We start from the raw sequence: 112967 nt of genomic DNA on the forward strand, positions 1-112967 counted from the left end.
AGGTAGCTTAGCTTTCTTATTGGCTTTTTAGGATATTTTAAGGATTACCTTTCAAAAAGATCCGTATACAAAAGAGCTATGGATTTAATTATTTTCACAGAAAAATAGCAATAGCAACGATGTTGCTTGTTAGAATTCAGTGAAGTGGTTGATTTCCGTTTCAGGCGCACGCTTATCCAGAGGGGCGTGGCGAAAAGCAGAAAGGGCTCGTCAAGCCCCGACCAGCAGAAGGTGAAGGGGCAAGTAAGGCGCTCTTTGCCTTACTGGACCATTCATCCTTCTGACTCGAGGGGCTAGCCGCCGCAGCTGGACAGGTGAGCCCTTTTGTCGCTACGCGCCATTTAAAGGTCTCACCTTCCCACTCGCAGGATAAGGAAAGCTGTGTAACAAGACATCAAACGCAAGAAAAAGTGGACTTCTTTTTCGAGGAGTCGGCGCCTAACACTCCAATCAACTGTCAAAGATGAATTCAAGGTGCTCAAACAATTAAATACATCGAGGTTTATTCTATTACAACTGATGCTACACTGTTATTTTGATAGAGTCGGATAACAGTATGCATTTTTTGAATAGGCTTGCAGGTTCTTACCTGGTACTTTGGTGGTGTTCTTTGGTAATGGTACTGGATGTTTATTGGTTTGACTGTTAATTTTGTCACATGTTGAAAAGATGGGGTCCGGTGCAGAACTTCCTTGCGTAGGGGAGGTGTACCGGACCCCTTCTTTTTATTTGATAGTACTCCTGCTTTTATTCCTGTGTTCAGCCACTACTTAAGTAATAGCGTGGTCTATTACTTAAGAATATTTTGCATCGAGAAAGTTGTATTTTCGCTTTCGTGTATTGAAGTGAAGGATGGAAGGCCGTTTAACAAAAAAGCTCCTAAAAGCCTCTGAAACGGCTTTTGGGAGCTTATTCAAATGGTATGGAGTTTTACCGACTCTTTCCTTTGCCTTTCCCCTTGCCGGTTCCTTTGCCCTTATTTTTAGCTGGTTTTCCTTTTCCTTTTCCTTTGCCGTCTCTGACTCCATTGGCTGGCACTGCAGCTGGCGTCTTTTTATCACCATTTTGCGACAGGCTCGGAAAAAAGCTGACTGACACTTTATTGGACGGCTGCCCTTCCTGCTTGGTTTGGGGGTTATAAGGTGCTATATAGAAATCAGGAAGGCTGAACAAGAATTTCCCTGATACACGATATTCACCGGTCCCGACAACAGAATCAATATGCTCTGCTTTCCCGTCGTTCACTGCATAAATTTTGTAAAGCAGCCGCTTATCAGCAGACGGTGACCATGAGAGCTTGATCGCAGGCATGCCATAATCACCAACAGACAGTTCGGCTTTTAAGCTGTTGATGATCGGCATCTCAATCGGCGGCTCTAAATCTTTTACACCGTCCGGCTTTTTAAACTTCAAGCCTTGTTGAGACGGCAGCTGGTTCATTACGTTTTTAAACAGCAAGACTGCTTTTGCACTGCCGCTGTTTAAATATTGTTCTTCTGTTGTCCTGTCATAGCCGATCCAGACGGAGCCTACTATTTCAGGTGTAAACCCAGCGAACCATGCGTCTGTGTTGCCTCTTTCGACTTTTTCAAAATTTGTGGTTCCCGTCTTTCCTGCCATCTCCATCTGCTCTGCACCGTCTGAGCCTGTTCCCCTTTTGACGACTTCCTGAAGCATACGAGTCATGTACCATGCAGTTTGTTTGCTCCATACCTTTTTCTCTTTTGACTTCGCCTTGCCCACAAGTTCACCGTTCGCGTCATAAATTTTAGAAATCACATGAGTATCGATCGTTTTGCCGCCAAAATAAAATGCCCGGTATGCGCTCGCCATCTGCAATGGTGTAACACCATCATCCAGCCCGCCTAAAGCTACTCCAAGTCCTTCATCCTCTATTGGCATCCCTTGTTTGTCCAAGTACTCCTTCGATTTCTTCAAGCCCATTTCGTTAAGCAGCCATACAGCTGGAATATTAGCCGATTCTGTGATGGCTTCCACCATAGACATTTGCCCTTTATATTTGCCGTTATAATTCTTAGGTGCGTAGCCATTAAAATCTAGTTCTTCATCTCTTAAAAGCGAATATGGCTTCGCTTGTTTTTCCTCTAGTGCCGGCGCATAAACAGCGACGGGTTTAAACGCTGATCCCGGCTGCTGTTTAACATGAACCCTGTTCAAGCCCTCGGTCACATGACCTCTTCCGCCTTGTGCTGCGATGATGGCACCAGTCTTCCCATTGATTAGGACCATCGCTCCTTCTGGTCCTGCCTCACCTGTACCCGTAAAGTACGTATTATCCTGAAATGAGCTGTACACGATCTGCTGGGCAGCCACATCCATGGGAACAACGATTCTGTAGCCGCCCTGCCTCATCTCTTCGCGTGAAAGGTGATACTTCTTTTTCGCCTCGTCCAATACCATATCGATATACGTTGAATACGCTGGATTGCTTTTTTCCTGCACAACATTCAATGCCACTTCTCTCCCCTTCGCTCGTACCGCTTCAGCAGGAGAGAGAAAGTCATGCTTTTCCATAAGATCAATAACTAGATCGCGGCGCTGTTTCGATGCATCCGGATGCTTGATCGGGGAATAGTGGGACGGCGCTTTTGGCAGCCCTGCCAGAAGTGCACCTTCTGCCACCGTCAAATCCTCTGCCTTTTTATTAAAATAGGTTTTCGCCGCAGACTGAATTCCGTACGCTCCGTGGCCAAAATAAATCTGGTTTAAGTACATCTCCAAAATTTTGTCTTTCGTATACTTCCGTTCCAGATTGATCGCAATAACCGCTTCTTTCGTCTTTCTCAGCCATGATTTCTCATGTGAGAGAAAGACATTTTTAGCAAGCTGCTGCGTGATCGTACTGCCTCCCTCAACCTTGCTGCCGGCGAGGATGTCTTTATAAATGGCTCTTCCAATTGCTCGTATATCAAGGCCATGATGGTTATAGAACCTCGAATCCTCAACCGCCACAAAAGCGGTTTGAACATGTTCCGGTATCTTATCAATCGATACAATTTCTCGATTTTCCGAATAAATTTTTGTGATCACTTTTCCTTGATGATCGGTAAGGACGGTCGCTGAGTTCAGTACAAGATCCTTTTCGTCGATCACATAATCGCCTGCCATTAATATGAAAAGATAAATAAAAAAGCCTGCAATAAGAGTTGCGGTGAATACACCGGCTGCGATGAGCCATCCTTTTACCATGGCAGTACCTACTTTCTTTCTCTGCATTGAAACCATAACTGACATCCTTTTAGTCAGCTCTACAATAACCTTTTAGATTTGTTTCAAAACGGTTGGCAGCAAGGGGATTTCACTTTCATTAGAAAGAAAGGCTTTCCTGCTGTGCCAAAAAGTGCCGAAATTCATTTTATATAATTATTCCACCAAATGAAAGACCTATAACCTCTGCTTGCCAGCTTGTTTAACACACATGGCCAAAGGGTAAAACTATAAGAAAAATAGTGGCGAAAGCGGTGATACGATGAATATGTACATAACATATGGGACAAAGGACTATTTGCAGCAAAAAATGCCGCCAGACAGCCTTCTGCTTGAAGGCGACACGAATGCTGCCGTAATCGTTGAGACAAATGGAGAGAATCCCTTTCAGGAGCATCACTCATATGAAATCATTAATAAACGAGGCGATCTCGAAGCCGCGGGGTTTGTCGTAATGAACCATATTCCTGTAAGCGAGGAAGGACGAAGCCGCTTTGAAGAACGTTTTCAGAACAGGGCCGGGCTCGTTGATCAAGAACCTGGATTTCATGCGATCCGCATATTGCGGCCGCTGACCAATGATCCCTATATTGTCATGACTTTTTGGGAATCACAGGCAAGCTTTGTTTCCTGGCAGCAATCCAAAGCCTATCAAGAGGCACATAAAGACCGCGGCACTTCAAATGGCTTGCCGCAGAACTTGTTCACAGGACCATCATTTGTGAAAGAATATGCAGTTGAGCGGACATGAACAGCGGTCGTGACAAGGCGGTCATTATTTATAATCCAGCAGCTGGAAACCACCTTCTGCACCAGCAGCTGCCTGAAATCCAGCGCATTTTACAGCACTCTTTTTCCACAGTATCTGTATTGGAGACGAAAAAGGACATCCCATGCCGCCAGCTGGTTGAAAAAGCATGCGAACAAGCTGGCACCATTATCGGGGCAGGCGGTGACGGAACGATATACAGTATTGTGAACGCCATCGCCGGTATGGAGGAACGTCCTCTGTTCGGCATTCTTCCAGGCGGAACATGCAATGACTTCTCCCGTGCACTTGGGATGAATCAAAACCCGCTTGAAGCAGCACGCCAAATTGCGCAAAAGCGTTTCCGCAAAGTGGATGCTGGCCAGAACAACAGCCACTACTTCCTAAATTTTTGGGGCATCGGATTGATCACAAGTGTTTCTGAGAACATCGACAAAGATTTAAAGGAGAAGTTTGGGCGTCTTTCGTATTACTGGTCTGCCGCTCAAACGCTTCAGCAATGGGAGCCGTTTCATCTTGAGTTGAGCAGCCCTGATTTTCAATACAGCGGGGATGCGACCATGCTGTTGATCGCGAACGGTCCCTATACAGGAGGTATCAGGCCTTTCTTTCCTCATGCCAATCTGCAGGACGGCAAGCTCGATGTTTTGCTTATAAAAGAACCGTCATTAAAACTCGTCTGGGAGATTATACAGTCCCGAATTACAGAAAATCCGCCCGAGGGGGACGGATTCTTCAGCTTTCAAGCCGATCAATTATCCATTTCAGCCACACCGGTGCAAGCCATCGATTGTGATGGTGAGAAAGAACAAGATACGCCCTCTGTGATCACATGCTTGAAACATCATCTTGAGGTATATACAGGAGACGTTCCCTTCTAGCGGCGGGAACGTCTTTTATTGTAGAAATAGAGACCCTCTAGAGCGGTTATGCAGACAAACAGCCATAATAATCCTGCAGAATACCCGGCAATGATGTCAGATGGATAGTGCACACCTAAATAGACCCTGCTAAAGCCAATGAACAGAATAAGGATAGAAAACAGGATGGTCCAGAGTGTCTTTTCCTGATGAGAGCGCTGGCTTTTCACAACAAGATAGCCTAAGAACCCGTAATAAATAAGGCTTCCCATCGCATGGCCTGAAGGAAAGCTGTATCCTAGCGCTTCAATAATGGATTCTTCTGGCCGCTGTCTTTCAAACCAATGCTTTAAGGCCAGATTTAATAGACCTCCGCCTGCTGAAGCAACGAGAAACATGATCATCGCATAATAGTTCTTTCTTTTAACAGCGAGCCAAATCAAGCTGGCAATTAAAAGCAATGCGAGCGCCGTCTTTGATCCGAGTTCTGTGATCAAGACCATGATATGGTTGAGTACCGGTTCCCTTATTCCGTTTACCCACTGGATGATTTGCTGATCAAATGCCAGAACTTCTTGTTCTCTGACTTCTTCGGCAAGCTCTAAAAAAAGCTTTAAGGAGCCAAGAGCGGAAAGAAATCCAATCAAGACAATAAGAACAGGAGTAATAGGAAACGGAATCTTTTTAAACAGTTGTTTAAACATGACATGCACCTTTTCTTTAGCTAAATCTAAAATATTTTTATATAGAATTCCCTCAATGCCGCAGCAATAAAACAGCCGGCTTGCGTCATCTTGGTTTGATGACGAAGCCAGCCTGGGTGATGATGCTTCTTTTTTATTTTACTAGATTGACAAGCATGTGTGCCAGTTTGTGGCGCTGTTCTTGGTCGCCGACTTTCCATAGTTCTTTAAGCAGATTCTCTTCGGCATTGCGCGGCTCTTCGTGCTCTGCTAGATAGCCTGCTACTTTTTCTGCCGTCTTCGCTAGTGCTTCCTCGTCCATGCCAAGTTTTTCGCCTAGCTGCACTCTTTTGTGAAGATAGCTTTTAAATTCAGTGAAGTTAGAAAGGATTTCGTCCTTCTTCCCTTCGTCCATGCGGCTCACTGTCTCTTCCACTTTGCTTGTGTCAACTTCCTGGTTCTTCGTCATCATGTGGTTGTTCTCCATCATTAATCTCCTCCTGTAAAAAATAGTCTGTTTAGCTGTACATTCTGTGTATAACCCGTATACAGGTTACTTAAACCTTTTTGGCACATTGAAAAAAATCGTTTATGCCATGGCAAAAAAGGGAATGATAAGGGAGAGAATTTGTATAGGAGGTTATGTAAAAATGGATAAAGACTTACAAACACTAATAGACGGATTAAATGAAGATCTCGCTAACGAATATTCTGCTGTTATCATGTATAACCATAATGCGGCAACCGTCTCAGGACTTTACCGCCAGATACTTAAGCCTTTCTTTCAGAGCGAAATCGCAGATGAGCAAGGGCACGCGCTCTATTTAGCCGAAAAGATCAAAACACTGGGGGGCACTCCAACTACCACGCCAAAGCCCGTCAAGCAGCTGACGGATGTGCGTGAGATGTTAGAGGAAGCACGCAACGCAGAGGTAGATACCATCAAGCGCTATGAAGAAAGAAAAGAACAAGCGTCCAAACTGAACATGACCGAGCTAGTCGTTCAGCTCGAAGATATGATCGCAGATGAGACCAAGCATAAAGAGGAAATGGACCGTTTGCTTCAAGACAACCGGTTTTAATCCTTCATACAGAAAACGCCGCACTCCCGCGGCGTTTTCTTATGTTTCAGACAGTTTCCGTCTTCTATAGCAGTTCTTCGCCGTCCTTCCAAGCTCATCTAAAAAGTTATAATTGGCGTATGCTCCAACTAACGCTCCTATTCCAGGAACCATCTGCAGCAGCTTGATGAGATCGATGTGATCACGGTAATCCTGCTGAAAGCTTTGCCAGTCGATTTTCTCCAAATAGCTCTCGTCTGGAGGATATAGCGCCTCCTTTTTGTGCCAGTTAAGAACTTTTTCGTAATTTTCCTGTTTTTTCATCGGACTCGAGAAAGCGAGCTGAAACACGTATAAAATATAAATTCGCTCGCGGTAGTCGGAACTATTAAAGCCATAGATACTCGCCGCTTCAAACAAGAACTTCATTTTAATGCCGAGCAGCAGCGGAAAATCGGCAAGCCCAAGAAAGATGCCTCCCGCTCCTGTACCTGCTCCTTCTAATGCCGCTGTTTTCCTATAAAAGGCGAGGCGGTCGTCCAGTTTATGGTCTCTTTCCCAAAGCGTCTTCCCGCGCAGAGCATCCTTTTTCGTCGTATACTCTGAGCCAGCAAGCGTGGCTTTAACCATATGCTTCACACTTGAAGTAATAACATCATGAACTGTTTGCGGTATCTTCTCATTGATCTTATTTTGCACGGTTTTCGCTGACTTGTTCCAGATCGTCGGCCGCTTTAGCACCGTCTTCTCCCACAGCTGAAGTTCTTTCTTTACTTCTTCCTCATACGGGTTCATCGTTTTCACTCCTGTTACTCTAAAGCTTAATATGGCGGGATGCCTAACGGAAAAGTAAACTCATCATGAGGGTCATATTTTGTCTTCACCTCTTGAAGACGGTGAAGGTTGCTTCCGTATGCCTGCTCGAGCCAGTTGCAAATGCAATTATCATGAAAGTTCACATACGCCCCATCAGCAAAAGGCAAAAGGGTATCACGCATCTTTTCTACCCATTTCACATTCTTCTTAGCCTCTCTGGATTCCTGCCATTTTGTAATATACAGAAGACTGAAAAGAGCATCACGGTGAACATAGGCGGTTTGATTTGGCTTCTTTTTCCTTGCACTGCCGCCAAGCGCCTGAAGCTGAACTTTATTTTCGATGCTTGGTGAGTGTTCAAGAAAGTACTTTAGGATTTTTATGCCCTTTGACGGAAGGAACGTTTTGGCGAAAGCTCCGGTGTTCTTAAATGGATGAGCATCTGGATCACCGTGGCCGATATCATATTCTTTCATGCCAGGCATTAAACCGCCAAATATCCTGACTGCATCAATATAGGGCACTTCCTGAATTTCCACTTCTTTCGGCGGGTAGGCTTGGAGTAATGGCGTGAGTAGTTTTCTTAGCTCATCTTTGCTTCCAAGAAATTCCCCAAGCGATTTTAGCTCTCCGATTTCTTTGGTGTAAATATCAAGAATACCGGTCAGTCTTTTATCGGTGCATGGCGCAAAGCGCTGAAACGCGTCCACGACCTTTTTAAAGCCGCTCCAGGGCCATACTATTTTGTAGATGGCGACTTGATCCACACGAACAGCCTGAAAAAGGAATTTCGTCACGATTCCAAAATTCCCTCCTCCTCCGCCTCTGCACGCCCAAAACAAATCACTGTTCCATTCATCTGTCGCAAAAATGATTTTACCGTCTGCCGTGACCATCTCAAGTGCCAGCAATCGGTCACAAAGCATGCCGTATTTTCGTGTCAGCATGCCCCAGCCTGCCCCGAGCGTTAGTCCAGCAAGGCCGACTGAAGGACACGTCCCTCCTGGAATAGTGACGCCTTGATCATATAGTTCGGTATACAGCGGAAGAAGCAGGGCACCTGCTTGCACACTGATTAACCTTTTATCCTCTGTGACCCGTACGGCGTTCATCTCACTAATATCAATCACCAGACCGCCATCAAGAGAAGAATAGGCTTCGTAGCTATGCCGTCCAGTCCTTACACGAAATGGTATGTTCTTTTGCTTCGCCCATTTCACCGCATTCACTACATCCTCTGTATTCTGACAAAATACGATCACACAAGGGTAAAGGCTATATCGGGTATTGAACTCTTCTCTTGCCTCTTCATAATCATGGTCACCAGGCACCACAATCCTGCCCGTCAGCTTCACATTTCCCATTGGTAAGACCACCTTTTCATCTATTAGTTGCAACATATGAAAGGAAACCTCATAACGTTAAAAAGCGCCGGCACGAGGCCAGGCGCTTACAAATGATTGGTTTGTTTGTTGACGATTATCGGGACGTATAACTTCGCATACAACGCTCCGGTAGCAGCAATCATCACGGCGATAAGGGCATCATTCGCTTCAATATAATAAAAAAGGGCGAAAAGGATGCTTTGTATGATCGTGATTACACCGAGCCAGCTGGCAAACGATTTTACTTTCTTGTTCCAGCTGATCGGATACAGTTCAAACATAGCGTTGCGCTTATGATGCACAAGAATCGAACATAGCTGCAGCGCTGTCATCTGCATAAAGAGCAGGACAACCGCCGTCTGCCACCATCCATTCGGTATGATGTAGATGAATAACCAGCCGATCAGCACAAGCCTAATATAAAGGGCGCAATAATCGTTGGCACGCAGAAAAGTTCTCATATAGAGTCTCTCAAGTGCCTTGCTTGGCATGTACTTTCCTGCAGTGAGCCAGTTCAGCCACCGCCTTGGTGACATCGTCTGCTGCAGTGCAGGCACATCTGTAAATAAATTCGCTACACGGTAGACCTTCATCTGCATTTCATGCTCTTTTCGTAAAAGGTGTTCCCACTGATAGCCATGCATCTTTTTAAAATAGCCGAACACAAAGCTCTTCAGCACGTACATGATCGCCAGAATAGCCGCAAGAAACACGAACGATGCTTCCTGGAATAGCAGAAACACATAGACCGCGTTCACCGCTCCTCTTAGCATCATATACCCCTTACGCTGGCGGGCAAATGGCAGCCGCTGCTCTTCCCAGGAAACGTATAAGTTAAAAAGTTTAGATATCAGCAAGAAAGAAGCAAACCATACATAACCTAGCGTATCCCCTCTAATAAAGGCCTGAATGAGCGGCCAGAAGAGGGTGAACAACAGCAGGGTGTTGAAAAGCTGAATGGCAAGACTGTAGGTGAGAGCGTGTGAGAAGTAATTTTTCATGCGGGATTCGACCGGCAGCAGAAACACGAGATCTGCTTTCTTCAATAATGTCCGTACAGGACTCCTCGTGAGCCAATACGTGAACACAGCGGTCAGCAGCAGTTCTGCAGGAAAATCCTCTGGCAGCACTTTTATAAGACGAGCATAATAAATGCTGCCGATGACGATCAGCAGAAACATCGAAACAATCAGCCCGCTGGATGCCATAAGCTGAAAATAGCGCAGGCTTTCGGTGAAATAAGCGTTGCGCCTTACTGTCCATATTTTCTTCATATCCATCATGCTTTGCCGCCTTTTGCTGCATACAAATAGATGTCATCCAGTCCGGCACCGGACATGCCTGTTTCCTCCTGCAGCTGCTTCAATGTCCCTCTCAGAACCATTTGGCCGTTGTGCATAATCAGAAACCGGTCGCAATATTTCTCCGCGGTCGACAGGATATGGGTCGACATTAAAATGCCCGCACCGTTATCTCGAAAACGAATCATGTAATCGAGAAACGACTGGATGCCGATTGGATCGAGCCCGACAAACGGTTCATCGACCACATACAGATCCGGCTCCACTAGAAGTGCACTAAGAATCATCACCTTTTGCTTCATGCCTTTAGAAAATTCACTCGGAAACCATTTGATCTTATTCTCCATGCGAAACTCTTCTAGTAGTGGACGCACTCTCTGCAGGAATGTCTTTTCCTGCAGCCCGTATGCGAGCGCTGTCATCTCAAGATGCTCCCACAGCGTCATTTCCTCATAAAGGATCGGTGTTTCTGGTATGTATGTTAAGCACCCTCTATATTCATCCGGTTCTTCTGTAAATGTCTTGCCTGCTATTTTCGCACTGCCTGTCATCGGCTCCATAAGCCCGAGCACGTGCTTGATCGTCGTGCTTTTTCCGGCTCCGTTCAAGCCGATCAAACCGACAATTTCCCCGCTGTCCACGTGAAAATTTATATCACGGATCACCGGTTTATTCGGCACATACCCGCCGCTTAATCCTTGAACTTCAAGAATACGTCTCATCTTATCCCTTCTTTGCTCTTCGTCATCGTTATACTTCATTCTACCAAATCTTTCACCTTTTTATCAGCTTTCTAACTGGGGTTCCTGCTGGGGGTCCGGTACTCCACGTCATTATGACTTACGAAATAAGCAATCTTTGAGAAGTGTACCGGACCCCGAAAATATTCCAAATACGAACGTCAACCCCAAAAGCAGTTCTGCTTTTGGGGTTGGCTTCGCTTCTTATGCTTTTGGCATCGGAGTAGGTGTCGGTTTTGCGTATCCTTCTTTATAGGTTTCATCAATAAATTGGCGGATCTCAAGCGGGCTTTTTCCTTCTGCAGCCTGCTTCATGCTGACCGCTGCAATCTCAAGGCATACGCCGCAGCGAGTGCCATGGTCATCCCATAGTATTTCACCGCCAGCTTTATTTTCTGCAATAAAGCAGTCGTAGTTATTTTTATGGCCTGCCGACTCTCCACAGCCGCAATAGCATGGCATGGACTCCAGCAATTCTTTATGAGCTGGCACTTGTTTGTACACAGCCGACACCACTTCTTGTTTCCCGTTTAAAAAGGCTGGAAGCTTCTCCGCTGAAGCTGTCAGCTCACGCAGATCTCCGTTTGGCAGCTTTGCGCCTGTAGCGTCATGCGAACCGTGAGCTTCATGCTTTTTATGGTCCTTATGTTCATCGTCTCCGCTGCCGCCTCCGCAGGCAGATAATAGCAGCATGCCTGTACAAAGGACTGCGGCTGCACGGCTTATCTTTTTAGTCATCTTTTCATCCTCTCCAAGCAGCTTTTCTCTCTCCATCATACTAAATGCTGAAGCGCATTTCCATCTATGGTGTATAAGGAATGATACCTTCTGGACACACTAAACGAGAAGAAGGTATCCCCCCTTCTTCAAGGGAGATTGTGCTTAACAGCAGATGTTTGATCATCATAACCAGAATTTAAGGAGATGGTTCTCTTGGACTATTCAGTGCTTGAGGCAGCATATTCTTTTTAATCGAGGTGCATGATTAAAAACCAGTCCGTTCGTTACAGCGTTCTCCTTTCTTCTCTAACCTCTTTAGAAGAAGGGTCCTGCCTTTTGCGCAGGACTCTTTTTCATGTTTTGTGCTACACTATTCTCAATAAATACATACTATGAGGTGATTCGATTATGAAGCATGATGAGAACTGTATTTTCTGCAAAATCATCGCTGGCCAGATTCCATCCTACAAGGTTTACGAGGACGAGAATGTTCTGGCATTTCTTGATATCAGCCAAGTGACAAAAGGCCATACTCTTCTTATCCCAAAAGAGCACCATCAAGATATTTTTGAGCTTCCCGAACAGGCAGCAGCCTCACTTTTCGCAGCTGCACCGAAAATCGCCAACGCGATTAACGCTACGTTTGAACCAGAAGGATTAAACCTTTTGAACAACAATAAAGAAGCAGCCGGGCAAAGTGTATTCCATTATCATATGCATTTCCTTCCCCGTTACGGGAAAGGCGATGGCTTTGGTGCAGTCTGGAAAACATCGGACACACCTGCAGACGAGATGGCTCAGACTGCTGCACTTATCAGCGGAAAGCTATAAACGCAACGGGAAATCCTGCAAAAAAGTCCACAAGTGTGGCGAAATCGACGTTTCTTTGATAAAATAAGGCTACACTTTTCGCAGCAGGCTAACGAGGGCACTGCTGGAGAAGAACCATGCTTCACGGATTGTGAGCAGAGATGAGGAGAGATGAGAAATGAATACAAAGTCTTTAGCGTTTACAGGGGTGCTTCTTGCACTTGGTTATGTGCTTCACACGATTGTGCCGCCATTTTTCTTAGGGATGAAGCCGGATATGCTTCTAACGATGATGTTTTTGGCGATCATGATCAACCCGCAAAAAGGCAACGTTGTGATGGCAAGCCTTGGAGCTGGAATGATTTCCGCACTAACTACTGGATTTCCAGGCGGACAGCTGGCTAACATCATCGAAAAGCCACTGACAGCCTTTATTTTCTTCTTTTTCATATTGGCTTTAAGCAAGCTAAAGCAAGGCGCAGCAACAGCAGCACTTTTGACTGCTGCTGGAACGATTGTGAGCGGAGTTTTATTCTTATCTGCCGCATTATTGATCGCAAGTCTGCCAGGTCCGTTTACCGCTTTAGTTCTGACGGTTGTATTGCCTGCTGCTGGCTTTAACGCAGCACTAATGGCCGTTCTTTACCCTATTGCATCGAAAATGACAAAACGGATGCTGCCCGCAGCATCTGTACGATAAAGTAAAAAGAGACAACACCGTTTATACAGACGGGTTGTCTCTTTTTTATGATGGACTATTATTTTATGTACTTTCTTTCTCTTTTCGTTCCCATTCCGTGAAGGATTCGATTTCACCCTTAAGCGAACGGAAAATGAAGCCAAGAACAGCCGCATCGTCAGCAAATCCTAAACCGACGAGAAAGTCTGGAATGGCATCCACCGGACTGACGAAATAAAGCAGCCCTGCCACCATAATCATAACTGATTTTTTGGAAATGTTCCGGTACGTTCCTTGACGATAGCTTTTCACTAGCCGCACAAGTGCCTTTACCTGCGAACTGAGCTCTGAGATTATGTTTTCACTGCCAGACTTTTTATCTGCATCGTTTAAAAGCTCGGTTGTTTCCTCTTTGCTTTGAAAAACACTGTCTGCGCGTTCCTTCATCTTATTAAAGTAGTTTCCGATCGTATGACGCTCCAAGACAATCCCTCCTTTTCTTTTCACTATAAGTAAGCTTAACTTTTTTGCAAGATGATTACTCGACGTGGCAAAAAGTTAACGAACATAGTATAAGGGCAACTAAGGCTGCCTTAAAGTCAGCCAAGTTTTCTTTACACTTTAAAGATGCATAACTTTTTTCCAAAGGAGAAATTCGACGCAGTCAAAAAGTTTAGGATAAAGCATAAGGGCAACTAAGGCTGCCTTAAAGTCAGCCAAGTTTTCTTTATCCTATACCTTTCTTTCCCCTTTTTCTAACATAACCCTCCTCCATTCCTTTGCATTCTTCACAAAAATATGGGTTTTTTCTATGTCATTTTTCGACGTTATTTTATTTTCCGACAAAAATATACAAGGCCCCCGCAAGCATCATGAGACTGAGTATGCCTATGAAAATTGCGTTCATCCTCTGCCTCTGCAACGTGCGATTACGGAAGCTGTAACGGCTAGAGGCTGTAAGCTGCATCATCGCTCTAACAAGCAGCAAGCCGCCAGCGCCCAGCAGTACGACAGTCATCACCCACATGAGAATCCCCCCTGTACCATTGTATGCTCACGCTTGTCCAAACATGCCGAAAGTGCTCGGGAAATATTTAAACTTTCGCCTTTTTTCTCAGTAGGAATCCCGTGAATCGGCCTAGAATTTCTATATCAAGAAAAGATTGAGGAGGAATCATCATGTCAAAGAAAAAATCAGCCATCACGGGGTTTGCAATCGGAACGGTCGTTACTGCAGCTGCTACACTTCTTTCCACTCCTAAGGCGGGAAAAGAAGTTCGCCAGGATTTGAAGAAAGGGATGGATAAGGTAAAAACATCGATCTCAAACGTGAAGAAAGAAGGAATCCTATTAAAGGACCGCATTTCATTCGCGAAAAAAGAGCAAAAAGAAGCAATGGAAGAAGTAGCCGCTGATACAGTGATTGAGGAAATGCCAAAAGAAAAGAAATAAACGTTTTTACGAAGCAGGCTTGCCATCGTGGCTTGCCTGCTTTTTCGTACACTAACCTATTTTACAAAGATAAGAGCTAGTGTAGCACCTAGTATCCCTCCAACTATGACTGGGGCGAATGGCTTGGCGGCAGCCAGATTTTCATAATGAAACTTTTCCTCTTCTTTCTATAAAAGCTTCAACTTTGCGGATATTTGACGATACTATATCCATCAAAAGAAATTTAGTGTGTTAAAGTCTTTGTTTTTTATTAAAACTATTGATATTCACATCGAAAGCACGATGGGAATCCAACTTTTTTACTAAAAAATATATAAGATTTATAAAATTTAACTTTCTTATTATAGGAAATATTGGCATAATGAGGAATAGGGAATGGTATGATTTATGATGGAGGGCAGTTTACTATGAACAAAGAGCAGCTGTACAATTTTAAAGAAGCAATGATCTACAGCCATAAACTCGCTCAGATTAGCAAGGCATTATGGAAGAGTGTAGAGAAAGATTGGCAAAACTGGATCAAGGATTATGGCCTTAACATAAACGAACACCATATTCTTTGGATCTCTTACCACTTAGAAGGCGCATCAATTTCTGACATTGCAAAGTTTGGTGTCATGCACGTTTCTACCGCGTTCAATTTCTCCAAAAAGCTGGAAGAACAAGGATACCTTACGTTTTCTAAGAAAGAAGATGACAAGCGTAACACTTACATTTGTTTGACTCCAAAAGGAGAAGAACTGTTTCTCTCCACGTTGAATACATATGAGAAGTCACAATTCAGCATTTATACGGCATCTCAGCCAATCAAAGACTTGTATGGAAAGTTTCCTGAGTTTCCGGATCTAATGTGCATTATTCGTAACCTGTACGGCGAGGATTTCATGTCTATCTTCAACAAACTTGAAGATAAGTTTGAAGCCGAGCTTAATGCAACGTCAGAGGATGAGCCTGAGCTTGCCGGCACTCATTCGTAAGTAAGGGAAAGCTCATATAGCTTTTTCATCAAATGCAGAAACAACTTTTGGTCCCGTAAAGCCCTGATGGCTTCGCGGGGCTTTAGTTTTGGGGTAAGCAAGCCGGCAAACTCGATAAGAAGAGCTGTATAATGCACAAACCCTTCTTCCTTCATGGTTTCAAACTCCCGCTCTAGACGGCTGCAGAGCTCTAATGTTTCCTGCATTTCTTCTTCTGTCAGCTTATGCTCCATAACCAAAGCATAAAAAGGATAAGAAGACAGATCGATGCTCTTGACCGTCAATTCATTATAAAATTCGAGTCTCTCCACCCGATCTTCAATCGTTTCCATCCTACATCCTGCTTTCCGGACAATCTTTGACTATATTATAATTCATTGGCCTTCTTTTTTGTAACTGTTCAAACAATTTCTTTTCGATTTTCAATGCTCTACATCCCTTTCATAAAATTACCATATTATTTTCTTAAAACATATTGATTTCCATCTGAAAAAGTCGTAAATTATGTTAGTGGTTTTCACATGCTAGTAAATTTCAAAAGACATCAGGTGACATATGAACTGTTGGAAATCAATTAATATAAAGAAAAACATCGGCACTCAGCGGCTTTTTATCCTTTCTGTTTTTGCCGGCCTGGCTTTTTTTATGTTTTTTTACGACTTATTTCTCTTGCTTTACTCCGATTCAGAAATGGTGGAAGCAGGTGGCTGGCCGTTTGTCTTCGCTGCTGCAGCAGCATTGCCGCTTCACAAGCTCGCACATTGCCTGCCTTTATGGCTGACAGGCGTGCCGGCTAAGCTCGTGTATAAAAAAGCATCAGGCTTTCCGTCTATTCATTGCCATTTTAAACAAGCTCTTACGATTAAGGTCATGAAGCTGTCTGTCCTCTCGCCTTTTATTCTGATTACATCTGCCTGCTTAGCAGGAGCCTACACGTGGCCTGTATACATGCCTTTCTTTATAACGTTTGCAGCCGTGAACATCGGTCTTTGCATCTCCGATTTTATTTATTACAGCTGCCTTTTATCGGCACCGAAAGAAGCGATGGTCGAGGATCATGATGTAAACGGGTTTTTCATCCTCGTGAGAGACAAGGTTTCATAATGCAAAGAGAAGCACCCGGTATCAACGGATGCTTCTCTTTTATTGTTCGTATACTCCAAACCGGATCACGTTTTTCTTTAGATCAAAGGTTTCGGCCTTCACCTTGTATTGATTCTTTACTTCCATCTCTGTGAGCTTTACATGAAGTGATTCCTTTTCAGGATAGACATCGATCCAATTTGGAAGATCAACGGATGCTTCAAACAGCTGGAAGACTTCTTTCCCAGGCAGCGGCAAAAGCCCGACTTGAATATCCTTCTCCTTTAATAGCAAGTCCCCGTTTTTCAACACCTCGGGATCAAAAGATATTTGATACGGAAACTCTCTGTCCATAAATGGCAGCTTTCCTTTTAGCAACAGATCATCTCTCATATTCACATATAAATCGAGATTCGGCTGCTCTTTCTTAATCTCTTTGTTCAACAGCTCTTCTATCTTTTCCTTGTCGCTTTCCACGCTCAGCAGCTTCTCCCCCACTTCCGACTCTTTTAGGTTCGCATCATTCCACGTCCCTTTTTCAGGATTTATGAACAATAAACTGACAATTAGTACAGGTATTAAAAGAGCGATAAACAGTAAAAGAAAAAAAGCCGTTTTCCATCCATTTCTCATAACGTCAACTCCACATCATATTTTTCTACTTTTATTCCTTAACTTTTGATAAAGTTAAACATGGGACTTTTTTACTTTTGGAGGTATGTAAAATGACAGGCAACATCTTTGTATTTGTAGCACCTGTCCTATTGTTCATCTTTAATTCATTAACTGACCGGTTATGCACCGAACGTGACATTCCCGCAGACAAACATTTTCAGGTATTTCGCACAGTAAATGTCCTTTTAACCATTCTGCTCATTTCCGTGTATATCGAAAACGTGTTTTCTTAATTTTTTAGAAATTTCGTACGAAAGCCATTCTAACAAAAATAAAGCAAGGGGGAAACGTTCTTCTCCCCCTTGCTTCTTGTTACCAGTGGATTTTCTGATTAGCAGACCCAACACGCTCCGATAATAATGAGCAAAATAAATAGAACAACAACTAACGCAAAGCTGTTTCCGTATCCATATCCTTGACCCATTGTTCATTCCTCCTTATTTAAAGCAGACACTGCATCCCTTAATTAGCACCAAGCAGCGCCTACGATGATCAATAGAATAAACAGCACCACAATCAGTGCAAAGCCTTTGCCATATCCGTAGCCCATGATGACACCCCCTTATTGATTTGTATCCTATCCTATGCAGCAACCTAGCATCACGCATAGGCTGCTGCCCGATTTCCCGGTTTTTTTATATTCATCAGCAATACAGCAGCCCGCCGATTATTACTAAAAGGATGAACAGTACCAGTAATATGGCGAACCCGCTTCCATAACCGCCTCCGTAACCATAGCCCATAATAACCCCTCCTTCATTTCTGTATCATATAGTGCAAACATCCAATTGGGTTGGGCGAATGTCCCGGTTCCGGTGATTTTTTTTATTGCATGCCTTTTCTTTGTGTAAATTTTCTCATATTTCCCCCCTTGCATAGGAATTACTGTGATGTTTATGCTATAGTAAGAGTTGTTAAATTATTACTTCAAAATGTAGGAGTGTTACAGAATGAAAAAATGGTTACTATCTGTCGGCCTAACAGCTGGCCTATTATCTTTATCTGCATGCAACTCCGGCGGTTCAGAAAAAGTAGTGGAGTCTAAAGCTGGAGACATCACGCAAGACGAATTTTATCAGGAGCTGAAAGAACGCTACGGCAACCAAGTGCTGAAAGAAATGGTTGACCAGATGGTTCTTGAAAAAGAATACAAAGTATCCGATAAAGAAGTCGAAAAAGAAATCGCTAAGATCAAAAAAGAATCTGGCGGAGACGAGGCTTTCAAGCAGCTTCTTGAGCAAAACGGAATCAAGGACGAAAAAGTTCTTAAAGAGCGTATAAAAGGTATGCTTGCTAGTGAAAAAGCAGCAACTAGCGGCGTAAAAGTTTCGGATGAAGAAGCGAAGAAAGTTTTCGAAGAGAAATACAAGACAGAAGTAAAAGCAAGCCACATTCTTGTTGATGACGAGAAGACAGCGAAAGAAGTAAAAGCCAAGCTTGATAAAGGCGGAGACTTCGCGAAGCTTGCAGAAGAATACTCAAAAGACCCTGGTTCAAAAACAAAGGGCGGCGACCTTGGATTCTTCGGCAAGGGCGCAATGGTTCCAGCGTTTGACAAGGCTGCCTTCTCACTTGAAAAAGGCAAGATCTCTGAGCCTGTGAAATCAGACTACGGCTACCATATTATCAAGGTAGAAGACAAGCGCGAGAACAAGTTCGAAGATAAGAAAGAAGAAATCAAGAAAGAACTTAAACAGCAAAAAGCGAAGCCAATCCAGGAAATCGTGGACAAGCTACGCAAGAAAGCTGATGTAAAAATTAAAGATAAAGACCTTAAAGACGCATTAAAAGCTCCAGAACAGCAGCCAATGCCTCAATAATGGCAATGAACAAGAGGATGTCCAACGGACATCCTCTTTTGTTTTTGTATATGAGATTAATTAAAATCGTTGAAAGTAGTCAAGGAAGCCGTTAATTTCCGTTTCAGGTGCACGCTTTCCGCGGAACATTTTCGTCGAAGTAAACCAAAACCAACTTAAAAACATAATAAGCCCAAACCCCTTTTAACAACCAAAACCCTCTTTTGCTTCTCCGCGGCCCACAGTCTCCCGCAGTGGGGTCCGGTACCGATAAAGGTCTTCATTATACCGAAGGTCATCATCTCGGTACCGGACCTCAGGTTAACCTCGAAGAACATGTTCGCCATTGTCCGTCCATGAACCAAAACCAACTCAAAAACATAATAAGCCCAAACCCCTTTTAACAACCAAAACCCTCTTTTGCTTCTCCGCGGCCCACAGTCTCCCTCAGTGGGGTCCGGTACCGATAACGGTCTTCATTATACCGAAGGTCATCATCTCGGTACCGGACCTCAGGTTAACTTCGAAGAACATGTTCGCCATTCTCCGTCCATGAACCAAAACCAACTCAAAAACATAATAAGCCCAAACCCCTTTTAACAACCAAAACCCTCTTTTGCTTCTCCGCGGCCCACAGTCTCTCGCAGTGGGGTCCGGTACCGATAAAGGTCTTCATTATACCGAAGGTCATAATCTCGGTACCGGACCCCAGGTTAGCCTCGAAGAACATGTTCGCCACTCTCCGTCCATGAACCATTCTAATCTCGGTACCGGACCTCAGGTTAACTTCGAAGAACATGTTCGCCATTCTCCGTCCATGAACCAAAACCAACTCAAAAACATAATAAGCCCAAACCCCTTTTAAGCAACCAAAACCCTCTTTTGCTTCTCCGCGGCCCACAGTCTCCCGCAGTGGGGTCCGGTACCGACAACGGTCTTCATTATACCGAAGGTCATCATCTCGGTACCGGACCTCAGGTTAACTTCGAAGAACATGTTCGCCATTCTTCGTCCAAGAACCAAAAAACCAACCAAAAAAAGCTGAAGCACATAACGCTGTGCTTCAGCTTTGTTATTGTTATTATTCTGTTCCTGTTTTCGCTCTGCGTTCTGCGATGCGTTCCATATAGACTTTGCCTTCTTCCTCAATGAGCTTCATTTCTTCTTCACGATCGAAGGAGAAGGCGGTGTAGCTTCTGTATGCACTCAGGATGATGCCGCCGAGGACGAAGTACATCCACCAAGGTGTCGTGTTGAACAGTGCTTCAACGGGTCCGCTGTATTCTTTTAGAACAAACGCAGTAATTAAAATAACGCCGAAGAATAGTGCTGCATAACCTCTCATGATCTTTTCCCCTTTCATAAGACAAGCTTTACCTCATCTTATGAAAGACTTTGAAAAAATATGTCACGTTAGTACTTCGGTTTTCGTTATTTTGACGGTCTCTTCTTTTTGATAAAATGCTTTAAACATAAAGTGATACAGTACAGCGCTTAAAAGAGCCAGACCGAACAACACGTAAAACGTATTCTGAAACCCGATCCACATTGTCATTGGAATGGAGACAGGTGCAATCGTGCGGCCAATCGTGAAACGCAATCCTGCAGCGGCAAAGTATTGCCCTCTCATATGTTCAGGTGAAAGCTTGGAAATGAAGCTTTCCTGAATCCCGACGACCATCAGTTCAGCCGCTGTAAAGACAGCGATTCCTGCGAATAGAAGCCAAACAAAATCGGTGCTGCCAAAGATCAGCATCCCTACACCATAGAGCACGGACGATAGGATAAAGACGTTGCCTTCGCGGTATTTGGTCATCCATTTTGCCATAAAGACCGTAAACAGAGCGACCAAGAGACCGTTCGTGGAGACTAAATAGCCGAACAGCTTCTCGCCTGTCAGTGTGAGATCAAAGCTTCCAAATGCGAGCAGCGTCTGTTCTGGTACCTTTTCCGTCGTATAGACAGCAATTAGCAAGTCAAGCTGCATGAACGTCTGTGCGACCAATATCCCCGCCACAATAAAAAGCAAAAAGAGTTTATCAGACGCGATAACACGGTAATCCTTCAATTGAATCCAAATGGCATCCGTCCATTTCTTAGGTTTCTCATCCTTTTCTTCTTCAACATACCTGATGGGAACCGTTTCTCTGATCATTTTTGCGAGTACGATTGTAAGGATAAAGCTTGCAATCAAACAAGTGACCAGTAATCCGAACCGGTATTGAAAGAAAAAGATGCTGCCGAGAACCGGTCCGAACACAACGGATATGTTAATCGACGTATAGAAAACAGCGAACACTGAACTGCGGTGCTTTTCAGGCACCACATCGGCGATCATCGCATGACTTGCCGGCCAATATAACGAGCCGAAAATACCAAGTGCTGAAAACGCCAAAAATGTAATAACAGGCGAAGTCAGCCATGGCGAGTTAGCGAAAGCGAAAAAGACGAATGCCACGGTCTGCCCGAATGCCGCAACTACCATCATTTTTTTCCTGCCGTACCGGTCGGCACAATAGCCTCCCACTAGATTGGCAAATACACCGGCTAATTGAGAAGCGACTAACAGCGCACCCGCCAGATTTTTCCCTAATTCATCCGCAAAATAAACGGCCATGAACGGGAAATACATCCAAAACAACACGTTAAACGTAAATTCTCCTAAAAGCCGGACTTTAAGATTACGGTCCCAATCTTTCCATTTCATGATGCCACATCCAATCTGATTTTTTACCGATATTGCATCTTCTCATGAAAAGCAGCAAAAAACGGAACGCATACAAAAAAGCCTGCAGCACCGCAAAGAAATCCTGTGCGGGCTATAGGCTTTTCGCAAAAAGGCTATACGGCATCAGGAAATCAGCTGTTCAAGAGAAGATGGAGAGTACACAACTAAATAAACCTTTCTTTCCTAGCGGAAGAAAAAAGAGTTATTTAGCTTGCAGTCCGCTCTTTCCTTGAACAATGATTTCCATGATTCATGCCTCCTGTAATTTAACATCTGTTTCCAATTTACCACATTGCCTCAATTAAGACAATTACTTTCCAACATGTTCTTTCTGAAAAGATGGTTTATACATCGAACGATTCTCTAGCGCGAAGACTTTTTCCGTAAATTCACCAGGTTCGGTTTTCTCGAGCGCTCGGTCCATCATGTTCATGCGGGCATCAAAGTTGTCAATCATATGCAGGATCTCCGCCTCGCGGATAAGCGGCGCTTTTGGGCTGCCCCATTCCGGCTTACTGTGGTGGCTGAGCACAAGGTGCTGCAGCACAGTCACTTCTTCCCCGTCAATTTCAAGCTCCTTTGCCGCTTGGCCGATTTCATTCACCATGATGGAGATATGGCCGAGAAGCTTGCCTTCAAGCGTATAGCTTGCTGCTACAGGACCTGAGAGCTCGATTACCTTTCCAAGGTCATGCAGGATGATACCTGAATATAGAAGATCCGTATCGAGTGATGGGTACAGCTTGGATAATGCTTTGGCAAGATCAAGCATGGAAACGACATGATAAGCCAATCCCGAAACAAACTCGTGGTGATTCTTGACCGCAGCTGGATATTCGAAGAATGCCGCTTGATGCTTTTTCAGCAAATGACGAGTCAGGCGCTGTATGTTCGGATTCTTCATTTCAAAAATATACTTTGTGACAGCTTCGCCGAGCTCATCCTGCGACAATGGTGCTGTTTCTAAAAAGTCGCTCATCTTCACGCCGTCCAGCTCAGTTGCCGGCCGGATCGCTTTTAGCTTAAGCTGCGACTTGCCCCGATAATTGCCCATTTCTCCGCCGATGCGGACGATGGATTGAGGTATGTACAGCTCTTCATCCTCTGGCGAACAGTCCCATAGCTTTGCTTCCACATCACCTGACTGATCCTGAAGATGAATGGTCATAAAAGGCTTACCGTTGCTGGCAATCCCTCGAACGGCAGATTTAATCAGGAAAAATCCGTCTACCGCTTCACCGACTTTGTAAAACGCAATACCTTTTTTCATCGTTCCGCCTCCGATAATTCAAACTTAAAGGTCAAAAAATGACTATATTGCAAGTATAGCATAGTGAAATAAGCGCTACGAATGAATGCTCCCAGCGATTTCTTCCTCATTATTCCGCGCTGTCCAGACCTTCATCGCGATCAGGCTAGCGATCATTAAGAAAGCGCCAAACCAATACGGCCACTCCATATGATATTCAAACAGTACGCCTGCCACAATTGGTCCAATTGCATTGCCAAGGCTGAAAAACGAGTTGTTCAGCCCCATGATCATTCCCTGCTCTTTGCCTGCCATCTTGGATATAAGCGCATTGACAGCTGGCCTTACCATCGAGTTTCCAAGGAAAAACAGGCTGACTGTCAGCAGTACGGTCCAATATCCTCCTGCGAGCGTCATCAATACGAATCCTCCTGCACTAAGCAGAAGCGAACCAGTTACTACCCTGCTGTCACCGAACGCTCGGGTAAGGCGGCCGACGAGCGCCCCTTGTGCGATAGCGCCGATGATACCTGTTGCGGCAACAAGTATGCCGACCTCACTCGGATCATAACCGAACTTCTTCAGCATATAGAAACCGAAAATAGCCTGAAAGTTCGTGAGCGCAAAGCTGATGACAAATACGAGAATGAGCAAAAAGCCGAGCGGTCCGCGGATAGCCTCGGTCATGTTTTTCAGCATGCTCGTTTTCTTTTTGTTTTTCGCCTGCGCTTTCGCCTCATTGCTTAGTGACTCACTTAAAAGGAAAATGGATAATAATCCGCCTGCCATCGCTGCAAATCCAGCGGCAAGGAACGGGTAGCTGAGCTGATATTCTGCGAGCCATCCGCCAATCCCAGGGCCGATCACGATTCCGAGTGCCATTGACGCCCCGATCATGCCCATCCCTTTTCCTCTGTCCTCTTCCGTCGTGACGTCAGCCACATACGCCATGGCTGTCGGCATGAGAGCAGATCCGAAAATTCCCGCGATGGCGCGCGAGAGAAACAGCATCCAAAGATCCGTGGCGAACGCAAAAATGAACTCGCCTGCGGCAAAGCCAAACATTCCAAGAGCAACTAGGGGCTTGCGTCCGTATTGGTCGGAAAGCCTTCCCCAAAAGGGAGCGAACAAAAATTGCATGAACGCGAATATAGCGATTAATAGGCCGAGCTCTCGCCCAGAAGCTTGAAACTCTTCAATATAATAAGGAAGGATCGGAATGACGAGTCCGATTCCCACCATGATGATAAACAAGTTAAGCATGAGCACTGCGAGAGGCGCTTTGTTTGTCTTTCTTTTTGCTGCCATCTTTAACTTTCCTCTCTGTCAGACTGCATAACAGGCACGATGACGCGGAAGACAACACCATCAACTGTATTGGCGGCATCCGCGGTGCCATTATGCAATTCTGCAATTCTTTTTACTATAGCCAGGCCAAGGCCAAACTGTCCTTTGTTCCCTTTTCTGAACGGCTGAAACAATTCTTCTGTCTGCTCAGACGTAAGGCGTTCGCCGTCATTAAACACTTCAACCATAAGCAATCCATCTTTATTATGTGCTTTCAATAGGATAGTACGTTCAGCATAACGGATGGCGTTCTGAACAAGATTTTCAAGCAGGATCGTCCATTGTTCACGATCACCCCAAAACTGAACCTCTTCACCTTCTACAGAGAAGGAAACGTCTTCGCGTAAATATTGAAATCGTTCCATGATTTCCTCGCATATGTCTCCGAATCTCAGTTTCCTTTTTTCCAGCTCATCAAATTTTACAGCATCAAGCTTCGTATAGTACAGCATGTTCTGCACTCTTTTTTCCATCCGCTTCGTCTCACTCAGGATGACATCCATCATGCCCTCTACGTTCGTTTTCGGCATGATGCCGTCCTTTACAGATTGTGCGTAGCTCTTAATGGTCATGAGCGGTGTTTTCAGTTCGTGCGATGCATGCTGAATGAACGTTTTCTGTGCCGCATCATGCCGTAGCAGGTTTTGTCTCATTTTTTCAAACTGAAGAGACAGCACGTTGAATTCGTCATCACTTTTCCAGTAAAAAGGCTCCTGCCAGTTTCGTTCTGCGATCTGTTCAAACCGCCTTCCTAAAATGTTCAGCGGAGAGCTTAAATAACGCGCGAGCCAAATCGCTGGAATGACGGCAAGCAAGCCTGTTAACAGGAGGATGATCACGAGTCTCTGCCATAAGCGATTCACCATATGATCACGGTAAGTGTCCCACATATACGAAATGTAATACACGTTCTCCCCTGTGTTCGTGTCGATCTTAGAGATAACGTAAAACAAGACAGCTCCTCGATAAGTGAGCTCGTAGTGCCCTCGGTTCTTTTCCTGTTTGTACGCTTTCTTCCCCATTTCCTCTAGAACACTGTCAGGAACGAGGTCTCCTTTTCTTTCGTAATATTGGTTTACGAGCATAATATGCCCGACCGAACGGGAGGCGTTGCGGCGCTCAATAAAATCGATAGACTTGTCGAGATTCCGTTCAGCCGCTGCTGGATCGCTGAGCCGTTCCTGTTCCGCCTCAATAATCCGGTACGTTTCATCGGTCATCGTATCTTTAATCGAGAGAGGATAGATCACAGCCGTCAGAACACCGACGGTCAGAATAAGGAGGGCAAACGACAGCCAGATGCGCTGTGTCAGCGAAAGTGAAATCATGACGGCACAATCCTGTATCCCGCTCCATAAACGGTCTCCAAATTAACGCGTGGCAGCTTCTTCCGTATACGTCTTATAACATCATCGACTGCCCGTTCTGAACCAAAATAGTCTTCCCCCCACACATAATGGAGAATCTCATCCCTTGTTCTGGCCTCTCCCTTGTTTTCGATCAAGTACAAAAGCACGTCCATTTCTTTTGACGTCAGGTTGATTGGTTCATTGTCTCTTGTAATCTTTCTTGCGGGCACATCAATGAGATACCCCGTCAGCTCGATCGTTTTCGGCATGCTTGCTCCCTGTTCATAGACACGGGAAAGCAGCTTTCTTGTTCGGATGACAAGCTCTCGCGGAAGGAACGGCTTGGCGAGATAGTCATCTCCTCCTAGTTCCAGACCTACAATTCGATCAAGGTCCTGATCACGAGCAGAAATGAAAATAACAGGAATGTCTCCCTTTTTTTTAATTTCCTTAATAATCTCGTAGCCATCCATCCCTGGCAGCATAATATCTAAAACCCATAGATGAGGAGGATTTTCTTGAGATTGAAGCGCTTCTTCGCCTGTATGATACAGAGAAACGTCCCATCCCTCTTTTTCCATATACGCCATCAGGACATGACCTAAGTCTTTCTCATCTTCTACAAGTGCGATGCGGTAGGAATGCAATGAAACGCACCCTCCTTTCAAGAACGTTTTGCTCCTTCTATTCTATCAGCCCAGAAGCAGGGTTGTCAGATGTTTTACACTGTCGTTTTCGCTTTCATATCATACACGTTTTTGTTTGAGAACACGCTCAAAACATGTTCATGGCAAGTAAAATACAGCACTTGCCTTTGTTTAGCGATATTTTCAATGAGATGTGCGGCCTGACCGGTTCTCCTCTTATCAAAGTTTACCGTTATATCGTCCATAATCATGAGCATTTCCTTGCTGTTTGCATGCAGCGCGAGAGCAGCTCTTATGCATAAATAGAGCAGTTCTGCAGTTCCTTTGCTTAGTTCTGATGGGTAAAATCTCGTATTCTGCTGATCCTGGACATAAAGAACCCCATGCTGATCGAGCATCACTTTCTCGTACCTTCCCTTCACGGCAGCCGTGAACAAGCTGGATGCAGCGGTAAGTACAGCCGGAAGTTTCTCTGTCCTGTATTTTTCTCTCGTTTTTTGAAGAGCGGAGTTGGCGAGCCGGCTGACCGCCCATTGTTTTGCCAGCATGTGCAGCTCACTCTTCAGCTGTTCAAATGTATGAACGGCTGCTGAATAAGTCCCATCCTCAAGCAGCGCTTTCCTCTCGTAATCAAGCTGCGAAGACGTTTCTGCCAAACGATCTCTGTTTTTCTTCATTTCTGGAAGTATAGAAGCCATCGACATACGTTTTTCTTCGAGCTTTTCAGGATCTTCTATTATGAACTTCGCTATCTCCTCAAGTCGATCATCACTATAGCCGAGAGAGGATAAATGCCACTCTGCTTCATGTAATGACTGCTTTCGGCTAACATACTCCTCGTAACGTTTAGCGGCAGTGTAAAAAGCATTTTCATCAGTGCAGTCAGCTGCTTTAAGAAGACTTGAGATTTCTTCTTCCACACTCGCAAGCATGCTTGAAATTTCCTTTGCCCGGTCAGCTAATGAAGCATGCTGCTTTTTAATTTCCTGCAAACGCTCTTCTGACTTTTCCTTTTGATCGAGACGTATCGTCAACTCTTTTAACCAATAACCAGGATCGCTGCCGGTCAACTCAGAAGCGGCTGCATAGTGAGCCACATGTTTTTCGAAACGGGAAATCTCTTGTTCATTCTTTGCCAGCTTAGCGTTCATACGGTCTTCTTCTTCATGCTGATTCTTCAGCTTGGCGATGACATCTAGTATACCTGCTGTGAAAAGCATGTTTTCAGATGCCTGCCAGCCGTGGCGTTCTCTCCACGTGTCAGCCTCTCGATAGAGTTTAAGTTCCTTCACCTCTGCCTGATCCAGTTCATGCGCGATTTCATGATACTTTTTCTCTTCCTCTTGAACGGCCCTTAACGCAATTTTCCATTCCTGCCTATGCTCATCATCCCGTTCTAATTCTTCAAGCCACCCCTCTCGCTTAATGGCACTGGCCGTTTTTCGATAAGGACGCAACCTTTCTTCTTCCTTTATCAGCATCTGTAACGCCTGATTTTTTCTCCAAGATGACAAGAGCAGGAAAACACCTGCTAAGAGAGCGACTGCAGCTGGATAAAACAATCTATTATCACTAATGGCAGCGATTAGGAACAAGACGATCCCTAAAGCAAGCGCAGCTGCACCCCAAGGGAAACCGGAGCTGCCTGTCCTTTTCTTCTCGTCGAGCTTCCGCTTCACATATTCGTAATCATCAGCAAGCTCCGATACAGGCTGATCACTGAATAAGGAATTTCTTTTTTCCACTCGTTTCGCGCGTTCTTTGGCCGGAAGAAGCATCTGCCGAAGCGACTGTTCATCTGCTTCAGCTTGCTCGAGCCGTTTTTGTGTACGAGCAAGCTGTTCGTTAAGCAAATCTTTTCTTTGCTGAAGCTGCTGCAGTCCTTGAAACAGCTCATGCCAGCTGTTTTTAGCCGCAAGGGATAGAGAGAACGATTGAACGGTGTCTTTTGTCCATTCTTCTCCCGCTTCTTTTTCAAGTTCTCGTATTTTCCGGCTGCTCTCGTGTAACGAAGCTTTTGTCGCAGCCGCTTCTTCTATCCATAATGTGATGCGCTGATATTGCTCGTTCAAACGAGCAAGTTCTTCACGGCTGATGGTAACGGATAAGGGCTTTACTTGATCCATTTCTTTTAAAATGCCGTCCATCTTATTCTCTAAATAATGCAGTTCGCCTTGCAGTGAGACAGCCTGAGCACGCCATGACTCGTATCTTCTCACTCCGTCTTCGGGAAACGTAAGACTGGCTGTTTCGTTTATGAAGCGCCTGTTTTCACTCCACTTTTGCAGAACAGGCGAGAGCTCCTTCCACTTTTCCAGCTTCATCATTTCCTTCTCAGCCTCTTTAATCGACTGATCCAGCTTATCTTTTTCAGCTGATACCTGCTCTTTCTCAGAGGACAGCCTGGAGTAGCTTTCATTTTTCTTTTTCCACTTTACCAGATTTTCTTCTGCTTCCTTCAGCTCGGCGATCTTGCTGTTTATAATCGGCTTCCTGCCGCCTGGCTTAAAGAACTGGCTTGCTTTCTTTTCCAGACGGCTCTCAAGTGCCGCTAAATTCTCTCCGCCTGTCATCCCAGCTCCAAGAAGAAAGTCTCCGAGTTCGCTTTCACTTAAACGATCCAGCTTCTGAAGGCCATCCAGACCAAAGCAGAAGATACCGTGAAAGAATGTTCTGTCCAGGTTGCCAAGCCATTCTCTTAAATACTCCTCACCGTGTGTTTCGCCGTTCTCAAGAGTAACGATAACCTCACCAGCCGCTTTTGCACCGTCCACTCGCTGGATGGCCATCTCGCCATATTCCGGATCGTGAAAAACGATTTTCCCCCCGCGCCTTCCGCCATCCTTAGGCTCATAGCGGCTGCTGCCGTTCTGCTTATGAGGGAAACCGAACAATACTGCCGCAATAAACTGCATGATGGTCGTCTTGCCAGCCTCGTTTTCGCCGTAAAATACATTCAGGCCAGAAGATAAATCGCGGCATTCCCATTGCTTTAAACCGCCAAATTGGTAAATATAAAGATGCTTAATCCTTGTCACGCCTCTGCTCCTCCTCTCTTGTTCAGTTCTTTAATCGTTCCATTAACAGCTCATTTTGAGCCAGCCTCATAACCTCTTTCACATCGTCTTCTGATAGCTGATCAAGAAATTTGGCCGCCTGTCTGTGACCATAAAGCTCTATTAATGATTCATTCATAACATCATTCTTTTCCATCATCTGCTGCACGTCTGCCCAAAAACCGGTTTGTACATTGGTCATAGAACGATCTGGCCAGCTTTCGTTAGCGATTTCGTGTACAAACACAAAATCCCCTTCTGACTCCTCTTCGTTCAGCACATCATGAAGCTCACTTAGAAAAGAAGATAACGATAGGAATATTGGACTTTTACCCGTCAGTACCAGTTTCAGTAGCACACCTTTTGAGTCTTCTCTACATGTTTCCTTAATTTTTAAACAAGTGTTTAAAAGATCATTCTCACTTTCGATGTTTTCCATCTGCAGAGATTCTTCTTTCCAGATAATATCTGAAGTTGAAATGAAGCGGCTGCTTTCTCCGTCCTTATCCAGCTCTACGATATAAGCTCCTTTTTCACCTGTCTCATTTTTGTGACGGCCTTGGATATTGCCTGAATAACGAATTGGCGGATCAATGGAAAGATCACTTCGTTTATGAATGTGGCCGAGTGCCCAATAATCGTAGTTTTTGCTTATCAGCTCTTGAAGCAAGAAAGGTGCGTAAGGATCGTGTCCCGTATAGCCAGCGGCCTGGCCATGCAGCATGCCGATGTGGAGGACGTCTCCCGTTTTCACAGGATATTGGTTTGTCCGATTTTCTGTTACGGCTCTCGTTTCGTAGCTGAACCCGTAGATGACAGCCTCTGTTCTGCCATTTTTCTTAAATACCGCCTTTTCAACATCCTTTCCTGAAAAGAATGTCACGTTCTCCGGCCAGTCCAGCTCTGTCCACTGTCCTCCAAGGTGGTCATGGTTTCCGTGAGATATATAGACTTTGATGTTGCTGCGGTTAAGTTTTTCCATTTCCTTTTTGAAACGATATTGTGCCTTTAAGCTTCTCATGTCTCCGTCAAAAATGTCTCCTGCCACAAGCATAAAATCCGTTTCTTCCGCAATAGCTATGTCCACCAGCTTGGAGAAGGCTGCAAACGTGCTTTCTTGCAATCGTTGAAAAATGGATGCAGGCAAACTGCCCAGCCCCTTAAACGGACTGTCTAAATGAAGATCCGCGCAATGAACAAATGTCACCATGATCAGCACATCCTTTGTCTCTCTTATTCTTTCATTATTTTAACACTTTAAACGGTATGTATGAGAGAAAAACAAACGGATGTTCTGTCTCATTCTTAGTTCATAATAGGAAAAAGCGGCCAAGCGTAAATTCGCCAAGCCGCTTCCTTACTTTATCTATTTACATTCTTTTCTTCCTTTGACATAATCAGTGCCTGCTTAACTAGCTTTAAAGATGGACTTCCTCCATACATGAGAACACCACCGCGGTACACTCGTGCGCCTATTACTGCAAAGGAAGCAATAGCAGCCATTAATATGGCGATACTTAGCATAATTTCCCATACTGGCATTTCCGTCATCCCCACCCGCAGCAGCATGATCATGGGCGTAAACAGTGGAAAGTAGGAAGCACCTGTAACAAGGGCTGATTCAGGGTTCTCCCGTCCGTACATCGCAATAAGAAATGCGCCGACAATGACCATAATGAGCGGCGTCAGCAAGCTGTTCACTTCCTCTACTCTGCTGATCAGTGAGCCAAGCATCGCGAACAATGTGGCATACATGAAGAAGCCTAACAAAAAGTAAAGGACCGCGAAACTAAACAAAGAAGCTGGAATACTGTTAAAATCAAGAAACGTTAGCAAACTGTCTTTACCACTCAGCTCTTGATTCAGCTGCAGAGCACTGTAGGAAGCGAACCCGAATATGATGAGCTGTGTAAAAGCAACGAGTACAATACCGAATATTTTGCCGAACATCTGCTTGACTGGTGACACACTTGAAATTAAAATCTCCATCACGCGGGATGATTTTTCGGTCGCCACTTCTGTTGCAATCATCGTTCCGTACATCATAACAGCCATGTACATGAAAAACAGCAGGATATAAACAAGAATATATGCCTGACTTGCTTCCTCTTCACTTTTTGCGCTTTCAAGCAATGATACTTTCTCAAACCCTACCGGTGAATACAGTCGTTCTACATCATTTTTGGTAAGGCCAAGTGACTGAACTGACACGACGTTCTTCACCTGCTGCAGCGCATTTTGAAGATCGTCAACTTGGCTTTGCTTTGTGACATCGTCTGCCTTAAAGGTGCCTTCAGGCAATCCCTCCCCGCTTTTTTTAATGATCAAATAGCCTTCCAATTTTCCTGAAGCTACGCTTTTCTTCGCACTTTCTTCATCTTCTATTTCAACTACCTGAAGGTCCTCTTTTAAAGGTTTCGCCTGTTCTTTCAGCAAAGGCAGAAACTCTCCAGACTCATCGATCACACCTATCTTATCTGGACCGTCTCCACTAAATACCTTCACGATTTGATCCATATTCGCAATTACAAACAGCAAGGCAATGGTGATGGCGGTTGAAAGGATGAACGGCTTCGATTTAATCTTCGTCTTGTATGTATGAAACAGCACGACCAGAAACTTACTCATTGACTGCACCAACCTTTTCTATGAAAATATCATGAAGTGATGGCTCTTCTAGTTCAAATTTAGTGACTGTCCCTTTGTTCTGAATGCTTCTGAAAATATCCTGAGCCGTTTCCTCTTGATTCACTTGCAGTCTTATTCCTTCTTCTAAAAGATGATGATGAACGACGCCATCCATCTCGGCTAAATAGCTCACATTAAAATCAGCCATTACGACAACATTCTTCCTGCCGAACGACCGTTTAATTTCTTTTAAGTGTCCGCTGACAGCTGATTTCCCTTTATGCATGATGCAAATGTTCTGACAAAGCTCTTCCACATGCTCCATCCGATGACTGGAGAACAAAATCGTCGTGCCGCTTTTATTCAATTCTTTCACAGCACCTTTTAGGAGCTCAACATTAACAGGATCAAGCCCGCTGAATGGCTCGTCAAGAATCAGCAGCTCGGGGTCATGAAGAACAGCTGCAATAAATTGGATTTTTTGCTGGTTCCCTTTTGAAAGTGATTCCACTTTTATGTTCAAATAGGCTTCCGCTTGGAAACGCTGCAGCCACCTGTCAGTTGATTGCAGAATGTCCGCCGTTTTCATTCCGCGCAGCTTACCTAGATACATTAGCTGTTCTTTTACCGTCAGCTTCGGATACAGCCCTCTTTCTTCTGGAAGATAGCCAATCTTATCGCTTGTTTCATAGGAAAGTGCCTGACCTTTCCAAGTAATGCTTCCCGCACTTGGTGTGAGAAGCCCAAGTATCATTCGAAATGTCGTCGTCTTGCCTGCACCATTTGCTCCTAACAGCCCAAATATACCGCCTTGCTCAAGTTCAAGGTTTAACGAATCGACTGCTGTAAATGATCCGAAGTTCTTCTTTACCTGCTGAATATGAAGCATGTTATCTCCCCCCTCCTTCTAGTGTACTATACGACTTCTCCTAATTGGATATATTTACATATTTTCCATATGAAAACATTTTGCATGTGCGACTAGCTTAACAGACCACACAAAGGTCCTCACCATTTACAAAATCATAATAAATGAAAGACGCAGAAGGAAAAAGTCGAGATATAGCGAATTACGAAAAAAGAGAGAAAGGAGCGATACATGATGTTATCTTATACGTTAACGGTATATGAAAAAAATGGTGATAAAATAGCGGATGAGGCACTAAAGGCTAATGATGACAAGGAAGCGAAAAAGCTGGGAGAAGAGCGTTTGAAGGAATTGAATGCAGAAGAAAAAACGCACCGTCTCACTTCGCCAAAAGGCCAGCTGCTTCTTTTCCATCGTTAGGGGATGCGAGGTGATGAATATGAGCACGTATGCGATTCGCAAAGCGGGAATAGAAGACAGCGGTGATCTTGCTTATTTAATGGGAGAGCTTGGCTATCCAACGCTTCAGGAAGAAATGGAAGAACGGTTGTCCTTTCTGCTTCAAGACGGCAGTTATGCTTGTTTTGTGTCGTGTTACGAGGAGCGCATCACCGGCATGATTGGTCTTGCCATCGGCCGCTATTTTGAGAAAAACGGCACGTACGCAAGAATTACAGCACTGGTCGTCAGCGAAGAATTTCGCGGCAATGGGTTTGGTAAAGCATTGGTCCATTACGGGGAAGAATGGGCAAAAGAGCAGGGCTGCACGGCTATCCTGCTCAACAGCGGAAAACACCGCACCGATACGCATGACTTTTACAGAAGCCTGGATTATGATGACACAGGCTTGCGGTTTATCAAGGTCATGCTGTGACTATTTTAAAACAAGTAAAAGGACTTTCTCTAAAGCGTATTGCCTAAGAGAAAGTCCTTTTTCCCGTTCGTATGCTGACCCCATATCAGAGGTTCTGGGTGCAGTAATTACTTAAGGTTAACCCAGACGCTCTTTACTTCTGTATAGTTATTCAGTGCATATGAACCCATTTCGCGGCCCATGCCGGACTGCTTGTAGCCTCCGAAAGGTGATGCCGCATCAAATGCGTTATAGCAGTTCACCCATACTGTCCCTGCACGAAGCTTGCTGGATACATAATGAGCGGTTTTGAGGTTCTCTGTCCAGAGCCCTGCAGCGAGTCCGTACTCGGAATTGTTCGCACGCCCGATCACTTCATCCAGGTCTTCAAACGGCATCGCTGCGACAACCGGCCCGAAGATCTCTTCTTTTGCGATCGTCATCTTATCATCCACATCGGCGAAGATCGTCGGCTCGACAAAATATCCTCTTTCAAAAGGAACATTTCCGCCAGTCAGAAGCTCAGCTCCCTCTTCTTGGCCTTTTTGAATGTAGCTGAGTACGCGGTTATGCTGCTCCTCAGATACAAGCGGCCCCATGTTCGTTTCAGGATCAAGCCCAGGTCCTTGCTTAATCTTTTTCGCATGTGACACAAGGTCAGCTACCACGTTGTCGAACGATTTCTTCTGAATGAACAGTCGTGATCCAGCACAGCAGACCTGCCCTTGGTTGAACATGATTCCGCTGAGCGCTCCTGGAATCGCGCGGCTCATGTCAGCGTCAGGAAGGATGATGTTCGGTGATTTCCCTCCAAGCTCAAGCGTCACGCGCTTCAGCGTCTGAGAAGCGTTCCTCATGATCAGCTTGCCGACTTCCGTTGAACCGGTAAACGCGATCTTGTCCACATCATGGTGGTCAACAAGTGCCGCTCCCGTTTCGCCCGCTCCTGTAACTACGTTCAAGACACCTTCCGGGAACCCGGCTTCAGCTGCTAACTGCGCCAAGTACAGTGCAGATAATGGTGTCTGCTCTGCCGGCTTAAGAACAATGGTACATCCCGTTGCAAGAGCCGCTCCAAGTTTCCAAGCCGCCATTAAAAGCGGGAAGTTCCAAGGAATGATTTGTCCGACTACGCCTAGTGCCTCGTGACGTGTGTAGTTAAAGAAGCTGCCTGCTACAGGAATAGTCTGTCCGACAATTTTCGTTGACCATCCAGCATAATAACGGAAGTGTTCGATCGCAAGAGGGACGTCAGCGTTCATCGTTTCGCCGATCGGCTTACCGTTATCAAGCGTGTCGAGCTGTGCAAGCTCTTCTTTATTTTGTTCCATTAAGTCAGCTAGCTTGTAAATTAAATGACTGCGTTTTGCTGCAGGCATCTTTGACCAATATCCGGTTTCAAAGGCAGCACGTGCCGCTTTTACCGCACGGTCAATGTCTTCTGTTCCGCCCTCAGATACAAGTGCGAGAACTTCTCCAGTCGAAGGGTTTAACGTTTCAAATGTTTTGCCAGACGCCGATGCTACCCATTCACCATTGATAAAGAGTTTTTTCGTTCCATTTAGAAACTCGGCTACTTTCGGCTTTAGCTGAAAACTTACTGCTGTTTTTTCCATTTGAATCCTCCCTTAATAGTTGTGTTTCTTTCGTGATAAGGATTCGACAGGATGAATGAAAACCCTTTCATTTTTGCCCTTTTTAACATAGTTGTAATGTTTTCGGCATTTTCTTACACCATTCGAGTTAAAGAAACAGCACCATTAGATGTTCATCAATATAACGGCCATCCGATTTCAGCGCATTTTTCTCTGTTCCGTAAACTTGGAATCCTTTTCTTTTATAAAGGTTTATGGCAGGATCATTATCGGTGGCTACAGCGAGCTGCAGCTGTTCGATTCCTCCGATTTTCTTGGCTTGCTGAATACTGTAGTCAAGCAGCTTTCCGGCAATCCCGGCACCTTGATATTTTTCACTCATATAAACGGCTACCAGCGCCGCCTTGTGCTTGATTTTCTCTCTCATTTCTTGCATAACGCCCATCATACCGACAAGCTCGTCTCCTGAAAATGCGCCGGCAATAAACTGCCCCTGCTGATGATTTCGAAAACGCTGACGCTGCTGTTCTTCAGTCATGCTTTCTTGCTGTTCTTTCGTGACCAAGAACGAGTCAGGGTATTTTTCTAACGCCTCTAAACGAACCTTCCTAAATGCTGCTGCATCCTCTTCTGTTAATTTGCGAAATGTAATGGTCACGCTACAAGCCCCTTTGTTTTTATTGTTATCCCTCATTTTATCCAATTAACGGATATTACAAAAGATATTATTGCCGCTTTAAGAGTTTACAACATAGAAAAAAGCCCTGGTAGGTGAAGGGCTTTAAAAAAACTTTCTTACTTATGCATTATCTGTGATCGCATCTGCTTGCGGAACACTTCTTTAATCATGTAAGAAACGCCAAGCTGGTCGTTCGTCCGTGTGATCCATTTTGCACAGCTCTTGATCTCATCAGGTGCATTGGCCATCGCAACGCCAAGGCCTGCGTATTCAATCATGTCCTTGTCATTATAAGAATCCCCAACCGCTACGGTTTCGTGCGACTTAATGCCAAGCCGCTCGCTCAGCACCTTTAGCGCAGCACCCTTTGTTACCTTAGGAGCAGTAATCTCGAAATGGCACTTGGAAGAAGAGGAGTACTCAAATGCCGGGTAGTGTGTTTTCATATAGATCTCAGCTGACTCTTTTTCTTTCTCATCAAAAAATTGAACATCAATCTTCGGTGGTGATATATCTTGCGTCAGTACGTGTTCTGCTAAGTTCTCAGTAAATGTTACCGGATAAAAGAGCGGGTCCCCCGTGCTTAACGTTAATTTAGCGACGAGCTGGCTTTTCTGCCTCATTTGGTTACCGACGGCAAAGCGCTCGTGCACCATCCTCACATGACATTCATAGTTTTCAAGAGTGTCTGCCATTTTGTATGCATCTTCTGTACTGATTCTTCTTTCGTAAATCGGGTCATCTACGTTCTTAGCAAGAAATCCGCCATTATGACTGATTAAGCAGCTGTCGAGCTTCAGCGCTTTTGCGATTTTTTGTGTGGATGGAAAGCTTCTTCCTGATGCTAGTGTAACGTACACCCCTTTGCCTTTTACATAATCGATTGCCTCGCGTGTTTCACGGTCAATGCGAAAGTTGCTTCTTAACAGGGTCCCATCGATGTCGATCGCCAGTAGTCTGTATACCATGGTACTCCCCCTTCTCTTATCACACTAGAATGATAACTACTTTAACTCTATGCGATATAGGAGGATGGTAGTACAAAAAACGAGCAGGGGTCCGGTACGAGAAGTACCGGACCCCTGGCATCACCTGGCATCAGGACTTTTTCTAGACAAGTGTTTAACTATGGTAAATAACGGAATATCAGCCGTAAAGTAGCGTCAATCGCCCGTGAATTTGATTTTGCAGCCGCGCGACATAGGACATCGCCTGTACTTCACAGAATGTGAGCCGTATTATTGTCGAATGCGCCCGCGCTCCCGGAACAAACAATAAAGCCGCCACAAAAGTGTCGTTTCCAAGACCTTTTGAGGCGGCTTCTATTATCCCATCTAATTAAATTAGTTGTTAACCATTGGGCCGTACAGCTCTTCTAATGGCTTCGTGATAATCTTGTTCATTTCCGCTACGATCATGCTCATGCGCTGTTCAGCCGCCATAAGCTTGGAAATCGTTTCATTTTCCTGAACACTTTGGAACACGCTTTGTGCCTGCTGAACTTCTTCTTCTGTAATTTCTTGACCTGTCATCTGCTTTTGCTGAAGACCCAATTGCAAGTCACGAAATTCCTCGAAAAGTTTTTTCGTGTCTTCATTCGCGTTCACTTCATCGTACATTTTCTTCAATTCTTGAAAATCACTGCTGCTGCGCAATGCTTTTTCAAGATCGTATGCAATATCATAAACGTTTGACATCGTATGTCCTCCTTTTGATTCACCATTCGGTTAACACTATAACAAAGATTATAAAACGAGCACAAGTAATCCTTGAACGACACCGATCAAGCCTCCGAGCAGCGCTCCAAGCCACGTAATCATTTTCAGCTCCGAATTAGCGATGGCGATGATAATGGCCTCAAGCCTTTCAAGCGAGAACGTTTCGACTTGTTCTTCTACAATCTTGGCAAGGTTGATCTTGCTGAGCAGAAGTTCAAGCCTTTCGGTTACCAACTGCATCCCTAGCGCGACGGCTTTAGGAACCATTTTTTCAGTCAGTGTTTCCTCAATCGGTGTTGTCCATTCTTTGAGAGGCTTGGATAAAAGGCTGTCGATTGGCAGCTGGCCAGCGATTATGGCAGCCGCTTCGTCTTTAAGCTTACCGGATTGACCAACTGTTTTCTCAAGGTCCGCCCATTTTTTCTCTTTTAGGTTTTTCCATTCTTTTTGTAAAAGCTCGTTCACTGTTTGTTCTGTTTGCGGCTGACGTAAGAATTTTAAAAGCTCTGGCCTGATTTTTTCGGCGATGCTAATGTTGCCGAAAAACATAGACACCATGTTTACGAGAGTGCCTTTATCCATCAGAAACGCGTCCACACCTTTTGTGAGTGCTGCTTTTCCTTGACTGCTTTCCAAATATTCTTCCGCTTTCTTTAGCATGAGACGGCTGAGCTCCGGGATCTTCTCTTCAGCCTTTTCGCTCCAGCCTGCCGGCATAATAGTCCCAAGCTGCTCTTCTCGCCATCCAGTAAATAAATCTTCTAACTTTTCCTTGATCCAACTCTCTGCTTTTTCTTTCAGTACCTGTTCTGCATCTTTCATCTCAAACTGCTGCTCGAGCCAATATGACACCGATTTGTCACTTTGAAGAAATCGTTTCACCTCTTGCTGAGTCCATTCTGTCAGTTCGTTCGTGAACACGGGATCATTGATCTTCCCTTTTACACCCTCTGCGGTTAATAGATGGGTCGTTACCGTCTCCCCGAGCTGAACAGCCAGCTGATGACGCCGTTTTGGAATGAGTCCAGGGGTAAAAGGAACCCTGAACTTACCTATATAGAGGGTATTAAATGGTCGAAAAAGCATCTTTATGGCAATAAGGTTCGTGAGTCCTCCAATCAAGGCTCCAATAATGACCATCAGCGACATCGTGATAAATATATCCATTCATTGATCTCCTATTTTCAGTTTAGAAAAATCCGTACACAACGACTTTTGATCATCATATCCACTGTTAAATGCCGGACCGTAATAAGCCATCACAAGCACTCTTTATTATACAAACCTGAAATGGTGTAGGGCAAGCTGGGGGCGCATATACTTCCAACACGATGATGTTTAAAGGAGACATGCCTAATGGTTGATACGTATTTTCAATTATTAAAAAAAGCAGAGCTAAATGGCCATTGTGCGGTGGTGCCTGAAATATGGAGCGAGGCAAGTGATCACATCCATTCGGTATCGTTTGGAAAATGTTTGGTTGAAGGAATAACCGTATCTTTTCATAAACAACAATCAGAGGTTTGGTTGAGTGAAGGTGTTTGGGCTGAGCTAGGTCTTCCGTTTGAAACGTGTATGAGCATAGCCGTTGTGAATGGATGCTTGCGTATTGGTCCGCTTGTTGGCATCCTGTCAGAAGGCTTTCAGCCGGATGCTTCTTCCTACGCCGCCTTTTTTGAAGGCTATTTATCTGCCGGAAAAGAAGAGGGCTGTTTGCCCTTTTTGTTCAGCTGTCGAAACATCCAGTATGATAGACGGAAAATTAATGGATGGTTTCTTCGCGAAAAAGAATGGATGCAATGCGAGGTTCCTGTTCCAGATGTGGTATATAACAAGCTGCCTGACCGAAAGACTGAGCAGTCGAAGCCCTATAAAAAGGCGTTAGCGTGGATGCGGGAAAAAGGCAAAACCGCTCTTTTCAACCCTTCCTTTTTTGATAAAGGAACGGTTCACCAACAGCTTGTTCAAGATTCTGATTGCCAATCCTACTTGCCGGAAACACATTTCAACCCTACACTTGAAAACTTTATTGAAATGACAGATAAATATCCTGAACTTTTCGTGAAGCCGTCTGAAGGAAGCCTCGGAAAAGGCGTGGTTTGCATTACGAAAAGGCCAACTGGCTTTTATTGCCGCAAGCAGCATAAGGACAGTGTGTCTGCACACACCTATCATTCGGCTGAAAGGCTTTACTCTTCCCTTTTCGGGAGTGCCCCCACATTGCTGCAGCAAGGGATTGACCTTGTTGAAATCAGAGGCAGGCGAACGGATTTCCGTTTTCATACAAATAAAAATAGTGCCGGACAGTGGGAAGTATCAGCGGCTGCTGTTAAGATTTGCGGAGAATCTGTTGTTACAACGCATACTGGAAATGGTGGCGAGGTCATCTCTTTTAGTGAATACTGCGGCAGTCAGGCAGCCGGGCTTAGCCTTGTAAAAGAAATTGGCAAAGCGGCGCTGCTGCTCAGCCGCTCTTTAGATAAAAGATTACCCGGCCCGATCGGTGAAATCGGGTTTGACTTTGGGCTCGACAAGCAAGGGAGAATCTGGCTTTTTGAAGCGAACGCAAAGCCTGGCCGCGGGATTTTTGATCATCCGCTCCTTACCTCACAAAAGGAGCGCACAGTAAGGCTTCCGTTTCAATATGCACTTTATCTTTCTGGATTTACCAGCAGCAAGAATAGGAGAGACAAGTGGCTGATTCATGCTAAAAAAGAGCAAGAAGCAGAAAAATAATCATCTCCCCTCTCATCTCTTACTCAGGAAGGATAAACTCATATCCTTCCTTTTTCAGCTGTGTGATGAGTTTATCCAATACAGCTGTTGTCTGGATTAGTTCATGAAGAAGAAGAATCGAGCCTTCTTTAACATGTTCCATAACATTCGTAACAATCCGTTGAGGCTCATGCTTCCATTCCCAGTCCAGGCCTGCAACATTCCAAAGCAAAGGCTTTAGCTTATGTTTGGAAAGAATGTGGAGCGTGTCGTCATTATAGCTCCCAAACGGAGGCCTGAAAAAGCTCACGCGATGTCCGGTAATGCTCTCAATCTTTCGGACACTGCCTATAATCTCCTTTTCCTGTAAAGAATAAGAAAGTCTACTTAGGTCCGGATGGTGAATGGAATGGGCTCCAATCATGTGTCCATCCTCGAGCACCCTCGCCCATGGCCTTCTTTCATAGATCAAACGAGTCTGCCAGAAAAAGATGGCCTTTGTTTCATGCTTTTTTAAAATATCCAGCATCTTTATAAGCTGGCTGGACGGGCCATCGTCAAAAGTTAGAAGTAGTGGCTTCTTAGCCGTCCTTCTCCATTCTGTGGCTGACGTGATAATTCGATCATCGTTCCAGTCGTACACGACCGTTTCTGCTGTCACTCAAGGACATCTTTTCATCCGTCTCCCTCCTCTATTTACGGCCGTTCCCCGGTTTTGCGAGTTTTGTCCAAAGTGTTATATGATGATATCATCATAGCAAGGATAAGACGGAAAGGACACGAATGTGATGCTCGAGCAGCTCCAAAAGCACTATGCAGGAAAAATTGTGACAAGCCTTGATGACAGTGATGCACAGCATACTTGGCTGAAGACGCCAACTGGAGAGAAATTCGCGATTGATCTGGACAGCTTGACGAAAAGCGAAGCCTCCCTTCTGCTGTCACTTTGTCAACTTGACCAAAACGATTCGGTGTTAACACACCATGAAAACCAGTGGCATCAGGTTCTCTTTAACAACCGTCCATATGAAGGAAAGGGAAGCTTTCGTTTTCTTCATTTCTTCTTTAAACAGCATCTTCAAGAACCCGCTGCATTTCGGCAAGCGATAGAAGGATTGTTCTCGCGCTCTTCTGTATTCGTTCTCCACCCTGATCAAAAGAGCGGCGTGATTATCGAGCAGGAAATTAGTGATTGTGACGAAGAAGCATATTCTGGTTTCAAGGAGCTTGTCACGTCTGACCTTTATATGGACGTGCAGCTTTTTGCAGGAATCTGGCACCAGGACAGCGCGGATCCTGCCGCAGTCTTTCAAAGTGAGCGCGGTGCTTTTCAATCTTCCACCAGCATGCTGCCGCCAAAAGATGTATATGCGTTAAGCGACATCATTCCCTATCTGCTGTTAAATGGTGCGGCACCTTACACGAAGCAAATGCTTTCTTCGATCTTACCTGAAGAAATCTTGCAGGATAAAGAAATGGTTCAAAGTATAAAAATCTATATCGAGAGCGGGTTCAACATCTCTGTTGCCGCTAAAAAACTGTATATACACCGCAACAGCCTGCAATACCGAGTGGACCGATTTGCCGAACGGACAGGAATTGACGTCAGACAGTTTCAAGAAGCACTTCCCGTTTATTTCGCTCTATTATAAAGAGCACTCAGGAAAAATTAATGAAAACTAGGGGTCCGGTACGAAGCGTACCGGACCCCTAGTTTTCACTTTGTGCAATGTGCCTAATTAAGCGGACTTTTTTTTAGGCACACTATCCATTTACGAAAGCCCTTTCAGCGTGTAATCTAGCTTTATAACGTAAACGTTTTCATTTACGCATTTGAAAGGGGCTTTTTATAATGGCAGGAATCGCACTGAAAAATATCGTAAAACGCTATGACAATAAAGTAACAGCCGTACATGATTTCAACCTAGATATCGCGGACAAAGAATTTATCGTATTCGTCGGTCCATCAGGCTGTGGTAAGTCTACTACACTTCGTATGATCGCGGGTCTTGAAGACATCTCAGAGGGAGATCTAGTTATTGACGGTCGTGTTGTAAACGACGTAGCTCCAAAAGACCGCGACATCGCGATGGTATTCCAGAACTACGCGCTTTACCCGCACATGAACGTCTATGACAACATGGCATTCGGTTTGAAGCTTCGCAAGTTCAGCAAGGAAGAAATCGACAAGCGTGTAAAAGAAGCAGCACGCATCCTTGGTCTTGAACAGTACCTTGACCGTAAGCCAAAAGCTCTTTCCGGCGGACAGCGTCAGCGTGTTGCCCTCGGCCGTGCAATCGTTCGTGACGCAAAAGTATTCTTGATGGACGAGCCTCTTTCCAACCTTGATGCGAAATTGCGTGTGCAGATGCGTGCGGAAATCACTAAGCTTCACCAGCGTCTTCAGACGACAACGATCTATGTAACACACGATCAGACTGAAGCGATGACGATGGCGACTCGTATCGTTGTTATGAAGGACGGCCACATTCAGCAAGTAGGTTCGCCGAAGGAAGTTTATGACACACCTGAAAACATCTTTGTTGGCGGATTTATCGGAAGTCCGGCAATGAACTTCATTAACGGAACACTTGAGGATGGGTTCTTCAAGATCGGTGATGTAAAAGTAGCGATCCCAGGCGGCAAAATGAAGGTACTTAAAGAACGCGGCTACTTGAACAAAGATATCGTTCTAGGCATTCGTCCAGAAGATATCCACGATGAGCCGGTGTTCCTAGAATCTTCAGCAAACACTCGCATTGAAGCTAAAATTGACGTAGCTGAGCTAATGGGAGCAGAAACATTCCTTTATTCCACCGTTTCCGGACAAGACTTCATCGCACGCGTTGATTCTCGTACAGATGTCGTAAACGGACAGAACATCTCCCTAGCGTTCGACATGAACAAAGCACACTTCTTCGACAAAGAAAGCGAACTTCGTATTCGATAATCTCTATAATAAGAGGCTGCCTGACATGGCAGTCTTTTTTATTTTATCTTTTAACGAATTTTAGATAAGTAAAAATATTTCCGTTTAAATTCTAAAGAAATACTTTTAAATCTTTTGGCACCTTGAATTCGTCCTAGCCAGGTTGATTGGAGTGTAAGGCGCCGACTCCTCGAAAATGAAGTTCACATTTTCTTCGTGCGATGCCTTGCTGCGTCGCCTTCCTTATCCTGCGGGACAAGCGGTCAGGTGAGGATCCTTCAATGGCGCTTGGCTAGCGAAGGGGCTCACCGCCTGCCCCGCGGAAAGCGTGCGCCTGAAACGGAAATCAACCACTTACCTGAATACTAAAAAAAGCGTACTAAAAAAAGCACCAAAGGTTGCTAAAATATTATTGTATTTTAGGGTGAATTTTTTCCAAGTTCGGGAATGATGAATAATAATTGACATTTCCGTAGTGTTCTCTTTAAAATAGAGAAATTCGGATATGTTTTATCGGAATTGATTTAACTACCATCAGGAGGTACATACCATGAAAAAATGGGTGATTATGCTGCTTACGGCAGTGTTGATGACAGGTGTTCTTGCGGCTTGCGGGAAATCTGAAAAAGAAGAAGGCGGCAAAGAAAAAGGAGATGTTCTGACAATCGGAACGGAAGCCACTTACCCTCCTTTCTCTTATCGTGACAGCAAGACAAACGAAATTACAGGCTATGATGTGGAAGTAGCGAAGGAAGTAGCTAAACGAATGGGTATGGAAGCGAAGTTTGTTCCAACAGAGTGGAAGAACATGTTTACTTCTCTTGATTCCAAGCGTTTCGACATGGTTGCAAACCAAGTCACGATCACAGACGAGCGTAAAGGACAATATGACTTCTCTACTCCGTATACGGTGTCTGGCGGAATGGTTATCGTGAATCAAGACAACAAGGACATTAAAGGAATTGAAGATTTTAAAGGGAAGACGGTCGGAACGACACAAGGCTCTAACTATGCAGCAGAAGCAGAAAAAGCTGGAGCGAACTTGAAATACTATAAAGGCATCGCGCAAGTGCTGGCTGACTTAAACGTTAAGCGAGTGGATGCAGCGATGAACGATGAGCTGTTTATATTGACAGAACTAAAGAAAACCGATTATAAAGTAAAAGCAGTTGGAAAGCCGTTCAATGAAAACGAAATGGCATTTGCCTTCTTAAAGGGCAACAAAGATCTTGTGAAAAAAGTGGATAAAGCTCTTGCCGAGATGAAGAAAGACGGTACGCTTGCCAAGCTTTCGAAAAAATACTTCGGTGAAGATGTAAGTGAATAAAACACTTGAGTACATGACGGACTCCCTTCCTTATTTATTGGAGGGAGCTCGTCTTACTGTCATTTTAAGCACGGCATCCATATTTGGAGCCCTAGCACTCGGCCTAGTGGTTGCTTTAATGAGGATGTCATCTAACGGTTTTTTGGCGAATGCAGCTAAGCTTTACATCTCATTTTTCCGAGGCACGCCACTTCTCATTCAGCTTCTTATCTTTTATAACGGATTTACATGGCTTTTCATTGTAGAAGGCTGGCAGGCTGCTCTTGCGGGGTTGATCATGCATTTTAGCGCTTATATTGCGGAATCGTACCGCGGTGCCATACAGTCGATCGACAAAGGTCAATGGGAAGCAGCCTATTCGCTCGGCATGAGCCGTTATACAACATTTAAAGAAGTCATTTTTCCTCAGGCATGGAGAGTATCCATCCCTTCCGTCTGGAACTCATTGATTGATATTGTGAAAGCCTCTTCTCTTGCATCGGTCATTACTGTGCCTGAATTGACGTTAATTGCCGATCAGCGCAGTGCATCAAGCCTCGTCGTGCTCCCTATCCTGCTTGAAGCGGCTCTTATTTATTGGATTTTGACGATTATACTGGATTATATTCGAGTGGTCATAGAAAAAAGGCTATTGATCAAATCATAAGGAAAGCTCTGTTCACGCATACTACGAACAGAGCTTTTTATATTTCATTCCCATTCACTAATAAAAAATAAAACCTCTTGATTGCACAGCCGGCAGCAAAATACATGAGGGCATTGAAAATCACTGCTATCATGAGGAAATCCGTCTTCCATCTTTATCTTGTCTGTTTCCATATATGGACTGTAATCATCGTAATAATCAGACAGTTTCCCTTTATCATCTGCTTCATTTCCGCAATCTGGACATCGGATCACAATGGTATGTAGTTGATTGCAAAGCGGGCATACAGACATGTCGGGCACCTCGTTTTTAAACAGTTGTTTAATTAAAAGGGATGGATTGCTCCATCCCTTACAGCCATGAGTATAGAGTTATCGTTGTCCGCCAAATTGCTGTTGAGCCATTTGTACAAGACGCTTCGTGATCTCTCCACCAACTGATCCGTTAGCGCGAGCTGTTGCGTCTGGTCCTAACTGGACACCGAACTCGGAAGCGATTTCGTATTTCATCTGGTCGATAGCTTGCTGAGCTCCAGGTACGACTAATTGGTTTGAGCTTCTGTTGTCTGCCATGTGTATCACCTCCTTGACTCTATTTTGTGTTAAACGCTTCTTCATATGCAGAAAACCAGCTGCCAATATATAGTCTCTTTGCCAATGCAGAAGTTCCTTGTTCCTTGCAGAGTCCTTGCAGGCGTTCTTTGCAGGGGTCCGGTACCATCTCAATTTAGGGTGCTTATGATCAAGAGATACATTAAAACGTACCTGACCCCGGTCTTTGGACTTGCCTTTACTTTTTTGGCACGCTATAATGTCTATATGTTTAAACGTTTAAACATAATAAAAAGGAGATGAACTTAGATGAACAATAGATATGTACTCATTACTGGTGCTTCTTCTGGAATCGGTTTATCTTTGGCAAAACGGTTTGCCAAAGATGGCTATTCCCTCATCCTGACTGCTAGAAATGAAGAACAGCTGCAGAAGATCGCCACAGAGCTTCAAGCGGAATACAGGATTAACGCAGCCTATATCGCGCAAGACTTAAGCCAGCCAGAAGCACCGCGGCAGCTTGTTGATGAATTGAACCGCAGAGATTTATCGGTGGACATGCTTGTGAACAACGCTGGCTTTGCGGCATACGGACCCTTTAGGGATACAAAATGGGAAGAAGAACGGGATATGATTCAAGTAAACATCATGGCACTGACCGAGCTGACGAAACGGCTTCTTCCAGGAATGATCAGCCGTAACCGCGGAAGAATTTTAAACGTCGCCTCAACGGCTGCTTTTCAGCCGGGTCCCCTGATGGCTGTTTATTATGCGACTAAAGCATACGTGCTTTCGTTCTCAGAGGCTTTAAGCTTCGAGCTTCGCAACACGAATATTACGGTTACCGCTCTCGCCCCTGGAGCGACGGCGACAAATTTTGAAGCACGTGCCAACCTGGGCTCTTCTCGTTTGTTCAAATCGGGAGCGATGAATGTTGAGGATGTGGCACTTGCTGGCTACAAAGCGATGCAGTCTGGCAAAAGGCTCGTGATTCCCGGCGCAAAAAATAAGTTTCTTGCTTCTGCCATCCGGCTTTTACCGCGTAAAACGGTATTGAAGATTGTGCACTATGTACAGGACAAAGCTTAAAAACTGTCGAATTGTTACAGCAGGAGCGTATTCTGCTGTTTTCTTTTTTAGTGTGCTCCTGCATAAAGTGAAACAAGGGGGTGTTTTTCAGTGAATAAAAAATGGATCAATCGTGAGGGCAGCAAATGGGTGAACGATGGAATTGTGACAGAAGAGCAGGTGCAGCGAATCGCGGCTCTGTACCCGGATGAAAGCAAAAGCAAAATATCCGGTCTTCTCCCCGTTTTTGGCTCACTGCTCATTGGCTTGAGTATCCTTAGCTTTATCGCGTCGAACTGGGATGGGATCTCACCTGTTTTCCGCCTTGTTCTCTTAGCTGCGTTCGTTATAGGATTTTACACGGCTGGAGAGCGTTTTCTCGCTAAGAAAAACGTCAGTACAGGAAATAGTCTGATTGTGCTAGGAATCATTTCCTTTGGAGCGGCCATCGTCCTGCTTGGCCAGACATTCAACTTGGTCTCGTACGATGCGAGGCTATTCGTATTGTGGTCACTTCCTGCCCTGTATTATTTATACCGCGACAAAAAGCCGATTTTTTACGCGACATCACTTGTGTTGATCGGGTATGGCCAGTACTATTCGTTCAGTGAATTTCATTCATTCAGTTATGTACTATTCTTGCTGTACGCAGCCGGGATTGGCTGGTATACCCTTACTGTCAACCACCGTGGCTACAACTGGCTGTTCAGCATCGGATTTGGTTTGCAGTCCCTTTTATTCTTTGTGGAAATGGAATGGAACTTATTTTGGCTTCTCCTCTTTTATACAGCACTTTATTCATTATTTGATTGGGTCGCTGATCATCCATGGAAAAGACCATTTCAGCAGACAGCCGTATTAGCTGGTTTTTTATATGCTTATACACTATATTTTTCCTACACAAGCGGCTGGAACGATGACAACACGGTATCACAGGGATGGCTGTATTTTCTTCTTTTCGTCAGCATTGCCGGCATTTCCATATACGGCAAATGGAAAAACCATGACCAGCCTCTCATTTGGGAGCTTCTGATTTTTGTTCCGTTGTTCCTGCTCATCAACGTCACTGCTGCCTTCACCACCGGCATTCTTTATCTCGTCATGCTGTATACCTTCTCTGGTAAAATGCTCGAATACGCGTACAAAACTGAAAGCAGACGTCGGATGAATGCGGGAATCCTCCTGTTCCTGCTGATCACATTAATGGCATATTTCAACTTAGCTTGGTCGTTTCTGCCCAAATCGCTCTTCTTCCTCATGGGCGGATTGCTGCTGTTTGGGTTAAACGCCTTATTGCAAAGAAAGAAGAAGGAAATGCTGAACAATGGAGGCGGTAAATGATGAGAATGCTTTCTTGGAAAGTTGTGGTCGCCCTGCAGCTTGCCGTCCTTCTTTTCATATCAGGCAGCTATTATGCGGCAGGCATGTATGGCAAAGAGATCGCCATAAAAACCAAGCCGGTAGACCCGAGCGATTTGCTGTATGGTGATTATGTGACATTGAACTACGAAATCAGCGATGTGGATCCTTCCCTTTGGCCAGGAAAATGGAAAAGCAGAGATGAAGACATCTACGTCGTATTAACAAAAGATAAAGGCCAGCACTACACCGTAAAAAAACTGAGCAAAGAGCGACCAGAGGTGTCAGGCAGTGATGTTGCGATTAAAGCGCAGGCTGCTCCAGGATGGAGCGAGACAAAAGAAACCATCTCGCTCACTTATGGCCTTGAGAGATTTTATGTAAAAGATAATACGGGAACAGCGTTAGAGAAGAAAGCTGGCAACATGACTGCGGTTGTTAAAATCGCTCCGTGGGGCCAGGTGCGGCTGCTTGAACTGAAGGATTAATGCCTCTGTTCCTTTGTTTAATCTCTAGGTTTCGGGGAACATTGAACATAGAGGTGAAAACACATGTCTGAAACCAAAATCATTGAAATGAAAGATCACTTAAACAGCTGGGCTGGCCAGCAGATTTCGATCAGAAAAGAAGAAGCCGGTGACCTAGACCAGATCACGATTTCACTTGAAGAGGCAACGTTCGAACAGCGAGAAGCACAGGATGATTATTTAGGGGACCACGTCCTTTTCCTTCACGGCAAAGCGTACAGCACCGGTGAAGGAAACCTAGTGGAACTCCCGTCGGTACTTTATGAGGTCTCACTTGATGGCGTAAATGACGTTAGCATAAATGACCATATTATCACCTTTGAGACGAGCCGCGCACAATATGCCATCAGCATTAACTGATTCTATTTTTAAAAAACAGACCGGTCCCATTGGCAAACGGACCGGTCTGTTTCTGTTTTTTCAACCCTATCACTCCATATTTCCTGCCATATCGGTAAGTGAATCTGCTGATCCGGCAATGTCGCTGACGATACCAGCCATTTCCTCTATAACTTTCGCCATTCCTTTAATCTCTTCATGAAGGAGTCCGCTATTTTGCCCGCTTTTCTCCATTTTGAAGCTGATTTTATTAAAAAAAGCGGTAATATCAATAGAATCACTGACACTTTCTTTTACAATTTTCTTAATATCATTTAAGGAGTGCGTAACCATTGCAATGCGTTCATTCGTTGTATAAACGATGTCTGATACACTGCCAACAGATACTTTGGTCTGTTCAGAAAGCTTCCTTACTTCTTGAGCAACCATTGTAAATCCATGCCCAGCATCCCCCGCTCGTGCCGCCTCAATAGCCGCATTTAACGCCAGCAGGTTTGTCTGATCTGCTATCTCTTTGATCATGCTCAAGACACCATTAATCTGCATAGTCGCCTCTTCTAGCAGCGCGAGCTCAGTCGAGATACGGACCGTTTTTTCGTTAACGGACGATACCATATGCTGATGTTGTTCTAGTCTTGCTTCTCCTTCAACCGAATGGGTTCGCACTTCATTCGCTGTTTTGGAGCTGTTTTGCGCGAAAGTGACCACCTCTTCTGATTGAACAGAAAGCTCTTGAAGTGAGGCACTTGCTTCTTCTGAAATGGCAGCCAAACCTTCTGCAGCCAATATCACGTTCTGGCGAATCGCAGATTTTTCTTTCTCATGCTTTTGTCTTTGGTTAGTTTGTTCCTGTTCAAAGGCTTCGAGAACGATTTGCTGTTCAAAGTTCAAGATTTTCGTTACCGCCGCTGCCGCTATGTGATAATCGTCTTTATCGGCAACATGCAGGCTGATGATGTTAAGCAGCGAAAGAAGAAGATCTTGAAAAGATGAGATGTACCATTTAGGTGCTAAACCGATTTTAAAATGGATTTCTGCGATGAATTTTCGCTTCGCAACATATTGTTCGTCAATAATCCCTTCAAACATTTCAATAATATGGCGGCTGAGCGTGCCTTTAAGCCGTTCAACTGAACTGTTTTTTTCGATGATATGAACGAGTGAAGGCACGTGATCAATGGACTTGTAAAACCGTGTCACAATCTGTTCAATATGCTGTTGAACCAATGGCTGCAGCTGCCGGCAGATGGCCAAGTCCTCTTTGCCTAAAGAGATAATGGTAAGCTGCGTCTGCCAGTCACTGCCCTTAGGCAACGAAACTGTCGTGTCATTCAACATGACAGCAGCTTTTTCTCTTAAGCTTCTCTCTTTTTCTTTTGCTGTAAAAAACAGTAACCGTGCCACTTCTTTCGCCTCATTTCTAAGCAAGTTACTTTCTAAAATACAGCTTATAAGAAAAAAATGGTGTGATGTTTATCACATGTTGTCCGATGTGCATCCCCTTCTTTATCCACGCTTGATGTTTTCTTTTCCTTCTTAAGGGTATTTTTCTAATATGGCACACTCATTAAATAAAAATAGGAGGTTACGAATCATGACATTTTACAGAAAATTATTAGTCGGAAGTCTTGCAGCGATGTTAACATTAGGTGGAGTGACCGCCTGCGGTGATGGTGTAGATCAGGATAATGGTGTGGATGACGGCGAGAAAAATGATGAGATGGATGATAAAAACAAAGAAACCAATTAAAGAAAAGGCCTTTGATCGCGTTCATTACCGCGATCAAAGGCCTTTCATTATTAACTAACAGCTTTTTTGTTGGATTTGTCACCGTTTCCCTGCTGAATCTTGTACATCTGGTAATAACGGCCTTTAATCTCCATCAGTTCATCATGGCTTCCACGCTCTGCAATCGAGCCGCGGTCCAGAACGAGAATCTGGTCAGCGTTCTTAATCGTTGATAATCGGTGAGCGATGATAAAGGTTGTTCTGCCGCGCTTAAGCACGTCGAGTGCTTCTTGTATAACGGCTTCTGTTTCCGTATCAATGCTCGCTGTCGCTTCATCCAAAATAAGGATCGCTGGATTATAGGCTAAAGCACGAGCAAATGAGATCAGCTGGCGCTGTCCGGAAGACAACGTACTCCCTTTTTCAATAACAGGTTCATCGAGCCCCTTCGGCAAGTTCTCAATGAACGGCATCGCGCCTACATCCGTCAGCGCCTTTTCGACCATCTCACGTGTGATGGAAGGATCGTTCAGGCTCACGTTTGTCGCGATTGTTCCAGAAAAGAGGAACGGATCTTGCAAGACGATGCCAATATGCTGTCTTAGCTCCTGTTTAGACATCTTCATAATGTCACGGCCGTCAATCGTAATCTTGCCTTCTTGTATGTCGTAAAAACGGAACAGCAAGTTCATGATGGAACTCTTTCCTGATCCTGTATGGCCGACCAAGGCAACCGTTTCACCTTGCGCTGCATCGAAGGTGATATTTTTAAGAACCTTTTCATCCTTAACATAACTGAACGAAACGTCCTCAAACGATACGTTGCCGATGTACCTGCCTGGATCACGTGGCTCTACTTCCATTCCCGGTTCGTCTAAAAGGACGAATACACGCTCAGCCGATACGAGTGCCTGCTCAAGCTGTGCCAGCTGGTTCACCATGCCGGTAACTGGATGGAATAGACGGTTTAAATAGTCAACAAAGGCATACAGCACCCCGATTGAAATCGCGCTGCCCACCCCAAGCGCCTGCCCTCCGAAGTACCAGATGAACGCCATAAACGCTAGGTTCTTCAATAGCAGGACTAAGTTGTGCCCTGTCATCGCATTCAAGCTCAGGAGTTTTCTTTGGTACGTGAAATATTCCGTGTTCATCGTTTCAAACTCTGTTTGAGTTTCCTTTTGGCGCTTGAACGCCTGAATGATCGTCATTCCGTTGATCGATTCGTTGATCATCGCATTGATGTCAGACAGAACAGATCGTATTTTGTGATTATAATGCGATGCGAACTTGCGGTATACCTTGATCCAGACGAGGAGGATCGGTACGAGCACCAAACAGATCGAAGCCAGTCTAGCATCAAGCAGGAACAATGCAATGAATATTCCTGTTAAATAGATAATGCCTGTGAAAAAGTTTGCCAGTACGTTAATGAATAATTCTTTGATCGATTCTGTATCATTCGTGATGCGTGCCACTATCTTCCCTGCCGGCTGGTTATCAAAATAAGTAATCGGCACTCTTTGCACTTGCGCGAACACATCTTGCCTGATCTTCTTGATAACCAGATTAGACGAACGCTGCAGCATATAACGCTGTCCGTATTGAAAGAACCCAGCAAATATCAATAGTGCTAAATAAAAGCCCATCAGCTTTAAAATGCCTTTTATCTCTGGCTTGTAAAAAGGGTACACCTCTTTTACAGTAAGCTTCTCGGCATCATACGCCGCCTTTTTATCCTTGAATGTAAAGACCACCTGGCCACCGCTGTATTTTCTGTCGCCTTCTTTATTGCTGATGCTGCCATCAACAAAATAGTAGGAGCGTCCAATCTGGATGATGTTCGCTTCGGCCCCTTTTTTGTCGCCTTCCTCAAAATAATCAGAACGCTTATATGTGTTTCCTTTGTATTCTGCTGTATAGCTGTCTTCCTTTTCTGTCTCATGCCACGTCCGTTCGATGCCTAAAATGTGGTCATCGATCAGTGTTTTCGCGATGAACGGCCCAGTCAGTTCCGCTGTGACCGCTATAGCAAGCATGAACAGGCCGAGCATAAAGCTTCTTTTATAAATCAAGGCGTATTGAAACAATCGTTTACCGACGTTCATGCTATACCGCCTCCCCGTTCAGATTTTCCTCGAGCTTCTGACGCTCGTATTGTTCGTTATACCACCCATCCTGAGCGATAAGCATTTCGTGCGTGCCTTCTTCTGTAATCCTTCCATCATCAAGTACGACGATCCAGTCTGCATGCTCAACCGCAGAAAGCCGGTGCGTGGTGATAAAGGTTGTTTTCCCAGCGCGTTCTGTCCGGATATTCCGGATGATAGCCGCTTCTGTCTTCGCGTCAACCGCAGACAAAGCATCATCCAATATCAGGATTTCAGGATCCACATATAGTGCGCGAGCGATAGAAACACGCTGCTTTTGCCCGCCGGACAGTGCCACGCCTTTTTCTCCGACAAGCGTGCTTAGCCCCTCAGGCAGGTACTCCACATCTTTTCGGAACGATGCCATCTCAAGCACATGGTTCAGGCTCTCGTCCGTCCCTTTGCTATTGCCAAACATAATGTTTTCTTTTACAGAACGCGAGAAAAGGAACGCGTCTTGCGGGACATAGCCGATCCAGCTCTGCAATGTTTCCATATCAATGTCCTCAATAGAGATCCCAGAGATTTTAATATCCCCAGAGCCCGCAGGGTACTCACGGAGCAGCTGTTTTAACAAAGTCGTCTTACCAGCGCCCGTGCGTCCAACAATGCCCAAAGTCCCGCCCTTTTGCACAGATACACTCAAATCTTTCAAGTTATCAAACTCAGAAGACGGATAACGGAACGTCACGTTCTCAAAGGATATCGTTCCAGGCTCAGATAAAGGAACAAGATCTGTGCCATTCACCACATCCTGCTTATAAGCTAGTGTTTCATTGACACGGTCAAGCGAAGCGCTTCCCCGCTGCATCACGTTAATCAGTTCACCGACTGCAATCATCGGCCAAATCAGCATACCTAAGTACACGTTGAACGAAACTAGTTCTCCTAATGTAATCGTATTGTGAAAAACCATATACGCGCCATAACCGAGTCCGATCAAATAACTGATTCCGACCATAATCTTAATCGTCGGATCAAACAACGCATCAATTCGCGACACTGCCAAATTCTTTTGATAAACCTCTTCCGTAACATCATTAAATCGCTTCATGTCAGCTTCTTCTTGGACATAAGCTCGAACAACACGCACCCCTTGAACACTTTCCAGTACCGAATCATTCATCTCACCAAAAGCATCTTGAGCAACAGTAAAGCGCATATGAACCTTTGCACCATATTTATTGATAATGATGGCAATAACCGGAAGCGGAATAATCGCCGCAAACGTCAGCTTCCAGCTGATCATGAATCCCATGACAAGCAAAATCGTTCCCATGAACAAAGTAGAATCAACCAGCGTCAATACACCAAACCCAGCCGTCATCGAAATCGCCTTCAAATCGTTCGTCGCACGCGCCATCAAATCACCCGTACGATTCTTCTCATAAAAAGTAGGCGTCATCTTCAGCATATGGCGCATAAAACGAGACCTCATCGTACGCTCAATAATAAACGCCCCGCCAAACAGCTGATACAGCCAAACATACATCAAGCCATACATCGACACCAGAACCGCAGCAAAAATCCAGATCGTCTCAACCATCTCAGCTTTCGTCAGCGTCCCCATATAAATCGCATCAATCGCATCACCAATCAATTTAGGCGGTATAATTTCAATTACACCAACCAATGTGAGCAACGTAATAGCAATCGTGTATCGCAGCCAATGCTTTTTAAAAAACCAGCCTAATTTAAATAAAACGGTAAACATCTATTATCCCCTCTTTCTTTCGATGCGGACACAAAGAATGCAAAGCAAGCTCCTCCCGAGCTACCCAAATAACGTGTGGTCCTTGCGTTCTAGCCATACAGTTTTCTGTGCAGTTTTCATACCTTTCATCTCCCAATGCTTTATATTTAACGGAATTTTCCAGTTAAACCGAAATAAAAAAAGCATACCACGAGCGGATATGCTTCAAAAAAAATAAAAAACACGCCACAAATGGAAACGTGACCTGCCGAATATGTAAAAATATAAGCTGAAAAAAACGGAACAGCTAGCCTATTTTTTTGAGCGGCGGGCCATGGTATGAAGTTGTAAGTTTTGTGCTGCTCCACGGCATACTCCGCGGACAATTTCAATCGTAATCATGACACCTGCTCCTTTCCATAAAATAGGTTTTTGTTTAACTTTGGTAATCTTAACACTATTCTAATTAGTATGTCAAATTGAATTTAATATGCTGTTTATTTAGTATGTTTGAAAACATCAAAGAACATGTTCGCGAACCCCGTCCAAGAACCAAACCAATTAGCTTCGACAGCAATTATCCATGTTCGCACAAACAAAGCCAAACAACCAAACCCTCTTTTGCACCCCTGCGTCCCGCAGTGGGGTCCGGTACCGATCACGGGTTTCGATTATACCGAAGGTCATAATCTCGGTACCGGACCTCAGATGTTTGAAAACATCGAAGAACATGTTCGCCAATCCAAGCCCAAGAGCCAAAACCAATAAGCATCGAAGCAACTATGGATGTTCGCACAAATTAATTCTAAAGAGCCAAACCGTCTTTAGCATCGCTGCGTCCCCGTTGCGTCCCGCAGTGGGGTCCGGTACCGATCACGGGTTTCGATTATACCGAAGGTTATCATCTCGGTACCGGACCCCAGATGTTTGAAGACATCAAAGAACATGTTCGCCATGCTCCGCCAAAGAACCAAACACAAGTATAGAAATCCCATTAAACATAAAAAAGAAGCGTGAGCTCCATAGGTATCTCACACTTCTTATTGTTTTTAGTTGAATTGTCTTGTCAAATTCGCCATTTCAATGGCGGAGACGGCAGCTTCCCAGCCTTTGTTGCCGGCTTTTGTTCCGGCGCGTTCTACTGCCTGCTCGATGGAATCAACCGTGAGGACGCCGAAAATGACGGGTATGCCTGTTGAAAGAGCGGCGGCAGAGACTCCTTTTGCGGCTTCGTTGCACACATAGTCAAAGTGCGGCGTGCTGCCGCGGATGACGGCTCCGAGTGTGATGACAGCATCATAGTTTCCGCTCTCCGCCATCTTTTTCGCGATGAGTGGAATTTCAAATGCGCCTGGCACCCACGCCATATCCACGTCGTCTTCAGAAACGCCGTGTCGCTTAAATGCGTCCTGTGCACCCGAAACGAGTTTCCCAGTAATAAATTCATTGAAACGCCCCGCGACGATACCTACTTTAAGTCCTGTACCTACTAAATGTCCTTCAAATGTCTTTGCCATTGTTTAACCCTCCTGATAGATAGTATGTTTAGAAATGTAGCATATGGCCGAGCTTGCTCTTTTTCGTTTTCAAATAGCTTTCATTATCTTTGACTGCTTGCATTTGTATGGGTACTCGCTCCGTTACATCCAGACCATAGCCTTTAAGGCCGGCAATCTTTCTTGGATTGTTCGTAAGCAGCTTCATTTTCCGAACGCCCAGCTCTCTTAAAATTTGTGCCCCGATGCCATAGTCCCTGAGATCAGGCGCGAAGCCGAGCTCCTCGTTCGCTTCCACTGTATCAAGTCCCTGCTCCTGCAGCTTATAGGCTCGCATCTTATTCAACAAGCCGATACCGCGTCCTTCCTGGCGCATATAAAGCAATATGCCCCGCCCTTCTTTTTCAATCTGACTTAAAGCGGCATGAAGCTGAGGACCGCAGTCGCAGCGGTGAGAACCGAACACATCCCCCGTCAGGCACTCGGAGTGAACCCTTACCAGTATCGGTTCGTCAGCGGACAGTTCCCCTTTTAATAAGGCAACATGCTCCTTATCGTCCAGTACATTGGAGAAGCCGATCGCTTTAAAATCGCCGAAAGCTGTCGGCAATGTAATTTCGACTTCCTTCTGTACAAGCTTGTCTTGTTTATTGCGGTAACTGATTAAATCCTTAATCGTGATCAGCTTGATACCGTGCTGATCACTCATTTCTTTCAGCTGCGGAACTCGTGCCATCGAGCCGTCTTCGTTCATAATCTCGCATATGACGCCTGCCGGGTTTCCACCGGCAAGACGGGCTAAATCGACCGCAGCTTCCGTATGGCCGGCACGCCGTAAAACACCGCCCTCCTTCGCAATCAAAGGAAAGATATGACCTGGCCGCTTAAAATCGCCGGCGGAGGATTGGGGGTTCGCTAGCTCATTAATCGACAAGGCTCGTTCTTGAGCCGATATGCCAGTCGTTGTGGAAACATGATCCACACTCACTGTAAATGCGGTTCCGTGTGAATCCGTATTTACAGTGACCATAGGAGACAGTTCAAGCCGAGCAGCCATTTCCTCTGTTATGGGAACACACACGAGACCTCTGCCCTGCGTCACCATGAAGTTGACCGCTTCAGGCGTCACTTTGTCTGCAAGCATCACAAAGTCTCCTTCGTTCTCGCGTTCTTCATCATCGATGACGATAATCATCTTGCCGTTTTCCAAATCGTGAAGTGCTTCTTCTATAGAGTGGAACATAACCTTCCTCCTGTCATCTTAAAAACCATTCTGCTCAAAGAATTCATAGGTCAGCTCTTTTTTTCTGTTCGTCTCGGACGGTACTCCGTGCATCATCCGCCCTACATATTTCGCCAGCATATCGCACTCGACATTCACGTGCTGTCCTTTTCCTTTGGCTCCCAAAACGGTATGTGCCACAGTATGAGGGATGAGAGAAACCGTAATCGTATCCTCTGTCACACCAAAAATCGTTAGGCTTGTCCCGTCTATCGAGACAGAGCCTTTCATCATAAAATACATCATTAAGTGCTGCGGCATTTTGATTTCGTAATAAATGGCGTTTTGTTCAGGACGCTTGTACACAATCTCGCCTGTTCCGTCCACATGGCCAGAAACAAAATGGCCGCCGAACCTTCCGCCTGCTGCCATCGCCCGCTCTAAATTCACAGTTGAACGAACGTTTAACTCTTTTAACGTGGTAGACATGTACGTTTCAGGCATCACATCCACTGTAAATTGATTGGCAGCAAACGATGTAACAGTCAAGCAGACGCCATTGACGGCGATGCTGTCTCCTAGCTTAACGTCGGTTAAAATGGCTGAGGCAGCAATCGTCAAAACAATGGTTTCACTGCTTTTTTTAATAGAGGAGACGGTTCCAAGTTCTTCGATGATTCCTGTAAACACTTACCTTCCTCCTTTAACAGAAGCGATGATTTTAATATCAGGGCCGATTTGTCCGACACTCTCGATTTCCAGGTTCAGCGCGTCCTTTAACTGCTGTATCCCAGTTCTTCCAAAAGGCTGGGGAGCTTGAGCACCGCCTATGAGCTTCGGTGCCATATACAAAATCAGCTGCTGAATATTTCCTGATGCTAGAAAACTGCCGTTGACCGCGGAGCCGCCTTCTACAAACAGCGACGTCACGCCTTCGCTTCCGAGCAGCTCTAACACGCTGGGTATTTCAATTTTGAGTGAATCAAGCTGAATAACTTTGATTCCTTTTTTTGTGTAGGAAATGATTTGCTCATACTCCACACCTGATCCTGTAATAATCCAGGTCGGTGCGGCTCCGTCCTTAACGAGTTTGGAAGTGAGCGGTGTTCGTAAAGAAGTGTCTAACACAATGCGGATGGGGTTTCTTCCGCCGTTTGGGAGGCGTGTGGTGAGAGAAGGGTCGTCGGACAGCACTGTTCCAACTCCGACAAGGATGGCATCGTGTGTATGCCTGTAGTAATGAGCGTCTTTCCTGGATTCTTCGCTCGTGATCCATTGGCTTTCGCCCGCTGCAGTCGCGATTTTGCCGTCTAGGCTGACAGCTGTTTTCACGGTCACATACGGTGTCCGGTGCTTTTGAAAATGGTTGAACACCTTGTTCAGTGATTCTGATTCAGACCGGCACACACCTGTCACGACTTCTAATCCTGCTTCACGCAGTTTTTTCATGCCATTACCGCTCACGACCGGATTTTGGTCAACCGCCGCAATCACGACCTTTTTAATACCTGAAGCGATAATGCGGTCGGCACATGGCGGTGTTTGGCCATGATGGCTGCACGGCTCGAGCGTAACATAAATCGCTGCTCCTTCTGCCTTTTCGCCTGCCATATTCAGTGCATGAACCTCCGCGTGATGTTCGCCAGCTCTCAGGTGCGCACCCATGCCGACGATCTGTCCGTCTCTCACAACAACGGCACCGACCATCGGATTTGGCGACGTCTGCCCTTCTGCACTTTTGGCAAGTTCAAGCGCGAGTTTCATAAAGTGTTTATCAGTCATCCTTCTCACCTTCTTTCTGCGCCAAATAAAATACCCCGGAAGACACACTTCTCCCGGGGTTCGTTTGCTTAATTTTTTAAGCAATACTAAATAAGCTTTCATCAGTACGTGTTTTTTCACGATTTAAAAGCCTTCTCTACCTTCTCCCATCCAGACTATACTGTCGGCTCCGGAATTTCACCGAATCCACCGCACGCCAGCTTTACACACTGTGCGTCCGGGTCACGGGCTGAGAAACAAAAATGTTTCATCACCGCCGGTTGGGAATTTCACCCGACCCCGAAGGTACTTACTTATTCAATTATATCCATTATAGATAAGATGAACAAAGAAAACAAATGTGTTTACTTGTTATTGTCGGATTATTCATTTTTTCTGCCGCGTGTCATGAAAAGAGGCAGCATCCCTGATTAAAAGGATGCTGCCTCTTTTAAGTTAAACTTTCACGCATGATGCTATCAAATGATGAAGGATGATCTACCCTTATTAAAATTCTGCTCGCCTTGCGTCTGAACCCGTACAAGAGCGTATATTCCTGCGGTTCCTTGAGCTTGATCTCAAACTGCGGCTTTTCTTGTACAAAGTCTGCCACAAATGCCTCGAAGGTATCTTTCAACTCTTTAGCGCCAGGCTGCTCAGGGCCATCATATTTTGTAAATTCTTGAATGTTCTCTAATGGAACAACTATTCCTTTTGTTATGCCCACCTGAAGGATCAGTTCTTTGTCGTTCAGCACAAACGGCTGCTTTCTAACAGCTTGTATGTGCGAAACCAAAAAGAGAATCGTATACATATTCAGCGCTAGAATAATATAAGCTGCATATACGTTCCACTGATGCAGAAGATAATGAAACCCGATCGTTTCAAGCGCGATTGCATGAATGAGCATGATGTTCAGCGCAGTGAATCCGGTTTTTTCGTGGTACGTAAAAATGTTAGAGCCATCCGCCCTTTTCTTGCGCCAAGAAAAGAAAGCGAAATAGAATAACATCCATTCACTCATATAGATCTCAGAAACCGGAGAAGGAGTGAGACGGCTATATACATGACGTCTGGCTCGCACGGCAAACGGTATATTTTTATCGTGATGGCTTTTTAAACTTCGTGGCCCAAGAAGAACGCTCTTTAAGATAAAGTACAAGAAATACAGTTCTACAGCGATCAGCAGCAATTCAAAAGCAATCAGCACTTTTGGAATAGCGGTGAATGACTCCATCTGTTCTGCAGGAATGATATACGTTCCTGCAAAGTAACCAGCGAATACAGCCAAAACAACAAGCTTCCAAGAATACTTTTTTCGGATAATCATAAAGTATGTGACCAGAGGGATGACCACAAGTAGATCAAACAATGATGCAAACACCATGTATCGCGGAGCTGGCATCTTTTCAATGTGGTAAACAAAATAATTGCTGAGCAAAACCACCGTGATAATGAAAAGGTAAAGAAACATTCGCATAGGCTTGGTGTTTAAAATGGTTTTGATTGTCATACTAACACCTCCTACTTCCATTATACGGTAATGCAAAATATTAAATGGATTTTATTTCAAGTTTCACACAACGTACAAAATTAAAATTAAGAAGACCTATACGCTGGTGCCATTTTCCTGCAATATTCAATAATTTCCTTTCTCCTGACAATCCCTATGAATATATCGCTGTCATCGACTACAGGAACAAAATTCTGTTCTGAAGCCATCTGCAGCAAATCTTCCATTTCTGCATCGATATGAACGGTATTCATTTTTCGGAATGGCTGTATGTGGTCGATGGAAAAATGATGGCAGTTATCAAAGGTGACATTGCGGTTATTCTTCAAAAACCAGAGTATATCGCCCTCTGTAATGGTAAAAGAGTATTTCCCCTGCTGATCGATTATGGGTATGGCTGAAAAACGGCAATTCGCCATTTTCTCGATTGCCTGCCTGATCGTGACACCACTCTTGAGAAAAGCCACCTCTTTCTTTGGCAATAGAAAAAATGCTACGTTCATTTTCATAAATCCTTTCTCTACGATTCTCTTGTTTTATAGTCTGATACAATATGAATGTCGATGCCTGAAGCATATCTCATAATGTTGTTTACAATCGAACCTTTCCAGATTTCTTCCCACCTGCTTCTGGCGGATTGGCCTAATATAATCTGTGTTACACCATTTTCCACCGCAACATCTGTAATCGTCTGAGCAATTTTGCGATTGTTCATTTGTTCTGCGATAAAACGGGCATTGAACTGTGCGGCAAGCTTTTTCCAATCATGAATTTTCTTCCGTTCTTCAGCACTCCTGTTCATGGATGCTTCATTTGACACATGAAGGATGATAAGATCCGTCTTTAGCCTGTTCGCGATCCGCCATCCTCTGCGGATCAGCTTCTCGGCATTTCCGCCGTGCTGGACACAGACCATAATTCGTTCATGTGCTCCTGTAGGACCGCTCTGTCCGTTGCTTTTTTTCGCCTTCTCAATGCGCTCATCCACATCGTCGGCCACTTCACGTAAAGACAGCTCACGCAGCGCTCCTAAGTTGCTTTTCGTAAAGAAGTTTTCAAGTGACTGCTCTATTTTACTGTGATGATAGATTTTGCCGTCTTTCAGCCTTTTTCTTAAAATCTCGGGTGTTACATCAATGAGTATGACTTCGTTCGCCATATGAAGAAACTGATCAGGAATCCGCTCCCTCACCTTCACGTTTGTAATCTGTTCGACGATATCGTTCAGACTCTCCAAATGCTGAATATTAACAGCCGAGATGACATGGATACCTGCTTTCAAAATTTCTTCCACATCCATATACCGCTTCTCTCGTTTAGATGTCGGAACGTTCGTATGTGCAAGTTCGTCAACAATCACGATGTCCGGATTTCGTTGAATGATTGCTTCCGTATCCATCTCTTCTAATGCATGGCCTTTATAATGAACCTGTAATTTTGGCATCACTTCCAGATTCTTAATAAGTTCCGCTGTTTCCCTCCGGCCGTGCGTCTCAATCAAACCGATTACAACGTCAATTCCTTCATTCCTTAAATCACGTGCTTCCTGCAGCATTCGATACGTTTTGCCAACACCTGGTGCAGAACCGATATAGACCTTTAATTTACCTCTTTTAAGATGTTCTATTTCCTGCAATATTTCTTCAGGTGTTTTTCTGCGGTAAGCCGGACACATGACTCATCCTCCTCATGACAGAGCAAATGCCCCGGCCTAATTCTATCGGCCGAGGCTGCCCTATTATTTTCGCATCGCTTCCTGCACGTTCATGTTCAAAAGAAGGACATTGACTCTTTCTTCTCCGAAAAGGCCAAGATCTCTTTTCTCCATTGATTTATCAATAATTGCGCGCAGTTCTTTCCTTCTTAATCCAGATGCCTTGCTCACTCGGTCAATCTGAAATTCTGCTGCTTCTACTGAAATATGAGGGTCTAGACCAGATCCTGAGTTGGTGACCAGATCCACAGGCATCTCGTTTGTTTCTGTACGGCTGTTTTCTTTCTTCAATGCCTTAATTGAGGCTTCCGTCCTTTTCAGCATATCCTCATTGGAAGGCGCATAGTTATTCGAGCCAGTAGCGGCCCCGTTATTTTCTATAGAAGAAACACGGCCTTGGAAAAATTCAGGTCTTTTAAAATTTTGGCCGATTAACTCGGATCCAATAACCTTGCCTTCCTCATTTGTCACTAAGCTTCCGTTTGCCTGATCAGGGAATATCGTCTGCGCAAGCCCTATCATGGCCAGCGGGTAGGCAATGCCGCATAGTACAATCATGAGTAATGATAATCTTATTATTTTAAACAAGGTGAACCCTCCACGTTCATTATAGAAAGCTTTATTTTCATAACTTTGTTGCTATTAGAGCTCTGAGATGTAGTGATTTCCGTTATCCTTACATCACCATTCCAACAATCATATCAATGGCTTTGATTCCAATAAATGGGACGAAAATCCCTCCCAGTCCATAGATCAAAATGTTTCGGGAAAGCAGTTTGTTCGCGCTCATTGGCACGTATTTTACACCTTTCATCGCCAGCGGAATCAGAAGCGGGATGATGATCGCATTGAAGATCAATGCTGACAGGATAGCGCTTGTTGGTGAATCCAATCCCATGATATTCAGTGCTTCCATCTGAGGGATGGCCACTGTAAACATCGCCGGTATGATAGCGAAGTATTTCGCGATGTCATTGGCGATACTGAATGTCGTCAATGACCCGCGCGTCATTAATAACTGCTTGCCGATCGCAACCACTTCAATAATTTTTGTCGGATCGGAATCCAGATCCACCATGTTTGCCGCTTCCTTTGCAGCGGCAGTTCCGGAGTTCATGGCCAATCCTACATCGGCTTGAGCGAGTGCGGGAGCATCGTTCGTGCCATCTCCAGTCATGGCGACAAGCTTTCCTTTTTCCTGTTCTACCCGGATTACCCGTATCTTATCTTCAGGCGTGGATTCTGCGATAAAATCATCGACTCCTGCTTCCTGTGCGATGGTTGCTGCAGTCAGCGGATTATCTCCCGTACACATGATCGTTTTAATCCCCATTTTCCTGAGTTCTTCAAAACGTTCACGGATTCCTGGCTTTACGGTATCTTTCAAGTAAATAAGCCCCAGTATTTTATTATCAACAGATACAGCCAGTGGTGTTCCACCTTTTCGGGCGATCTCATCACTCTTGTTCTTTAAGTCACCTGGAACAATACCGCCCTTAGACTCAATAAACTTTCTTATGGAATCGACAGCACCTTTTCGGAAAATCGTTCCGTTTACGTTCAAACCGCTCATTCTTTCCTCGGCTGTAAAAGGAATGATTTCAGCTTTTTCATAGTGTGCAGAATTCCAAGTGATTCTTTGTTTTTTAGCGAGCTTCAAAACAGAACGTCCTTCTGGGGTTTCATCAAATAAAGAGGTAACGACCGCCATTTCTGTCACTTCACGCTGCGAGACATCTCCTACTGGAATAAATTCTGCAGCAAGACGGTTGCCAAACGTGATCGTACCTGTTTTATCTAGAATAATGGTGTTAATATCTCCTGCCGCTTCTACCGCTTTCCCTGACATCGCCAATACGTTAAAGCGTGTCACACGGTCCATACCGGCTATCCCGATCGCTGATAAAAGAGCTCCGATTGTCGTAGGGATCAAACAGACAAGCAAGGCAATCAGTGTTGAAATCTCTAAATCTATCCCGACATATTTTGCGATCGGCACAAGTGTTACCACAACAAGCAAAAAGATGATCGTTAGCGTAACAAGCAGAATGTTAAGTGCAATTTCGTTCGGTGTTTTTTGACGTTTTGCTCCTTCAACGAGCGCGATCATTTTATCGAGGAATGACTCCCCAGGGTCTGCCGTAATACGAACCTTAATCCAGTCACTGACAACTTTTGTCCCGCCGGTAACGGAGCTGAAATCTCCTCCAGACTCCTTAATGACGGGTGCGGATTCTCCCGTGATCGCAGATTCGTCTATTGAAGCAAGACCCTCGATAATTTCCCCATCTCCTGGAACGAGATCGCCGGTTTCCACAAGTACGATGTCCCCTTTGCGAAGCTCATCAGAAGAGATGGTTTTGACTGTTCCATTTTTCAGCCATTTTTTTGCCTGCGTACCTTTTTTTGTTTTCTTCAAACTGTCTGCCTGCGCTTTGCCACGCCCTTCCGCCAATGCTTCAGCAAAATTGGCGAATAGGATGGTAAACAGGAGGATGATGAAAACAGACACGTTATAGCCTAGCGCAGCTTCTGATTGGAAAAGGGATGGCGCCAGAATCATAAGCAGTACAAGCAGCGTTCCCACTTCTACAACGAACATGACTGGATTTTTCATCATGGTTAATGGGTTTAACTTTTTAAAACTTTCTACAACGGCTTTTTGAATAAGACCGGAATTATGATTCTGATTATATTGATTCATCTCTTACACCTCATTGGTTAACGTATCATCAAGTATTCAGCGATTGGACCGAGAGCGATGACTGGCAGAAATGTCAGTGCACCTACTATAATGACGACCCCTACTAAAATACCGACGAACAGCATGTTATCTGTCTTAAACGTACCGATTGTTTCAGGAACGGGCTGCTTGCGAACTAATGAACCGGCTACAGCAAGCATTGCTATGATAGAGACATAGCGGCCAAGCAGCATGACTAATCCTGTTGTGATGTTCCAAAACGGAGTATTGTCCCCTAACCCTTCAAAACCAGAACCGTTATTAGCAGCTGATGATGTGTATTCATACAGCACCTGTGAGATCCCGTGGAAACCTGGATTGCTGATGGCTCCCTTTCCAAGCTCTGTAACGAAAGCGAGTGCTGTCGGTCCGAGAATAATGAGCGGGTGAATCAGCAAAGCAATCGTGATCAATTTCATCTCTTTCGGTTCAATTTTGCGTCCTAAAAATTCAGGCGTCCGCCCTACCATCAAGCCGCAGATGAACACTCCGATAATCGCATACATCAGCATGTTGACGAGACCCACTCCGTCTCCGCCAAACACTGTATTCAGCATCATGAGTGACAATGGTGTTATACTCCCCAGCGGAGTCAGCGTATCGTGCATGTTATTGACAGTACCGGTTGTCGCCGCTGTTGTTACAGTAGTAAATAAAGCAGACTGAGCGATTCCAAAACGAACTTCTTTTCCTTCCATGCTACCTTGATCGGTGTTCAGCCCCATCGCCGTTAAAGCTGGGTTTCCGCTGCTTTCAGCGGTATAAGCAAGTGCTAAGAATGCAAGGAACAAGATGCTCATCGCTCCAAATATGACCCATCCCTGTTTTTGTTTCGTGGCAAATCGTCCGTACGTATACGTTAATGATGCTGGGATGCACCACATCGACAGGATTTCAATGACGTTCGTTATCGGGCTTGGATTTTCAAAAGGATGAGCAGAGTTCACTCCGAAAAATCCGCCTCCATTTGTTCCTAAGTGCTTGATTGATACGAGTGACGCCACTGGACCTGTAGCGATTTCCTGTTTATCTCCTTCAAGAGTCGTCAGCTGTATAGTAGGATCAAGTGTCTGCGGGACTTTCAACCCCACTAGAATGAGAGTTAACATAATGGACATCGGAATGAGCAATCGTGTGTGGCCTTTTACAAAATCCTCGAAGAAGTTTCCGATTGTCTTTCCTTTTGAAGTAATGCCCCGTATAAAGGCAATCGCCACTACGATTCCGGTTACGGCAGAGGTAAACATCATCATCATGATAACGGACATTTGCGAGAAGTAAGAAAGCCCTGTTTCCCCGCTGTAATGCTGCAGGTTCGTGTTTGTCATAAAGCTGATAATCGTATTGAATGTTAATGTTTGCTCCATGTTATCAATGCCGTTAGGATTGAATGGCAAGATTTTTTGAAGCCGTAAAATGAGATAGCCTACAGCTACCAAAACAAAATTTGTCAGCAATAGCGAAAGTGTATATTTTTTCCACGTTTGCTGCTGCCTGTCTTGTAATCCGCTGATTGCGTAAATGACTTTCTCCACAGGGCCGAATAATTTATCTGTTCTGTTCGGCTGGTTAGAGAAAATATGATAGATATAGCTGCCAAGCGGCTTTATGATGAGAAGCAGCAGTAGGATAACCGCTGCGATCTGCATAACTCCCATGAATACGTTCCTCCTAAACTTTCTTTCATCAAATCTTTCTTAAAACTTTTCAGGATGAATAAGGGCATAAATTAAGTAAACAAAAAGTCCGCCTGATACGATGGCCGTCAGCATCATTTGTCTTCGCCACCTCCGACGATATGGTTACACCATGTAATAAAACTGAAAAAGATTCCAAAAGAAATGAGCAGTACACCGATCATATAAACATCAAGCAAAGTAATTCCTCCTTGTTGATTAGGGAGCCCGCTTTCTTTAGCAGGCTCCAGTTAAGTTAGCGGCGCTTATCAAATACGAAAGACGGAACCGGTTTGTTCAGGCTGTAAAGAATGGTTTTCGCCATCTCAGATTTAACCTGATCTGCTTTTGCCGCTCTTATGATCTGGCCTATTTCACTTGAACTTAACCTCATGTTATTTCGCTCCATTTCTCGTTTAAGATGTCAGCAAGTACTGGATGTTCCCGTTCTTGTTGTGAATAACAAAGTCCGCACCTAAATCTTTGTAAATTCTTGAAAGGTAGCGGCTGTCAGATTTCAAAACAACCACTGGAAGTGTATAACAACTGCGTACCATATCGATTGCCATGCAGCAGCCGATAAATGAAGTTTCATAGATGATGACCTTTGTAATTGCCTTTGAGATCCAGTCTGTATACTGCATGCCGTCCTGAAAGGAAAAGACGAAAATCTGATGGAAGCCTTCCTGGTCCAGCGTGTGTTCCATCGTCCATTCTGGAACACACAGGGCAACGTTTGATCTTTCAGGATATCGCTTAAGCGTACTGATAAATAATTCTGGAACCGCATCAGGAAAGATGATCAACGTCACATTTCTATTTGTCTCCATCTTTCAAATCCTCCTCATTTCCTAAAAAAGCGCACAAAAAAGAAGCCTGCGGAAGAGGAACTCTTCACGCGGCTTCTACAAATCGCTAAATAAGCGTGTAAAATACACGGATTTGTTGCCTCTCTCTAAAACGCTTACGGAGTTAGCTGACGGATTCGGGCGTGAGAGTCGCCCTACTCGATCACTCGAGATTCACCCCATGCGGCATATGACTGGCCGCGGTTGGTTCCCCCGCTCCTAAAAAGGATTAAGCGATAAAGACGCATTAGTACGTATAATTTTTCGTTAATTTTTTAAACAGATGTTTAACTTGACCTTCACCTTCTCTCTCCTGCCACGCTTACGAAGTTAGCTGACGGGTTCGGGCAGCAAGAGTTGCCCGACGATTTCTCGTTTCACCCCAGAAGCGATTTACCGCTTCATTGGTTCCTCCGTTCCTGTTTTCAGGACTCAGCGATCATTGGTAAAATTTATAATTCTGTTGAAGATGTAGATAATCATACTCCCGTATCCATCAGCATGTAAACCGAACAAAAAGCTTAAAACAAACGCATTTCAGGCCATAAACCTTCATTTACTCTGAAAATAACAGCATAATGGTATCCAAACGAATTTTTTCTCTTCTTTTTTCTTTTTTTCACCTAAATATACTCGCCCAATAAAAGATTAACAATTCTGATTACTTGTTGTTTTATAATGTATCCTTACGAATGGAAAACGCCCTTCGAATCATTATTTTAGAATAAATTATGTTTAAATGTTCATCACTAAGGAAAATGTATACCTAACAACTTATCAACAGGAGGAACTCACATGACCTTTCTTTTATCACTCGCGGCTGTTGCAGCAATAGCGGGTATTAACGAATTGAAACATTCTTTAAAATAAGAGTCAGCGCGCATCTAATTGCTAATGTATCGGTGCTCACTAAAAAACATAAAAACAGCACCCGGCTCGAATGCTGGGTGCTGTTCTGCGTTTAATTGTTGTAAGATCGCTCTGCGGAGGGCTCGATTGTTGGTTCTTCCTTTTGTGCTTCCGAAGCCTCGGCAGCTTCTAACTTCCTGACTTGAATCTTTTTAATCTGATGGCCTTCAATCTCGATCACTTTAAACTCATATACTTCATGCTGCAACACTTCTCCAGCCTGAATATCAGAGTTAAGAGAAAGCATCCAGCCGCCGATCGTATCCAGTTCGCTGTCGTCGATAGCAAGTGCATACATTTCATTCACATCGGCGATCAGCACTTTTCCGTCCAACACTTTAATGTTCGGCTTCAAGTCCATAATCATCGGAGATTCATCTTCGTCAAACTCGTCGCGGATCTCTCCAACAAGCTCTTCCATAATATCCTCGATTGTAACGAGTCCAGCAGTACCGCCGTATTCGTCCACAAGGATCGCCATATGAAACCTGTTCTTTTGCAGCTTTACGAGCGTCTCTTTAATTGGTGTGGCTTCAAACACACTCAATACAGGACGGATGTAATGATCAAGGTCATGCTTTTGTCCATTTATAAGATCAAAAAAGATTTCTTTTGAGTTAATCATTCCTAGTACATGGTCTTTGTCTTCCCCTACGACCGGATAACGTGTATATTTTTCCTGCATAATAATCTCCAGGTTCTCATCCATGGTGTTATCCATGTAAACACACATCATTTCCGTACGAGGCACCATGATTTCTTTCGCCACGCGGTCATCGAAATCAAACACTTTGTTCACATAGCTGAACTCTGATTTATTAATTTCTCCGCTTTTATAGCTTTCGCTCAAAATAAGTCGAAGCTCTTCTTCACTATGCGACATGTCATGCTCAGATGCCGGCTTAAAGCCAGCCATCCTTGTCAAAATCTGTGCGCTTCCGTTCAATAGCCAGATGAACGGATACATGATTTTATAAAATAATAATAATGGCCCTGCTAATAACAAGCTGACGGATTCAGCCTGCTGAATCGCAATCGTCTTAGGAGCGAGCTCACCTAGTACAACATGCAAAAATGTGATAACCGAGAAAGCCAGCACGATGGAAATGGTCGAAGCCAACGCTTCTCCTACATCCAGCTTCTCAAATATCGGATGAAGCAGATGCTCCATCGTTGTTTCACCTAACCAACCCAGTGCAAGGGCTGTAATCGTTATTCCAAGCTGACACGCGGACAGCGAGCCATCCAAATTTGAAATGACTTTACGTACCGCTAAAGCCTTTTTGTTCCCTTCCTCAACTAATTGGTCGATGCGCGTACGGCGAACCCGAATGATCGAAAATTCTGCCGCCACGAAAAATGCCGTCAATAGAATGAGAAGAGCTACAACGATTAACTTTAATATGTCCAATTAGACCCTCTGTACCTCAAGAAATCGAGATACGAGAGTTGTCACCTCCTGGGGTATTTATATAGTTAAACACCATTTTACCACAAAAATCAGCTTATGCTTCAAATAACGCCTTATAACTTGGAAGAATGCTGAAAAGGAACGAGACTCTCAGATCTGCGAATCGGATAATAAGCCATCAGGCACAGCACAAAAGCCACGGCTTCGAGCGATAAAATGTACCACGGATGAGGACCAAGAAAATCCATGATGTTTCCGTTCTCCGGCTTTCTCATCAGGAACATATAATTGGCTCCTGTCATCACATTCACGATATAAACGAAAAGTGCATACACGTTAATGAAGGCAAATGTTTTAAATAAGCTGACAAGCCTGATTCTGACTCTTTTTACGATTACATAATACATGGCTGCGATCATGATCGCGCCATGTGCGACAAAATAATCGTAAAAACGGTAGTGCGGAAAAGCTGCTTCGAGCTCTGGCGTGATCATAGCCTGTGAGGCGCCGACAAAGCCGGCAAAATAAACAAACGGAAAAAGCTTCATATTGTTCGTCAGCAAAAGAATGCTCGAAGTGAGAATACTGAGCGAGCACAGCTGAAGCGGCAGATGCTGCGCTATTCTCCAGTCCCCATTATACAGCGCCCACCCATGATAACTGACCTCACAAAGTATCAGCAGCAGAGCAAGTGTATAGCGAAACACCTTATCCACGCTTCCTGTCAGCTTCATTCGCAGCGGTATTAATGACAGGATGATAACCAATACAACCGCCATTGCAATTAGATGGGACGTACTAAACAGATAGAACGGTTCATACTTCACGCCAAAAAAGGAATCCATCCTCTCCCCCCTCTCCCTTAAAAGGCGCAAAAGGTGTTAGTACATATGTATTCAAACAAAACAGGAATATTTTCTTCCCCCGCAATATTTCTCTTCCCTTCATGTCAATTCCTCCTAGCTAGGGGTCCGGTACCGGTACGCGATATGGACATTCCCCTATATTTGTCCGCACCAAATGGACATCACATAAGAATGAATAACTTTCTCTTCTTTTCCAAACATTACTAATACCACATTTAAGAAGGCGGACATCATGGATAAGCAATCTGTTTCACAAACCCTTTCCATTGAACTGAATAAGAACCTGGCATTTCTTAAAAGCATGTTCACACAATGTGAAGATGTTTTGTTCGAATCTTATCAGTTTGGCCAGGATTACGATCAAGAGGCCGTTGTTATTTACTGCAGTTCTGTCGTACAGGATGAAAAACAGAACTTGCTGAAGCTCGCACTGCAAGACCTTGTTTCAGAAAGAGTGAGCCCTGGCTTGCCTCTTACTTCACATGATGTGCAGCACTTTTTCAACCAGCGGGGTGTAACAGACAGAGCGGTCAAGACACCGCATACGTTGAAAGATATTTGCGACCAGATTATGAACGGCCACGTCATTATTCTTTTCGAAAACTGGAACCATGCATTGAGCTACAACTCCTTCTCTGTTGAAAAAAGAGCGGTTGCCGAACCACAGAACGAGATGGTCGTAACAGGACCTAGAGAAGGCACGATTGAAAATTTAACGAAGAACATCGGCCTTATCCGTGCGCGGCTGAAATCGCCTGATTTAAAATTCATATTCAAAAATGCCGGAAAGCGGACAAGAACACGGTGGACCTATGCCTATCTTGCCGGAACCGTCGATCACGATATGCTCAAAGAGTTTGAGCGTCGGATCGAAAAAATTGCGGCGGAAGAAATTCTTGAAACGTCCTACATTGCTGAGCTGATCGAAGACTCGACCTTGACGCCTTTTCCGCAGTTTCGGATTACAGAACGGCCGGACGTTGCCGCAGCCGCCCTGCTTCAAGGTAAGATCATTGTGATGGTAGAAGGAACAGGCACCATTGTTATATGTCCAGGGATGTTTCATGAATTCTTCCAATCCGCATCAGATTATTATCAGCGCTCTATTTTCTCATCGCTCATCCGTCAGCTTCGGATCGCCGGATTTATCTTGAGCATCACGCTTCCGAGCATCTATATCGCCCTCACAACTTTTCATGCAGAGCTGATACCAACCGTGCTGCTCATCGCCATATTGGATACACGGGAAGGCATTCCGTTTCCTGCTTTTATCGAAGCCTTAATCATGATCTTTTTCTTTGAACTGCTGCAAGAAGCCGGTATCCGTCTGCCAAAGCCGATTGGCTCTACTGTAAGCATCGTCGGCGCTCTTATTATCGGTGAGGCGTCGATCAATGCCGGAATCGCATCCCCGATCATGGTCGTCGTAATCGGACTGACGGGAATCGCTTCATTCTCCATCCCGCAATATGATTTCGGTTTTGCCGCCCGTCTTATCCGGCTTCCGTTCATGCTGCTCGCCGCAACATTAGGCGGGTTCGGTCTTTTTATCGGCTTTATCCTGCTGTTCCTTCACTTATCCAAATTGAAAGTGCTCAACCAATCCTATCTTGGCGCACTTTCACTAAACAATACGGTGATTTTGCGGGACGGCATTTTACGCCTCACATTAAAAAAACTGCTGAAAGGCCCGAGCAAGAAAAATATGTTCAAGACACGGTCTTGAAGGCAAGGCAGGGACATGGATGGCTCACCTCAAAAAAATAACGACTATTCTTCTGTGCTTGCTGCTCCTATCAGGATGCTGGGATCAATCAGAGCTTCCGGATTTTGGTTTCGTACAATCCATTGCCATCGAGCATGAAAAAGGCCGCTACAAGCTCACGACACAATTTTACAAGCCAAGCGCGAAAATTTCTTCTTCTGGTGGTGGAAGCAATGTTTCGTTTATGAATATCACAACAGAGGGAGATTCTGTCTTTGAAGCAGTCCGTGATATCACGAGCCACTTAGGAAGAAAAGCGAACTGGGGTCATATGCGGTTCATTCTTATCGATGAAAAAACAGCAAAAAAGATGCCAATGAATGAAATTCTTGAATTCTTTTACCGTGACCACGAGCCCCGCCTTCTGACTGGAATTGCCATCACAAAAGGGAAAGCGCCGGGCTATTTAAAAACAAAGCCACATGTAGAAAATACAATTAGCCAGCAGCTTAACGAGATAACAAAAAGCGCAAGCGAATTTAGTGGAAAAACATACCCAGCGAACCTTTTTACCATTGGAAAGCAGCTGCTAAGCGAAGTCGATATCGCCTATCTTCCGTACATTAAAGTAGAAAAAGCAGCGAAAGACAGCATTGTAGTTGCGGGACTCTCCGTTCTAAAGCATGGCAAGCTAAAAAAGATTTATTCTCCTCAGGACACTAAATATTTAATGATTGGACTTGGCGAGCTTAACGGCGCCATTATTGAAGTCCCTTGCGGCGGAAAGCGGAAAGGAGAATCAGAGTCGTACGAAGTGGTCAGCTCGAGTACAAAATGGAACCTGCAGCAAAATGGAGAAACCATCACCTACGACGGTTCTGTCAAAATGAAAGCGAGCATGGGTGAATTGAAATGCACATTTGTTCAAGAAAGCAAGCAGCTGGATGAGGTAAATAAGAGAGTAGCATCCGTAGTCGAGAAAGAATTATGGAAGCTATTAAAACAGACACAGAAGGATCGCCTTGATCTTCTAGGTGTAGGAAATGAGATGTACCGCCGTGATCCAAAGCAATGGATGATCTTCAAAAAAGACTGGGATCAAAGGTATACAAAGGTAAGGTTTAAGATTCATGCGGATGTGAATATCATCAATACCGGCACCGACCCTGGCAAGCCCTTTAAAAAAGGTCAATGAGGTGACACTTATGTTTGAGAAAATAGTCATTGTAGGATTTGTGTTCTGGCTGCTGTTTGATGACTACAGAAAATCCAAGAACGATACAAAATCGAAGAAAATGCATCTTTGCCTTAGCGGCATTACGCTCTATTTAAGCTTTTTATTTTTCTCAGAAAAAAGCTTGATTAACCTTGATGACCTATTTGTCAAGGTGTTCGGACCGGCGGCGCAGTTTATCATAACTAGCCTGCAAACTTAATCCCACACAAAAATCACGAAAAAACAAGGAGCTGATTGTATGTCTGCTGCTGAAAAGATCAGCACATGGCAGCTCGCTGTCCTGTTTCAGACGTACATGACAGGCTCAGCGATTATCAATATACAAGGTCCCATCCTCTTTTCTGCACAAAACGGCGCATGGCTATCACTTTTGATCGCAAATGCCATCGGATTTGTTATCCTGTATTTAGTGCTTTATATTAACAAGCAAAATCCTGGATTATCGTATGTGGAACAGACCGAAAAAGCGTTAGGGCGAATGGGCTCCATCATCGTGATCAGTATGTTCTCTCTCATCATCTTCTATATTCTCGGAAACATCGTCTATGGAATGAGTCAATATTTCACAACAGCGTTAATGAGAGAAACGCCGCTTTATGTGTTTAACTTCCTCATCCTTTTTGTTGCCGCATTAACCGCAAAAGCCGGAATCGAAATCATCGCCCGAATGTTTCATCTGTTGATGTATGTACTATTTGCGATGGTCCTGCTCATGCTGCTCTTGCCGCTCCCGATTTATGAAGCCAATCACCTTCTGCCGATTATTCCGAACGGCTTCAAGCCCATTTGGAATGGTGTCTATGTGGGCTTCGGCTTTCCTTATATGGACATTCTCTATTTTTCCATGATTCTTGTATACCGGAATCTTGATGAAAAGAAGCGAATAGGTAACTACTTGTACGCAGGACTTGCACTGAATGGAATATTGCTTAGCATCACCATTGCTGTCTCCATCATGGGATTAGGGCCTCTTGCCTTTCATAAAAAATTCCCGCTGCATCTTCTTTCCCAATTAATCAGCATCGGGCAGATCATTGAACGCATCGAAGCGATATTCGGTATCGCGCTCATCCTTGGAACGTACATGAAGATTACCATGCTGCTGTTTATATTAGATGCAGCCCTCACCCGGCTGGCTAAGATCAAAGAAAAACAGCTAGTGTATCTTGTCTCGATTATCGTATTTTTCTTATCTTTGACGATGTACAAAAACGAGGTTGAACTCGGTGAATCAGGCTCGGTTATGCAGCCCGTCATCACTTTTTTCCTAGGCTTCATCCCTCTTGTTATCGTCTTTATCGCGACCATAATACGAAAAAGCAGGCAGCACTCATCATGATACTTCGCCTGCTGTTGCTTTAAGGCCGATGATTCCGATAATGATTAATGCGAGAAAGAAGAAACGCAAAGCACTTTTCGGCTCTCCGAACAAAATGATGCCTAATAGTACAGCTCCGGCTGCTCCAATTCCAGTCCAAATCGTATAAGCCGTACCGATTGGCAGTACTTTCGTTGCTTGTGATAAAAAGTAGAAACTGATGATCATACCGACAGCCGTGATAACAGAGGGCCAAAGCTTCGTAAATCCGTGAGTGTATTTCAGTCCGATCGCCCAGACGACCTCAAAGATTCCTGCAATAAAAAGATAAAACCAAGCCATGATTGTTTCCTCCAAATATGTTTTATTAAAATGCATTTATCAACTTTCTGTTAGTGTCACCTTTTTTCTAAAGAAAAGCAAAAGAAGCCTGGGATATCTGTGGTATCAGATTCTCCCAGGCTTTTGTCCTTCCGTGTACACAGGCTGTTCGTTTCCTGTGCGTTTTCTCTCGGACCAGTCCCGGATACGTATCCGGCGGAACCCTAGAAAACTTTGTTTATTTTTTCCTTCGTTTACCTAAGATCAGACCAAGCAGCACGGCGAGTGCAGCTAGAGCTAAGAACGCGTAAAAGAACGGAGAAAGAACGAGGCCAGTGTTTTTGTTTTCTGCTCTTTCATCACTTTTCACTGTCTTTTCTGCCTTCTTTTCTTCTGCTGCAGGCGGCTGCTGTTCGACCGTCTCCTCTGCTTTCACAGTAAACTTATAGGATCCTTGAACAACATGGCTGTCCTCGCCAATGATTTTCCAATACACATTGTATGTTCCGTTAGGCATCGGTGTTTCACTTTCACCGACAAGCTCATTTGCCTTCGTTCCCATTTGCATGAGCGACACTTCTACACCTTTATCATCCGTCACCCGGATGCGGCTTAAATCCTCAATCTCTGTATTAAAAGTTAGTTTAAATTTAACCATATTATCCGTAACCGTGCTGTCTGCTGCTGGTTCAGATTTCTCTAGACCAGAATGTGCAAACGACTTTTGCGGAGATATCATCACCATAACAACGATTAAAAGAGCTGTCATCCATTTCTTCATATTATCCGCTCCTGTAAATGTAAAAAATTAAGTTTCTATAACGCCATCATAGTACGCTTTTTCTAAAGCGACAAGCCTGACAGCCACTTTGATGAAAAATGTTCACAAAGTGTTTTACAACGTAACAATGTTATGTTACATTGAATACAAAGGAAGGAGGAAGATGATGGAAAATGAATTGATTTCTAAAAAAGACTTGCTTGAATCCGCAGGCATCTCATATGGCCAGCTCTACCGATGGAAAAGAAAAAAACTGATTCCTGAATCGTGGTTTATCCGGAAATCAACCTTTACTGGGCAGGAAACCTTTTTCCCTCGGCAAAGCATTCTAGAACGTATCGAAAAGATCATGAATTTAAAAGAAGGAGCTTCTCTTGACCATCTAGCCGATCTTTTCTCCCCTCAGCATGGTTCCGCTCATCTAACATTACAGCAGCTTATTGATCGTAACATTGTTTCGAAGATTGTGCTTGACCTGTTTAACAAGCTTTTTCAAGCAAAAGAGGAGTATTCCTTTACCGACATCCTGCACCTCCGAATTACTGACTCGCTATTGCAGCAAGGAGAAATCAGTATAGCCGAAGCAGAGCTGCTGCTTCGCACCTTTTCTGAACACGCTGAAAAGCTGCAAGACGAGAACATGAACATCATGCTTCTCCGCAAGATGGGCATTCCGCTTGTCATCTTCTATCCTGCATCACAAGACCTGCTTCTTGACTATGAAACGAAAATCATAGCCTCTCTCAGCCTTAACACCTTCGCAGAGCAATTAAAAATGGAGCTTTCTTAACTCGAATGGAGGAAAATGTATGGAACAGACAATCCGCAATGATTTAAGCATTTCAGGTTCTGGCAGTGCCCCTGGTGGAATGTATGAGGATGTGAAGGTTAATGGTTCAGGGACCATACAGGGAGACCTGGACTGCATTCTCTTCAAATCTAACGGCAGCGCTAAGGTGATTGGCCAAGTTATAGCGCGTGAAGTCAAAATTAACGGCTCAGCGAAAATCCAAGGCAGTGTCACTGCTGACGAAGTAACCATTATGGGGTCCGGTACGATTGAAAAATCCCTGGCGTGCCAAGAGCTCAGCATTAATGGTTCGGCCACCGTTGCAGGATCTGCTGAAGCAAAAGAATGTGAAGTGAATGGTTCCGCCACGTTCAAAAGCGACCTTACTGGAGACGACATATCAATAAGAGGGCGGGCATCGATCGAGGGCAACTGTTCAGCGGAACACTTCTATGCAAAGGGACAGTTCAAGATCGAAGGACTGCTGAATGCAGAATCTGTGGAAGTAGATTTATACGGAGAATGTAATGCAAAAGAAATTGGCGGTATGAGTGTCAAAGTGAAGAATACCGAATTTGCTTCACCATGGAAGAAGATTCTTCGCAAACTGTTTCCGAGCTCCGATGACCGGCTGACATCTGACTTAATAGAAGGTGATCATATTGTGCTAGAGAACACGTCCGCCAAAATTGTCCGGGGTGATACGGTGGTGATCGGCAAAGGCTGTGACATTCAGCTTGTGGAATACAAAAGCTCACTGGATGTTAGATCAGGGTCATCTGTTGCAGAAGAGAAAAAAATATAAAACACGAAGGTGCCGCTATTTTAGGGCACCTTCGTGTTTTAACAGATCCACGAAATAGCGGCGAGCACAATCACCAGCACTCCTGCTAGTTTGTTCACCCTTGCAATATGCGGTGTTATTTTATCCTTGAACAAGCTGACGCCAAGACTTAGGATCAGCCACCAGAAGCTTGCTCCTAAGAACACGCCGGTTAGCAGCAGGAATGCGGCTTCCGCCGTTCCAGCATCTTGGGTAAATCCCAGCCCAGCGAACATCGCCGTAAAGTTTAAGATTGTGACTGGATTGGACAGCATGAGAAGAAGCGTGGACAGATACATTCCTAGGAGGCTCGTCCCTTCCAATGCAGCTGCTTTTGCGGGCGGCTTCTTCAAGAACGTCTTCACACCTAAATAAAGCAAAAACAAGCTTCCCATCATTTTTAACGCGAGTTCATGTTCAAGTAAGAATCCCGATACGACTGAAAACCCAAATGCAGCTACACTAGCATAGATTAAATTCGCCGTGACGGCACCCAGACCTGTTAAAAAGCCAGCAGCCCTCCCATTGGAAAGAACGCGTTGCATGACTAAAAGTCCTATTGGACCAAAAGGCGCCGACACGGCAAACCCTAATAGAAAACTGTTGAAAAAAAGCATGATGTAGTCCTTTCAGTGAATAATATCCATTTATCATATCTCTATTTACGCCTCATTCAAAGCGGAAAATGCTGCAAAGAAGAAAGACAGCGCACTTGTCGCTGCCTTAACATTTATTCTTCATAGTAACTGATAACAGAGACCGCCTCTGCCACGATTTTTTTAATCAGTTTCTTCGGCTTGACGATGATCATTTTCGTTCCAAAGCCAAGAATAAACTCCACTGCTTCCTGCTCGCTTTGAAAATGAAGGACCGCCCGCAGCCGCTCTCCTTTTTTTACAGGCTCGCGTACTACTCTCATAAACCTTCCTGCCGAAAAGTGCACGCGCTTCGCGATGTCCGCTGAAATTTCCACTTCCACTTCATAGGTCGGCAAAGCGGCGGTAAACTCAGATTTAGCCTTTTTCCAATACTGTTCAAGGTTAAAATTTTCTGGCCGATCAAACTCTTCATCTAGCCGTTCTATTAATAATATACGGGATACTCGGTAGTTGCGAAGCTGATTATCATGAGCCGCTGCAACATACCATGTGTCCTTTTTCGCCACCAAGCCGAGCGGCTCTATCACCCTGCTGATCACGTCGCCGTTCATTTTCTCGTATTCTATAGAAATCCTTTTATTCTCAAATACTGCCTCTAACAAATCCGGCAGCAGTGCTTCTCTCTTCCGTCCGCTGTCTTTCCACCCATCATGATCGAGGTGGATGCGTTCACGAATGCGGTTGGCCTCTTCTTGAAATGGAGCTGGTAATGAAGATAACAGCTTCTCTCGTGTGTCAATGGCACCATTTAACCCTAGATCGTTGAGAAGCGCTGGAGACGGATAAACAAATAACGACCGGATATCATCTTTTTTCAGCATACTCAGCTTTGATTTGAAATCATCAAGCAGCCTCCAGCCTCCCGCTTTGCCACGGTCAGCCAGCACCGGCACACCTGCCGTTGTTAACGCGTCCATATCGCGCTGGATGGTACGCTCTGATACTTCTAACTCAGCCGCCAAATCGCCGGTCGTTAGCTTGCCCCTGTTTTGCAGCAGAATGAGAATATTCATCAACCGGTCCGCTCTCATCTGAAATTCCTCCTAAAAAAATACTTAAATAAGACATAACATGACATATTAAACAAGTAAAATGAGGGCCGTACACCAAAACAGGAGGATGAGAAGATGACACTTAAACGAAACGTTGTGTTATTTATTGCCGCAAGCCTGGACGGATATATTGCCGATCAAGATGGAGGCATTGATTGGCTTCATGAAGTCGAGGGAGACGGCAGCAGCGGCTATAATGAATTCTATGACACAATTGACACAATGATATCTGGAAGAACGACTTATGAACATGTTTTACAAATGATGAATAATGAATATCCGCATTATGACCGAAAGAATATTGTAATGACATCAACAGCCACTGGAAATGATTCAGAAATTGAGTTCTCTAATGAATCTGTCGTTTCTATTGTAGAAAAGTTACGCAGCGAGTCTGGGAAGGATATATGGGTCGTTGGTGGTTCCAAACTAATTGCAACGTTCATGAAAGAAAATTTAATTGATAAATACATCATCACCACAGCACCCGTTCTTCTTGGTGGAGGAATACCGCTATTTACAAATTTCCCGCACAAAATCAAACTCAAACTGACAGAAAGCAAGACGTATGGTCAGTTCGTGCAAAACACTTATGTGAGAGCGCAGTAAAGATCGTTGTAACCCTCTCGTGCTTCCATCAGCCGAGAGGGTTTGATTTTACATGTTTAATGATAAAACCTCACATAAAACGTCGTTCCGAGGCCAGGCTCACTTTCAATCCAAATGTCTCCACTATGAGCGTCTACAAGTTTTTTGACAATGGTAAGGCCGATGCCGCTTCCTCCGTACTTTCTGTTGCGGGATTTTTCGGTCCGGTAAAAACGGTCAAAGATCTTCTCTTGGTCTTCCTGTGCAATACCAATCCCACTATCCTTAATCATTAGCACAACACTGCCCACCTCATCAAACGCCTTAGCCGTCACACTTCCTCCGGGAGGTGTGTACTTTAATGCATTGTTCAATAAATTCACGATAATTTGTGATACTCGTTTGGCATCTGCTAATACATCTTGAGTCACGTTTGATTCCAAAGAAAACTCAATATTTTTTCTGATGAACGAAGCGTGAAGCGATTGTGCAGACTTTTCAAGAAGATAACCGATATCGACCTTTTCTTTATTCAACTCAAATTCCGGCGATTCCATGCGGGTAAGCTGTTCGAGATCTTCGACAATATCAATTAACCGGTCAATCTCTTCCTTCAACCCGCTCACCCGTTTTACGGAAAGCTCGAACACTCCATCCTCTATTGCCTCTAAGTGGCTCTTAACGGTTGAGAGCGGCGTCCGCAATTCGTGTGCCACATCAGCTGTCAGCGTTTTGCGTGCTTCTTCCTGTTGTTGCAGCTGTGAAGCCAGTTCGTTCAGTGACTGTCCTAAGTCATTCAGCTCATCGTTTCCTATCGTTTCCACTCGCACAGCCAGCTCTCCACCGGCCATTTTTTCTGCTGCCCTCCTCATTTGAACAAGCGGCAAAGATAGCTTCTTCGCGACAAAATAGCTGATGAGTGCGACTAAGACAAGCGATCCCGCTGCTGTCCAAATTATTGAGCTCAGTAGCGCCTGTTCGAAATGATGCAAAAGAGCTCCCGTATCACCGAAACTCTTCACATCTTCTTGAAACATCATGAGATGATGATGAACTTCATACATAATCACGAGGCTCGCAATCACAAGTATGATCGATGCAGCCGTTCCAAAACTGACCGCGAGTCGCCTAAACATGAGGTCCACCTCTGAACTTATACCCGACACCAAACACGGTCTGAATGTATTGCGGATTCTTTGGGTCGTGCTCAAGCTTTTGCCTTAAATTCTTCACATGCTGATCAATCGTCCTGCTGCTTCCTTCAAAATCGTAGCCCATTACCATCTCCACAAGCTCTTCCCGTGAAAACGACCGCTTCGGATTCCGTGCGAATACGAGCAATGTTTTATATTCATTAGGTGTCAAATTTACCTTTTGTCCTCTCACCAGGACCTCCTGCTCTGCTGCATCAATAACGAGCTCGTCGTTGTTATACGCTATCTTCTCATCAAGCAGCTCCGTTCCGCCCGAGCGCCGCATTATCGTTTTGATTCGCATCACAAGCTCACGCGGACTGAACGGCTTTGTCATATAGTCATCGGCGCCGACATACAGCCCGTTAATGCGGTCTTCTTCCTGAATTTTAGCTGTAAGCATAAGGATAGGAACCGCTGATTGCTGCCTGATTTTCTGACACAAGTCCTCCCCTTTCATGTCCGGAAGCATTAAATCAAGGACAACAAGGTCAACAGCACGATCTTGGACGATTTGCAGAGCTTGTATACCGTTTGCCGCTTCCTCCGTTTTGTAGCCCTCTTTTTTTAAATAAGAAGAGATGACCTCCAACAATTTTGGTTCATCATCAACGATTAAGATGGTTTTCATTCTTTTTTGAGACCTCCTTAAGTTGTTTTTTTCAGCAGCAGTAAGGGTATCTTAACGTTATGAGCAGAACGACACGACTAAGAGATAAAGGGGACATAAGTAAAATGAGCAACCAGCACGAACCAGAACGCATTCAGCTTCACGGCTTCAATAACCTGACAAAATCACTTAGCTTTAATATGTATGACATCTGCTACACGAAAACGAAGGAAGAGCGTGAAGCGTATATCGAGTACATTGATGAACAATATAATGCCGACCGGCTGACAAAAATATTAAATACGGTTTCTGACACGATTGGAGCGCACGTTCTTAATGTAGCGAAACAAGATTATGTTCCACAAGGTGCGAGTGTCACCCTTCTTGTTTCAGAAGGACCGATCGTTGAGGTGCCGCCAGAAGCGTATGAAGACGAAGAACAGGGTGCATTGCCCGGCTCAGTCGTCATGCAGCTCGATAAGAGCCACCTGACCGTCCACACCTATCCAGAGTTTCACCCAAACGAGGGGATCTCAACATTCCGTGCCGATATTGACGTTTCCACGTGCGGAGAAATCTCACCACTAAAGGCCTTGAATCACCTGATCGATTCGTTTGATACAGACATTATGACCGTGGATTATCGAGTCCGTGGCTTTACACGAGACATTAACGGCCAAAAGCTGTTCATCGATCATGACATCACTTCTATTCAAAATTATATCTCACAGCAGCATAAAAGCATGTTTGATATGATCGACACGAACATTTATCAAGAAAACGTGTTTCATACGAAATGCCGTTTAAAGGACTTTGATCTGAACAACTATCTATTCGGGTATTCCAGTGATACACTAAGCGCCAGTGAACGGGAAAACATCACACGCAAGCTGCAGCTGGAAATGGATGAGATCTTTTATGGACGTAATATGAATCGAATGAACCGCTGATAGACAATAAACACTTGGGAAAAAGAATCCCAAGTGTTTCTTCAATTCACTTCAATTGTATAGTCCGTAATAAAAAGTTCACCGTCTTGCTGGAACTGGCCCCAAATCTTGTACACCCCTTTTTTAGGAAACGTTGTTGCAAATTCCGCTTTCGGTCCTTTTGCGCTTTCGTCAAGCGGGTGAACGTGCAAATAGTTCTCCGTATCTTCACTTAAAATGACCACATGCCCGACAGCGCCTAGATAAGGCTGTAAGTTTATGACCGGCTTGCCGTTTTCGTTGATCGTAAACGTGAGCTTTGTTTCCTCACCTGCCTTAGGATTGCCGTCGGGGAAGGTTAGCTCTACCTGTTTTCCATCCGCTTCCTTCACCAACTCACCGTCAGGCTTAATGAGCTTGTTTTCGGCTTTGTCTCCTTTCACTTCAAGCCATTCCGTCAGCGTCACTTCCTCCCCTCCGGCAGGAACAAAGTCAGCGATCAGCTTATATTCTCCACCCTTTGGAAAGGTATTGCTGACGGTGAATGTTCCATCTCCTTTAAACTCTGGATGAATGTGATGAAAATACGAAAGATCTTTACTCACAACAATTAAATGCAGCTTCTTTTCATGCTGTGTTTTATAATCGTTGATCGGCTTACGTGACTTGTCTTGAATGGTGATCTTTATTTCTGATATTTTCCCAGCTTCCGCATCAGAGAAGCTCCACTTTGCATATGCTTCACTAGAAGACATGTTATGTCCTTCGTGTGATTCTTTCATTTCACTATGACCTTCATGGCTTTTTTCCTGTTTTGTGCCGTGACCCTCGTGCGTGCCTTTTTCCTCGTTCTTACCGCATGCCGCACTGAAAACAATCAGCAACACCATCATCATTAAGAATGTATACTTTCTCATGTTCCATCCCTCCTGAATTTATCTTAACTGCAGGTTGTGAAGAACTGATGAAGAAATAAAATGTATTGTCGTTTTATTGTTTCTTTAGAAGTCTATGGATATGATGATCTCCGTTACAGGTGTACGCTTATTTAGAAGGATGAGAACTAATCTTTCTAAAGCAACATACATTCGAAAAAACAAAAAAAAATGAAGGCAGGTTTGTATATGTCCTCTCTCGCTGCTGTGACCGTCCTTATCGCTCTCTCGCCTGTTGTGCTGCTCTTCATTCTCTCCATGTTCACAAAACAATGGAGATTCCTGCTCTTGTCTGCTGCACTTGTTCTTTCCACAGTTGAAACGATTTATTTTATCGCTCGCCATGATCTTGAAAAGGAGGAGGTACTGGAAAACTTGGATACAGTCGAGCGGCATTTGCGTGAAACGTATCCAGGAGAACAATGGGTGACGAGAAGAAGGGAAGGCGTGTTCCATAATCACGGTCCGATCCAGGTTATTTTCATGAACGAGCTGGACGCTGTTTATGAATATCGTGTAACGGATAATTCTGTAGAACAATCCGGCTATTCAGGAGACAAAACTGATTGGAAGCATAAAGAATAACGTTTAAGAAAATTCTCTTGAGGTACATTAACCGTAAAGGCCACTTCAGGAGGGATGTTATGTCTCACGAAGCTTATCAGGAGTGCATCGATGAATGTCTTGCCTGCATCAAGGCGTGCAACCATTGCTTTGACGCTTGTTTAAAGGAAACAGATGTTCAAATGATGGCAGAATGCATTCGGCTTGATCTAGAATGTGCCGATATTTGTGCATACGCCGTTGACGCGATGAGTCGGAACAGCCCGTTTGCCAGCCATATTTGCCGGCTGTGCGCGGAGATTTGTGAAGCGTGCGGCGATGAATGTAAGAAACATGACCACACCCACTGTCAGCAATGTGCGGAGATTTGCTTCCGCTGTGCAGAAGTTTGCCGCAAGATGGCCCACTAAACGCAAAAGCTCCTTCACCTGTTTACGGTGTGGGAGTTTTTTCATTTTTCAACTGATTAAAGGTTATGTTAAGATATGAAATTGTTGCTCATTACAATTGTCATCTATGAAAAGAGGTTCTTATGCACGCTGCAAAACTAACGAAGCAGCATTGGCTGCTTATTTTCACACTCTCCCTTCTTACATTCGTACTTGGGACAAGCGAGTTCGTGATCGTCGGAATATTAACGGACATTGCCAATAGCCTTGGTATCTCAAATGCTAAAGCAGGTGTACTTGTTTCTGCATTCGCCATCACGTTCGCCGTGGCAACACCAGCCGTAATGTCCACTACGAGCCATTATCCGAAAAGAAAATGGATGCTGCTGCTGATCGCCGCCTTTATTCTGCTAAACCTTGCGTGTGTTTTCACGTCAAGCTATGCATTGCTCATGGTGTTCCGAATGCTGACAGCCATCGCGACAGGTGTTTTAATCTCGCTTGCCATGGTTGTGGCGAGTGAATCGGTTCCTGAGGCTCAGCGAGGGCTCGCCATTTCATTTGTCTTCGGCGGATTTACGCTCGCTAACGTGATCGGTGTGCCGCTTGGAACATTTGTGGCTGGGCATTTCAACTGGCATGCGACATTCGTCCTTACAACAGCACTCGGAATATGTGCATTATTGTCCGCTTATATGGTTCTACCATCAAATCTCAGCCAAGAAAGAGGATCCATTAAGGATCAGGTGTTGCTTTTGGTTCATCCGCGAATTATGATGGCATTCTTTATACCTGCTCTCGGATTTGGAGCGCTTTATACTGTTTATACGTACTTAGTTCCGATTCTAAAGGGAATGGGTGCCGCCTCTGAATCCATCAGTGTGATATTGTTCGCGTATGGCTTGATTTCCATATTCAGCAACATTCTGGCTGGGAAAATAGCCAGTCATAACGGAATCGGACGGCTACGGTTCGTATTTCTTATACAAGCAGCCGTGCTCGGTGCGCTTTATCTTACAACAGGCAGCTATCTTAGCGGGATGATAAACATCGGCCTAATGTCCTTAACAGGAATATTGTTGACAACATCCACGCAATTATATTTGATCGATCTTGCCGGTAAGTATCAGCCTTCCGCCACAGGTCTGGCCGCTTCACTTATGCCTGTTGCGAGCAACGTCGGCATCGCGTTCGGTTCCGCGTTAGGCGGCATCGTTTACGAGCAAGCCGGACTGCTTGATGTGACCTGGGCCGGAGCTGCTGTTGCGCTGGCAGCAAGCGTTCTGACGTTCGTCAGCTATCATATGGACCAAAGAAACACATAAACACGAAAAAGCCAGCTGTTCATCAGCTGGCTTTTTTAAACACTTGTTTAATTAATTTCTGTCTGTTGTTCTTCTTTTGCCTTTTTCGTACCCTTACTCACGTATGGTTTCGGACCTTTTTTCTTGGCGCTCTTACCCCAGCGGTTCCAGCCCTTTTTGCCAGTTCCTCTGCCTGTTCCGCCCTTGCCTTTTGCTTTGCTCATTTTATCATCCCTTATATGAAAAGTGGCTGTTCCACTTCTATTTCGCTCATCAACTTTAACATCATACCATTCTATAAGAAAAGAAAGTATAACCTTTTCAAGCAAATTTCTTTTTTTCTTTTGTGTACGATGATACTTCTTCTTATCATTGTCTATCAAAGCTATTTGTACAGAATGACGAGTTTCCGAGTCTGCTTTATAACATGACCAACGCACTGCAACTAATGGATGTGAAAACTTTCATCACAGGAATGACGCCGGCTGTTGCTTCAGGTCCAGGTTCCAGTATATGACTGCATGCCGTTAACTCCATATTTGTCGCAAATATAAGACCGCCCAATAAACCGGATATGCGATTGAAGCCAAGAGATAACTGAAAGCAGTTTACATACATGTCTTTCAGGGGACTTTTTTAAACAACTGTTTAAAAAAGAAGCCTTCTATTCTCTAAACGAATGTCGGCTGTTAATGATTTTCTTTAGATTCCCTCGCCAAAGCACACCTTTAAACTCCCACGCCCTAAACGGCAGGACAGGTGATAAATAAGGAATCCCGAATGGCTTTATGCCTGCAGCCCATATGAAACAAATCTTTTCCCAAAAAGGTGACAGTACTTCCTTTCCATTAAACCAGCTGCTAATGACTTCTGAATAAATATCATCTGTATGGAATTTCGCAAATGCGATATAAATGCTCGGCAGCAAAATGGTAATCAAGAAACCAAACATCCCACCTCTTTGAAGGTAGTATCTCCGGGCAAATACAAAATATTGTATAGATTACTGATGCAATAACACACGGAAGTTTGTTTATGATAAGGTAAAATGACTACTTTTCATGACAAAGAGTCTATACAGCTGGAGTGATTTTATTGCGTTCCTTTGAGAAAGAATTGATCAGCGGCCATTTTGAGAAGGCCAAACATTTATCGTCACACATGGACTTGGAATGTTTAACAGAGTCTCTCTTTCGTATCGCCTACGACCGCCAAAGTTTAGCACCTTATCAATTCGTCCATACCTTATTACTGGAAAAAGAAACCGCTGAGCTGCATTATGCCGCTTCCTTTCTGCTTAGTATGGCGTTGAACCATTTAGAAGACGCCTATCAAACGGCGTTTGTCCATGCAACTAGAGCGTGTGAATTAGCTCCCACTCAGACGAGCTATTTGGAACATCTGCTCTATTTCTATGAACTTCCGGAACCGTTATTGTCAAAGGATCAAGCCATGGAAATAGCAGCGCGTATTTTAGAGTACGATCCGAATAACAAAGCTGCAGCCTCTGTGTTAAACGATTAAGTTCAACTTTGTCAGGAAGGTGAAGATTGATGAAAAATTGGGTTCCCATTTCAAATCGTGAGAGTGTTCAAATAAAGAACAGAATAGAGTGCGATTTTCGCTTTACACCAAGCGTAACTGAATTCCCTTCCTTTCATGTGCCACATCCATTTATTACATATGATTTATCCCTTTTTTTTTGCTGAACCCCTTGATTTAAGTGCTCTTGATGACCTTGAACAAAAGGCTTTACTTGCATTCAGAAAAATGACGTCCGTCGATGAATGGATACTAGCGCTCGATTGGCACCATGAGTGGTATCGGGTCAATCCGCATCTAGAATGGGAAAGAGACGAAGAAGGGGAATGGACAGTACCGCTGTTTCCAGATGGCGATTATTATTTCTTTCTTCAAAACCAACTAGAATGGGGATTTTTAGGACACCCTTGGGAAAAAACCATCACTCTTTTCGGAGAAGATTTCATCGATGCGTTCAACCAACAAACTCCTGTACTGTTTTGCGAAATTTTGAGACAGGGGTAAATCTAATAACGCTTGTAAACAAGGAAAGCACTCCCGCAAGGAAGTGCTTTTTAAACAACTGTTTAATTTTTAAAGATACTTCCGATGCACACTCTTCCCGTCAAACGTAAACAGCACTGGCTTCTCCTCGATTTTCGTCTCCATGTGTACTGTCCGTCCCCACAGATAATGCAAATGTGGCAGCACCTTCTCCAAATACTTCACGTCGAGCTCGATGCCTTCGTAGCTGTGATGCAGATACAGCTCTCCGTTCTTCAAATAATCTCCGTTTTTCACCGTCAAATACGGGAATCCTCCGTTCACCCGCATACCGACAAGCTGGTCACGCACATTCTCCCACTCTTTATCAACGATTTTATAATCTTTGCCTTGTTTCTGGAACAAGTACATATCCTCCCGCTCGGCGAGGTCCTTCGTCAAGTAGTTTCGGATGAACGACATGTCGGACTCTAGCTCGCGGACTTCGTACATCTTTTCGCGGCCTGAGCCTGGAAGCACGCCCTGAAGGCGCAGTTCCTCGTTTGGATTGTTGTAGCGTTCCTCAATGTCTTTAAATATTTGGAGTCCTAAGTAGTAAGGATTTATGGATGTCGTCGAAGGCTGTACAACCCCCGCGTTTAATTTAGCGAACTCGATCGTCTCGTGTGACGTTAAGTCCATCTCTTGCAGGATCTTTGCGTGCCAGTAGGACGCCCAGCCTTCATTCATGATTTTCGTTTCGAGCTGCGGCCAGAAGTAGAGCATTTCCTCACGCATCATAGACAGAATGTCGCGCTGCCATTCCTCGAGCTCGCGGCTGTATTCTTCAATAAATAATAAGATATCTTTCTCTGGCTGAGGCGGGAAGGATTTCTTGCGCTTTTGCGGCTCTTCCTTCTTGCCGTCGAGCCCCCACAGATCATCGTACTCGGTTTCCCTTTTGGCCGGCTCTTCTTCCTCTTCATCCAAGCGGTATTCAAGCTTGCCTCTGACAATCGATGGATCAATGTGCTCTTGAATGGCGAGGACAGCATCCAGGAACTCTTCGACTGCCTTTTTACCGTACAGCATCTCGTATTGCGCGACACGCTCGGCTGTCGCGGTCATGCTTTCGACCATATCGCGGCGCGTGTTGGAGAAGCGAACGTTGTTTTTGAAAAAGTCGCAATGCGCCAGCACGTGCGCGATGATCAGCTTGTTTTGAATGAGCGAGTTCGTATCAAGCAAAAACGCGTAGCACGGATCTGAGTTGATGACGAGCTCATAGATCTTGCTTAAGCCGAGGTCATATTGCAGCTTCATCTTATGAAACTGCTTACCAAAGCTCCAATGGCTGAAGCGTGTCGGCATGCCGTACGCGCCGAACGTATAAATGATGTCGGCCGGGCAAATTTCATAGCGCATCGGATAAAAGTCGAGACCGAACCCTTCCGCTATTTCGGTTATTTCAGCGATCGCGTATTCTAATTGTTTATTTTGCACGTCATAATTCATGCGTTTCCCCCTCCTGCGTTTCTATGATTCATTTTATGAGCCAAGTTGCCATTTCATGAAACATGATGAAAAAGGAATACACGTATACTTCTTTTTTTCTGTTGCGCATAGGTATAAAAAGATGATAAATAAATGCCGTTGTACATCTGTCAGTCACTCTACAAACGGCCAAAGCATATGCCAATAAAGAAGCTTTTTACCTGAGAAGATGAGGTGGTAGAATGGCTGTTTTTTCTACAGGCCCTATTGAAAACAAAGAAGCTGACGGGCTGCGCGAAACCGTTCGGGTCGTTGTTCGAATCGTCAATCAAAGCTCATTTTATGCAGCAGCAAGAGTGGACGGATATGTCCTAAAAGGAACTCGGGAACTATATGCGGTTGAATCTTTTTCAATCGGACCGCAGGAGTCGATCACAAAAGAATATTTCGCCGAATTGGACGGATATGAATTTGTTGTTCAAACATCAGGAGAAGGTGCTGAAGATCTGGAAGTCTCCGTATGGGGGAAGAACGCGGCCAATCTTTTGACAGCATCCCACCGCTTGGTAACAGAGGAAAATCGCCAGCAGGCTGGGAACTCTCCAGACAACCCGCAATTCGTGGAGGTCGTCAACAACAGCGCTGAAAACCCAGTGACCGTTAGGGTGCTGAATTCGTTTGAGGATCCAAGTGTCGGAGTAACGCAGTCGACTGCTGCAGCTAGATCGGGCCGCTTTTTTGCCTTATCAACAAGTCAGATTCAGCTGTTCGGCAACGGCTTTGCCGCGATTGAAATTCTGAACCCTTCTGATTCTCCTGATACGCTTTCCATTGAACGGGTATCAGCCGGCACCGCTCAAAATACGATTATTGCTTTATACTTTGACGCGACACTCGTGGTCGGCGGAACTCCTATCGTTCCGGTAAACTCAGTGGCTGGATATCCCCGACCGAGCAATACAGAATGCCGATTTACCGTTACAACTACAGACCCTATAACAGAAGGTCAATTAATCAATACGTTTGTTCAGTCCGGTATTGGCGGGATCGAGATCATTGATTATGAAGGTCGATTTATCGTGCCTCCCGGAAACAACTTTTTTATCCTGCTGACCAATTCATCTGGCGGTGTTTCCAACGCGAGTGTGAATGTTACATGGTCTGAGTTTCCGCTTGCCTTGCCGCCTTTTCCTTAAAAGATGAAGATGAAACGGAGGTGAAGTGGTATGACCGTCTTTTCAACAGGGCCTATTGAAAATAAACAGGATGGTACGATGCGGCCGACGGTTTCCGTTGTTGTCCGCATTGTCAATCCGACATCGCTGTATGCGACAGCCAGAGTAGAAGGGTATGTGCTGCGGGGAACGCGAAAGCTGTATGCGATTGAAGCCTTTTCAGTGGGACCGAACGAATCCATTATTAAGGAATATTTCGCCAATATTGATGGGTACGAGTTTGTTGTCGATACTGGAGGAGAGGCAGGCTCCACTCTTGAAGTATCGATTTGGGGAAAAAACAATGAGAATCTGCTTGTCGCAGCCCACCGGCTTGTAACAGAAGAAGTGCGAGAGCCTGCAGGTAATACGCGAGAAAACCCTCAGTTCGTTGAGGTCGTCAATAACGATGCCGATAACCCGGTCACGGTCCGTGTCTTAAACTCTTTAGAAGATCCGAGCATCAGCGTGTCAGAAGCTACAGGAGCCGCTCGCGCAGGACGATTTTTTGTTTTATCTACAGCACAGATTGAAGTCCCAGGTAATGGCTTCGCTGCGATAGAAATCTTAAATCCAGCTAATTCGCCTGATACGCTTTCTATTGAGAGGGTCGCAGCCGGCACAGAAGAAAATACCATTCTTGCTCTATATTTTAATGCGGATCTCGTCGTTGGCGGCGATCCGATTACAGCCGTTAACAGTGTGGCAGGCTATCCGCGGCCGAGCTTAACGAACTGCCGCTTTACCATAACGAATCGCAATCCGATTTCAGGCGGCCAGTTGATTAACACGTTCGTTCAATCCGGAATCGGTGGCATCGCCATCATTGATTATGAGGGCCGTTTTATCGTGCCGCCGGGCAACAAATTCTTCATCCTCCTCACGAACTCATTCGGCAATCCTGCTGATGCGAGCATCAATGTATCGTGGTCGGAGTTCCCTCTAGCTCTACCTCCATTTCCGTGACATCACCGCATCCCAAAGATCGCCCATTGGGATGCGGTGATGTTCGTTATCCAGACGTAAGGTCCGTTCGATTCATTCAGTATAATGTCATGGCTGTTGGACGATGACCGTTCATAAGCCAAGGTTCCGTCACTTAAGGTAACAGGCGAGTGAGCAGAAAAGCTGGAATCCGATGAAGTTAGTTCAGTTTGTGTATTTGTCATAACATTCACCTGCACAAGATACCGATTGTTAGGCTCTTCATTCCAGCCGCTCTCTTTTGCTCGAGACACGACAATTGTCGTGTCTGAATTCCATGTGAAATCGCCGTCTGCCAAGCCTAATGGTGTGAGTTTTCTTTTTTCATTATTATCTGTTTGATAAATAGCCAGCTTTTTATTTTCAGAAGATAGCCTTCCTTCTCCCTCAATAAAGGCCAGCTTGTTTGCGGCAGGATGCCATTTCATCCAATCGGGTTTTGCGAGCATTTTTCCAGCCACTTTTAACTTATCTTCGTTCAAGGAAAAAACAGAAAGAAAATTCGTATCGGCCGAATATGACGCTGTCGGACAAGCGATAAACGCCAGCCAGCGCTCACTTTTGGAAAAGAAAAAAGAAGTTGTTCCTATAGCGAAAAAGGTGTCGCTCTCAGGCGGTAGAGTATGAAGCAGTCGAGCCTTTGTCTGTGGTTTTTTCGGAACATTGTACAGCTTTACCTGTGTCCAGCCGATTGGCGTCAGGTCAGCGTCTGACGATACGACGAATCCCGTACCATCGGGAATCCAGGCGTATTGATCCGCGCCGCCGGAAACGTATTGAAATGGAGTTGTCTTTTTGTCCATGTTTCTTATGTTCAGCGTGTGATTTGCTTGAAACGCGATCGTGTTTTCTGTTGGTGACCATTTCGGCAGCGTGACGGAAGAATGATAGACGTGCTGGGCGTTCTTCGTTAACGTGTTATACACCCAAAGCTTTTCACCGCTGTCACGGTAGCTGATCATGCTGCCATCATACGACCAGGATGGCTGATGAAGACCTTTTTCACGCACAAGTTGATACTCGTTTGCGCCTATTTTCATCCATAGACCATCATGACGGATAAACGCCGCTTTATGCTCAACTGCCATAGCTTCCCTTGGGAACATGAAAAAAGTTAGCACTATCAGAATAAAAAAATTACGGTACATTCTTTTTCACCTCTCTGTATAAGGTGAACGAATGGGCTGAAAGTTATGAGTAAAAAAAGAGGCCAAACACGATTGAACTTGTGTTCGCCTCTTCTGCTTGTTTTTACTTGCCTGTTTCCGCAAACAGTTTAATTCGGGCGCCAATCTCGTCCCGCACACGCTGAAACTCGCTCCACTCTTTTCCTGCCGGGTCATCAAATCCCCAATGTTCGCGCCTTTTTGTTGCAGGTGTTGCAGGACATACTTCATCCGCATGGCCGCAAAGCGTCACAACAAAATCCGCTTTGTTTAACAGCTCCGGATCAATGACATCAGAAGTTTGATTGGTTATGTCAATATTGACCTCATTCATCGCCTTCACCGCGTTCGGGTTCATACCGTGCGCTTCGATTCCGGCTGAATACACCTCGTATTGATTGCCTAAGTATTTATGTCCGAACCCTTCCGCCATTTGTGATCGGCAAGAGTTGCCTGTGCAAAGAAAGTAAAGTATTGGTTTTGCCATGGTGTATGTCCTCCCTATAACGATTGGTTCTTCCTATAAATCATAATATAAGAATATACTTATATCAATATGTGATGATATACTGGTAAAAACTGAACATCGGAGGTGGATGGGATGGAGCTTGAGCAGCTATCAGAATGCTATAAAGCAATGGCAGATAAAACACGGCTTAAAATATTGGCATTGCTGCGTCACGAGGAGCTCTGTGTGTGTGAACTTGTTGAGATTTTAAAGATGACACAGCCGAGCATTTCACAGCATTTACGAAAACTGAAACAGGCAAAGCTCGTGAAGGAACGACGCAGCAGCCAGTGGATTTTTTATTCCATTGATGGGGAGATGTATCCGTTTATTCAAGAGAATTTGAATGCACTGCCCGATATGAGTGCTGAAATTGAGCATTTGAAACACTCAGGCATGAAGGTTTGCTGCAGCTAGAGAAACAACAGGGGGAATTTTACACACATGAATAGCATGGCACTTCTCGCCTTTGCCGTCTTTATCATTACGATCATCTTTGTGATCTGGCAGCCGCGGGGACTTTCGATCGGCTGGTCTGCCTCAATTGGAGCGATTGCAGCGATGATTCTTGGCGTAGTGGACGGCGCGGATGTACGAGCCGTGACAGGAATTGTCTGGAACGCAACACTGACGTTTGTCGCCATTATTTTGATCTCGATTATTTTAGATGAGATTGGATTTTTCGAATGGGCGGCATTACATATGGCAAGGCTTGCTGGCGGCAGCGGCAGGAAAATGTTTTTGTATGTGATTTTACTTGGTGCTGCCGTCTCTGCATTCTTCGCAAACGACGGAGCGGCGGTTATTTTGACGCCGATTGTACTCGCACAAGTGCGTGCGCTCAAATTTAACGATTCGATGATCCTTCCGTTTGTAATGGCAAGCGGATTTATCGCTGACACGACGTCACTTCCGCTCGTTATCTCCAATTTGGTCAACATCGTGTCTGCGGACTTTTTCGGCATCGGCTTTGTCGAATACGCGAGCCGAATGATTGTACCGAACTTCTTTTCACTAGGGGCGAGTCTGCTTGTCCTTTATTTATATTTTAGAAAAGACATTCCTTCTGATTATGACTTGTCACAGCTTAAAGAACCGGCTGACGCGATACGTGACGGGAAGCTGTTTCAATTGTCGTGGATCATCCTTGCTGTTCTGCTATTAGGGTATTTAGTAAGCGAAACATTACACGTACCGGTGTCTTTCATTGCTGGATTGGCGGCGGCTGTCTTTATTTATGCAGCTAGGAAAAGTCCGGTCATTCAGACGAAGAAAGTCGTACGCGATGCACCGTGGACTGTGGTTGTGTTTTCTATCGGTATGTATGTCGTGGTGTACGGATTGCGAAATGCCAGACTGACAGATGTGCTCGGAGATTTAATCGAGATGACCGCTTCACACGGATTGTTTGCCGCCACGATTGCGATGGGCTTTATCGCTGCTCTTCTTTCTTCGGTTATGAACAATTTGCCGACAGTTATGATTGATGCGCTTGCCATACAAGGGACAAACACGAGCGGCGTGGTTCGTGAAGCGTTGATTTACTCGAATGTTATCGGTTCTGATCTTGGTCCGAAGATCACCCCGATCGGTTCACTTGCCACATTGCTTTGGCTTCACGTTCTATCGAAGAAAGGTGTAAAAATCTCGTGGGGACAGTACTTTAAGACCGGTATCATCCTGACGATCCCCACCCTTTTCATCACGCTCTGTGGACTGTACGTATGGCTGCTGGTCATCACGTCATAAAATCAATGATTAGGAGGACATTAAGATGATTACAAGAATGCATGTTGCGATTAACTGCACCGATTTGGAGAAGTCTTTGACCTTTTATAAGAGCCTCTTCGGCACTGAGCCGACGAAAGTAAAAGAGAATTACGCTAAGTTCGAGCTGGATTCACCAGCACTTCACTTTTCGCTGAACGTGCGTCCTTTTCAAGAAAAAGGAGTGCTGAACCACCTCGGTTTTCAGGTGGACAATACCGAAGACGTTTTGAAGATGGGTGACCGTCTGAGAGAATCGGGTTTGCTTTTGGTAGACGAGATGAATACGACGTGCTGCTACGCCGTGCAGGATAAGGTATGGGTGTACGATCCGGACGGAAACGCTTGGGAGATCTTCTTTACAAAAGAAGACAGCGAATTCGAATCAGCGGGAGATGCCCTTGACCTGTCCCTCTGCTGCGCTCCGCCAAAGCCTATCCAGCTTGGATTCACGAAGAAATAACCAAGCCAAAACCGGGGTCCGGTACGTTTTATTAATCATCCGCTATAATGCGGGATCTTCCATAAAACGTACCGGACCCCGCCTATAGAAAAGAGCCGATTGCATGCAGTTAACTCATGCAATCGGCTCTTTTTTTTCACACCGCGGATAGGGCAACGATTTCGTCAATTCGAATGATGATGAGGTGATTCTGGCCCTTGTGGCAGATGCATAAAAGAATGACGTCGTATTCGACTTTTGCCAGGCGTCCTACATATGTCTCATTCACCGTATCAACCTCGACTTGCCTGTCTATAAAGCGGCGGGCCTGTCGTCTGAAATTCATAAGCTAAACGTAACTTCCTTCCTTGCGGCTTGATAACCGATGATACTACAGTAGATGCAGCCGGTCCCTCTTTGGACAGGGTGATTACCCATTTTCATGAAATAAACTTCTTAAACACTTGTTTAATTTAAAGAGACGACGGGGAAACTCTCTGTATGTATGCCATGAGAGGAGTGTTGAGGTTGAAGAGAGCGGAATCCTTAGAAGAGATCGAGCAATGGTCAGACAACAAAAGCAGTGGAACGATGCTGCTTGCTCAAAACGAGAAATTGCCAGGGGGAGTTATATTCGCGGACGAGGATGCACCGCAGCCTCCTGTTGAACTGAAAATGAAGCTTCTGATTGAATGCACAGATGACAGCCTATATTTTGAACATACGTTTAACAGCGACACAGAATATGAAGAAGCGGAAGACATCATTACTCGATTGAGAGAAAAATTCACACTCAAAAACGTTGATGCTGACACCATCGACGACAAAACAAGCTGACAGCAAAGTTAGCTTGTTTTTTATTTGGTATATGGGGTCCGGTACAACTTATGTTAACTGGATGTCACTTCGTTTTTGAAAGACTAAACAAGCCTGCCCGAGCATACATTTTAGGTACATGATGAATGAGGATGATGCCTATGCTCAAGAAGACAATGGCTATTTTTCTTGGAAGCTTTTTCATTGGATTCGGTATCAATGCGTTTATTCTGCCCTTTCACCTGCTTGACGGAGGGATGATCGGAATCAGCCTGCTCGTTAATTACGTATGGGGCATTAAAGCCGGGCTTACAATCATTTGCTTGAGTCTTCCTATTTATCTATTAGCTTGGAAGCTGGAGAGGTCTTATTTCATCAATAGCCTGCACGGCATGCTGGTCTCTTCTATCGTCATTGATTTACTTGAACCACTAAAAGGCGTTATGGAGATTCCTATTATGGAGAGCTCTGTGATTGGCGGATTGCTGATCGGCACTGGCATCGGCATCATGCTTCGGCATGAAACGAGCACAGGTGGGACGGACTTGATCGCGTTATTCATTTCACGGTGGCTGTCGATCAATGTCGGGATGGTGATTTTTTTCATTGATGCACTCGTGATCATCGCCGGACTTTATATACTGGGCGAAGGCATCTTGTTTTATTCTCTCGTGACCATACTCGCTGTAGGATTCGCTACGATGAGCCTTACCCTTATTCGGCAGATTAAAATTTATTAATGGGAATCATTCAAACGGGGTCCGGTACCTATGCATAGGTACCGGACCCCGAATCGTTTTTACTGCATTACATTAGCGCTTTTCTCTAGACAGGCCATCAGACGCTGTTCGATTTCTTTTGCTTTATTATGAAGGCGCTCATCTTCAATAAGCTTAATAAACTCAGTAGGCTTTGGCATCCCGATCTTTGTCACCCCGCCCTCACGGTACAAAACGATTTTACAAGGAAGGAAATAGCCAATCCTTTTATTAATGGAGAGCACTTCCTTTGCTTCCTGCGGGTTACACACTTCAAGGATGAGATAATCCTCATTAAATTCGAGGCCTTTCTCTTGGAGCTTTTCTTTTACATTAAACTGCCATAGGACTCCGAATTTTTGCTCCTTTAAAACATCCTCCAACACGCTGGCTGCATCCTGAATACTCATCGTTGTTTCAACTGTATAATGAAACATCAGAAACCCTCCTTCGATTGCATTCTTTTTTCTTTACCCGAATCAACGAGATGAAAAACTGTCTGATTATCGGTTTAAACTCACCCTAAAATATCTATCCAAATTTTAATGGAAGTGGCGACAATCAACCCTGCTAGGATGTATTGCAGCACTTTTGTATTCACCTTTTTGCCGAAGTTCGCACCGAGCGGAGACGCAATCAGACTCGCCACGACCATAATCACGGCGGGCCATAACAGCACCTGACCTGTTGTAATTTTACCTACAGTCGCACCAATGGAAGATATAAACGTGATGGCCAATGATGTTGCAATCGTCATACGTGTCGGAATTTTCAACACCACAAGCATGATAGGTACGAGAATAAATGCACCAGCGGCTCCTACCACCCCTGCAGCCACACCAACAATGAATGCCAGCACTGCGGCAAGCCATTTATTGAATGTCACTTGATCAAGCGGAATGTCATCGATTCCTTTTTTTGGAACGAACATCATAATAGCGGCAATCGTAGCCAGCACCGCGTATACAGTGTTAATCTGCCCTCCTGACATCACCTTGGAACCTAATCCTCCAAGTAAGCTTCCCATCAGTATTGCGGAGCCCATATAAATAATCAGTGCTTTATTCAAGTATCCGCCCTTTCGGTAAGCCCAGACTCCGCCAATTGTTGCAAAAAAAACCTGCACCGCACTAATGCCTGAAACTTCATGAGCAGAGTATGCTGTATATCCAAGCATGACGGGAATATAAAGCAGCATCGGATACTTAATAATGGATCCGCCAATTCCAACCATTCCTGATATAAATGAACCGATCAATCCAATTAAAAATATCGTGAAAATAAATCCGATGTCCAAAATTATTCACCTCTTTCTTTTACAATAAGAACTAGATAAACAAGTTAATCTTAGATTCATCTGCATCTGCTAAATAAGATGCAACGCCTGCATAATCGAGACCGTCTATTAATTCTTCTTTCGTGATCCCCATGACATCCATTGACATCGTACAAGCCACCATCTTAACATCGAGATCTTGAGCCGTTTCAATTAATTCTTTCAGTGTTACGATATTCTTCTTTTTCATCGTGCTCTTCATGAACTTCGCACCAAGTCCGCCCATGTTCATTTTGGAAATGCCAAGCTTCTCTGGCCCTCTTGGAAGCATTTTAGCGAATAATTTATCCATGAATGATTTTTCGACTTTCACATATTCGTTTTTGCGAAGGATGTTCAATCCCCAGAACGTGAAAAACATAGTAACTTGTTTTCCCATTGCAGCCGCTCCTGTTGCAATAATGAAGCTCGCCATCGCTTTGTCAAGATCACCTGAAAACACAACCATTGTTGATTTATTTTGTTGTTCCATTTATCTGCACTCCCCTTACCCATACACCTATGGGTATTTATTATTTTTGGAAAAATGGAGGGCATTCACATACCCTCCACCCTATAATCGTTAGCCTTTTTTAATCCAAAACTTGAATACGCCATCTTCTTCTTTATGGTCAAGCAGTTCATGACCAGAAGATTTCGACCAAGCCGCTAAGTCATTCACTGCTCCTTTATCTGTTGCATGCACCTCTAAAATATCTCCGCTGTTCAGCGTATCCATCACCTTTTTCGTCTTAACGATTGGCATTGGACATGATAACCCTTTTGCATCAAGAACTTGTGTTGAATTCATGATAAATTACCTCCTTAGTTTTGTTGTTTTTTTATGTGTCTTATTCCGTAATAGCACAACGGTTCGGACCGATTTCCATCTCGCGCTGTTCGTCTTCGTTAGGGCTGATGCGTCCCATATTCGTCTGGCGAATTTCTTGATAGGCGTTCGGCTGCGGTGGAAGATTTTCTGTAACCGCCTTGCGGAACGTCTCTTCACTTTCGATCTTCAAGCCTTCATTCTCCTGAAATAGTACTCCTAACCTCGCTTGAACCACGCCATTCTCATCGATCTCGCTCATCTTGCCAAAGTGTGCAGGAAGGACGATTAGATCCTTGGAAAGCTCGTTATACTTGTTGTAAAGAGTGTTTCGAAGGTCGCCCACCCAATCTTCCGCTTTACCCGCAAGGTCAGGGCGTCCGAAGGAATCAACGAACAAAATGTCACCTGACAGCAAATATTGATCATTAACGATCAAGCTTGTGCTTCCAATCGTGTGCCCAGGGCTGTAAAGCGGCTGAATGGCAATTTTCGTGCTTCCAACCACGATATCTTTTCCATCTTCCAGCTTTTCATAATCAAACGTTACTTCGCCAGCATCTTTTTCCGGCAGCCAGTACGTACCGTTTGCTTCTTCAGCAAGCTTACGGCCGCCAGAAATATGATCTGCGTGAAGGTGCGTGTCGATCAAGTGCTTAATCGTCAGGTTGTTTTCTTTTGCAAAATCCACATAAGCATCCTTCATTCTTGCCGTATCAATGATTGCTGCTTCACCGTCAGATTCAACAAGATAAGACAAGCATCCTTTACCGATGCGGTTAAATTGGTAGATTGAGCCGCCATCCTTTAAATCGCCTACTTTAACAGGCTTTAAATACTCGCTCCATGCTTTCATGCCGCCTTCAAGATAGTACACATCCTGTACGCCTGCATCATCGAGCATTTCTGCTACCATTTGGGATGAGCCTTCTTTCGCACATGCTACGAGTACTTCCTTTCCTTTTGGAAGTAATTCTAATAGATCATCAACACCGTCTATAAGATCAAAATATGGCCGGTTGATCGATTGAACGCCTTTCCCTTCAATCTTCCAATCAGAATAATCACTTTCGTTTCGCACATCAAGGATGAACAATTCTCCGTCTAATACTTTGGATGCAACATCTTTAGCACTCATTGGTGTAATCATGTTAACAATACCTCCATAGGTATATTTTTTTCTAAAAAAATTAATCTTTTTCAACTGGCCCATTCCACTCCAACATTCCCGGAATTACGTTTCTCACATTCTTAAAACCATTCTCTGATAAAAGCTGAGAAGCCATATCACTTCTGCTTCCTGTGCGGCAAATGACAAAGACTTCTTTATTTTTATCGATTTCCTGAATTCTCGCTTCTAGCTCACCAAGCGGGATAGATACGGCACCAGGTATACGTTTGAACGCAAACTCTGCAGGTTCCCTCACATCCAGTACAACGCTGTTTTCGTTGTCAGGCAGGTTTTGAGCAAGTTCTTCATTTTGTATGACATGAGGGAATTTTGTTGTTTCTTTTACCTCACTAGGATCCGATTTTCGCAAGTAATGTTTCAGAACATCACCAACTGTATCTGTGCCAAGGTACTGATGACCTGTATTTCGCGCCCATCCTTGAATATCAGCTAGCGATCCTCTATCTGTTGCCTGAACCTCAATCACCTGGCCTGCTTGCATTCGATCGAACGCTTTTTTCGTTCGAACGATCGGCATCGGGCATGACAACCCCTTACAATCTAGTGTTTGATCCACTTTAATCATTCTCTATTACCTCCCATGGTATTATTTCGTTTCCTTTGATAAAAAACTTTTCTCCTAACTTCTTTCCATCTCATAAATACCTAACGGGGTATTTATGAGGTTAAAAAAATAGTTATCTTTTCTCTCTCACATAGCCTAATATACCAATAGGGGTATATTAACGAGTAAAAGAAAATCTGTCAACCTCATTGCTTCGACAGATTCTTATCGGCTTTTTACCAGTAAATTAACGGCTTCTTTTACAAAATCCGTGTTCGTGTCTTCGCCTTTTTCCAATTGGACACGCAAACATTGCTCAAGGTTCGTTCCAACAATTAGCCCGATTGTGCGGTCAATTGCTGTTCTAGAAGCAGACAGCTGGGTGATAACATCCTTACAGTCTTTTTCTTCTTCTAGCATACGCAGCACTCCGCGTATCTGACCTTCAATTCTGCGCAGTCGATTTTTCATTTCTTGCGTATATTCCATTCATTAGCACCTCGCTCTGTATACCTATAGGGGTATATTATCTTATTTTCTCCACATTGTCAAACAAGTATACAAAAGACAGAAAAAGAAGGCGGCGGTTAACACTACCTTCTTTTTCTCATCCATTATACTGCGCTTCCCATCTTATTTTGCACGATCGCCATAACAGACTTTCGCAATGCCTGAAGCTGAATGTCGCTTTCTTCTCGTGTCTTCGCCTCTACGCCAAAATAAAACTTCACTTTCGGCTCTGTGCCGGATGGACGGATGCAGAACCATGAACCATCTGCGAGGAAATACTTTAAGACGTTAGAAACAGGCAGATTGAGCGCGCTTCGATCCCCTTTTAAAGAGTCCACTCGCACTTGCGTCTGATAATCCTCTACGGCAATGACCGCTGTGCCAGCAGCTTCTGTTGGCGGCTCCACTCTAAACTCTGACAAGAGGGCTTGGATCTGTTCCGCTCCCGCTTTTCCTTTTAGTGTCAGAGACTCCAGTCCTTCTACAAAATAGCCGTACTTTTCGTATATCTCGTTCATCGCATCGTTCAATGTCTTGCCTTGTTTTTTATAAAAAGCAGCTATCTCAGCTGCGAGCAAGCATGCTTGAACCGCATCCTTATCTCGCACAAAGCTCCCAATCAGCGACCCGTAGCTCTCTTCATAACCAAAGAGGAATGTGTGCTGTCCTGTCTCTTCGTATTCTTTCATTTTTTCGCCTATGAATTTAAAGCCGGTTAACGTATCTTCAGCCGCCATGCCATAGTGCTGCGCAATCTTGCGCCCGAGCTCAGACGTTACGATCGTCTTAAGCACGATGCCGTTTTCAGGAAGAATGCCTTGGCGCTTGCGTTCAGAAAGAATATATTCCAGCATTAACGCTCCAGTCTGGTTTCCTGTTAAGACGGAATAGGTCCCTTCAGCATTTTTCAGCGCGATCCCCACCCGATCGGCATCTGGATCAGTAGCCATTAACAGGTCCGCTCCAAGCTTTTCGCCATAGGAAATCGCGAGCTCAAACGCAGCATGCTCCTCAGGGTTTGGTGACTTCACCGTCGAAAACTGCGAATCAGGAAGCTCCTGTTCCTTCACCACTGTTACATTCGTAAAGCCGAGCCGCTTCAGCCCTTCTCTCACAGGAAGATTAGCCGTACCATGAAGCGGTGTAAAAACGATGCTCATATCGTGCATTTCTTTATTGATATCAGGATTCAAGCTGATGGTCATAAGTTCATTTAAATACGCTTCGTCCATTTCCTGACCAATCATTACGATCATCTTTTCCTGCTTAAGCTCTTCCTCAGAACGAACCGAAATGGAAAGCTCGTTTTCCACTTCATTCACTTTGCTGATCACCATATCTGCTTCAAGAGGCGGAAGCTGGCCGCCATCTGGTCCGTACACTTTGTATCCGTTGTACTCAGGAGGATTATGGCTTGCTGTGATGACGATCCCGCCATAGGCATGAAGAAAACGGACCGCAAATGAAAGTTCAGGTGTTGGGCGCAAATCATCAAATACAAAGGCTTTCACTCCGTTTGAAGCGAGTGTTCTCGCTGCTTCCATCGCGAATTCTGGCGATTTGAAACGCGAATCATAGGCAATCGCTACTCCACGATTTGCCGCTTCCTCTCCCTGCTCTTTAATGAAATTTGCCAGACCAAGAGATGCTTTTCTTACTGTGTAAAGGTTCATCCGGTTTGTTCCAGGGCCAATTTCCCCGCGCATACCGCCTGTTCCAAACTCAAGCGACTTATAAAAGCAATCTTCCAATGTGGTTTCGTTTTGAGAAGCCTCTTCCAGCCAGGATTTCACCTCGGCATCAAGCGCTGCCTCTGCCTTCCATTTCCCGTAAATTTCTTTCCAAGCCATTGTTCTCCTCCTCTTGATGTACTGTATTTTTATGTAAGTATTCGGTAATGAGCGGTTATTTCCTTCCTTAAAACGAGCACATCCTGCATAAAATACCTTTTTATTATAATAGTTAAAGCATTAAAATAAAACATGCCGTCGAATACCCTCCTTATTTCCCGGAAAATAGTGAGCAGGCAAGAAAAAAGCCGGGAGACTTTGTCAGTCTCTGCCGGCTTGGCTCTTATCCTTTTGCACCACACGATACAAGTCCAGTCGTCGATCGCGCAATGGTGTGACACTTCCTGTTTTTCTCTGGCGGCGTAATATTTCCAGATCCACATCCCCAACTACCACCGTTTCAATATTCGGATGACATTCTCCCACTATCCCATCTCGAGGGAAGGCAAAATCAGAAGGGGTGAAAATGCCAGACTGAGCATACTGAATGTCCATGTTCTCCACCTGTGAAAGGTTCCCGACCGTACCAGCAATCACCGTGTAGATCTCATTTTCAATTGCACGTGCCTGTGAACAATATCGCACACGGATGTAGCCTTGACGATCCTCCGTACAAAATGGCGTAAAGATGATTTTCGCTCCCATATCCGCCGCAATTCGCGGAAGTTCAGGAAACTCAATGTCATAGCAGATCAGGATGGCGATTTTCCCGCAATCCGTGTCGAACACCCTTACTTTGTCACCTGGACTGATGCCCCACCACTTTCTCTCGTTCGGTGTTATGTGGAGCTTGTCCTGCTTCTCAATAGTACCGTCTCGTCTGAACAAATAGGCCACGTTATAGATGTTGCCTTCTTCTTCTATAAAGTGCGATCCGCCGATGATATTCACATCGTAACGAACAGCCAGCTTCGTGAAAAGTTCAATATACTGCTCGGTGAATTCTGTCAGCTTTCGTATCGCCTGGCTCGGGCTCTTCTCCTCCACAAATGAGAGCAGCTGTGTGGTGAGCAGTTCCGGAAATACGGCAAAATCGGAACCTTGATCAGCCGCCACGTCTGTATAATATTCAACCTGTGTGGCGAACTCTTCAAAGGAACTGATCGTTTTCATCATATATTGGATGGCCGTAATTCGGACAGGCTCGCTCGTTTTAAAATGGCGTTTCGTGTTGCTCGGTATATAATCCACGTTGTTCCATTCCATTAACGTTGCATACGCATCTGACTGCTTATCGTCCGGAAGATAGCGCTTGTTAATGCGCATGACCGTAAAACCGTTCATCAGCTGAAACGTCAGCACCGGATCATAAATATTGTGTGATATTACTTCTTTCACGTACTCTCTCGGCGTCATTTCGTCAGCGTGCTTATGATAGTTCGGAATCCTTCCGCCGAGAATGATGCTCTTTAAGTTCAACTGCTCAGCAAGCTCTTTGCGTGCCTCATACAAGCGTTTCCCGATCTTCATGCGCCTGTATTCCGGATGAACCATCACTTCGATGCCATACAGGTTAAAGCCTTCGGGATCATGGTTCGTGATATACCCTTTATCCGTGATTTCGTCCCACGTATGATTGTCGTCATATTCGTCAAAATTGACAATCAGGCTCGAGCAGCTGCCAATGATTTTCCCTTCATACGTGACACAGAACTGCCCTTCCGGAAAAATGCGCAGGTGGCTTTCCAGCTGGCTTCTTACCCATGGCTCCATCGTATTGGGAAAACACAGCTTCTGCAGCGCCAGAATTTCATCAATATCCTCAAATTCAATATTCCTCAGTTCTATCTTTTTTTCGAATTTCGATACATCTAAATCGCTCACGTTTGCCACTCCTTTTACAATGGAAATGCTGTATCTATTAGTTGTTCAATGAATGCAATAAGTCACTTAACTCTTTTTGGGCAAGCGACTCTAGCACGAGGTCCGTACCATCAAAATTCATATGCCTCGTTACAGGGTTCGGAATTGCCACGCAGAACATGCCCGCCGCTTTTGCCGCTTTAGCTCCGTTTACAGAATCCTCAAACGCAACTGCTTCCTCTGACTTAACGCCAAGAGCTTGAGCGGCTTCAAGATATAGGGCTGGATTCGGCTTCACTTCATCCACATCGTCAGCCGTCTTAATCGTTTCAAAATAATGAAGCAGACCGATCCGCTCTAGATGGCCCGTGACCCAGCTTCTGGTGGAGCTGGATGCGAGGCCGATTTTCAAGCCTAATTCCTTTGCCGCTTCCAAATAGGCAACTACACCTGGCAAAGCTTCCTGCTCCAGAATGAGGGAATGCGACCTCTTCATTCTCTTTTCCCGTAATTCATCATGCTTAATCGGCTGTTTATATTGTTCCTCCAAATATTCATACGGATCAAATACATTCGCAGTACCGATGCATTTTCCCCACACATCAAGGGGCAGCTCACAGCCATGCTCTTCAAAAATTTCTTTTAAAGCTTGATATTCCTGTGATTCTGTATCTAATATCGTGCCGTCAAAATCAAAAATGAGTGCTTTTATCATCGGTTCCCCTCCTATTAGGTTTCTCTATTATTGTTGCGTGAAGTAACAAAAAGCGCAAGAAATAGGCAGAGCGTTTCTCTGCCTACTTGATTCCATCTGTTTTGAAGGAGATTTTTTTTCCATTCGAGATCGCGATGATCGACCCTAGCTCATCTGTCCGATATACTGTCGCATTTTGCTTTTCAAGACGAAACAGCACTTCCTTTGACGGAAAATGATAGGGATTATTCTTGCCTACTGAGATGACGGCTGTATGGGGCTTTACTTTCTTCAGAAATGCCATTGTCGACCCGGAATTCGCGCCATGGTGGCCAATTTTGATCACATCTGCCTGTATTTTGTCTTTTTTCTTCAGCAGCAGTTCCCGTTCTTCCTCCACACCCGCATCAGCCATTAAAAGAAAATCGTTTCGCCCATGGGTGATCTTGATAACCGCTGAATAATCATTGATGTATTTGTAATACGCAGCTCGCGGAGCCAGCATTTCGACCTTCACCGCAAAGCCCATTCGAAACGTAACACCTGATTTCGCTCGCTCGACCGGAATCTGTTTTTCACTTATATTTCGGAACAAGTCATGGTAATATTTCGTGTCATACGGAAGATTCGGCATGTATACAGTGCTCACTGGAAAGGCTTTGATAACATCATCGAGCGAACCGATATGATCATGATGCGGATGCGTCGCCACGACTATATCCAAGTGCGTGATGCCCTCTTTTTTTAAATAGTTAATCACCGTATCTGCATCACTTTCATCTCCACCATCGATCAGCATATTCTCCCCGTTCGGCGCCCTGACGAGTATGCTGTCTGCCTGTCCGACATCAATAAAATGAATGCTAAGAGGCTCAAACCACGCTGCGCTGGCCTCTTTAGGCGAAAAGGAAACGACCGCAATAGCTAAGCACAGCCAGACCGCCACCTTTTTTAATCTCATACCACTCACTTTGCCAGCTCCTCTCGGCCGTTCGTTTCTTTAGTTATATGTAAAAAAGAGCAAAATCCGCCATCCAATACATGGATGCGGATTTTGCTCTTTTTAGGTGCATATTTTTGGGAGCTTTTGGGGGTCCGGTACGTGCAGACAACCATGCCGATGATTACAGGACTTCAGTGAGTGTGTACCGGACCCCGAAATGCCAGGACCCCAATACGGCAGCGTTTATAACGGAACTTTTTTCTTAAAGAAATGCTTCATCGAGTGGTACACGTCGGCTTTTTCTTTAAGGATGTAATATTGGAATTTCGGATCGTCTAAGTTTTTATACACACTCATTAAAGTCGAATGGCGGTTATATGCGTTAACCTCGCCATATCCGAACATATTCGTATGCTCCATAATCTGCTCCACAAGCTTGACGCAGCGGGCGTTGTCGCTTGTCAGGTTGTCACCGTCTGAAAAATGGAATGGATAGATATTATAGCGGGATGAATTGTATTTTGTTTCAATCAGTTCAAGCGCCTTACGGTAAGCGGACGAACAGATCGTCCCGCCGCTCTCGCCTTTGTTAAAGAACTCATCTTCTGGTACGACCTTCGCTTCGGTATGGTGCGCGATGAACTCGATATCGACCGTCTCATATTTGGACCTGAGAAAGCGGGTCATCCAGAAAAAGAAGCTTCGAGCCATGTACTTTTCCCATATTCCCATTGAACCGGACGTGTCCATCATCGCTAGGACAACGGCTTTGGATTCAGGCTTCGTTACCTCATTCCACGTTTTAAAGCGGAGGTCATCGTTATAGATTGGCGCAACCCCTGGCCGTCCTTCGAGTGCGTTCCGTTTGAAGGCGCTCAGGATGGTTTTCTTTTTGTCGACGTTCCCCATTAAGCCGGTGCGCCGAATGTCATTGAACTCAATTTTTTCTACGGTAATGTTGTCTTGTTCTTTTTGCTTAAGATCAGGCAGCTCCAGTTCCTTGAAGAGCATTTCCTGAAGCTCGGCAATCGACACTTCTGCTTCTGCATAATCAGATCCTGGTTTATCACCAGCCGGACCTTTCCCTTTGCCTGGCCCGTTCTGTGCCGCACGTCCATCACGTGCCACCACATCCCCCACCTGGCTGTCTCCATCACCTTGGCCTACGTGCTTATTCTTTTCATAGTTGTATCGGATTTTGTATTCGTCGAGAGAACGGATCGGAATCTTGATAACGTCCTTCCCGTTTGAAAGGATAATGTTCTCCTCACTAATTAAATCCGGCAAGTTGTTCTTAATCGCTTCCTGCACTTTGTCCATATGCCTTTGATGATCTTGATAGCCTTTCCGGTGGAGGGACCAGTTTTCCTGGGAGACGACGAAGTTATTTTTAGATGAATCACTCATTGGGTTTCCCCCCAGCGCAGCATTGCTGCCTATTTTTGACCACCCTCAGGCCATAATTGTTGTCCGAAAAAGGGTTGGTTACTCTATGATATGCAGGAGAGCTGGAGAATTGCTTTATTTTAGTAAGAATAAGTGAGGGTCGTGGTGTTTTCTCTCTTCCCTATAACGGCTTGGAATTTACATATATCGGAATGTTGCCTGCGTATTTCGTTTTCCAGCCGATTCTATTTTTAACTCGCCCGTGAATGTTAGAAAGTCAGCTGCTCATAACCTGATGTCAGCTACTTCGAGGTCGAATTCGCCGCGGCATTTATAAAAATGCCCTTTTCTAAAAAAATCTTTCTTTTCGTTTTCATTTTGACCATATCCTCTAAACGAACTAAGAAAAAGTAAAGTTTTTCACATCATAATCGCTATTATCTTGGTTAGACCATTATTTATTTTCATGTTAGGGTGATGAAAAGATGGGAGGGGACAAAAGTGATCATTAAGCAGCCTTCTCCGGGGATAAAATTGCTCCAAACTGCTGCACTTTACAGAAGAACCGCTAAATATTTTCCTCAATGGCCAGTTATTGAAGATGATTTCGGAAGGCTTAAAGCAGGTTATAAAGGCGAAGTTTCTTTATTGTATGAACTCAATATGTTGCCAAAAAACAGTCACACCTCTTTATTCGATATCAGACTGACAAATAATCAAAATTACTTCTTCCAAACAGATGTGTGTTTCATAACCAAATCATTCGCCCTCATTATGGAAGTGAAAAATATCTCAGGAAAAGTTTACTTTGATTTGTATGACCAGATGATCCGATATAAGAAGGATGGAACGGAAGAGTGCTTTCCTGATCCAATAAATCAAGTGATGATACAAGAAAGTCATTTCCGCAAATGGTTAGAACAGATGAAATGGACACTTCCGGTAGAATCCATTGTTGTGTTCACGAACCCCCAAACGATTATCACCTTTTCCGATACCTACAATCCTTCATTACGGTTAAAAGTAATACGAAAAAGAATTCTCCCATTAAAAATTCAGGATCTTTCAAAAAAGTATAAATCTGAGCTTCTTACTGACAAAGAACTCAAAAAATTGACCTATCAACTTCTAAAATTTCACACCGAACCTTCTCCCAACGCCTTAGAACATTACAAACTAAAAAGCACTGACATTCTATCTGGTGTTCAATGTCCCATTTGTTTACATCTGCCCATGAGAAGAACCTTTGGCAAATGGTTTTGTGAACATTGCTGTTGTTTTAATGCAACAGCACATAAAGCAGCATTTCAGGATTATGGGCTTTTGATTGATGCTCATATCACCAATAGACAAGCTAAGGAGTTACTGCATTTAGAATCAGCTTCCATTACAAAAAGATTGCTAAAAGAGATGCAGTATCCAATTGAAGGCAAGGGAAACAGTATTAAATATAAGATTAAGCAACAATCTGATTTTTCCATATAACGGAATGTTACCCGCGAACTTGTTATGTCGCCCGCGCTCGGCTGAACCTCGCCCGCAGCTCCCTTCTGCTCAGCCGCGCGGAACCGCATCTCGCCCGCAACGGTGTCGAACGCGGCCGCAGCCCAGCTTACCCACCCCAAAACAGACAAAAACCCCATTCCGCATAGGCGGAATGGAGCTAGTTATCGTCTTGGTCGTGTTCGAGCTGCTGGGGGTCAGGGGTTTTGCCGCTTTTTTTCACTTGTTCATTGGAGGATACGTGCTCCATTATTTTGCCGTGCTCTTTCATTTCCTCGAAGGTTGAGGCCATGGAGCCGTTTTCGCGTTTATCTTGATCTTTGCCGTCTTTTTTCACAGGGAATCACCTCTTGCCCTGTAGTTTCCCCTATTTGGGCTGTTCCAAACCGGTGAACACCTTCATTTCGTCAACCGGCCAGTAGCGGATGTTGGCTTCGCCAATGACGTCCTTCACCTTTACGAGGCCGATGTGCCGGCTGTCCTGGCTGTGCAGACGGTTATCACCGAGAACCAGAATCTGGCCTTCAGGAATCTTCTTCAGGCCGCCCGTAATTTCTTCGAGGGTGAAGTCCCCGGTCAGGTTGCTGTTTGGTATTTGTTTTTTATAATCCGCTAAATAGGGTTCGGGTACTGGCTTGTAATTAATATATAATTGATCATTGCGGTAAGCGATATGTTCGCCAGGCAGTCCGATCACCCGTTTAATATAGTCTTCTGATTCGTTGGCATGAAAGACGATCAAATCGAATCGTTTCGGCTCTGTGATTTCATAGCCGATCTTGTTCACGATCAAGCGGTTTCCGTTCTCGATTGTTGGCATCATGGACTCGCCATACACCACATATTGTTCAAATAGAAATTTTTTGATCACGATCGCCAGAATGAGGGCGATGCCAATCGCTTTAATCCAATCAACCAGTCCATTTTTTTCGGTGCGAGAGCTCATGAAGTCACTTCCTTTACCTATCTCTTTAGTATCAATTTACCATTGTAAAGCACTGAAATACAACCTGTCTGTTTCAGAATCGTCAGAAAAAGCATACCCGGATGCCTTGCTTCATCCAGGTATGCTGGTATCACTATTATCGGTTAAGGAGGCTTCCGACATACCTTAGCAGCTCATTGGCACTTGTCGTATTGTAGCCGTGTTCGTCAACGAGACGCGCGATGACTTCGTTAATCTTCTTCAGCTGAGACTCATCTGGCGTTTTGGATGATGTCGTGATCTTCACCACATCCTTCAGGTCAGCGAAAAGCTTTTTCTGGATCGCTTCACGAAGGCGTTCATGAGACTGGTAGTTGAACTTCTTCCCTTTTCTTGCATAAGCCGAGATTCGAATGAGGATTTCTTCACGGAACGCTTTTTTTGCGTTTTCTGAAATGCCGATCTGCTCTTCAATCGAACGCATCAGCTTTTCGTCAGGGCTCATCTCCTCGCCTGTCAGCGGATCGCGCAGCTTGTTTTTGTTGCAGTACGCTTCCACATTATCCAAATAATTGTCCATGAGTGTGATGGCGGATTCTTCATACGAATATACGAACGCTTTCTGGACTTCTTTTTTCGCGATTTCATCGTATTCTTTGCGTGCGACAGAAATAAAATTGACGTAGCGTTCTTTGTCTTCCTTCGAGATGGAGGCATGGTGATCCAGACCGTCCTTGAGGGACCGCAGCACATCGAGCGCGTTAATCGACGGAATTTCTTTACGGATGATCGTGGATGAAATGCGGTTGATAATATAACGCGGATCGATTCCGCTCATTCCCTCATCCGCAAACTCTCGCTTCAGCTCTTCCAAATCCACATGGTTAAAGCCTTCCACGATTTCACCATCGTACAGCCTCATCTTCTTCAGTAAATCCATGCCCTGTTTTTTCGAATCCTTCAGTCTCGTTAAAATAGAGAAAATAGCGGCAACACGCAGCGCATGCGGCGCAATGTGGACGTGTGACATGTCACTGGACTGAATCATCTTCTCATAAATGCGTTCTTCTTCAGAAACTCTGAGGTTGTATGGGACGGCCATGACAATGATACGGGAATGAAGGGCCTCATTCTTTTTGTTCGCGATAAATGAGCGGTATTCGGCTTCGTTCGTATGCGCTACGATCAATTCGTCGGCTGAGATCAACGCGAATCGGCCAGCCTTAAAGTTGCCTTCTTGCGTAAGAGATAATAAGTGCCATAAGAATTTTTCATCACACTTGAGCATTTCCTGAAACTCCATCATCCCACGGTTCGCTTTGTTTAGTTCGCCGTCAAAGCGGTAGGCGCGCGGATCGGACTCTGAACCATATTCGGCGATCGTCGAGAAATCGATGCTTCCAGTCAAGTCGGCGATATCCTGAGACTTCGGGTCGGACGGACTGAACGTTCCAATTCCGGTTCGTTTATCCTCTGAAAAGAAAATCCGTTCCACGACGACATCTTCAATGCGGTTGCCATATTCTTTCTCGAGCCTCATCGTGTTCAGCGGCGATAAGCTTCCTTCGATACGGACGCCATATTCTTCAAAGAAGTCCTGTCTTAAGTGATGCGGGATCAAATGCAGCGGGTCTTCATGCATCGGGCAGCCTTTAATGGCATACACCGCTCCGCTCTCTGTCTTGGAATATTGCTCGAGGCCTCTTTTCAGCATGGTCACGAGAGTTGATTTACCGCCAGAGACTGGCCCCATGAGCAGAAGAATCCGTTTGCGTACATCCAGACGCTTTGCTGCGGGATGAAAGTATTCTTCTACAAGGCGTTCAATCGCTTCTTCCAATCCAAAAATCTGGTTGTCGAAAAATTGATACTTCTTCTGACCGTTAGAGTTATCAATGCCAGCGTCTTTGATCATGTTATATACGCGGGAGTGTGCTGATTGGGCGACATGCGGCCGCTCTTTTAAGATATCTAGATACTCGGCAAAAGTACCTTCCCAGACAAGACGCTGCTCCTCCTCACGGTGCGATTGTATTTTCGATAAAATATCCATGAGTACCTCCCTTGATTTTTTGGCTCCATCAAGTGTTAATCTACTCTATGCGAGGATGTCCGTAATCATTCGGTCGAAACATTATTTTCAGATAAGGAGATTATTTCCTTCCCATGCGAGCCTGCATGGTAAAATAGGCATACATCAACTTTTAACACGCTAGAGGTGCATCATGAGTCGTT

At 44.6% G+C, this 112967-nt stretch carries 120 protein-coding genes, 2 pseudogenes and 4 riboswitches (1 of these 126 running past the window's edge); of the genes and pseudogenes, 44 read left to right on the forward strand and 78 right to left on the reverse strand.

Annotated features, from left to right (window positions below):
• Positions 1-930 precede the first annotated feature (930 nt).
• Positions 931-3246, reverse strand: a complete 2316-nt coding sequence (locus ACFQPF_RS14385; RefSeq protein WP_379750408.1) for a transglycosylase domain-containing protein — start codon at positions 3244-3246, stop codon at positions 931-933.
• Between the two features lie 244 nt (positions 3247-3490).
• Between ACFQPF_RS14385 and ACFQPF_RS14390 the strand changes: the two genes are divergently transcribed.
• Together ACFQPF_RS14390 and ACFQPF_RS14395 are read left to right on the forward strand one after the other, a co-directional pair.
• Positions 3491-3979 (forward strand): antibiotic biosynthesis monooxygenase family protein, encoded by a 489-nt coding sequence (locus ACFQPF_RS14390; RefSeq protein WP_379750409.1) that lies wholly within the window; start codon positions 3491-3493, stop codon positions 3977-3979.
• Positions 3976-4878: a diacylglycerol/lipid kinase family protein gene (locus tag ACFQPF_RS14395; protein WP_379750410.1), complete on the forward strand. Its 903-nt coding sequence runs from the start codon at positions 3976-3978 to the stop codon at positions 4876-4878. Before ACFQPF_RS14390 ends, ACFQPF_RS14395 begins: the two co-directional genes overlap by 4 nt.
• On the opposite strand, the gene ACFQPF_RS14400 is transcribed toward ACFQPF_RS14395, so the two are convergent.
• Together ACFQPF_RS14400 and ACFQPF_RS14405 are read right to left on the reverse strand one after the other, a co-directional pair.
• On the reverse strand, positions 4875-5561 hold the full coding sequence (locus ACFQPF_RS14400; RefSeq protein ID WP_379750411.1) for a phosphatase PAP2 family protein: 687 nt from the start codon (positions 5559-5561) through the stop codon (positions 4875-4877). The genes ACFQPF_RS14395 and ACFQPF_RS14400 overlap by 4 nt on opposite strands.
• Before the next feature lie 133 nt (positions 5562-5694).
• Positions 5695-6030 (reverse strand): DUF3243 domain-containing protein, encoded by a 336-nt coding sequence (locus ACFQPF_RS14405; RefSeq protein ID WP_379750412.1) that lies wholly within the window; start codon positions 6028-6030, stop codon positions 5695-5697.
• Positions 6031-6190: 160 nt separating this feature from the next.
• Between ACFQPF_RS14405 and ACFQPF_RS14410 the strand changes: the two genes are divergently transcribed.
• The gene (locus ACFQPF_RS14410) at positions 6191-6622 is read left to right on the forward strand and encodes a ferritin-like domain-containing protein (protein WP_379750413.1); all 432 of its coding nucleotides are present in this window, start codon (positions 6191-6193) and stop codon (positions 6620-6622) included.
• Positions 6623-6661: 39 nt separating this feature from the next.
• Here the strand turns inward: ACFQPF_RS14410 and ACFQPF_RS14415 are convergent, their stop codons facing one another.
• From ACFQPF_RS14415 to ACFQPF_RS14435, 5 genes are all read right to left on the reverse strand, one after another.
• A complete protein-coding gene (locus ACFQPF_RS14415) occupies positions 6662-7396 on the reverse strand; it encodes an EcsC family protein (protein WP_379750414.1) in 735 nt (244 codons plus the stop codon).
• 26 nt (positions 7397-7422) lie between these two features.
• Positions 7423-8781, reverse strand: a complete 1359-nt coding sequence (locus tag ACFQPF_RS14420; RefSeq protein WP_379750415.1) for an FAD-binding oxidoreductase — start codon at positions 8779-8781, stop codon at positions 7423-7425.
• Between the two features lie 86 nt (positions 8782-8867).
• A complete protein-coding gene (locus tag ACFQPF_RS14425; protein ID WP_379750416.1) occupies positions 8868-10085 on the reverse strand; it encodes an ABC transporter permease in 1218 nt (405 codons plus the stop codon).
• Positions 10082-10825 (reverse strand): ABC transporter ATP-binding protein, encoded by a 744-nt coding sequence (locus ACFQPF_RS14430; protein ID WP_379750532.1) that lies wholly within the window; start codon positions 10823-10825, stop codon positions 10082-10084. Before ACFQPF_RS14430 ends, ACFQPF_RS14425 begins: the two co-directional genes overlap by 4 nt.
• Before the next feature lie 222 nt (positions 10826-11047).
• On the reverse strand, positions 11048-11581 hold the full coding sequence (locus tag ACFQPF_RS14435; RefSeq protein ID WP_379750417.1) for a PCYCGC motif-containing (lipo)protein: 534 nt from the start codon (positions 11579-11581) through the stop codon (positions 11048-11050).
• Between the two features lie 390 nt (positions 11582-11971).
• Here ACFQPF_RS14435 and ACFQPF_RS14440 point away from each other — a divergent pair, with 390 nt between their 5' ends.
• Together ACFQPF_RS14440 and ACFQPF_RS14445 are read left to right on the forward strand one after the other, a co-directional pair.
• Positions 11972-12394: an HIT family protein gene (locus ACFQPF_RS14440; RefSeq protein ID WP_379750418.1), complete on the forward strand. Its 423-nt coding sequence runs from the start codon at positions 11972-11974 to the stop codon at positions 12392-12394.
• Between the two features lie 157 nt (positions 12395-12551).
• The gene (locus tag ACFQPF_RS14445) at positions 12552-13073 is read left to right on the forward strand and encodes a tryptophan transporter (protein WP_379750419.1); all 522 of its coding nucleotides are present in this window, start codon (positions 12552-12554) and stop codon (positions 13071-13073) included.
• Between the two features lie 63 nt (positions 13074-13136).
• Here ACFQPF_RS14445 and ACFQPF_RS14450 read toward each other — a convergent pair whose 3' ends face one another.
• Both ACFQPF_RS14450 and ACFQPF_RS14455 read right to left on the reverse strand, forming a co-directional pair.
• Positions 13137-13535 carry a YkvA family protein gene (locus ACFQPF_RS14450; RefSeq protein WP_379750420.1) on the reverse strand — a complete coding sequence of 133 codons (399 nt, stop codon included), beginning with the start codon at positions 13533-13535 and terminating at the stop codon, positions 13137-13139.
• A 349-nt stretch (positions 13536-13884) separates the two neighbouring features.
• Positions 13885-14079, reverse strand: coding sequence for a hypothetical protein (locus ACFQPF_RS14455; protein ID WP_379750421.1), 195 nt, complete (start codon positions 14077-14079; stop codon positions 13885-13887).
• Between the two features lie 152 nt (positions 14080-14231).
• On the opposite strand from ACFQPF_RS14455, the gene ACFQPF_RS14460 reads away from it, so the two are divergent.
• Positions 14232-14504 (forward strand): YtxH domain-containing protein, encoded by a 273-nt coding sequence (locus ACFQPF_RS14460; RefSeq protein WP_379750422.1) that lies wholly within the window; start codon positions 14232-14234, stop codon positions 14502-14504.
• A gap of 407 nt (positions 14505-14911) precedes the next feature.
• Positions 14912-15481, forward strand: a complete 570-nt coding sequence (locus ACFQPF_RS14465) for an HTH-type transcriptional regulator Hpr (RefSeq protein WP_379750423.1) — start codon at positions 14912-14914, stop codon at positions 15479-15481.
• Here ACFQPF_RS14465 and ACFQPF_RS14470 read toward each other — a convergent pair.
• Positions 15472-15813, reverse strand: coding sequence for a DUF1878 family protein (locus ACFQPF_RS14470; protein WP_379750424.1), 342 nt, complete (start codon positions 15811-15813; stop codon positions 15472-15474). The genes ACFQPF_RS14465 and ACFQPF_RS14470 overlap by 10 nt on opposite strands.
• A 223-nt stretch (positions 15814-16036) precedes the next feature.
• Between ACFQPF_RS14470 and ACFQPF_RS14475 the strand changes: the two genes are divergently transcribed.
• Positions 16037-16585, forward strand: a complete 549-nt coding sequence (locus tag ACFQPF_RS14475) for a DUF3267 domain-containing protein (protein WP_379750425.1) — start codon at positions 16037-16039, stop codon at positions 16583-16585.
• 39 nt (positions 16586-16624) lie between these two features.
• Here the strand turns inward: ACFQPF_RS14475 and ACFQPF_RS14480 are convergent, their stop codons facing one another.
• A complete protein-coding gene (locus ACFQPF_RS14480; RefSeq protein ID WP_379750426.1) occupies positions 16625-17197 on the reverse strand; it encodes a YpmS family protein in 573 nt (190 codons plus the stop codon).
• A gap of 92 nt (positions 17198-17289) precedes the next feature.
• Here ACFQPF_RS14480 and ACFQPF_RS14485 point away from each other — a divergent pair, with 92 nt between their 5' ends.
• Entirely contained in the window at positions 17290-17472 is a 183-nt protein-coding gene (locus tag ACFQPF_RS14485; RefSeq protein WP_379750427.1) for a hypothetical protein, read from the forward strand.
• A gap of 98 nt (positions 17473-17570) precedes the next feature.
• On the opposite strand, the gene ACFQPF_RS14490 is transcribed toward ACFQPF_RS14485, so the two are convergent.
• From ACFQPF_RS14490 to ACFQPF_RS14500, 3 genes are all read right to left on the reverse strand, one after another.
• Positions 17571-17663 (reverse strand): YjcZ family sporulation protein, encoded by a 93-nt coding sequence (locus ACFQPF_RS14490; protein ID WP_379750428.1) that lies wholly within the window; start codon positions 17661-17663, stop codon positions 17571-17573.
• Between the two features lie 42 nt (positions 17664-17705).
• Positions 17706-17789: a YjcZ family sporulation protein gene (locus tag ACFQPF_RS14495; protein ID WP_379750533.1), complete on the reverse strand. Its 84-nt coding sequence runs from the start codon at positions 17787-17789 to the stop codon at positions 17706-17708.
• A 94-nt stretch (positions 17790-17883) separates the two neighbouring features.
• Positions 17884-17982 carry a YjcZ family sporulation protein gene (locus ACFQPF_RS14500; protein ID WP_379750429.1) on the reverse strand — a complete coding sequence of 33 codons (99 nt, stop codon included), beginning with the start codon at positions 17980-17982 and terminating at the stop codon, positions 17884-17886.
• Positions 17983-18189: 207 nt separating this feature from the next.
• Here ACFQPF_RS14500 and ACFQPF_RS14505 point away from each other — a divergent pair, with 207 nt between their 5' ends.
• Positions 18190-19059 (forward strand): peptidylprolyl isomerase, encoded by an 870-nt coding sequence (locus ACFQPF_RS14505; RefSeq protein WP_379750430.1) that lies wholly within the window; start codon positions 18190-18192, stop codon positions 19057-19059.
• A 1060-nt stretch (positions 19060-20119) separates the two neighbouring features.
• Here ACFQPF_RS14505 and ACFQPF_RS14510 read toward each other — a convergent pair.
• The 10 genes from ACFQPF_RS14510 to ACFQPF_RS14555 all read right to left on the reverse strand — a co-directional run bounded on the left by ACFQPF_RS14510 (position 20120) and on the right by ACFQPF_RS14555 (position 32931).
• Entirely contained in the window at positions 20120-20383 is a 264-nt protein-coding gene (locus tag ACFQPF_RS14510) for a sporulation YhaL family protein (protein ID WP_379750431.1), read from the reverse strand.
• Positions 20384-20446: 63 nt separating this feature from the next.
• On the reverse strand, positions 20447-21745 hold the full coding sequence (locus ACFQPF_RS14515) for an MDR family MFS transporter (RefSeq protein WP_379750432.1): 1299 nt from the start codon (positions 21743-21745) through the stop codon (positions 20447-20449).
• 331 nt (positions 21746-22076) lie between these two features.
• Positions 22077-23036 carry a 3'-5' exoribonuclease YhaM gene (yhaM, locus tag ACFQPF_RS14520; RefSeq protein ID WP_379750433.1) on the reverse strand — a complete coding sequence of 320 codons (960 nt, stop codon included), beginning with the start codon at positions 23034-23036 and terminating at the stop codon, positions 22077-22079.
• Positions 23037-23111: 75 nt separating this feature from the next.
• A complete protein-coding gene (locus tag ACFQPF_RS14525; RefSeq protein ID WP_379750434.1) occupies positions 23112-24323 on the reverse strand; it encodes an MFS transporter in 1212 nt (403 codons plus the stop codon).
• A 2-nt stretch (positions 24324-24325) separates the two neighbouring features.
• Complete coding sequence (locus ACFQPF_RS14530; RefSeq protein ID WP_379750435.1) at positions 24326-25690, reverse strand: HAMP domain-containing sensor histidine kinase; 1365 nt, start codon at positions 25688-25690, stop codon at positions 24326-24328.
• Positions 25687-26358: a response regulator transcription factor gene (locus tag ACFQPF_RS14535; RefSeq protein ID WP_379750437.1), complete on the reverse strand. Its 672-nt coding sequence runs from the start codon at positions 26356-26358 to the stop codon at positions 25687-25689. Before ACFQPF_RS14535 ends, ACFQPF_RS14530 begins: the two co-directional genes overlap by 4 nt.
• Positions 26359-26432: 74 nt before the next feature.
• A complete protein-coding gene (locus tag ACFQPF_RS14540) occupies positions 26433-29396 on the reverse strand; it encodes an ATP-binding protein (RefSeq protein ID WP_379750438.1) in 2964 nt (987 codons plus the stop codon).
• Between the two features lie 22 nt (positions 29397-29418).
• Positions 29419-30624: a metallophosphoesterase family protein gene (locus ACFQPF_RS14545; protein WP_379750439.1), complete on the reverse strand. Its 1206-nt coding sequence runs from the start codon at positions 30622-30624 to the stop codon at positions 29419-29421.
• Positions 30625-30776: 152 nt separating this feature from the next.
• Positions 30777-32042 carry an ABC transporter permease gene (locus ACFQPF_RS14550; RefSeq protein ID WP_379750440.1) on the reverse strand — a complete coding sequence of 422 codons (1266 nt, stop codon included), beginning with the start codon at positions 32040-32042 and terminating at the stop codon, positions 30777-30779.
• Positions 32035-32931 carry an ABC transporter ATP-binding protein gene (locus ACFQPF_RS14555; RefSeq protein WP_379750441.1) on the reverse strand — a complete coding sequence of 299 codons (897 nt, stop codon included), beginning with the start codon at positions 32929-32931 and terminating at the stop codon, positions 32035-32037. Before ACFQPF_RS14555 ends, ACFQPF_RS14550 begins: the two co-directional genes overlap by 8 nt.
• A 210-nt stretch (positions 32932-33141) precedes the next feature.
• Here ACFQPF_RS14555 and ACFQPF_RS14560 point away from each other — a divergent pair, with 210 nt between their 5' ends.
• The gene (locus ACFQPF_RS14560; RefSeq protein WP_379750442.1) at positions 33142-33330 is read left to right on the forward strand and encodes a YhzD family protein; all 189 of its coding nucleotides are present in this window, start codon (positions 33142-33144) and stop codon (positions 33328-33330) included.
• Between the two features lie 13 nt (positions 33331-33343).
• Positions 33344-33784, forward strand: a complete 441-nt coding sequence (locus ACFQPF_RS14565; protein ID WP_379750443.1) for a GNAT family N-acetyltransferase — start codon at positions 33344-33346, stop codon at positions 33782-33784.
• A 107-nt stretch (positions 33785-33891) separates the two neighbouring features.
• On the opposite strand, the gene ACFQPF_RS14570 is transcribed toward ACFQPF_RS14565, so the two are convergent.
• From ACFQPF_RS14570 to ACFQPF_RS14590, 5 genes are all read right to left on the reverse strand, one after another.
• Positions 33892-35379, reverse strand: a complete 1488-nt coding sequence (locus ACFQPF_RS14570) for an aldehyde dehydrogenase family protein (protein ID WP_379750444.1) — start codon at positions 35377-35379, stop codon at positions 33892-33894.
• Positions 35380-35506: 127 nt separating this feature from the next.
• Positions 35507-36016 (reverse strand): GNAT family N-acetyltransferase, encoded by a 510-nt coding sequence (locus tag ACFQPF_RS14575; protein ID WP_379750445.1) that lies wholly within the window; start codon positions 36014-36016, stop codon positions 35507-35509.
• Between the two features lie 137 nt (positions 36017-36153).
• Positions 36154-37005 (reverse strand): Cof-type HAD-IIB family hydrolase, encoded by an 852-nt coding sequence (locus tag ACFQPF_RS14580; RefSeq protein WP_379750446.1) that lies wholly within the window; start codon positions 37003-37005, stop codon positions 36154-36156.
• Positions 37006-37380: 375 nt separating this feature from the next.
• Positions 37381-37734, reverse strand: coding sequence for a YlbF/YmcA family competence regulator (locus ACFQPF_RS14585; RefSeq protein ID WP_379750447.1), 354 nt, complete (start codon positions 37732-37734; stop codon positions 37381-37383).
• A 48-nt stretch (positions 37735-37782) separates the two neighbouring features.
• Entirely contained in the window at positions 37783-38922 is a 1140-nt protein-coding gene (locus tag ACFQPF_RS14590) for a DUF445 domain-containing protein (protein WP_379750448.1), read from the reverse strand.
• Between the two features lie 189 nt (positions 38923-39111).
• Between ACFQPF_RS14590 and ACFQPF_RS14595 the strand changes: the two genes are divergently transcribed.
• A complete protein-coding gene (locus tag ACFQPF_RS14595) occupies positions 39112-40491 on the forward strand; it encodes a YheC/YheD family endospore coat-associated protein (RefSeq protein ID WP_379750449.1) in 1380 nt (459 codons plus the stop codon).
• 19 nt (positions 40492-40510) lie between these two features.
• On the opposite strand, the gene ACFQPF_RS14600 is transcribed toward ACFQPF_RS14595, so the two are convergent.
• Entirely contained in the window at positions 40511-41131 is a 621-nt protein-coding gene (locus ACFQPF_RS14600; protein ID WP_379750450.1) for a polysaccharide deacetylase family protein, read from the reverse strand.
• Positions 41132-41258: 127 nt separating this feature from the next.
• Between ACFQPF_RS14600 and ACFQPF_RS14605 the strand changes: the two genes are divergently transcribed.
• The 4 genes from ACFQPF_RS14605 (at position 41259) to ACFQPF_RS14620 (ending at position 45372) form a co-directional block, all read left to right on the forward strand.
• The gene (locus tag ACFQPF_RS14605) at positions 41259-42122 is read left to right on the forward strand and encodes a PucR family transcriptional regulator (protein ID WP_379750451.1); all 864 of its coding nucleotides are present in this window, start codon (positions 41259-41261) and stop codon (positions 42120-42122) included.
• 200 nt (positions 42123-42322) lie between these two features.
• Positions 42323-43420 carry an ABC transporter ATP-binding protein gene (locus ACFQPF_RS14610; protein ID WP_379750452.1) on the forward strand — a complete coding sequence of 366 codons (1098 nt, stop codon included), beginning with the start codon at positions 42323-42325 and terminating at the stop codon, positions 43418-43420.
• Positions 43421-43949: 529 nt separating this feature from the next.
• Positions 43950-44726, forward strand: a complete 777-nt coding sequence (locus ACFQPF_RS14615; RefSeq protein ID WP_379750453.1) for a transporter substrate-binding domain-containing protein — start codon at positions 43950-43952, stop codon at positions 44724-44726.
• Entirely contained in the window at positions 44719-45372 is a 654-nt protein-coding gene (locus ACFQPF_RS14620; protein ID WP_379750454.1) for an amino acid ABC transporter permease, read from the forward strand. The genes ACFQPF_RS14615 and ACFQPF_RS14620 overlap by 8 nt, the downstream gene beginning before the upstream one ends.
• Before the next feature lie 371 nt (positions 45373-45743).
• On the opposite strand, the gene ACFQPF_RS14625 is transcribed toward ACFQPF_RS14620, so the two are convergent.
• The gene (locus ACFQPF_RS14625; RefSeq protein ID WP_379750455.1) at positions 45744-45944 is read right to left on the reverse strand and encodes an alpha/beta-type small acid-soluble spore protein; all 201 of its coding nucleotides are present in this window, start codon (positions 45942-45944) and stop codon (positions 45744-45746) included.
• A gap of 288 nt (positions 45945-46232) precedes the next feature.
• Between ACFQPF_RS14625 and ACFQPF_RS14630 the strand changes: the two genes are divergently transcribed.
• The 4 genes from ACFQPF_RS14630 (at position 46233) to ymzB (ending at position 49237) form a co-directional block, all read left to right on the forward strand.
• Complete coding sequence (locus ACFQPF_RS14630) at positions 46233-47012, forward strand: SDR family NAD(P)-dependent oxidoreductase (RefSeq protein ID WP_379750456.1); 780 nt, start codon at positions 46233-46235, stop codon at positions 47010-47012.
• Between the two features lie 90 nt (positions 47013-47102).
• Positions 47103-48332, forward strand: a complete 1230-nt coding sequence (locus ACFQPF_RS14635; RefSeq protein WP_379750457.1) for a DUF2157 domain-containing protein — start codon at positions 47103-47105, stop codon at positions 48330-48332.
• Positions 48329-48838, forward strand: a complete 510-nt coding sequence (locus tag ACFQPF_RS14640; protein WP_379750458.1) for a GDYXXLXY domain-containing protein — start codon at positions 48329-48331, stop codon at positions 48836-48838. Before ACFQPF_RS14635 ends, ACFQPF_RS14640 begins: the two co-directional genes overlap by 4 nt.
• 63 nt (positions 48839-48901) lie before the next feature.
• Positions 48902-49237, forward strand: coding sequence for a protein YmzB (gene ymzB / locus ACFQPF_RS14645; protein ID WP_379750459.1), 336 nt, complete (start codon positions 48902-48904; stop codon positions 49235-49237).
• Positions 49238-49306: 69 nt separating this feature from the next.
• Here ymzB and ACFQPF_RS14650 read toward each other — a convergent pair whose 3' ends face one another.
• The gene (locus ACFQPF_RS14650; RefSeq protein ID WP_379750460.1) at positions 49307-50620 is read right to left on the reverse strand and encodes a protoglobin domain-containing protein; all 1314 of its coding nucleotides are present in this window, start codon (positions 50618-50620) and stop codon (positions 49307-49309) included.
• 190 nt (positions 50621-50810) lie between these two features.
• Between ACFQPF_RS14650 and ACFQPF_RS14655 the strand changes: the two genes are divergently transcribed.
• On the forward strand, positions 50811-50966 hold the full coding sequence (locus ACFQPF_RS14655) for a hypothetical protein (RefSeq protein ID WP_165766874.1): 156 nt from the start codon (positions 50811-50813) through the stop codon (positions 50964-50966).
• 50 nt (positions 50967-51016) lie between these two features.
• On the opposite strand, the gene ACFQPF_RS14660 is transcribed toward ACFQPF_RS14655, so the two are convergent.
• The 17 genes and pseudogenes from ACFQPF_RS14660 to ACFQPF_RS14740 form a co-directional block, all read right to left on the reverse strand.
• Positions 51017-53053: an ABC transporter ATP-binding protein gene (locus ACFQPF_RS14660; RefSeq protein WP_379750461.1), complete on the reverse strand. Its 2037-nt coding sequence runs from the start codon at positions 53051-53053 to the stop codon at positions 51017-51019.
• Position 53054: 1 nt separating this feature from the next.
• Positions 53055-54809, reverse strand: a complete 1755-nt coding sequence (locus ACFQPF_RS14665) for an ABC transporter ATP-binding protein (protein WP_379750462.1) — start codon at positions 54807-54809, stop codon at positions 53055-53057.
• A gap of 1028 nt (positions 54810-55837) precedes the next feature.
• Positions 55838-56305: a 6,7-dimethyl-8-ribityllumazine synthase gene (gene ribH / locus ACFQPF_RS14670; RefSeq protein ID WP_379750463.1), complete on the reverse strand. Its 468-nt coding sequence runs from the start codon at positions 56303-56305 to the stop codon at positions 55838-55840.
• 28 nt (positions 56306-56333) lie between these two features.
• Positions 56334-57527, reverse strand: a complete 1194-nt coding sequence (locus ACFQPF_RS14675) for a bifunctional 3,4-dihydroxy-2-butanone-4-phosphate synthase/GTP cyclohydrolase II (RefSeq protein WP_379750464.1) — start codon at positions 57525-57527, stop codon at positions 56334-56336.
• An 18-nt stretch (positions 57528-57545) separates the two neighbouring features.
• Positions 57546-58196 carry a riboflavin synthase gene (ribE, locus tag ACFQPF_RS14680; RefSeq protein WP_379750465.1) on the reverse strand — a complete coding sequence of 217 codons (651 nt, stop codon included), beginning with the start codon at positions 58194-58196 and terminating at the stop codon, positions 57546-57548.
• Positions 58124-59288 (reverse strand): annotated as a pseudogene (ribD, locus tag ACFQPF_RS14685) (bifunctional diaminohydroxyphosphoribosylaminopyrimidine deaminase/5-amino-6-(5-phosphoribosylamino)uracil reductase RibD). Before ribD ends, ribE begins: the two are co-directional and overlap by 73 nt.
• Before the next feature lie 134 nt (positions 59289-59422).
• Positions 59423-59579: riboswitch (FMN riboswitch) on the reverse strand.
• 139 nt (positions 59580-59718) lie between these two features.
• Entirely contained in the window at positions 59719-60780 is a 1062-nt protein-coding gene (locus tag ACFQPF_RS14690) for a hypothetical protein (RefSeq protein WP_379750466.1), read from the reverse strand.
• Between the two features lie 86 nt (positions 60781-60866).
• A complete protein-coding gene (locus ACFQPF_RS14695; protein ID WP_379750467.1) occupies positions 60867-61283 on the reverse strand; it encodes a CBS domain-containing protein in 417 nt (138 codons plus the stop codon).
• A gap of 17 nt (positions 61284-61300) precedes the next feature.
• Complete coding sequence (gene kdpDN, locus ACFQPF_RS14700) at positions 61301-62455, reverse strand: KdpD-like non-kinase potassium sensor (RefSeq protein WP_379750468.1); 1155 nt, start codon at positions 62453-62455, stop codon at positions 61301-61303.
• Positions 62456-62518: 63 nt separating this feature from the next.
• The gene (gene kdpC / locus ACFQPF_RS14705) at positions 62519-63082 is read right to left on the reverse strand and encodes a potassium-transporting ATPase subunit KdpC (protein ID WP_379750469.1); all 564 of its coding nucleotides are present in this window, start codon (positions 63080-63082) and stop codon (positions 62519-62521) included.
• A gap of 88 nt (positions 63083-63170) precedes the next feature.
• Positions 63171-65198, reverse strand: coding sequence for a potassium-transporting ATPase subunit KdpB (gene kdpB, locus ACFQPF_RS14710; RefSeq protein WP_379750470.1), 2028 nt, complete (start codon positions 65196-65198; stop codon positions 63171-63173).
• Between the two features lie 17 nt (positions 65199-65215).
• Positions 65216-66895 carry a potassium-transporting ATPase subunit KdpA gene (kdpA, locus tag ACFQPF_RS14715; protein WP_379750471.1) on the reverse strand — a complete coding sequence of 560 codons (1680 nt, stop codon included), beginning with the start codon at positions 66893-66895 and terminating at the stop codon, positions 65216-65218.
• Positions 66896-66934: 39 nt separating this feature from the next.
• A complete protein-coding gene (kdpF, locus tag ACFQPF_RS14720) occupies positions 66935-67012 on the reverse strand; it encodes a K(+)-transporting ATPase subunit F (protein WP_379750534.1) in 78 nt (25 codons plus the stop codon).
• A 157-nt stretch (positions 67013-67169) separates the two neighbouring features.
• A complete protein-coding gene (locus tag ACFQPF_RS14725) occupies positions 67170-67307 on the reverse strand; it encodes a hypothetical protein (protein WP_379750472.1) in 138 nt (45 codons plus the stop codon).
• A 22-nt stretch (positions 67308-67329) separates the two neighbouring features.
• On the reverse strand, positions 67330-67743 hold the full coding sequence (locus tag ACFQPF_RS14730) for a protein-tyrosine phosphatase family protein (protein ID WP_379750473.1): 414 nt from the start codon (positions 67741-67743) through the stop codon (positions 67330-67332).
• Positions 67744-67859: 116 nt separating this feature from the next.
• Positions 67860-68007: riboswitch (cyclic di-AMP (ydaO/yuaA leader) on the reverse strand.
• Positions 68008-68065: 58 nt separating this feature from the next.
• Positions 68066-68209, reverse strand: a riboswitch (cyclic di-AMP (ydaO/yuaA leader).
• A gap of 513 nt (positions 68210-68722) precedes the next feature.
• Entirely contained in the window at positions 68723-70081 is a 1359-nt protein-coding gene (locus tag ACFQPF_RS14735) for a hemolysin family protein (RefSeq protein WP_379750474.1), read from the reverse strand.
• 113 nt (positions 70082-70194) lie between these two features.
• The gene (locus ACFQPF_RS14740; RefSeq protein ID WP_379750475.1) at positions 70195-70926 is read right to left on the reverse strand and encodes a YwaF family protein; all 732 of its coding nucleotides are present in this window, start codon (positions 70924-70926) and stop codon (positions 70195-70197) included.
• A gap of 253 nt (positions 70927-71179) precedes the next feature.
• Here ACFQPF_RS14740 and ACFQPF_RS14745 point away from each other — a divergent pair, with 253 nt between their 5' ends.
• From ACFQPF_RS14745 to ACFQPF_RS14760, 4 genes are read left to right on the forward strand one after another with little or no spacing between them, the layout of a single operon-like run.
• Entirely contained in the window at positions 71180-72673 is a 1494-nt protein-coding gene (locus ACFQPF_RS14745; protein ID WP_379750476.1) for a spore germination protein, read from the forward strand.
• A gap of 19 nt (positions 72674-72692) precedes the next feature.
• Positions 72693-73847: a Ger(x)C family spore germination protein gene (locus ACFQPF_RS14750; RefSeq protein WP_379750477.1), complete on the forward strand. Its 1155-nt coding sequence runs from the start codon at positions 72693-72695 to the stop codon at positions 73845-73847.
• A 10-nt stretch (positions 73848-73857) separates the two neighbouring features.
• Positions 73858-74088 (forward strand): hypothetical protein, encoded by a 231-nt coding sequence (locus tag ACFQPF_RS14755; protein ID WP_379750478.1) that lies wholly within the window; start codon positions 73858-73860, stop codon positions 74086-74088.
• A gap of 39 nt (positions 74089-74127) precedes the next feature.
• Positions 74128-75228 (forward strand): GerAB/ArcD/ProY family transporter, encoded by a 1101-nt coding sequence (locus tag ACFQPF_RS14760; RefSeq protein ID WP_379750479.1) that lies wholly within the window; start codon positions 74128-74130, stop codon positions 75226-75228.
• Here ACFQPF_RS14760 and sugE read toward each other — a convergent pair.
• Positions 75223-75549, reverse strand: coding sequence for a quaternary ammonium compound efflux SMR transporter SugE (sugE, locus tag ACFQPF_RS14765; protein ID WP_379750480.1), 327 nt, complete (start codon positions 75547-75549; stop codon positions 75223-75225). The two genes, ACFQPF_RS14760 and sugE, sit on opposite strands and share 6 nt — an antisense overlap.
• A 110-nt stretch (positions 75550-75659) precedes the next feature.
• A riboswitch (guanidine-I (ykkC/yxkD leader) is annotated at positions 75660-75767 on the reverse strand.
• The gene (locus ACFQPF_RS14770) at positions 75767-76309 is read right to left on the reverse strand and encodes a copper resistance CopC family protein (protein WP_379750481.1); all 543 of its coding nucleotides are present in this window, start codon (positions 76307-76309) and stop codon (positions 75767-75769) included. Its footprint overlaps the riboswitch before it by 1 nt.
• A gap of 163 nt (positions 76310-76472) precedes the next feature.
• On the opposite strand from ACFQPF_RS14770, the gene ACFQPF_RS14775 reads away from it, so the two are divergent.
• Entirely contained in the window at positions 76473-77099 is a 627-nt protein-coding gene (locus tag ACFQPF_RS14775) for a YhbD family protein (RefSeq protein WP_379750482.1), read from the forward strand.
• A 19-nt stretch (positions 77100-77118) separates the two neighbouring features.
• Positions 77119-77904 carry a polymer-forming cytoskeletal protein gene (locus tag ACFQPF_RS14780; RefSeq protein WP_379750483.1) on the forward strand — a complete coding sequence of 262 codons (786 nt, stop codon included), beginning with the start codon at positions 77119-77121 and terminating at the stop codon, positions 77902-77904.
• Between the two features lie 38 nt (positions 77905-77942).
• On the opposite strand, the gene ACFQPF_RS14785 is transcribed toward ACFQPF_RS14780, so the two are convergent.
• Together ACFQPF_RS14785 and ACFQPF_RS14790 are read right to left on the reverse strand one after the other, a co-directional pair.
• On the reverse strand, positions 77943-78539 hold the full coding sequence (locus ACFQPF_RS14785) for a LysE family translocator (protein WP_379750484.1): 597 nt from the start codon (positions 78537-78539) through the stop codon (positions 77943-77945).
• Positions 78540-78652: 113 nt separating this feature from the next.
• Positions 78653-79612, reverse strand: coding sequence for a helix-turn-helix transcriptional regulator (locus ACFQPF_RS14790; RefSeq protein WP_379750485.1), 960 nt, complete (start codon positions 79610-79612; stop codon positions 78653-78655).
• A 96-nt stretch (positions 79613-79708) separates the two neighbouring features.
• Here ACFQPF_RS14790 and ACFQPF_RS14795 point away from each other — a divergent pair, with 96 nt between their 5' ends.
• Positions 79709-80242 carry a dihydrofolate reductase family protein gene (locus tag ACFQPF_RS14795; protein ID WP_379750486.1) on the forward strand — a complete coding sequence of 178 codons (534 nt, stop codon included), beginning with the start codon at positions 79709-79711 and terminating at the stop codon, positions 80240-80242.
• A 56-nt stretch (positions 80243-80298) separates the two neighbouring features.
• Here the strand turns inward: ACFQPF_RS14795 and ACFQPF_RS14800 are convergent, their stop codons facing one another.
• Positions 80299-81357, reverse strand: a complete 1059-nt coding sequence (locus ACFQPF_RS14800; RefSeq protein WP_379750487.1) for a sensor histidine kinase — start codon at positions 81355-81357, stop codon at positions 80299-80301.
• On the reverse strand, positions 81350-82045 hold the full coding sequence (locus tag ACFQPF_RS14805; RefSeq protein WP_379750488.1) for a response regulator transcription factor: 696 nt from the start codon (positions 82043-82045) through the stop codon (positions 81350-81352). The genes ACFQPF_RS14800 and ACFQPF_RS14805 overlap by 8 nt, the downstream gene beginning before the upstream one ends.
• A gap of 104 nt (positions 82046-82149) precedes the next feature.
• Between ACFQPF_RS14805 and speD the strand changes: the two genes are divergently transcribed.
• Positions 82150-82974 carry an adenosylmethionine decarboxylase gene (gene speD, locus ACFQPF_RS14810; RefSeq protein ID WP_379750489.1) on the forward strand — a complete coding sequence of 275 codons (825 nt, stop codon included), beginning with the start codon at positions 82150-82152 and terminating at the stop codon, positions 82972-82974.
• A 41-nt stretch (positions 82975-83015) separates the two neighbouring features.
• Here the strand turns inward: speD and ACFQPF_RS14815 are convergent, their stop codons facing one another.
• Entirely contained in the window at positions 83016-83870 is an 855-nt protein-coding gene (locus ACFQPF_RS14815) for a hypothetical protein (RefSeq protein WP_379750491.1), read from the reverse strand.
• A gap of 207 nt (positions 83871-84077) precedes the next feature.
• Between ACFQPF_RS14815 and ACFQPF_RS14820 the strand changes: the two genes are divergently transcribed.
• From ACFQPF_RS14820 to ACFQPF_RS14830, 3 genes are all read left to right on the forward strand, one after another.
• The gene (locus tag ACFQPF_RS14820) at positions 84078-84473 is read left to right on the forward strand and encodes a hypothetical protein (RefSeq protein WP_379750492.1); all 396 of its coding nucleotides are present in this window, start codon (positions 84078-84080) and stop codon (positions 84471-84473) included.
• A 59-nt stretch (positions 84474-84532) separates the two neighbouring features.
• Complete coding sequence (locus ACFQPF_RS14825; RefSeq protein WP_379750493.1) at positions 84533-84862, forward strand: four-helix bundle copper-binding protein; 330 nt, start codon at positions 84533-84535, stop codon at positions 84860-84862.
• Positions 84863-84984: 122 nt separating this feature from the next.
• Positions 84985-86166 (forward strand): MFS transporter, encoded by a 1182-nt coding sequence (locus ACFQPF_RS14830; protein ID WP_379750494.1) that lies wholly within the window; start codon positions 84985-84987, stop codon positions 86164-86166.
• 47 nt (positions 86167-86213) lie between these two features.
• On the opposite strand, the gene ACFQPF_RS14835 is transcribed toward ACFQPF_RS14830, so the two are convergent.
• Both ACFQPF_RS14835 and ACFQPF_RS14840 read right to left on the reverse strand, forming a co-directional pair.
• Positions 86214-86369: a DUF3934 family protein gene (locus ACFQPF_RS14835; protein WP_379750495.1), complete on the reverse strand. Its 156-nt coding sequence runs from the start codon at positions 86367-86369 to the stop codon at positions 86214-86216.
• 440 nt (positions 86370-86809) lie between these two features.
• Positions 86810-87085 (reverse strand): hypothetical protein, encoded by a 276-nt coding sequence (locus ACFQPF_RS14840; RefSeq protein WP_379750496.1) that lies wholly within the window; start codon positions 87083-87085, stop codon positions 86810-86812.
• A gap of 155 nt (positions 87086-87240) precedes the next feature.
• On the opposite strand from ACFQPF_RS14840, the gene ACFQPF_RS14845 reads away from it, so the two are divergent.
• Both ACFQPF_RS14845 and ACFQPF_RS14850 read left to right on the forward strand, forming a co-directional pair.
• Positions 87241-87669: a hypothetical protein gene (locus ACFQPF_RS14845; protein ID WP_379750497.1), complete on the forward strand. Its 429-nt coding sequence runs from the start codon at positions 87241-87243 to the stop codon at positions 87667-87669.
• A gap of 29 nt (positions 87670-87698) precedes the next feature.
• A pseudogene (locus tag ACFQPF_RS14850) lies at positions 87699-88191 on the forward strand (DUF2716 domain-containing protein).
• 69 nt (positions 88192-88260) lie between these two features.
• Here the strand turns inward: ACFQPF_RS14850 and ACFQPF_RS14855 are convergent.
• Complete coding sequence (locus ACFQPF_RS14855; RefSeq protein WP_379750498.1) at positions 88261-89664, reverse strand: SpoVR family protein; 1404 nt, start codon at positions 89662-89664, stop codon at positions 88261-88263.
• Positions 89665-89885: 221 nt separating this feature from the next.
• Between ACFQPF_RS14855 and ACFQPF_RS14860 the strand changes: the two genes are divergently transcribed.
• Positions 89886-90839 (forward strand): hypothetical protein, encoded by a 954-nt coding sequence (locus ACFQPF_RS14860; protein WP_379750499.1) that lies wholly within the window; start codon positions 89886-89888, stop codon positions 90837-90839.
• 30 nt (positions 90840-90869) lie between these two features.
• Positions 90870-91823: a hypothetical protein gene (locus tag ACFQPF_RS14865; RefSeq protein ID WP_379750500.1), complete on the forward strand. Its 954-nt coding sequence runs from the start codon at positions 90870-90872 to the stop codon at positions 91821-91823.
• Between the two features lie 2 nt (positions 91824-91825).
• Here the strand turns inward: ACFQPF_RS14865 and ACFQPF_RS14870 are convergent, their stop codons facing one another.
• Together ACFQPF_RS14870 and arsC are read right to left on the reverse strand one after the other, a co-directional pair.
• Complete coding sequence (locus ACFQPF_RS14870; protein WP_379750501.1) at positions 91826-92929, reverse strand: TolB family protein; 1104 nt, start codon at positions 92927-92929, stop codon at positions 91826-91828.
• A gap of 163 nt (positions 92930-93092) precedes the next feature.
• On the reverse strand, positions 93093-93494 hold the full coding sequence (arsC, locus tag ACFQPF_RS14875; protein WP_379750502.1) for an arsenate reductase (thioredoxin): 402 nt from the start codon (positions 93492-93494) through the stop codon (positions 93093-93095).
• Between the two features lie 114 nt (positions 93495-93608).
• Between arsC and ACFQPF_RS14880 the strand changes: the two genes are divergently transcribed.
• From ACFQPF_RS14880 to ACFQPF_RS14890, 3 genes are read left to right on the forward strand one after another with little or no spacing between them, the layout of a single operon-like run.
• Complete coding sequence (locus tag ACFQPF_RS14880; protein WP_379750503.1) at positions 93609-93932, forward strand: ArsR/SmtB family transcription factor; 324 nt, start codon at positions 93609-93611, stop codon at positions 93930-93932.
• 36 nt (positions 93933-93968) lie between these two features.
• The gene (locus ACFQPF_RS14885; RefSeq protein WP_379750535.1) at positions 93969-95264 is read left to right on the forward strand and encodes an arsenic transporter; all 1296 of its coding nucleotides are present in this window, start codon (positions 93969-93971) and stop codon (positions 95262-95264) included.
• Between the two features lie 25 nt (positions 95265-95289).
• The gene (locus ACFQPF_RS14890) at positions 95290-95745 is read left to right on the forward strand and encodes an ArsI/CadI family heavy metal resistance metalloenzyme (protein ID WP_379750504.1); all 456 of its coding nucleotides are present in this window, start codon (positions 95290-95292) and stop codon (positions 95743-95745) included.
• Between the two features lie 136 nt (positions 95746-95881).
• Here the strand turns inward: ACFQPF_RS14890 and ACFQPF_RS14895 are convergent, their stop codons facing one another.
• A complete protein-coding gene (locus ACFQPF_RS14895; protein ID WP_379750505.1) occupies positions 95882-96070 on the reverse strand; it encodes a hypothetical protein in 189 nt (62 codons plus the stop codon).
• A 182-nt stretch (positions 96071-96252) separates the two neighbouring features.
• Between ACFQPF_RS14895 and ACFQPF_RS14900 the strand changes: the two genes are divergently transcribed.
• Both ACFQPF_RS14900 and ACFQPF_RS14905 read left to right on the forward strand, forming a co-directional pair.
• A complete protein-coding gene (locus tag ACFQPF_RS14900) occupies positions 96253-96561 on the forward strand; it encodes a hypothetical protein (RefSeq protein WP_379750506.1) in 309 nt (102 codons plus the stop codon).
• 140 nt (positions 96562-96701) lie between these two features.
• Positions 96702-97280 carry a YitT family protein gene (locus tag ACFQPF_RS14905; protein ID WP_379750507.1) on the forward strand — a complete coding sequence of 193 codons (579 nt, stop codon included), beginning with the start codon at positions 96702-96704 and terminating at the stop codon, positions 97278-97280.
• A 59-nt stretch (positions 97281-97339) separates the two neighbouring features.
• Here ACFQPF_RS14905 and ACFQPF_RS14910 read toward each other — a convergent pair whose 3' ends face one another.
• The 12 genes from ACFQPF_RS14910 to yhbH form a co-directional block, all read right to left on the reverse strand.
• On the reverse strand, positions 97340-97735 hold the full coding sequence (locus tag ACFQPF_RS14910) for a DUF302 domain-containing protein (protein WP_379750508.1): 396 nt from the start codon (positions 97733-97735) through the stop codon (positions 97340-97342).
• Positions 97736-97815: 80 nt separating this feature from the next.
• Positions 97816-98595: a sulfite exporter TauE/SafE family protein gene (locus ACFQPF_RS14915; RefSeq protein WP_379750509.1), complete on the reverse strand. Its 780-nt coding sequence runs from the start codon at positions 98593-98595 to the stop codon at positions 97816-97818.
• A gap of 31 nt (positions 98596-98626) precedes the next feature.
• Positions 98627-99106, reverse strand: coding sequence for a DsrE/DsrF/DrsH-like family protein (locus ACFQPF_RS14920; RefSeq protein ID WP_379750510.1), 480 nt, complete (start codon positions 99104-99106; stop codon positions 98627-98629).
• Positions 99107-99196: 90 nt separating this feature from the next.
• Positions 99197-99424, reverse strand: a complete 228-nt coding sequence (locus ACFQPF_RS14925; RefSeq protein ID WP_379750511.1) for a sulfurtransferase TusA family protein — start codon at positions 99422-99424, stop codon at positions 99197-99199.
• Positions 99425-99464: 40 nt separating this feature from the next.
• Complete coding sequence (locus ACFQPF_RS14930) at positions 99465-100592, reverse strand: MBL fold metallo-hydrolase (RefSeq protein ID WP_379750512.1); 1128 nt, start codon at positions 100590-100592, stop codon at positions 99465-99467.
• 40 nt (positions 100593-100632) lie between these two features.
• Positions 100633-101199, reverse strand: coding sequence for a sulfurtransferase TusA family protein (locus ACFQPF_RS14935; protein ID WP_379750513.1), 567 nt, complete (start codon positions 101197-101199; stop codon positions 100633-100635).
• Positions 101200-101403: 204 nt separating this feature from the next.
• Positions 101404-101667 carry a metal-sensitive transcriptional regulator gene (locus tag ACFQPF_RS14940; RefSeq protein WP_379750514.1) on the reverse strand — a complete coding sequence of 88 codons (264 nt, stop codon included), beginning with the start codon at positions 101665-101667 and terminating at the stop codon, positions 101404-101406.
• 125 nt (positions 101668-101792) lie between these two features.
• Complete coding sequence (locus ACFQPF_RS14945; protein ID WP_379750515.1) at positions 101793-103538, reverse strand: phospho-sugar mutase; 1746 nt, start codon at positions 103536-103538, stop codon at positions 101793-101795.
• 201 nt (positions 103539-103739) lie between these two features.
• Positions 103740-105302: a GNAT family N-acetyltransferase gene (locus ACFQPF_RS14950; RefSeq protein WP_379750516.1), complete on the reverse strand. Its 1563-nt coding sequence runs from the start codon at positions 105300-105302 to the stop codon at positions 103740-103742.
• A 37-nt stretch (positions 105303-105339) separates the two neighbouring features.
• Positions 105340-105996, reverse strand: coding sequence for an HAD family hydrolase (locus tag ACFQPF_RS14955; protein WP_379750517.1), 657 nt, complete (start codon positions 105994-105996; stop codon positions 105340-105342).
• An 82-nt stretch (positions 105997-106078) separates the two neighbouring features.
• A complete protein-coding gene (locus tag ACFQPF_RS14960; protein ID WP_379750536.1) occupies positions 106079-106936 on the reverse strand; it encodes a ComEC/Rec2 family competence protein in 858 nt (285 codons plus the stop codon).
• A gap of 225 nt (positions 106937-107161) precedes the next feature.
• Positions 107162-108325 carry a sporulation protein YhbH gene (gene yhbH, locus ACFQPF_RS14965; protein WP_379750518.1) on the reverse strand — a complete coding sequence of 388 codons (1164 nt, stop codon included), beginning with the start codon at positions 108323-108325 and terminating at the stop codon, positions 107162-107164.
• Between the two features lie 480 nt (positions 108326-108805).
• Between yhbH and ACFQPF_RS14970 the strand changes: the two genes are divergently transcribed.
• Entirely contained in the window at positions 108806-109789 is a 984-nt protein-coding gene (locus tag ACFQPF_RS14970; RefSeq protein ID WP_379750519.1) for a nuclease-related domain-containing protein, read from the forward strand.
• A gap of 178 nt (positions 109790-109967) precedes the next feature.
• On the opposite strand, the gene ACFQPF_RS14975 is transcribed toward ACFQPF_RS14970, so the two are convergent.
• The 3 genes from ACFQPF_RS14975 to ACFQPF_RS14985 all read right to left on the reverse strand — a co-directional run bounded on the left by ACFQPF_RS14975 (position 109968) and on the right by ACFQPF_RS14985 (position 112785).
• Entirely contained in the window at positions 109968-110144 is a 177-nt protein-coding gene (locus tag ACFQPF_RS14975; RefSeq protein WP_379750520.1) for a hypothetical protein, read from the reverse strand.
• A 30-nt stretch (positions 110145-110174) separates the two neighbouring features.
• Positions 110175-110753: a signal peptidase I gene (gene lepB / locus ACFQPF_RS14980; RefSeq protein WP_379750521.1), complete on the reverse strand. Its 579-nt coding sequence runs from the start codon at positions 110751-110753 to the stop codon at positions 110175-110177.
• 136 nt (positions 110754-110889) lie between these two features.
• The gene (locus ACFQPF_RS14985) at positions 110890-112785 is read right to left on the reverse strand and encodes a PrkA family serine protein kinase (protein ID WP_379750523.1); all 1896 of its coding nucleotides are present in this window, start codon (positions 112783-112785) and stop codon (positions 110890-110892) included.
• Between the two features lie 172 nt (positions 112786-112957).
• Here ACFQPF_RS14985 and ACFQPF_RS14990 point away from each other — a divergent pair, with 172 nt between their 5' ends.
• Positions 112958-112967 carry the beginning of a transglycosylase domain-containing protein gene (locus tag ACFQPF_RS14990; protein ID WP_379750524.1) on the forward strand. Its footprint extends 1823 nt past the window's final position, so only the first 10 of its 1833 coding nucleotides appear in the window; the start codon lies at positions 112958-112960; its stop codon lies off the right edge, out of view.

The sequence above is a fragment of the Fictibacillus iocasae genome (genome assembly GCF_042665465.1).
GTDB classification, from domain to species: Bacteria; Bacillota; Bacilli; order Bacillales; family Fictibacillaceae; genus Fictibacillus; species Fictibacillus iocasae.

Bases quoted from the DNA above. Each gene is read 5' to 3' on its own strand.
- ACFQPF_RS14835 (WP_379750495.1), bottom strand. From the start codon at position 86,369: ATGAGCAAAGCAAAAGGCAAGGGCGGAACAGGCAGAGGAACTGGCAAA.
- ACFQPF_RS14800 (WP_379750487.1), bottom strand. From the start codon at position 81,357: ATGTTTAGGCGACTCGCGGTCAGTTTTGGAACGGCTGCATCGATCATA.
- ACFQPF_RS14820 (WP_379750492.1), top strand. From the start codon at position 84,078: ATGTCCTCTCTCGCTGCTGTGACCGTCCTTATCGCTCTCTCGCCTGTT.
- ACFQPF_RS14475 (WP_379750425.1), top strand. From the start codon at position 16,037: ATGAACTGTTGGAAATCAATTAATATAAAGAAAAACATCGGCACTCAG.
- ACFQPF_RS14830 (WP_379750494.1), top strand. From the start codon at position 84,985: ATGCACGCTGCAAAACTAACGAAGCAGCATTGGCTGCTTATTTTCACA.
- ACFQPF_RS14435 (WP_379750417.1), bottom strand. From the start codon at position 11,581: ATGACTAAAAAGATAAGCCGTGCAGCCGCAGTCCTTTGTACAGGCATG.
- ACFQPF_RS14480 (WP_379750426.1), bottom strand. From the start codon at position 17,197: ATGAGAAATGGATGGAAAACGGCTTTTTTTCTTTTACTGTTTATCGCT.
- ribH (WP_379750463.1), bottom strand. From the start codon at position 56,305: ATGGCAAAGACATTTGAAGGACATTTAGTAGGTACAGGACTTAAAGTA.
- ACFQPF_RS14910 (WP_379750508.1), bottom strand. From the start codon at position 97,735: ATGTTTCATTATACAGTTGAAACAACGATGAGTATTCAGGATGCAGCC.
- ACFQPF_RS14675 (WP_379750464.1), bottom strand. From the start codon at position 57,527: ATGTTCCACTCTATAGAAGAAGCACTTCACGATTTGGAAAACGGCAAG.
- ACFQPF_RS14430 (WP_379750532.1), bottom strand. From the start codon at position 10,825: ATGAGACGTATTCTTGAAGTTCAAGGATTAAGCGGCGGGTATGTGCCG.
- ACFQPF_RS14755 (WP_379750478.1), top strand. From the start codon at position 73,858: ATGTTTGAGAAAATAGTCATTGTAGGATTTGTGTTCTGGCTGCTGTTT.
- ACFQPF_RS14605 (WP_379750451.1), top strand. From the start codon at position 41,259: ATGCTCGAGCAGCTCCAAAAGCACTATGCAGGAAAAATTGTGACAAGC.
- ACFQPF_RS14860 (WP_379750499.1), top strand. From the start codon at position 89,886: ATGGCTGTTTTTTCTACAGGCCCTATTGAAAACAAAGAAGCTGACGGG.
- ACFQPF_RS14985 (WP_379750523.1), bottom strand. From the start codon at position 112,785: ATGGATATTTTATCGAAAATACAATCGCACCGTGAGGAGGAGCAGCGT.
- ACFQPF_RS14550 (WP_379750440.1), bottom strand. From the start codon at position 32,042: ATGAGTAAGTTTCTGGTCGTGCTGTTTCATACATACAAGACGAAGATT.
- ACFQPF_RS14510 (WP_379750431.1), bottom strand. From the start codon at position 20,383: ATGAGAGGTTATGCAGCACTATTCTTCGGCGTTATTTTAATTACTGCG.
- arsC (WP_379750502.1), bottom strand. From the start codon at position 93,494: ATGGCAAAACCAATACTTTACTTTCTTTGCACAGGCAACTCTTGCCGA.
- ACFQPF_RS14415 (WP_379750414.1), bottom strand. From the start codon at position 7,396: ATGAACCCGTATGAGGAAGAAGTAAAGAAAGAACTTCAGCTGTGGGAG.
- ACFQPF_RS14695 (WP_379750467.1), bottom strand. From the start codon at position 61,283: ATGAACGTAGCATTTTTTCTATTGCCAAAGAAAGAGGTGGCTTTTCTC.
- ACFQPF_RS14405 (WP_379750412.1), bottom strand. From the start codon at position 6,030: ATGATGGAGAACAACCACATGATGACGAAGAACCAGGAAGTTGACACA.
- ACFQPF_RS14725 (WP_379750472.1), bottom strand. From the start codon at position 67,307: ATGAGGTTAAGTTCAAGTGAAATAGGCCAGATCATAAGAGCGGCAAAA.
- ACFQPF_RS14560 (WP_379750442.1), top strand. From the start codon at position 33,142: ATGATGTTATCTTATACGTTAACGGTATATGAAAAAAATGGTGATAAA.
- kdpB (WP_379750470.1), bottom strand. From the start codon at position 65,198: ATGAATCAATATAATCAGAATCATAATTCCGGTCTTATTCAAAAAGCC.
- ACFQPF_RS14400 (WP_379750411.1), bottom strand. From the start codon at position 5,561: ATGTTTAAACAACTGTTTAAAAAGATTCCGTTTCCTATTACTCCTGTT.
- ACFQPF_RS14530 (WP_379750435.1), bottom strand. From the start codon at position 25,690: ATGATTTCACTTTCGCTGACACAGCGCATCTGGCTGTCGTTTGCCCTC.
- ACFQPF_RS14395 (WP_379750410.1), top strand. From the start codon at position 3,976: ATGAACAGCGGTCGTGACAAGGCGGTCATTATTTATAATCCAGCAGCT.
- ACFQPF_RS14785 (WP_379750484.1), bottom strand. From the start codon at position 78,539: ATGCTTTTTTTCAACAGTTTTCTATTAGGGTTTGCCGTGTCGGCGCCT.
- ACFQPF_RS14525 (WP_379750434.1), bottom strand. From the start codon at position 24,323: ATGGCAGCAAAAAGAAAGACAAACAAAGCGCCTCTCGCAGTGCTCATG.
- speD (WP_379750489.1), top strand. From the start codon at position 82,150: ATGAGCAACCAGCACGAACCAGAACGCATTCAGCTTCACGGCTTCAAT.
- ACFQPF_RS14500 (WP_379750429.1), bottom strand. From the start codon at position 17,982: ATGGGCTATGGTTACGGAGGCGGTTATGGAAGCGGGTTCGCCATATTA.
- ACFQPF_RS14485 (WP_379750427.1), top strand. From the start codon at position 17,290: ATGACAGGCAACATCTTTGTATTTGTAGCACCTGTCCTATTGTTCATC.
- ACFQPF_RS14545 (WP_379750439.1), bottom strand. From the start codon at position 30,624: ATGGTGACATTTGTTCATTGCGCGGATCTTCATTTAGACAGTCCGTTT.
- ACFQPF_RS14640 (WP_379750458.1), top strand. From the start codon at position 48,329: ATGATGAGAATGCTTTCTTGGAAAGTTGTGGTCGCCCTGCAGCTTGCC.
- ACFQPF_RS14420 (WP_379750415.1), bottom strand. From the start codon at position 8,781: ATGGGAAATGTGAAGCTGACGGGCAGGATTGTGGTGCCTGGTGACCAT.
- ACFQPF_RS14960 (WP_379750536.1), bottom strand. From the start codon at position 106,936: ATGAGATTAAAAAAGGTGGCGGTCTGGCTGTGCTTAGCTATTGCGGTC.
- ACFQPF_RS14940 (WP_379750514.1), bottom strand. From the start codon at position 101,667: ATGGAATATACGCAAGAAATGAAAAATCGACTGCGCAGAATTGAAGGT.
- kdpF (WP_379750534.1), bottom strand. From the start codon at position 67,012: ATGATGCTGACGGCCATCGTATCAGGCGGACTTTTTGTTTACTTAATT.
- ACFQPF_RS14385 (WP_379750408.1), bottom strand. From the start codon at position 3,246: ATGGTTTCAATGCAGAGAAAGAAAGTAGGTACTGCCATGGTAAAAGGA.
- ACFQPF_RS14750 (WP_379750477.1), top strand. From the start codon at position 72,693: ATGGCTCACCTCAAAAAAATAACGACTATTCTTCTGTGCTTGCTGCTC.
- ACFQPF_RS14905 (WP_379750507.1), top strand. From the start codon at position 96,702: ATGCTCAAGAAGACAATGGCTATTTTTCTTGGAAGCTTTTTCATTGGA.
- ACFQPF_RS14885 (WP_379750535.1), top strand. From the start codon at position 93,969: ATGGCACTTCTCGCCTTTGCCGTCTTTATCATTACGATCATCTTTGTG.
- ACFQPF_RS14730 (WP_379750473.1), bottom strand. From the start codon at position 67,743: ATGGAGACAAATAGAAATGTGACGTTGATCATCTTTCCTGATGCGGTT.
- ACFQPF_RS14390 (WP_379750409.1), top strand. From the start codon at position 3,491: ATGAATATGTACATAACATATGGGACAAAGGACTATTTGCAGCAAAAA.
- ACFQPF_RS14895 (WP_379750505.1), bottom strand. From the start codon at position 96,070: ATGAATTTCAGACGACAGGCCCGCCGCTTTATAGACAGGCAAGTCGAG.
- ACFQPF_RS14505 (WP_379750430.1), top strand. From the start codon at position 18,190: ATGAAAAAATGGTTACTATCTGTCGGCCTAACAGCTGGCCTATTATCT.
- ACFQPF_RS14515 (WP_379750432.1), bottom strand. From the start codon at position 21,745: ATGAAATGGAAAGATTGGGACCGTAATCTTAAAGTCCGGCTTTTAGGA.
- yhaM (WP_379750433.1), bottom strand. From the start codon at position 23,036: ATGAAAAAAGGTATTGCGTTTTACAAAGTCGGTGAAGCGGTAGACGGA.
- ACFQPF_RS14425 (WP_379750416.1), bottom strand. From the start codon at position 10,085: ATGATGGATATGAAGAAAATATGGACAGTAAGGCGCAACGCTTATTTC.
- ACFQPF_RS14440 (WP_379750418.1), top strand. From the start codon at position 11,972: ATGAAGCATGATGAGAACTGTATTTTCTGCAAAATCATCGCTGGCCAG.
- ACFQPF_RS14590 (WP_379750448.1), bottom strand. From the start codon at position 38,922: ATGGATATATTTATCACGATGTCGCTGATGGTCATTATTGGAGCCTTG.
- ACFQPF_RS14770 (WP_379750481.1), bottom strand. From the start codon at position 76,309: ATGAAGAAATGGATGACAGCTCTTTTAATCGTTGTTATGGTGATGATA.
- ACFQPF_RS14595 (WP_379750449.1), top strand. From the start codon at position 39,112: ATGGTTGATACGTATTTTCAATTATTAAAAAAAGCAGAGCTAAATGGC.
- ACFQPF_RS14660 (WP_379750461.1), bottom strand. From the start codon at position 53,053: ATGAACGTCGGTAAACGATTGTTTCAATACGCCTTGATTTATAAAAGA.
- ACFQPF_RS14455 (WP_379750421.1), bottom strand. From the start codon at position 14,079: ATGTGGGTGATGACTGTCGTACTGCTGGGCGCTGGCGGCTTGCTGCTT.
- lepB (WP_379750521.1), bottom strand. From the start codon at position 110,753: ATGAGCTCTCGCACCGAAAAAAATGGACTGGTTGATTGGATTAAAGCG.
- ACFQPF_RS14775 (WP_379750482.1), top strand. From the start codon at position 76,473: ATGATGGAAAATGAATTGATTTCTAAAAAAGACTTGCTTGAATCCGCA.
- kdpA (WP_379750471.1), bottom strand. From the start codon at position 66,895: ATGGGAGTTATGCAGATCGCAGCGGTTATCCTACTGCTGCTTCTCATC.
- ACFQPF_RS14580 (WP_379750446.1), bottom strand. From the start codon at position 37,005: ATGGTATACAGACTACTGGCGATCGACATCGATGGGACCCTGTTAAGA.
- ACFQPF_RS14920 (WP_379750510.1), bottom strand. From the start codon at position 99,106: ATGGAACAACAAAATAAATCAACAATGGTTGTGTTTTCAGGTGATCTT.
- ACFQPF_RS14630 (WP_379750456.1), top strand. From the start codon at position 46,233: ATGAACAATAGATATGTACTCATTACTGGTGCTTCTTCTGGAATCGGT.
- ACFQPF_RS14745 (WP_379750476.1), top strand. From the start codon at position 71,180: ATGGATAAGCAATCTGTTTCACAAACCCTTTCCATTGAACTGAATAAG.
- ACFQPF_RS14565 (WP_379750443.1), top strand. From the start codon at position 33,344: ATGAATATGAGCACGTATGCGATTCGCAAAGCGGGAATAGAAGACAGC.
- ACFQPF_RS14615 (WP_379750453.1), top strand. From the start codon at position 43,950: ATGAAAAAATGGGTGATTATGCTGCTTACGGCAGTGTTGATGACAGGT.
- ACFQPF_RS14470 (WP_379750424.1), bottom strand. From the start codon at position 15,813: ATGGAAACGATTGAAGATCGGGTGGAGAGACTCGAATTTTATAATGAA.
- ACFQPF_RS14490 (WP_379750428.1), bottom strand. From the start codon at position 17,663: ATGGGTCAAGGATATGGATACGGAAACAGCTTTGCGTTAGTTGTTGTT.
- ACFQPF_RS14740 (WP_379750475.1), bottom strand. From the start codon at position 70,926: ATGGATTCCTTTTTTGGCGTGAAGTATGAACCGTTCTATCTGTTTAGT.
- yhbH (WP_379750518.1), bottom strand. From the start codon at position 108,325: ATGAGTGATTCATCTAAAAATAACTTCGTCGTCTCCCAGGAAAACTGG.
- ACFQPF_RS14805 (WP_379750488.1), bottom strand. From the start codon at position 82,045: ATGAAAACCATCTTAATCGTTGATGATGAACCAAAATTGTTGGAGGTC.
- ACFQPF_RS14760 (WP_379750479.1), top strand. From the start codon at position 74,128: ATGTCTGCTGCTGAAAAGATCAGCACATGGCAGCTCGCTGTCCTGTTT.
- ACFQPF_RS14870 (WP_379750501.1), bottom strand. From the start codon at position 92,929: ATGGCAGTTGAGCATAAAGCGGCGTTTATCCGTCATGATGGTCTATGG.
- ACFQPF_RS14445 (WP_379750419.1), top strand. From the start codon at position 12,552: ATGAATACAAAGTCTTTAGCGTTTACAGGGGTGCTTCTTGCACTTGGT.
- ACFQPF_RS14610 (WP_379750452.1), top strand. From the start codon at position 42,323: ATGGCAGGAATCGCACTGAAAAATATCGTAAAACGCTATGACAATAAA.
- kdpDN (WP_379750468.1), bottom strand. From the start codon at position 62,455: ATGTGTCCGGCTTACCGCAGAAAAACACCTGAAGAAATATTGCAGGAA.
- ACFQPF_RS14465 (WP_379750423.1), top strand. From the start codon at position 14,912: ATGAACAAAGAGCAGCTGTACAATTTTAAAGAAGCAATGATCTACAGC.
- ACFQPF_RS14570 (WP_379750444.1), bottom strand. From the start codon at position 35,379: ATGGAAAAAACAGCAGTAAGTTTTCAGCTAAAGCCGAAAGTAGCCGAG.
- ACFQPF_RS14945 (WP_379750515.1), bottom strand. From the start codon at position 103,538: ATGGCTTGGAAAGAAATTTACGGGAAATGGAAGGCAGAGGCAGCGCTT.
- ACFQPF_RS14880 (WP_379750503.1), top strand. From the start codon at position 93,609: ATGGAGCTTGAGCAGCTATCAGAATGCTATAAAGCAATGGCAGATAAA.
- ACFQPF_RS14865 (WP_379750500.1), top strand. From the start codon at position 90,870: ATGACCGTCTTTTCAACAGGGCCTATTGAAAATAAACAGGATGGTACG.
- ACFQPF_RS14795 (WP_379750486.1), top strand. From the start codon at position 79,709: ATGACACTTAAACGAAACGTTGTGTTATTTATTGCCGCAAGCCTGGAC.
- ACFQPF_RS14780 (WP_379750483.1), top strand. From the start codon at position 77,119: ATGGAACAGACAATCCGCAATGATTTAAGCATTTCAGGTTCTGGCAGT.
- ACFQPF_RS14955 (WP_379750517.1), bottom strand. From the start codon at position 105,996: ATGATAAAAGCACTCATTTTTGATTTTGACGGCACGATATTAGATACA.
- ACFQPF_RS14935 (WP_379750513.1), bottom strand. From the start codon at position 101,199: ATGATTAAAGTGGATCAAACACTAGATTGTAAGGGGTTGTCATGCCCG.
- ACFQPF_RS14825 (WP_379750493.1), top strand. From the start codon at position 84,533: ATGTCTCACGAAGCTTATCAGGAGTGCATCGATGAATGTCTTGCCTGC.
- ACFQPF_RS14460 (WP_379750422.1), top strand. From the start codon at position 14,232: ATGTCAAAGAAAAAATCAGCCATCACGGGGTTTGCAATCGGAACGGTC.
- ACFQPF_RS14690 (WP_379750466.1), bottom strand. From the start codon at position 60,780: ATGACAATCAAAACCATTTTAAACACCAAGCCTATGCGAATGTTTCTT.
- ACFQPF_RS14855 (WP_379750498.1), bottom strand. From the start codon at position 89,664: ATGAATTATGACGTGCAAAATAAACAATTAGAATACGCGATCGCTGAA.
- ACFQPF_RS14930 (WP_379750512.1), bottom strand. From the start codon at position 100,592: ATGATTACACCAATGAGTGCTAAAGATGTTGCATCCAAAGTATTAGAC.
- ACFQPF_RS14925 (WP_379750511.1), bottom strand. From the start codon at position 99,424: ATGAATTCAACACAAGTTCTTGATGCAAAAGGGTTATCATGTCCAATG.
- ACFQPF_RS14815 (WP_379750491.1), bottom strand. From the start codon at position 83,870: ATGAGAAAGTATACATTCTTAATGATGATGGTGTTGCTGATTGTTTTC.
- ymzB (WP_379750459.1), top strand. From the start codon at position 48,902: ATGTCTGAAACCAAAATCATTGAAATGAAAGATCACTTAAACAGCTGG.
- sugE (WP_379750480.1), bottom strand. From the start codon at position 75,549: ATGGCTTGGTTTTATCTTTTTATTGCAGGAATCTTTGAGGTCGTCTGG.
- ACFQPF_RS14495 (WP_379750533.1), bottom strand. From the start codon at position 17,789: ATGGGCTACGGATATGGCAAAGGCTTTGCACTGATTGTGGTGCTGTTT.
- ACFQPF_RS14410 (WP_379750413.1), top strand. From the start codon at position 6,191: ATGGATAAAGACTTACAAACACTAATAGACGGATTAAATGAAGATCTC.
- ACFQPF_RS14790 (WP_379750485.1), bottom strand. From the start codon at position 79,612: ATGAGAGCGGACCGGTTGATGAATATTCTCATTCTGCTGCAAAACAGG.
- ACFQPF_RS14665 (WP_379750462.1), bottom strand. From the start codon at position 54,809: ATGTTTACCGTTTTATTTAAATTAGGCTGGTTTTTTAAAAAGCATTGG.
- ACFQPF_RS14625 (WP_379750455.1), bottom strand. From the start codon at position 45,944: ATGGCAGACAACAGAAGCTCAAACCAATTAGTCGTACCTGGAGCTCAG.
- ACFQPF_RS14890 (WP_379750504.1), top strand. From the start codon at position 95,290: ATGATTACAAGAATGCATGTTGCGATTAACTGCACCGATTTGGAGAAG.
- ACFQPF_RS14585 (WP_379750447.1), bottom strand. From the start codon at position 37,734: ATGTCAAACGTTTATGATATTGCATACGATCTTGAAAAAGCATTGCGC.
- ACFQPF_RS14555 (WP_379750441.1), bottom strand. From the start codon at position 32,931: ATGCTTCATATTCAGCAGGTAAAGAAGAACTTCGGATCATTTACAGCA.
- ACFQPF_RS14655 (WP_165766874.1), top strand. From the start codon at position 50,811: ATGACATTTTACAGAAAATTATTAGTCGGAAGTCTTGCAGCGATGTTA.